The following is a 114,824-nucleotide window of genomic DNA, read 5'->3' as shown; positions in this document are numbered from 1 at the left end:
CCCCGGAAGAAGGCATCGGCATCCCCGTCGACCTCAAGGGCTTCGCCGAAGGTTTCGACGCCCTGCCGTGAGCGCAGGCTAGTCGCGACGTCTCGATTCCCTCTTCTCCCCAGCGGGGAGAAGGTGCCCGTAGGGCGGATGAGGGGGCCGGCGAAGCCGGTCTTTTCAACAAAGTCCATGCGAGCTTCGACCGCGCGGGCACCGTCTCGACTGTGCTCAGGATCTTGGGACACGGTGTTATCTTTGGCGTACCGAGAATAGGGTTTACGTGTAAGATGTGCCGTACGGCCCCCTCATCCGCCTGCCGGCACCTTCTCCCCGAGGGGAGAAGAGATTGCGCCGCGCCCTCTCCGTTCCCCACCTACTCATCGCATGGTACATTCCGTCTCGCCACATCATCCTGCCCAACAAAGAATAATTCGACGGCAGGGCTTCACTCCCTATTATGTGGAGCCCTATCTAGGGAGTAAGTGTACTCCTGAACGCATGCCCATTGGAGCCATACCATGACCACCGATCTCCTGACGCTTTTCGATGCCGATGAAGCGACGATGCGCAAACACGTCGCCGAGGCCCTGTCCGGCGCCGATGACGGCGAACTGTTCATCGAGCATGCGCAGGCGGAAGCGCTGACCTTCGACAATGGCCGGCTCAAGGGCGGCAGCTTCAACACCGAACAGGGTTTCGGCCTGCGCGCCGTTGCCGGCGAAGCGGTCGGCTATGCCCATGCCGGCGATCTCTCGGTGGCGGCGCTGAAGCGGGCGGCCGATGCCGTCGGCGCGGTGACACGCGGCTATTCCGGTTCCTATGCGGCAGCCCCCCAGGGCACCAACAAGAAATTCTACAGCGACGAGAACCCGATCGGCCAGCCGAGCTTCGAGGAGAAGGTCAAGGTCCTGCAGGACATCGACGCCTATCTCAGGGGCAAGAACGACAAGGTGCGGCAGGTGACGGCCTCGGTCGCCGCAAGCTGGCAGGTCGTCGACATCCTGCGTGCCGACGGGCATCGTGTGCGCGACATCAGGCCGATGACGCGCATCAACATTTCGGTGATGGTCGGCGAAGGCGATCGGCAGGAGAGCGGCTCCTATGGCCACGGCGGGCGCATCGGCTTCGGCGACTTCATCGCCGAGGGCAGCTGGCAATACGGCGCCGACGAGGCGCTGCGCCAGGCGCTCGTCAATCTCGAGGCGATCGATGCACCGGCGGGCACGATGGACGTGGTGCTCGGTTCGGGCTGGCCGGGCGTGATGCTGCACGAGGCGGTCGGTCACGGGCTGGAAGGTGATTTCAACCGCAAGAAAACCTCGGCATTCGCCGGCCTTCTCGGCCAGATGGTCGCCGCTCCCGGTGTCACCGTCGTCGACGACGGCACGATCGACAATCGCCGCGGCTCGATCACCATCGATGACGAGGGTACGCCGTCTGCCTACAACGTGCTGATCGAAAACGGCAAGCTCGTCGGTTATATGCAGGATCGGCAGAATGCCCGGCTGATGGGCATGGCGCCGACCGGCAACGGCCGCCGCCAGGGTTATGCCCATGTGCCGATGCCGCGCATGACCAACACTTATATGCTCGGCGGCGACAAGACGCCCGAGGAGATCATCGCCTCGGTGAAGAAGGGCATCTACGCCGTCTCCTTCGGCGGCGGCCAGGTGGATATCACCTCCGGCAAGTTCGTCTTCGGCTGCACCGAGGCCTATCTGATCGAGAACGGCAAGGTCGGCGCGCCGATCAAGGGCGCGATGCTGATCGGCAACGGTCCGGATGCGATGAAGCGGGTGTCGATGATCGGCAACGACATGAAGCTCGATACCGGCATCGGCAACTGCGGCAAGGCCGGCCAATGGGTTCCCGTCGGCGTCGGCCAGCCGCATCTGCGCATGGATCAGGTGACGGTCGGCGGCACCCAGACCTGAGGCAAAGGATCGGCTGATGGCGGACATCGAAATCAGGACCTTCACAGCCGATGACGCCGATGCCGTGCTTTCGGTGATCCTGCCGATCCAGCGCGAGGAATTCGGCATCGACATCACCGCGGATGCGCAGCCGGATCTCCGGGTCATCCCGGATTTCTATCAGTCCGGCAAGGGGCAGTTCTGGGTTGCCGTCAAGGATGGCGCCATCGTCGGCACGGTCGGGCTCAAGGATATCGGCAACAACCAGGCGGCGCTGCGCAAGATGTTCGTCACAGCTGCGGTTCGCGGCCACGAGCATGGCGTCGCTGCGCGGCTCCTCGATCGCCTCTTTGCCCACGCCAGGGATGCCGGCATCACCGATATCTTCCTCGGCACGACCGACAAATTCGTCGCCGCGCATCGCTTCTACGAGAAGAACGGCTTTACCGAGATTGCCAAGAGCGCCCTGCCCCGCTCCTTCCCGCTGATGGCGGTGGACAGCAAATTCTACCGCCATAAGGTCGGCTGACTTAACCTTTGGGAAGATCGTGATGCGGCTGAACACGAACAGCCTCGCCTAAAGCGACTATGCCATCGTCCGAAAACCGCCGCACGTTTTGGCCGCCCTGCATCAGTTCTTCGACGTTTGCGCCGGCCGAAACAGCCACTTCCGTTCGATCGCGGCGGCAAGGTCGATATCGTTGCGTCGGGCGAAGAGCAGGAGGTGGCCGAGAACGTCGGCGGTCTCGTCGGCAAGGTCTTGCTGCATATCTTCCGGTGAACGCCCCTTTGCACGGCCGCGCCCGGTCAGCCGGTTCCAGGCCTGTGTCAGCTCGCCCATTTCCTCCTGCAGTTTCAGAAGGAACCAATCGGCATCACGCTCAATGCCGTTGGCGGCGACATGGGTGGAGGAAGAAATTTCGAACTGATCGGCGAGACGGCGCAGCATGAACGTTCTCCTTTTGTTTATGGAGGAGACGCTGATTCCCAACAATTGTCCAGAACGGGATTGCCCGGAGTGCCGGGCGGGGATCAGCCGCGATCCGGCAGCAGCATGCAGTCATAGGAGCGCTGCTTCAGCGCATCGCAGGCCGAGACGGCGGCATCCTTGCTGGCGAAACCGACGAAGCGGGCGCGATAGATCTTGTTGGCCCCCTGCCCGACCGCCTCGGTATAGGGCGAAGCGGAAACGAGTGGCGCCCCGGCTTCCGACTTCGCCTGGGCCAGAAGCGCGCGCGCCGCATCGGCGCTGGGAGCGGCCGAGATCTGGATCTGCCAGTCTCCATTGGTCCTCTCTGCTGATGTCTTCGGTGTCTTGCCGGCGTTCAGGATCTCATCCATCGCGACGGGACGATCCAGCGGCACGACGGCGTCGTCGGCATAAGCCAGGCTCTTGGCTGCGAGATCGTCGGCCGGGCGCGGTGCGTTGAGCGGCACCGGAACATCAGACGCGTCGGCGGCGGACGCGACTTCGACAGTTTCCTTGGCGCCGACGCTTGCCACCAGCTTTGCGCCGCCGGAAGACGAGGCACGGCCGAGATAACGGTCGAGCAAACCAGCCATCTTGTCGTCGCGGCTGCGGGCGGTGCGGCCGCCGAGCACGACGCCGACCACGCGGCGGTTGCCATCCCTGACGGCGCTGACGAGGTTGAAGCCGGAGGCGTTGGTATAACCGGTCTTGATGCCGTCCATGCCCTGGTAGCGGTACATGAGATTGTTGTGGCCGCGCACGGTCCGGCCGCGGAAATTGAAGCTTGCCGTCGAAAACAGCCGGTATTCGTTCGGATAATTCTTCATCAAGGCGACGGCGAGTGTCGACATGTCACGCGCCGTGGTGACCTGGCGGCCGTCCGGCAGGCCGGAGGCGTTGACGAAGACGGTGCGGCTCATGCCGAGCTGGCGGGCCCTGGCCGTCATCATCCGGGCAAAACCGCTTTCCGAGCCGGCGAGCTTCTCGCCCATGGCGGAGGCGGCATCATTGGCGGATTTGACGATCATGCCATAGACCGCCTCGCGCACGGTGATCGTGCCGCCCGCCTTGACGCCAAGCTTGGTCGGCGGCCGTGCGGCGGCGTATTTCGAAATCCTGATCGGGGTGTCCCAGGTGATCTTGCCGCGCTTCAATGCCTCGAAGGTGAGATAGAGCGTCATCATCTTCGTCAGCGAGGCTGGATGGTTCAGCGTATCGGCGTTTTCGGCGGCGAGAACCTTGCCGGTCCGGGCATCGAGGATCAGCGAAGCATTTCCGGCAAGGGCCGCAAGAGGCGCCGAAACGGCAAGCGTCACGGTCAAAACAGCCGCCAAAAGCTTTCTCATGCACTTTCCCCTCATACCCTGGCCCCTCATACGCTGGCCCCTCATACGCTGGCCCCTGATGCGCAGCCCTCGATGCAGGCTTTCGGTCAGACCGGCGTTTGTGCCGTAACGTGACAGAAGCCGTAAGTTTGGCGCGACTTTGAGGCAACGCCTATCATTTTTCTAGTCTTTTCATCACCTTGGTTAACAGGAAATCAAAGACCTGTTCCGAACAGGGATTCAGCAAGGCTTAAGTCGCACTTGCTAGTTTCCGGCAAAGGCAAGGAACGGGCGCCGCATGACGGGACAATTCAAGCGACTGGCAAAACGCGCAGCGATCGGCGCCGGGCTCGAGCTTTCCTGGCTGCTTGGCTCGGCCGGGCTGATGCGTGAAGCGCGCGGGCGCGGCGTCGTCTTCACGCTGCATCATGTCCGCCCGCACGTGCCAGAGGCCTTCGAACCGAATGCGCATCTCGAAATCACCCCGCGTTTTCTCGACGCGGCGCTGCGGCGGCTGAAGCGACAGGGTTATCGTTTCGTGCCGCTCGATCAGGTGCCGGCGCTGCTGGCAGAGCCCGAGGGCGCACAGCCGTTTGCGGCCTTCACGCTCGACGACGGATACAGCAACAATCTGGAACATGCGCTACCGGTGTTCGAGCGGCATCAGGCGCCGTTCACGGTATTCGCAGCCAAGGGTTTTGCCGAGGGCTCTCACAGCATCTGGTGGGAGACGCTGGCGATCCTCTTGCGCCAGGCGCCAGAAATCCGCTTCGATTTCGGCCGCGGCATGGAGCGCCTGGTGCTCGACAGCCCGCAGCAGCAATGGCATGCCTTCGACCGCTTTGCCGCCTATATCCACCGCTCCGACGAGGCGCGCGCCGTCGCCGCCATCGATCTGCTGGCGCGGGAAAACGGCATCGAGCCGACGGATATCGTCCGCGAACTGGTGATGGGGCCTGGTGAATTGCAATGGCTCGCCAGCCATCCGCTCGCAGCGCTTGGCGCCCATACGATCAGCCATCGCGCGCTCGCCCGCCTGCCGGAAGCCGAAGCGCGAATCGAGATGCAGGCTTCGGCGGATTACCTCGAGGCGGTGACCGGCATCCGTCCCGAGACGATCGCCTATCCCTACGGCACGCCGGAGGCTGCGACCGCCCGCGAGGCGCGCATCGCACGCAATCTCGGCTTTACCCTCGCGGTCACCACGCAACCCGGGCTGCCGGCAGCGCGGCTCACCGGCTATCTCCCGCGCATTTCGCTCAATGGATTCTACCAGAAGCGACGCTATGTCTCGGCGCTTGCTTCCGGCATACCGCTGAAGCTGATGGGCCGGTAAAGCCCCTTACGGGTACATCCGCACCTTGTCCCATTCGCCTTCCGGTGATGGCCGGCGGAATTCGACCCGGTCGTGCAGGCGGAATTTCTGATCTTTCCAGAATTCGATCGAGGTCGGCCGGATGCGGAAGCCCGACCAATGGGCGGGGCGCGGAATCTCGCCGATGGCATAACGCGCGGTATATTCAGCCACGGCCTTTTCCAGCGCGAAACGGCTTTCGAGCGGACGGGATTGTTTAGAGGCCCAAGCGCCGATGCGGCTGCCGCGCGCCCGCGTCTTGAAATAGTCGTCCGCTTCGGCATCGGTGACGATCTCGACGGGGCCGCGCAGCCGCACTTGGCGGCGCAGGCTTTTCCAGTGAAAGCACATGGCAGCCTTTTTCTGGCCAAGAATTTCGCGGCCTTTCTGGCTCTCGAAATTGGTGTAGAAGACGAAACCGTCGTCGTCGAATCCCTTCAGGAGAACCATGCGGACATTCGGAAGACCATCCTCATCGACCGTCGCCAGCGCCACCGCATTGGGGTCGTTGGGCTCGGAGGCCTCCGCTTCTTTCAGCCATTCGGCAAAGAGCTTGAAGGGCTCGCCACTTTCGGTAAAGTCACCGCTTGTTAACTCGTTTGCCGACATATTGGTTCAAATGCCCCGGATTATTCAAAACTCGCCCAGCTTTTGATAACTGGACAGGATGCAGGGTGGAAGTCATAACAAAGTCATCTCGCCATTCAAGGGGCCTGCGGCGACGCAGCCGCGCGTTCTTCGTCATCGGCACCGCGATGTTGTCGCTTTCTGGCTGCGTCGGCGGCGGTATGGATTTCTTGAGTGACGCCAAGGTCGACCGGTCGGTGGCAACCGGCACCGTGCCGCAAACGCCGCCGAGCACCGACACGCTCTCCGACGAGATGACCGTGCGCAATGCCGTGACGTCGGCCGACGTGCAAAGGCTCGAGGGCCAGCCGCTTCCCTGGGCAAATGCATCGACGGGCAGCGCCGGTGTCATCGATACGATCGTCGAAAACAATGAGTCCGGCCAGGTCTGCCGGCAGTTCCGCACGACCCGCCATTCCTATGTCGGCATCGCCAAATTCTACGGCAAGACCTGCCTCGTCGGCGGCGGTAACTGGCAGCTTCTGAGCTTCCAGCCCGAGAGCTGATCCGGCGGGAGAACTGAGCCTCCTAGGTCGTGTGGTCGAATGCTGCTTCTCCAAACTCAAGCAGTTCAGAAGGGTCGCAACGCGCTTCGAGAAAACGGCGAGAAACGACCTCGCCGTCGTCACCATCGCAGCGACCGTCCTATGGATCAGATAACAGCCCAGGCCACCTAGAGCGCCGCGCGTCTTCTCAGACGCGCCAAGGACGCTCTATCACTTTGAATCCGCGCATAATCCTTTCCGAAAATCGATTCCGATTTCCGGGGTTATGCGCTAGAGAGAAATAGCTTGGCCCACACCCAGGCGCTTGGCCTCGCGGTAAGCGAGGTCGGCTGTCACCATATCTTCCATGGCGACGCCCATGGCCTTGTAGATCGTGATCTGCTGATCTGACGTCCGACCTGGTCGCTGCCCCAGCAACATCGCGCCAAGATCGGTGCCTGCCTCGGGATCAATATTTGCAAGTTCGCAGCAGCCCACCGGTGTTGGCGCGAACGAATCCCGCGTCTCAACAAAGAGGGTGCCGCGAGCCATCAAATCGATCGGAAGTTCGCCGCCGGGGGGCGCGACACCAACCGAGGACACGTGCGTTCCTGGTTGAACCCATTCTGCCGATATTGCGGGGACATAGGAGTGCGTCGCGAGGCACACAACATCTGAAGACCGTATCGCCGCCTCGAGGTCCTCGACGGCAGTGATGCCTGAATGACGTGAAGCCAGCGCCTGGGCATCAGCAAAATCTTTAGAGAACACTCGAATTTCCTGGAAATCGCGAACGAGCGGCAACAGGTGAAGGTGCTGGCTGGCTTGAACGCCCGCGCCCACGACGGTCGCGACCTTGGCATTGCACCTGGCGAGTTCTCGCACTGAGAGGACGGCCGAACCGGACGTGCGTACGGCCGTGATGTAGGTGCCATCCATAATGCAAACAGGCATTCCTGTTTCTGGATCGAAGAGATGTATTGTTGCGAGGTGACTGGGCATGCCCCGGGCGATATTGCCTTCGAACACGTTGACCAGTTTTACGGTCAAATGCATTCCCTTCATCCAGGCCGGCATCGCCAACGAATAGCCTGCATTCGGAATATCGAGTTGTGGCCGCGCTGGATTGACGACACGACCGTCGGAGAGCGCTTTGAACCCGTCCGCTAGCGCGTCGAGCAGCTTGCGCAGGTCGATGCATGTTTTGACCTCCGCTTCGCTCAGCGAGAGAATCTTGATCTCACCTTTGGTGTGAGTGCTTAAGGCAGGTTGGGTTCTGTGTATGATGTTGCTTGCCTTCGTCTGGTTGGGGTTTAGTTCTTTTCCAACCGTATTGCGGCAAACGGCGCGACGAAATATAGTAATTTCGACTTCTTTGCGTGATTATCGCGCATTCCAACCCAGGAAAGTGTGAATCAGAAATGAGTGACTTGGACCGTGTCGATCGGATGCTGCTCGGGCTATTGCAAGAAGATGGTCGCCGGACTGTTCTTGACCTCGCCGAACGCGTTGGATTGTCACCCACGGGCGCATCCCAGCGCATCAAGCGGCTTTTCAGTGAAGGCTTTATCCGCGCTGTGCGGGCTGTGCTCGAGCCTTCAAAGATCGGACGTGGCACGCTCGTCTTTATCGAGGTAAGGCTCGATCACACCGCGCCGCACGTCTTCGACCGCTTTGCAGAGGCTGTTGCGAAGGCACCCGAAATCATCGAATGTCATATGGTGATTGGTGGCTTCGACTACCTGGTCAAAGCACGAATAGCTGATATGGCGACGTTTCAGGAATTCCTGCAGCGGGTCATTCTGCCACTTCCTGGCGTCAGGGAAACCCACAGTTACGCATCAATCGGTGATGTGAAGCCTGACGCATTGTTGCCGCTTTGACACCGCCGATTTTCCGGACCGGTTGTCCACGCCACCTAAGGCTAAATTCAAACCATTACCGCGTCCCTTTGCGCGTTCGAAAAGACGCATAGCGCCGTCGCCAACAGGTTAACGCCCGACCGCTTTCTGCCGAGTGCTTAGCAAAGAGCTAACCATTCGCCGCGAAACACCCCACATGTCTCCACAGAAATAACAAGTGATTAGCAACTCCGCCGCAGGATCAGCGTTGAGAGTGGCTGTTCCTGCCTTTGTAGCGGGTGGCGCCACACACGTTTTATTGGACGGGGATGCCGGGCAAGGACGAGGCTTGCCGCATCGCAACACCGGCGGTTTTAACATGCGCGATCCTTACAAAATTCTGGGCGTCAAGCGCGACGCGGCAGTAGACGAGATCAAGGCGGCTTGGCGCAACATGGCCAAATCAGCCCATCCCGACCACAATCAGGACGATCCGACGGCGACGGCCCGGTTCGCCGAGATCGGCCGCGCCTATGAAACGCTGAAGGACCCGCGCAAACGCAGCCTGTTCGACAATGCCCTGCGGATGGCCGAAGCCAAGAAGCACGAACAGACGATCATGCAACAGCGCCAGGCCGCCCGCGAGGCGGCAGTGCGCGCCAAGGCGGCGCAGGCCAATGCCGAGCGCGTGATGGAAGAGTTGGCGCGCGCCGCCCAGAAGGCTGCCGCCGACGGCTCCAGGCAACAGGCAGGTTCCGCTGAGGCCGCCGACGAGATGGTGGATCGCATTTTCGGCGCCCAGGCCCGCGCGGCTGCCGGCGGCCAGGCGCAGGGTCGCGCCCAGCAGACGCAATATCAGCAGGCCCAAAATCAGCAGACACAAAACGCCCAGGGCGACGCCGGCAAGCGCATGGATGGCGATGCCGCCGAGGCCGACACCAAGGGCGACGAGGAAGCGGGCGAAACTGCAGCCAATGCCGCCGCCAACCTGTCGCTGCCGCTCAGCATCCTGACAAACCTGGTGCGCCGTTTCACCGGCGCCAAGGATACCGGCCTCGATAAAGCACCGGATGAGGTGACGACGGCGACGGTCACGATCGACGACGTGTTGAAGAGCGGCTGGATCACTGCGACATTGCCGGAGGGCCGCGAAATCGGCTTCGCATTGCCGGCAGGCACGACCGACGGTTACGAGCTGCGGCTCAAGGGACAGGGCTTCAAACTGCCGGGCATGCAGCGCGGCGACGCCGTCGTCAACATTCGCATCGCGCCCGATCCGCGCTTCACGGTCGACGGTTTCGATCTGCACGCGGTGCTGCCCCTCAGCATCGAAAATGCCGTGCTCGGCACCGAGGCGCGCATCGAAGGGCCGAGCGGCCCGCTGAACGTGACGATCCCCGCATGGTCGGGCTCGGACAAGACGATCCGGGTTCCCGGCCAGGGATTGCCCCGCGAAGAGGGCGGCAGAGGCGATCTCGTTGTCGAATTGCGCATTATCTTGTGGGAAAAACCCGACGACAAAATCACCGATCTCATGCGGAGCATGCGCGAAGGCCTGTTCCTATGAAATTTTTATGACATTCGCACCCTTTATTACGATCCCTAACAGTTGATGATCCCGGCCAAGCTTGAACCGATTAACGGCCTATGCCATAGGCAGGATCGATCAGAATCCTAGGGAGCGAAATATGGCTCAAGCATCCGGCCTCATGGCAGGCAAACGCGGCGTCATCATGGGTGTCGCCAACAATCGTTCGATTGCGTGGGGTATTGCCAAGGCCATTCATGCGCAGGGTGGAGAAGTCGCGTTCACCTATCAGGGCGATGCGCTGAAGAAGCGTGTCGAGCCGCTCGCCGCCGAAATCGGCGCGACGCTCGTCGGCCACTGTGACGTCGCCGATGAAGCCACCATCGATGAGGTTTTCGAGAACGTCGAAAAGCTGTGGGGCAAGATCGATTTCCTCGTGCATGCGATCGGCTTTTCCGACAAGGACGAGCTGACTGGCCGCTACGTCGACACCTCGGCCGACAATTTCGCCAAGACGATGCAGATCTCCGTCTATTCCTTCACTTCGGTCGCACGCCGCGCCGAGAAGCTGATGACGGATGGCGGCGCCATGCTGACGCTGACCTATTACGGCGCCGAAAAGGTGATGCCGAACTATAACGTCATGGGCGTCGCCAAGGCCGCGCTCGAAGCCAGCGTCAAGTATCTCGCCGTCGACCTCGGCCCGCAGAACATCCGCGTCAACGCCGTCTCGGCCGGACCGATCAAGACGCTTGCCGCCTCCGGCATCGGCGATTTCCGCTATATTCTGAAATGGAACGAATATAACGCGCCGTTGCGCCGCACCGTCACCATCGAGGAAGTCGGCGATGTCGGCCTCTATCTCCTGTCGGACCTGTCGCGCTCCGTCACCGGCGAAGTGCACCATGCCGACAGCGGCTATCATGTCATCGGCATGAAGGCGGTCGACGCGCCCGACATTTCCGTCATCAAGGACTAGAGCATTTCGAGCGGAGCTGAGACCGTGCTTATCTACGTGATCAGACACGGCCAGACCGCCTGGAATGCCGAGCGCCGCCTGCAGGGTCAGAAGGATATCCCGATGAACGCCACGGGCCTGGAACAGGCCCGACAGAACGGCATCGCGCTTGCCGGGATTCTCGGCGACACGATCGACCAGTTCGATTTCGTCGCAAGCCCGCTCCAGCGCACGCGCGCGACGATGGAAATCATGCGCACCGCCATGGGCCTGCCGCCGCTGGCCTATCGCACCGATCCGAGGCTGGTGGAAATTTCCTTCGGCGACTGGGAGGGCTCGACGCTCAAGGAGCTGAAGGCGACGCAGCGCGAGCGAGTGGCGGAACGCAACACCTCGAAATGGGATTTCATCCCGCCCGGCGATGACGCGGAAAGCTATGAAATCCTCTCCTGGCGCACCGGCTCATGGCTGAACTCCGTCGATCGGCCGACGGTCTGCGTGACGCATGGCGGCGTCATCCGCACGCTGTTCCAGACGATCGCCGACCTGCCGAAAAGCACGGCTGCCGAAGGCGCGATCCCGCAGGACCGGATCATCCGGATCGAAACTACTGAGCGGACGATCGCCTGGCTGTAGGCATTGCAGGGCGTTCAGTAAGGTCGGATTGGGATAGGAGCGGGTTGTCGGCCAGGAGATTGCCGAGACCTGCCCCTCATCCGGCTGCCGCCACCTTTGCCTGGGTCGAGCCACGGGTCTCGACCCGTCCTTCAGACCCCCCGCTCGCGGGGCGAAGGGACCATGCCGCGACCTCTCCGTCCCCACTCGCTCTCGTAGGGCACGTCCCCTCGCCCCGCGAGCGGGGAGAGGGTTAGGGTGAGGGGCAGCCATCGGCGCCGTACCTCACCCGATCATTCTCCAGAGATCCGGTTATTTAACGATATCGAGATCGTTGATGACGCGCTTGCCGTCGACCTCGGTATAGAAGACGATCACCTTCACGCCGGCTTCGAGGCCGTCGAAATTGAATTCCTCGGGCGCCTGATAGGTTTTGCCGTCATCGAGCGTCAGCACGAGGTTGGCCGTGTCGACCTTCTTGATGGTCGCCTCGACATCGGCGCTCTCGGCAAAACCGCTCATCGGTGACAGGAAGCTTGCTGTTGCCAAAAGCGTGGCGACGACGAAACGCATGGCGACAATCCTTTTAAGACGCTGCACGAGAAACTGACTGGCCACAGATAAGCTCCTGAATATGGCGAAAATTGCCCGTAAGAATGGCTTTTCCCGCCCAATTGATGAATAGGATTTTAAATATAATCAAGATGGTGCGTTAATCCGTGGTTTTTCCCTTCCCGCGATCTCTCGGCATCGCCGGTGGGCAATCGTAAATTAACCCGCGCGCCCTACAGTTGCTCGTCAACATGGGGGTTTCATTTTGTTATCCAGGCTCAGCGACAGCAAGCAGTTGCGGCGCGTGTTGAAGAATAGCCGCGTCTCGTTTCTGGTTTCGTCGCTTGTCGCCCTGGTCGTCATCATGGTCGGCTTCGGGCTCGACCAGGCCAATACTGCGTCTCATGTGCGCGAACTTCATATCCGCACCGAAAACGAGACGAACCTCATTCGCGCCCGGGTCATGGCCGAGATCAATATGGACCTCAGCGTCGTGCGCGACCTGACGAACCTGATCTCCGTCAGCGCGGCAAACGGAGAGGAGATGGAGCGCCAGATCAACTGGCTGCTAATCCAGAACCCGTCTTTCATTCATATCGCCGTCGCGCCTGATTTCATCATCCGCGACATCCACCCATCGCAGTCCGGCAATGAGCGGATCGGCCACGATGTGCGCGAGGTTCTGTTCTTCCGCCAGGCGATGACCAGCGCGGCCAGCAACCAGTCGGCGCGCTTCTACGGCCCGATGAGCATTGACGGCCGCGACGCCTTTGCCATCTTCTTCCCGGTTTACGTCAAGGAGAACGGCCAGCGGCGGATCTGGGGGGCGGTCGAGGTCGCCATCGACCAGACGATGTTCTACCAGGCGACCGGGCTGATGCCGGCACGCGACCGCGAGAATCAGGAACGCTATCCGCATCTCGACCATCTTTCGATCGCCATCCGGGATATCGCCTCGCCGGCCGCCGCCAAAGCTGGTCTCCCGGCGCCGTTCTTCGGGTCGGCCGATATCGACGGCAAGGATCCGATGCGCCAGAAGATCGGCTTTGCCGGCGGCAAGTGGGAGCTTTCCGCCGTCCCGAACAGCGGCTGGGACGCGATACCCGAAAACCGCACCAAGCTGCGTCTGATCATCCTCGCCGCCGGCTTCATCATCATCGTGCCGATCTTCTTCGCGACCCTCCTGCTCGGCGAGCGCAATCGCAACATTACCGCGCTGGAGACGCGCGAGGCAAAACTGCTGGAACTGTCGCAGCGGCTCAATCTGGCGCTGGAATCCTCGAATATCGGCATCTGGGAGCTGCAGGATGATTCGAGCAGCCTGCTCTGGGATACGCGCGCCGCGGCCCTGCACGGCAAGCCGGCTGAGGAAGGAAGCTGGGCGCTCGACAAATGGCTGGCGGCGGTCCTGCCCGAGGACCGCGACGTCGCCGAAGTGCATTTCTTCAGCTGCAGCATTGCCGGTGCTGCCTGCACGGCGCAATACCGCATCATGCTTGTCGACGGCGGTATCCGCCACCTGCGCTCGGTCGGCGCCTTCTATACGGATGCCGGCGGCGTCAGCAAGACGATCGGCATCGTCTGGGACGTGACTGCCGATGCGGAGATCACCGACACGCTGCGCAAGGCCAAGGATATGAGCGAGGTTAAGAATGCCGAGCTGGAGCTGGCGCTTGAAGAGCTCTCGAGCCGGGAGGGGCAGCTCGCCGAGCTTTCCAGCCGGCTCGACCTGGCGCTCAATTCCTATCAGTGCGGCATATGGGAAGCCCGGCCCGGCCGGGGCGGCTCGATCTGGAACGAGCGGATGCACGAGCTCTATGGGCTTGCGCCGCGCAACGGCTTCATGACCGAGGAGATCTGGCTTGGCTGCATCCACCCCGAGGATCGAGCCTTAGCGCTCGAAAGCGCACGCCACTTCAAGAAGAACGGCGATACACACACCCTCGTCTGCCGCGTGCTGGTCGACGACGGCTCGGTGCGTTATGTGCGCTCGGTCGGCAAGGTCCACCAGACGGGGACTAGCGAGATGAAGATCATGGGCATCGCCTTCGATGCCACCGAAGACGTGTTGATGACGATCCGGCTGAAGGCGGCCAAGGACGAGGCGGTCGCCAAAAATATCGAGCTTGAGCTTGTCAAGAACAGGATCGAGCACAATTCGCTGCACGATCCGCTGACCGCACTCGCCAACCGCCGCAAGCTTGATATCGCACTGGAAAGCCTGACCCATGACGGTCGCCAGCAGCGGCAGAAATTCTCGATCCTGCACATCGACCTCGACCGCTTCAAGGACATCAACGATACGCTCGGCCATGCGGCCGGCGATGCGATGCTGGTGCACGCCTCGAAGGTGCTCGCCAAGAATGTCCGCGGCAGCGACATCGTCGCGCGCATCGGCGGCGACGAGTTCGTCATTCTGGCCCTCGACGTCGGCGACAAGGAGATGGCGCAGCTGTCGACGCGGATCATCGAGGAGATGCGCCAGCCGATCGATTTCCAGGGCTTTTCCTGCCGCTGCGGCGTGTCGATCGGCATTGCGCTCGCCAACGGCATCCATGTCGATGCGCGCAAGGTGCTGATCAATGCCGATATCGCGCTCTACCGCGCCAAGAGCATGGGCCGCAACCGCTTCGAATTCTTCAATCACAATCTCCAGGCCGATATCATCAACACCAAGCGCACCGCCGACGAGATCCTTGCCGGCATCGACAATGGCGAATTCACCGCATGGTATCAGCCGCAATTCTCTGCCCGGACGATGGAACTGACGGGCGTCGAGGCGCTGGTGCGCTGGAATCACCCGTCCAAGGGGCTGCTGACACCCGACAAGTTCCTGCGCATTGCCGACGAGATCAATGTCGTGCAGATGCTCGACCGGATCGTTCTCGAAACGGCGCTGCGCGACAAGGTGCGCTGGACAGCGCGCGACATTGTGGTGCCCAAGGTCTCGGTCAATGTTTCGGCGCGGCGGCTGCATGATGGCAGCCTCTTGGAATCACTCGCCGACCTGCATATTCGTCCAGGCGAAATCTCCTTCGAGCTGGTGGAATCGATCTTCCTCGACGAGAGCGAGGACGTCGTCTCGCAGAATCTCGAGCGCATCAAGGCGCTCGGCATCGATATCGAGATCGACGATTTCGGCACCGGCCATACCTCTATCGTCAGCCTGTTGAAGCTGAAGCCGAAGCGCCTGAAGATCGATCGCCAGCTGGTGCAGCCGATCGTCAATGCCTCGCAGGAGCGGGCGCTGGTCAGCTCGATCATCGAGATCGCCCGCTCGCTGGGCGTCGAGACGGTGGCCGAAGGGGTGGAGACGGCGGCACATGCCGCACTGCTGCGCGATCTCGGCTGCGATATCCTGCAAGGCTATGCCTTCTCGCGGCCGCTCTCCTTCGACGATTTCACCGAGGAAGCGACCGGAACGGGGTGGCGGCTGGCATCATGATCGCCGCCTGCTGATCGGCCTCGTCCGGACCCCTCCCCGCCTGCGCAGAGGGAGTGACGGCACAATGCGCCGTCGATCACCGGCAAAGACGGAAACAGCATTTCCTGGGCTGGCGGTTTGGCGCAAAGAAAGGCTTTTGCCTCGGCGGATTTTTGGCCTATGAGTGTCGCGCCTTTTCAAGCAATGGCGCGGCCGGCAGCGATCGGCTTTGGCGCGCCACCGTGGGAACACATGTCGCACAATACATTCGGTCACCTTTTCCGCGTAACCACCTGGGGCGAAAGCCATGGTCCGGCGCTCGGCTGCGTCGTTGACGGCTGCCCTCCGGGGCTGCGCTTCAAGCTCGAGGACCTGCAAGTCTGGCTCGACAAGCGCAAGCCCGGACAATCCCGCTTCGTGACGCAGCGGCGCGAGGACGATCTGGTGAAGGTACTATCAGGCGTCATGCTGGACGCCGACGGCGAGACGATGACGACCACCGGTACGCCGATCTCCATGCTGATCGAAAACACCGACCAGCGCTCCAAGGATTACGGCGAGATCGCCCGGCAATATCGCCCCGGCCATGCCGACTATACCTATGACCTCAAATACGGCATTCGCGACTATCGCGGCGGCGGCCGCTCCTCGGCGCGCGAGACCGCCGCGCGGGTTGCTGCCGGCGGCATCGCCCGCCTCGTCGTGCCAGGCGTCACCGTGCGCGGCGCGCTGGTGCAGATCGGCAAACACAAGATCGACCGCCGCAACTGGGATTGGGATCAGGTCGATCAGAACCCGTTCTTCTCGCCCGATGCCGCAATCGTGCCGGTCTGGGAGGAATATCTCGACGGCATCCGCAAGAACGGCTCCTCGATCGGCGCGGTCATCGAAGTGATCGCCGAAGGGGTGCCGGCCGGCCTCGGCGCGCCGATCTATGCCAAGCTCGACCAGGATATCGCCTCGCTGCTGATGTCGATCAACGCCGTCAAGGGCGTCGAAATCGGCAATGGTTTTGCCGCCGCCGAAACCTCAGGCGAAGACAATGCCGACGAGATGCGCATGGGCAATGACGGCACGCCGATCTTCCTTTCCAACAATGCCGGCGGTATTCTCGGCGGCATCTCCACCGGGCAGCCGGTGGTGGCGCGTTTTGCCGTCAAGCCGACCTCCTCGATCCTGACCGAACGCCAGTCGATCGATGCGGAGGGCAAGAATGTCGATATCCGCACCAAGGGCCGGCACGACCCCTGCGTCGGCATCCGCGCCGTGCCGATCGGCGAGGCGATGGTCGCCTGCGCCGTCGCCGACCATTATCTTCGCGACCGCGGCCAGACCGGCCGTCTGAAATAGGAGCGCTCGCCCATGTCTTATGACCAGAAGCGCGTCGTCGACGCCATCCGGGCCTTCGAGGCCGGCGAGATCGTCGTCGTGATGGACGACAATGACCGCGAGAACGAGGGCGACCTGATCGTCGCCGCCGTGCATTGCACACCGGAGAAGATGGCCTTCATCGTGCGCCACACCTCCGGCATTGTCTGCGCGCCGATGCCGAAGGAAGAAGCCAAACGCCTCAACCTCAACGCCATGGTGGCGGAAAACGATTCGGCCCATACGACGGCCTTCACCGTCTCGGTCGATTTCAAGCACGGCACGACGACTGGCATCTCCGCCGACGACCGGACGCTGACCGTGCGCAACCTCGCCAATCCGAATGTCGGCGCCTCCGATTTCGTCCGTCCCGGCCACATCTTCCCGCTGGTTTCCCGCGAAGGCGGCGTGCTGATGCGCTCCGGCCATACGGAAGCCGCCGTCGATCTCTGCAAGCTCGCCGGCCTGCCGCTGATCGGCGTTATCTCAGAACTGGTCAACGACGACGGCACCGTCACGCGCGGCCCTGAGGTGGTCGACTTTGCCGGACAACACGGGCTGAAGCTCGTCTCCGTCGCCGATCTCATCGCCTATCGCCAGCGCAAGGAGACGCTGATCGAACTCGGCACCAGCTTTGACATCGAGACGCCGTTCGGCAAGGCCAAGGCCCATACCTATTCCCTGCCCTGGGACCCGATGCAGCATCTCGCCGTCGTCTTCGGCGACATCCGCGACGGCGTCGACATTCCGGTGCGCCTGCATCCGGAGAATGTCGCCGATGATCTCTTCGGCAAGAACAGCCCGGTCGATTTCTACATGCAGAAGATTGCCGAGCAAGGCCGCGGCGTCATCGTCTATCTGCGCGAAGGCTCGGTTGGCGTCGGCCACCACGACAACGGCCGCAAGGCCCGCAACCAGGGCCGCGAAGCCCATGCCGAAGCCCAGACGCGCGACAGCGAATGGCTGGAAATCGGCCTCGGCGCACAGATCCTCAGGGATCTCGGCGTCAGCTCGATCAAGCTGCTCACCAGCCGCGAGCGCCACTATGTCGGCCTCGAAGGTTTCGGCATCAAGATCAGCACGACGGAGATCTGCTGAACGGGCGTGGGCTTGGACCCTCGCCATCCCTCATTCCTGTGCTTGTCACAGGAATCCAGCCACGGCGCGTCCGCGCCGTGAATGACTCACTTGCTTCTACGAAGAGAGTTTCCCGCACCCAAGGACTTGGGTGCGCTGGATCCCTGTGACAAGCACAGGGATGAGGGAGTGAGGGTAGTTCGACTATCCTCTCCACCCCTCCAGAAACACGACCTTCTCCACACCCGCAAACCGCGCGACCCGCTCCAACTCCGCTTCCAGCCTCTCCAGCCGGCCGGCCGACGGCTTGACGCCGGGTTCCAGCCACAGCCGCTTGACATCGAGTGTTGATTTCTTCCGATCCGCCTTCATGTCGATGCGGCCGATCAGCCTGTCGCCTTCGAGCAGCGGAAAGACGTAATAGCCGTATTCGCGCTTCGGCTCGGGCACGAAGATCTCGATGCGGTAGAAGAAGCCGAACAGGCGTTCGGTGCGGTTGCGGTCGCGGATCATCGGGTCGAAGGGGCTGAGCACACGGATGCGCGGCGGCGCGCCGGGATAATCGTCGAGCGTCGACAGGAAATCGGCAAAGGCCCAGGATGGGCGCGCCTTGCCGCCGAGCGCCGGTTCGATCAGCACTTCGATCAGTTCGTCGCGACGGGCCGCCACCCAGGCTTTAGCCTCATCGGGCGAAACCAGGTTCCAGAAGGCTGATATCTCGCCATGGGTGGCAAAGCCGAGGCGAGTGAGCGCGCTGCGGCAGGCCCAGTCGACGAATTCTTCGCGGCTCACCTCGGGCTCGCGGAATTCGGCCGGGATGACGCGCTCCGCCAGATCATAGATCTTCTGGAAATTCGAGCGGCCGGCAATGGCGAACTTGCCGGTGTGCCAGAAATATTCGAGTGCCGTCTTGTTCGGATGCCAGTTCCACCAGCCGCCGGAAACGTGGCCGTCGGCCTTGATATCGCGCGACAGGATCGCGCCGTCGCGCCGCACGCGCTCATAGGTCTCCTCGAAAGCCGCCTCGAAGCCCTCGCCGCGCCATTTGCGCCAGCGTTCGATGATCACCTTTTCCTGATGAAGGAACTTGTGCTTCCAATAGACGAAGAAGGCGCTCGGCAGAATGGAAGCGTCGTGCGTCCAGTGCTCGAACAGCGCACCGTCCTTTTCGAGCAGCGCGGTCAGATGTTCGCGCCGGTAGGTCTGGTTGCGGGAAAACAGGATCTGATGATGGGCCCGCTCCACCGTCTGGATGCTGTCCACCTGGACGAAACCCAGTTCATGGATGAGCTGCAGCAGGCCGGCCTTGGTCAAGGCGCGGTTCGGCGGGGCGCTGAGGCCCTGCTTGGCAAGGAAGACCCGGCGGGCGTCGGAATTGGAAAGCAGATTCGTCATGGCCACATCATAATCCGGAAAATCTTCCTAGCCACCCGATATCGACCCAATATCGACAGCGAGATTTGCGCTTTCATCATCCGCGATTCCCCGTGTAGAAGCACTGCTGTCAGGTTGGCGCCAATGGCTGCCCCTCACCCTAGCCCTCTCCCCGCCTGCGGGGAGAGGGGACGTGCCAAACGCAGCGTCGAGGTTGAGGGAGCCGGTGCGGCATATCCCTTCTCCCCGCGAGCGGGGGTCCGAAGGACGGGTCGAGACACGTGGCTCGACCCAGGCAGAGGTGCCGGCAGGCGGATGGGGGGCCGGCATCGGCAATCTCCTCCGGTGAAAAATGCGAGGGATTGGTTTGGATATTCGTTTCGAAGAGGCCGGGGTCAGTTTCGGGGCGCGGGTGGCGCTGCAGCCGCTGACGCTCGGCATCAGCGGAAAACGCATCGGCGTCATCGGGCTGAACGGTTCGGGCAAGACGACGTTCGCGCGGCTGATCAACGGATTGACCAAGCCATCGGTCGGCCGCGTCACCGTCAACGGCCGCGATACGAACGACGAAAAGACTGCGGTGGCCGATGTCGGTTTCATCTTCCAGTCGCCGCAGAACCAGATCATCCTGCCGATCGTCAAAGACGACATCGCTTTCGGGCTGAAGCGGCGCGGCTTCACCAAGGCGGAGATCGAGGCGAAGGTCGAGGGCGTGCTGGGCCGCTTCGGCGCTGAGGCGCTGGCCGATCGGCGCGCGCACGAGCTTTCCGGCGGCGAGCTGCAGGTGGCGGCCCTCTGCTCGGTGCTGGCGACGGGGCCGGGCATTCTCATCCTCGACGAACCGACCAACCAGCTCGACCTCAAGAACCGGGCCTTGGTCGAAGGGATTATCGCCGGATTGCCGGAAAGTGCCATCATCATCACGCATGATCTGGAACTGATCGCCGATTTCGAGCGGGTGCTGCTGTTTCATGAAGGGCGGCTTGCCGCCGATGCGCCGGCTGCCGAAGCGATCGCCCGTTACAAGGAGATCGCCGCCTGATGCAATCGCTCTATGTCGAAGGCAACAGCGTGATGCACCGGCTTTCGCCGCGGGTAAAGCTGTTGTCGCTGACGATCTTCGGCGTGGTGCTGTTCATCAGCGGGAACCTCATCCTGCTTTCGATCGCCGTGCTGCTGACGGCGGTTCTCTACCGCATGATCGGCCTGCCGTTTGCCGATGGGCTCAGGCGGCTGCGGCCGGTCTTCCTGACGATCGCGGTCGTGGCACTCTTCAACCTCATCTTCAATCCCTGGCAGGAGGCGCTCGTGCCCCTGCTGCGGCTGACGGCGCTGATGCTGCTTGCCGCCACCGTGACGGCGACGACGTCGATCACCGAGTTCATCGACGAGGTGACGGCGCTTGCCCGCCCGCTCGAACGCACCGGCTGGGTGCAGGCCGACGATATTGGCCTGGCGCTGGGGCTGGTGCTGCGTTTTGTGCCTGAGATCGTCGGGCGTTATCAGGCGATCCGCGAGGCGCATAAGGCACGCGGACTGAAGGTGCGGCCGACGACGCTGCTTGCGCCGCTGATCATCCTGACGCTCAAGGATGCGGATAATATCGCCGCGGCGATTGACGCGCGCGGCATTCGGCGGCATGTGAGTTAACGATTGATAAACACGGAATTCATGATGAGCACTCGCGACCTCGTTCTTACCGCCCTCTTTGCCGCGATCATCGTGGCGCTCGGCCTGCTGCCGCCGATCTCGCTCGGCTTCATTCCGGTGCCGATCACCGCCCAATCGCTCGGCGTGATGATGGCCGGCGTCGTGCTCGGCGCCCGGCGCGGCGCGATTGCCGTGCTGATCGTGCTGGTTCTGGTCGCGATCGGCCTGCCGGTGCTTTCCGGCGGCCGCGGCGGCCTTGCCATCTTCGCGTCACCAACGGCCGGCTTCCTGATCGGCTGGATCTTTGCCGCCTTCGTCACCGGCTATTTCAGCGAACGGCTGGTCAACCATCAGCAATCCGCCCTGGTGCAGACGGTGAGCTTCTTCCTCACCGCTATGGCCGGCGGCATCGTCGTACTCTACGCCTTCGGCATTACCTATCTCGCCACCGTCGCCGGCCTCGGCTTCACGAAAGCCTTCGTCGGCTCGATGGCCTTCATTCCCGGCGATGTGATCAAGGCTTTCGTCGCAGCCCTGCTTGGCCGCGCCGTCATGGTCGGCTATCCCCTGCTGCCGTCGCGCGCCTGACGCATAGGCCGGTCTTGTCTGGTGAACACCCCAACGGCCCCTTCGGGGGCCGTTGCGCTTAAAGACATAGAATCTATGCGAAAGCCTCACCAGGCGTTCAACCCGGTCCGCATGAACGGGAACTTCCAAACCTTCTTTTCATTTTTCCGCAATGAACATCCCTGAAGGAGAACCCATGCGAAGCGGCCGGCAGGAGGAGATGGCTGCCTGGTTCCGCTCGCTGGATCCTGTCCAGCCAAGGGACATGGTCGGCCTTTGGAGCGGCGTCGGTATTCCGTCGGATCATCCACTGGACGGCGTGCTTGAGAATCTCAACTGGTTTGGCAAGCGCTTCCATTCCGACATGCGGGCGGACGCCCTGCTCTTCACCTGGAGACCGGGCCGCCTCGTGCCGCTCGAGCCAAGTTTCTTACCCATTGGTCTGGCGATCAAGATGGCGCCCTTTGGCCGGACGTTCGTCGCGCGCGGCTGGTTCTCATACCTGCAGAAGCTGCTTCGAGCGAGAGGCACGACCGCTTCGTTGCGGCTTCAGGCCCTCGACGGCATCGAAACGGCTGTGATGATCTACGACAAACAGCCGATCGTGGACTACTTCCGCAGGATGGACGATGACGAGATTGCCGGCATGATGTGCGTGCGCGGCGACCCTCGGCGGTTCTTCTTCAAGCTCCGGAAAGTGATGGACTGAGGTATGCCGCAAAGGGCTGGCCGCCACCTCTGGAGCATCGCGGCACACGACATCGAACCCATTGCCCAATTCTTTCCTCAATCCAAGACAGGCGGAACATGCTATGAAAGCAGGGAAGAGGGCGAGATGACCGTCATCGATCGAAATCATGTTCAAGTCCGGGGCGATGGCCAGCGTGCGATGATCTTTTCGCATGGATTCGGGTGCGACCAAAATATGTGGCGTTTCGTGGCCCCGGCTTTTGAGGCCGACTTCAAAACAGTGCTGTTCGATCACGTTGGCGCGGGACGATCCGATCTTACGGCTTATGATGCCGGGAAATATTCGTCATTGTCCGGTTATGCGGATGACCTCGTGGAAATTTGCCGCGAACTTGGCCTGACGCAAACGGTCTTCGTCGGGCACTCCGTCAGCGCGATGATCGGCGTCATTGCGTCGCTGCAGGCACCGGAACTGTTTGAAAGCCTGATCCTTGTCGGGCCGTCGCCGCGCTATATCAACGACGATGACTATATCGGCGGTTTTACCGCGCCGGATATAGACGAGCTGCTGACATCGCTGGACGACAATCACATGGGGTGGTCTGCCGCCATGGCGCCCGTCATCATGGGCAATCCGGATCGGCCGGAACTCGGCGAAGAACTGACAAATAGTTTCTGCCGCACCGATCCTGAGATCGCCAAGGCGTTTGCACGGGTGACATTCACCTCGGACAATCGCAGCGACCTTCCTGAAGTCACCGCCAGAACGCTGATCCTTCAATGCCGCGATGATATCATCGCCTGCGAAGAGGTCGGCGAATTCGTCCATCGGCAGATCCCAAATAGTCAATTGGTCGTGCTGAACGCCAGTGGCCACTGCCCTAACCTCAGCGCTCCCGACGAGGTCATATCTGCAATCCGGCGGTTCGTTCGATGACCGGTGGCGACACGCAGATCGTCATGCCGGCGGAAGACCTTGAGGACCTGTACGAAAACGCGCCATGCGGCTATCTTTCGCTGCAGCCGGACGGACACATCGTCAAGGTGAACCGAACGCTATCGACCTGGATCGGCATACCTGCCGAGCAACTCCTCGGCAAACGACTTCGCGACCTGCTCAACACGTCGGGCCGTATATTTTACGAGACCCATTTTGCGCCTCTGCTGCGCATGCAGGGGTTTTTCAATGAGGTTGCCCTCGATCTTGTGACGGCGGACGGCAGAACCTTGCCCGTGCTCGCCAATGCAATGGAAAGACGCGCAGAAGACGGTGCCTTGCTTTTCACCCGTGTGACGATGTTCCAGGCTGCCGAGCGTCGCCGTTATGAACGGGAGCTGCTCGAGGCGCGCGCAGCCGCCGATGCAGCCGGTGCCATCGTCAAATCCCAGCTCGACCTTGAACAGCAAACCGCCGAATTGCGGGAGCAGTTCATCGCTGTCCTTGGCCATGATCTGCGCAACCCGCTTGCCTCGATTGCCGCCGCGGCGCGCATGCTGCGAAAGGAGGAACAGACCGATCGCTCGATTAACGTTCTCGATTTGATGCAGGGCAGCGTCGTTCGCATGTCCGGCCTGATCGACAACGTCCTCGACTTCGCGCGCGGACGATTGGGTGGCGGCATCACGCTCGAGAGGCGAGCGGAGCATCTCGAACCGATCCTGCGAGAGGTCATCGGAGAACTCCGCTCCTGTCATCTCGACCGCGGGATTGAGGTGAGTATCGAATTCGCCGGACCGATAAATTGCGACAGCGGCCGGATTGGCCAGCTGGTGTCCAATCTGCTCGGAAATGCCCTTACCCATGGGAAGTCGGACGAACCGGTGCGGCTCTCGGCGGCAACTGTCGACGGAAGACTGGAACTTTGGATCGCCAACAGCGGCCCTCCGATTTCCTGCGATGCGATGACAAGGCTTTTTCAGCCTTATTTCAGAGGCGAAATCGGCACAAGTCAAAGAGGATTGGGGCTCGGTCTGCACATCGCTTCGGAAATCGCCCGCGCCCATGGCGGGACGATCACGGTCAGTTCCGATGACACGGAGACGCGCTTCACCTTTGTGATGCCGTTGCATTGATCCGGGCTGCACAGCCGGCCAGCGTATAGGCGGCTATTCCTTGCTGTCGGTGCGCACCTGGCGCAGAAGCCGGTCGCCATCTCGCCCCGCCTGGAATCCGGGCAACAAAAAACCGCCTTGAGGCGGTCGGGCATTCTATCGATTTCAGTGTGATTTAGTCTCCTCCTCCGCCATCTCCGCCACCGCCATCACAGCCGCCGTCGCCTGAGGCATCGAACCAGCCTCCACCTCCATCGCCTGAGCCTCCCGAATTGCCCCACCTGCGCTTGGTGTTTGCAGTGGTCTGGGTGGTGGCGCCTCTTTCTGCCCTTGCGATCAGCGCAAAGATCAGTGCGAAGCCTCCAACGAGCACGGTAATCACAAGAAATGTCTCCAATCAGTATCCTTTCGTTGTTTCAGGAAATCTCGTTTCCTGACTAAAATAGTAGATTATTTTCCCGCTCCCGGAAATAGCCTGAATATGAAACTTTCATGACAGTCTGGATCACGTCAAAACTCTGCGCTGCCTAAGGTGCAGCGCAGAGGATCTCGGACTGCCCCTTCACGCCGCCGCTCTTTGCGGAAAGAGGACGGCTTGCGGGGCGGCTTTGACGCCCGTCACGATCAAGGGGTCCTGATAGAGGCGAGGAGACGGTATTCCCAGCCTGGAATGCAGCGTTGCAGCCGAACTCGGCAGGAACGGCAAGAGGCAGCGGGCGATGATCGCAAGGCCATAGACTTGCTCGGCCAGGGAGGCGCCGAGACGCGCGGCGGTCGCCTTCCGATCTTCCGCCGTGAGATCGGCAAGCAGGGCTTTCGCATCCGCCCATGGCGCGCGTTTTGTAAACCGCTTGTTCGCCGCGCCGACAAACTCGAAAATATCAGCCAGCCCAACATGGAGTTCGTAGGCATCGAAGGCCTGGGCCACTTTCGCCGGAAGGCGGGCGGCGGCCTCGACGAACGCGCTGTCCGGCACCGGCGGAACGATCCCGTTGAACGAGGTGGAGAGAAGGGCAAGCACCCGGTTGGCGAGATTTCCGAGCTGTCCTGCCAACTCTCCCGACCATGCGGCTTCGAGACGTTCGGCCGAGAAGTCGCCATCATCTCCCGAGCGTATATGCCGCAGCAGGTAATATCGCAGCGCGTCCGGCGTTTCGTAGGATTGGATGATGCCTTCCGGATCGATGCCGTTGCCGGCCGACTTACCGATCTTCCTGCCGTCCACCGTGACGTAGCCGTGCACGAGGATCGACGATGGCGGCGGCAGGCCCGCGGACAAAAGGATGGCCGGCCAGTAGATGGCGTGGAACTTGGAGATGCCCTTGCCGACGACATGGATGCGTTGGCCGCCGTTCCAATAGCGCGGCAAGAGGGTTACATCGGACCCGTGGCCGAGACCGGTGAGATAGTTCGCCAGGGCATCGAACCAGACATAGACGACCTCATCTCCATCGGGGACGGGAACACCCCAGCCTCGCGCCCGCTCCGCACTGCGCGAGACGCTGATGTCGGTCAGGCCACGCCGCAGCAGGGCAAGGATTTCGTTGCGCCGATGGGCGGGAACGATCCGAAGCTCGCCGGTCTCAATGAGCTCAAGCAGCCGGCCGCCGTATCGGGAGAGACGGAAGAACCAGTTCTCCTCGCGGATGGTCTCAAGGGCAATGCCATGTTCCGGGCAGCGCCCGTCATCGAGTTCCGACGGCTCGTAGAATTGCTCGCAACCGACGCAATAGAGACCCTCATATGCCTTGCGATAGAGGTCGCCATTGCCGGCGCATGCCCTCCACAAGGCATGGACGCAGGCGATGTGCCTTGGATCGCGGGAGGTGCGAACGAATTCCTCGTTGGAGATATCGAGCAGACGGCCGAGGCGCTCGAACCTGTCTGCATTCGCATCGACGAAGTCCTTCACGGGCAATCCCGCGGCTTCCGCCGACCGGACATTCTTCAGGCTGTTGTCGTCGGTTCCGCACTGGAACCTGACGTCGTGGCCGAGAAGCCGGAAATGGCGGGCATAGGCGTCGGCCTGGACAAGCTCCAGGGCGAAGCCCACATGCGGCGCGGCATTCACATAGGGGATCGAGGTGGTGATGTAGATCTTGTTCATCGGCGTTTCCTTTCGAAGGCTGTTATTGCCCGCGAGACGGATCGACCCATGAAAAGACCGCCTCGAGGGCGGTCGCTGGTGCATTCTGGACGCACGAAACCCGCCACGCTATGAGCGCGGCATCATCATCACGAAAGTGCTGATCACGGTGTTGTCCATGCAAATTTCCTAGCATTGCGGAGTGTTTTGAACAAGCGCTCCTGTGACCAGAAATGGTGCTTCAGCTCTGGCCAAGCATCAGCGATACGCGCGGGCCTCTATCAGGAAAAATTCTCCAGCACGGCCAGGAATGTGTGCCGGTCGCCCTGCCCTTCGGTCAGGCGCACACGGCCTTCGATGTCGGCGAGGTGGTGGTCCATCAGCTGTTGCGCCTTGGCGAGGTCTTTCGCCTTCAAGGCGGCTACGATCATGCGATGGTGGTCCGCGCCGCAGTCGTCCTTGCGGTCCTCTTCGTACAAGGACATGACGAGGGAAAGCCGAGCGACGATCTTGGCGAGCACTTCCGTCAGCACCGGGTTGCCGGCCATTTCGGCGAGCACGATGTGGAACTTGCCGGACAGAACTGTCTTCGACTTTTCGTCGCCGTGGTGGTGGATGTGCTCTTCTTCGTCCGTCAGCTTTTGCAGCGCATCCAACTGCTCCGGCGTGACCCGGGCGATGACGAGTTCCAGAAGCAGCCTCTCTATCTTCCGGCGCGCCTCGAAAAGGCTCTTTGCCTGCTCGACGCTCGGCTCGGCGACGAAGGTGCCGCGATTTCTCTTGCGTTCCAGCAGGTGGTCGCTCTCAAGTACACCGAGTGCCCCGCGCACGACGGTTCGGCTGACACCGAAATGCTCGGCGATCGCCTCCTCCAGGATTTTGGTACCGGGCTTGAGCGCACCCTCGCCGATGGCGGCGGCAAGCGTGGCGCGGATACGTTCCGAAACATCGTCATGGGTATCGGCGCTCTCCGCCGACCCATTGGTCGCTGCCATCGCTTTGGGACTCTGACGGCGCATCTTTCTCATTGCAGTCTCCAAATTGCCTCTGGCGGCCCGGCGTGGATTCGATCGCTCACCAGATATCCGTGCCCGATAATTATTTCCATAAGAATATTCTTGCGTAGATCATCTCGGCACATGTATTTCGATCGACGGTACCGGCGAAAACGCCGACACCGCCTTGGGACTCAGGCCGCTTTCTGCCTCTTTTCCGGCACCGACAGGGCAATGCCCTTTTCGGCGCAAACCGCCTCGACATGACGCGCCGATTGTTGGATGAAGCCGATCGCCTCGGCAAAGCCGTAGGACTGATTTTCGTAGGTCGGGTAGCCGTATTGGCTGCTTTCATAGGCTACCCAGTCCGGAAATTCACCTGAGGCGACCCGTTTCTCATAGGCATCGACCATCGCCATATAGGCCGCAAGCTCATCCGCCGTCAGGTCGGGGTGGCCGGCGCGCCAGATAGGATCGTCGATCTCGATGCATTGGCGCGGATTGGCTTTGCGGGGCTTGTCGGCGACAGACTGGGCGACTTCCAGCGACAGGTTCAGCGTCGGGTGGGCGTCCGCAAGAATGGGAAGGATCGCGGCGAAATCGACGATGCCGCCGCCAACGGGTCTGGTCTGGAAATCGAGACCACCAGGAGCGCGCCCGACATAGGCATCCTTGATATGGGTTTGGCGGATATGGGGAGCCAGCCGCTTGGCGGCGAAGACCGGATGCTCGCCCCGCTGCAGTCCGTTTGCCGTGTCGAAGACGACGCCGACGCAATCGGCGCCGACCTTCTCGATCAATCGCAGGATCTCGAAGGAGGTGATCTCGTCATGGGTTTCGATGTTCATGTGCGCGCCATTGGCGCGGGCGACGGGAGCCAGCTTGCGGAGGACCTTTTCGATCCCGAGCAACTGCTCTTCCCAGGTCACATCGGTGCGGAAGCGGTCATTGGCCAGCCGGCCGCGATATTCGCTCTTGAAATTGCCGGGAGCAACCCAAAGCTCATGGCAGCCGATTGCGGCACTTGCCTCGATCATGCGCGTGAAACCGGCGATGATATCGCCGCCGCCGGCTGCCCGCAGGGCCGGTTCCTCGGCGCTGCAATAGGGATTGATCTTGCCGATGCCGCTTTCGAGATAGAGGCCAAGGTCGTCGGCCTTCGCCCTGATCTCGCGCAGCAGGCCGCTGTCGAGATCTGGGCTCATGTCCAGCGCCGTACTGAAGAAAATGCCTGCGAGCCCAAGTTCCTTGACGTGATCAAGGCTTGCCAGAGGCCCCCGCTTCTTTGCCTCAGGCAGCTTTATGCTGTCGATTCCCAATTTCATGTCATGCTCCTCTGCTGTTTCCTGATGGGGCGCGCTGCACTGGCGACCCCTTCGTTGTTGATCTCAATTCACCTCGATCGATCCGCGATCACCCTCGTCCGGGAGCGCGAGGCTTCTCTGCTGTCCGGCCTTTCGGAACGAGACTCTTTTCGAGATAGTGCTGGCCTATGGATGCGACGCTCGTGATGGTGAGGTACCAGATCGAGGCGACGAACAGCAGTTCGATGACGAGGAAGTTCCGGGCGTAGATTGCCTGGGCCTGCGTCAGCAGATCCTGCATGCCGATGACCGAGACGATGGCGCTGGCCTTCAGCATGCCGATGGCCTGGTTCCCCGTCGGCGGAACGATGATACGCGTGGCCTGGGGCATGATGACGGTGAAAAAAGTCTGTGTCTTTTTCAGCCCGAGCGCCGTGGCCGCCTCGCGTTGGCCGCGATCGACCGCGACCAGGCCGCCGCGGATGATCTCCGACATGTTCGCGGCTTCGTGCAGTCCGAGTGCGAGGAAGCCGGCCAGGGCCGGCGTCACCAGATCGTTGATCGAAATGGTGAAGCTTCCCATCCCGACCTGCGGGATGAAGAGGGCGATGTTGAACCAGAAGAAGATCTGGACGATCAGCGGCACGCCGCGAAACCACCAGACGAAGCCGGCGGCGATCACCTTGAGAACCGGGTTCTGGCTCGTCGCCATCAGCGCCAGCAGGCATCCGAGCACAATGCCGAACACCATGGCGCCTGCCGTCAGTTCAAGCGTCAGCAGCACGCCGCGCAGGATCGAAGGATCCACCAGATAGCGGGGGATCTCGGACCACTGGATGCTCTGGCTCTGCCCGACGACGAGCGCGAAGAAGGCCAGCGCTGAAATCGCGATGGCACCGGTTGCGATCTGGCCCCAACGCATCGGTCTTCCGACCGATGGCGCAAGGGAGAGCGATATGGGTGACGCTTGAAACAGGGCCATCGGCGTCAATCCGCAGGCATGCTGGCAGCATCGTTGACCTTGACGGTCTTCACGGCCAGCGGTCCGAGGCTCCACTTCTTCATGATGGTCTCGTAGGCGCCGGAGTCCACCATCTGCTGCAAGGCGGCAACGACGCTGTCGCGCAGCTGCGGATTGTCCTTGGCCGTCAGCATGCCGAGATAACCGGCGGCAAGGCGGATATCCGGCAGCGCCTGCAGGCCCTTGCCGTTTCCGGTCTGGTGTTCGGTGGTGTAGACGCTGGTGGCGTAACCGTTGACCGTGGCGTCAGCCCTACCTGTGCGCACGGCCTGCAGCACATCCGGCATTTTCGGGATCGACATAATGTTGACCGGGGTCGCGCATTTGGCCGATGCCGCCTCGACCATCTTCGCCTGGAAGGTGCCGACGGGAACGGCGACCTTCTTGCCGCACAGATCCTCCATGCCCTTGATGGCGAGAGGATTGTCCTTGATCGTCATGATCGTCGTCGCGTCATACATATAGTCGATGACGTCGACCTGCTTTTCCAGCTCCGGATCGTCGTTGATGCCCGAGATCGAGAGGTCGAAGCGCTTCGCCAATATGGAGGGCACGATTGCCGCACCCGCGCCGACATCGGTCATCTCAACATCGACACCCAGGATGACGCCGAGTGCGGCAGCGATATCGGCATCGATGCCAATCAGCTTGCCATCCTCGCCGTGAAAGCTGATCGGCGGCGTCAGGTCGGTCGCGACCTTCAATACGCCCGACGACTTGATGGAGGCCGGCAGCCCGTCGGCCAGTTTCTGCGTGAGGACGACGCCGGGGAGCCTGGCGACATCGGCATCGGCCGTCATCTTCTCAGCGGCACCTCCGGCGGCATAGGCAGAGGCCGCGATCAAAGAGCCCATCGCTCCGGCAACCCCGGCCTTCAAGATTTTCTGGATGCGCATCATGTGATCCCCTTTCATTTTTGTACCGGTGAATTCTCGGGATCATCCATGCAATCGCCGTGCCACCTGCAGTGGCGCATCAATAATTACCTGATATCAATAGGATTTTTGCTGATGTCGACATTTCGGATATAGTTTCGCAATATAATTCGCATGCAGTTTCGAACATATGCTGCACAATTTTTACGCTCCCCGGCGCTGCCGCATCACTTTTGACCGCCTCATTCGCCCACAAGACCCAAAAACACCTCTTCAGATGCCAAATCCCGCGCTTTTCGGCGCTTGATCGCCCGTTCAGGGGCCGTGGCTGTTTCTATCTGATGCCCATTTAATATACGACGCTGGCGAAAATTTATACAGAAACTAAATGCGAATTTCTAATCGCATACGCATTATTATAAACTTTCGAAACTTTATAAGTCAAAAATATTGCTTAATTTTCATTGACTTGGCATTAACGACAATGACGAACGGCGAAACTGGCATGCCGCTTGCAATTCGTTTCTCATGAACAAGCTCGACGCAAAATTTCTCGCCGGACCGCATCTCCGTCTTGTGCCGGAGACAGCGCAGCAATCCGTGACCTCGACCCAGAACCAGGGAGGCCCTATGCTAGGCATACCGAATATGGCGGAACGCAAGCGGCTCAGCGTTCAGGGCCTCACCCACAGTTACGGTGGCCAGAACGCCATCAGCGACGTGGCCTTCGATATCGAGGCCGGCGAGATCGTTGCCCTGCTCGGGCCGAGCGGCTGCGGCAAGTCGACCGTACTGCGCGCCATCGCCGGGCTGATCCAGCCGAAGAACGGCAGGATTGAGCTGGGAGATCAGGACCTCGCAAATGTCTCGGCCCGCTCGCGCGGCGTCGGCATGGTCTTTCAGAACTATGCCCTGTTTCCGCATCTGACGGTCGCAGAAAACATCGCCTATCCGCTGGCCTGCCAGAAGCTTCCTCGCGCCGAGCGCAAGGCGCGCGTCGAGGAGATGCTGTCTCTCGTCAGGCTCAAGGATTATGGCAACCGCCTGCCGCGCGAACTCTCCGGCGGCCAGCAGCAGCGCGTCGCCGTTGCGCGTGCCATTGCCGGGCGCCCGTCCCTTCTGCTTCTCGACGAACCCTTCGGCGCGCTCGACCGGGCCTTGCGTTTCGATCTGCAGGTGGAGCTGCTGCACCTGCAGAAGACGCTCGGCATCACGACGCTGATCGTCACGCACGACCAGGAGGAGGCCCAGAGCCTCGCAAACCGCCTGGTGCTGATGAACAAGGGCAATGTCGAGCAGATCGACACGCCGATGACCGTCTATGACCGCCCGAAGACACTCTTCGTCAACACCTTCATCGGCCAGGCAAACCTGCTCAATGGAACGGTGCTGCGGCTCGATGCCGAGAGCACGCTGATCGGCCTTGCGAATGACCGGACCCTGCTCCTGCCGCGCCGGCTGAATTTTACCCTCGGCTCGAAGGTCACGATCACCTTCCGGCCGGAAGAGGTTCGCCTGTCGACGCAGCCGAGCGAGAGCACCCTGCCCGTACGCATGACGGTTTCCGTGCCGCTCGGCCCTTCCCTCGTCCATGACCTTGCCCTCGAAGACGGTACAGGCCTGCGCGCTTCCGAGGTCAGAGGCCCCTCCACATTCATTCCCGAACCGGGAACGCCGCTATTTGCCGAGATCGACACCGCAAGGTGTCACGCCTTTCCGGCCGAACCGGAAATCATGAGTGAAGAAACAGATCAACAGAGGTGAACGAGATGAAGGACTTTCAGATTACCCGTCGTGGGTTCGGTTTCCTGGCGGCCGGTGTCGCCGCATCGGCCATGCTTCCGCTTTCCGCCCGCGCTGCCGGCGGCGGAGCCGTTGCCGCCACTTTCCCGGGCAGTTGGGAGGATGCCTACCGCACAGTGCTGACGCCGATGGTCAAGGATGCAGGCTACGACCTGACGATTGCCCCGGCGATGGCGCAGGACCAGCTTGCCAAGATCATGGCAAGCCCCGGCAACCCGCCCTATGACACGCTGCTGATGTCGCCCGGCCAGATGGCCGTCGCCATCGAGAAGGATCTCATCCAGAAGATCGATCCGAGCAAGCTCAAGAACTGGGGCATGCTCGATCCGTCCTTCCAGGGCGAATACGGCCCGACCGTGACCATCGAAGTCAACGGCATTGCCTACAATCCCGATCTCGTTCCGAAGCCGAAGGGATATCGCGATCTCTTCGAAAACCCGGCCTATAGCGGCAAGGTTTCCTGGACCGGCTTTGCCTCGAACACCGCCGTCATGGCCTATACCGAGATCGCCAAGATCTTCGGCTCCGGCCCGAACGACATGGACGCCGTCTTCAAGCTGTTCAAGGATCATCCGGAGCATCTGAAGGGCGTGGTCGACAGCACCAACCATCAGATGACGCTGTTCCAGCAGGGCGAAATCGCCGTCTTCATGTGCTCGACCGGCAATGTCGCCCATCTGAAGAGCCTCGGCCTCAATGCCGAGTTCGTCCATCCGGAAACCGGCTCGCCGGCAGCCCCCGTCAACATCCACCTGACCAAGGGCTCGGCCAATCTCGACGCGGCCTATGCCTATATGGATGCCGCGATCTCCAAGGCCGCCCAGGACCAGCTCAAGGAGCCGCCGACCGAGATGTTCCCGACCAACAAGGACGTGGCGCTGACACCCGGCATCGAAGCCTATGTCACCCGCGACCAGATCAAGACCATGGTCTATCCGGACTGGGTCGCGATCAACAAGAACCGCGACGACTGGATTCGCCAGTTCGACGCGCTCGTTGCCGGTTGAGGTGATGTGATGAAGGCGAGCGGCTTCCCATACGTCCTACCGATGCTGTTGCTTTCCGTGGCGTTCTTCGCAACGCCGCTCGCCGTCCTCGTCGGTTTCAGCTTCGCCGGCCCCGGCGGAGCAACCCTCGAACATTATGCCCGCTTCTTCGGCGACGCGTTCAATTTCCGCGTCCTCGTCAATACCGCAAGGCTCGGGCTCGAAACCGTCATCGGCACGACCTTGCTCGGCGTGCCGATCGCACTCCTCTACTGGCACGGCGGCAGAAACCTGCGGCAGGTTCTGATCTTCCTGACGCTCATTCCGATGCTGACCAGCAATGTCGTGCGCACCTTCGCCTGGATCGTCATCCTCGGGCGCCAGGGGCCGATCAGCGAAGCGCTGGTCGGGCTCGGTCTCGTGGGCATGCCGACGAGCCTGCTGTTTACCGAACTCGGCCTGGTCATGGCCATGTGCCAGATCGATCTGCCGCTGATCATCCTGCCGCTGATCGCGATCCTGTCGCGTACGCCGGTGCAACTGACGGAAGCGGCTCAGGTTTCCGGCGCCGGTCCCTGGCGCATCCTTGTCACCGTGCTTTTGCCGCTGATGCTGCCGGGCCTGCTGGCGGGCTGGATCCTGGTCTTTGCCAGCACCAGCAGTTCCTTCGTTACCCAGGCCGTCATCGGCGGCGCGCGCAACGTCTATGTTCCGCAGCTGATCTACCGCGAGGTCGGCACGCTGTTCGACTGGCCGCTGGCCTCGGCCATCGCCGTCGTCCTCCTGCTGTCCACCGGCTGCCTGCTGGTCGCCCTTACCATGATGTCCCGTCACAGGAGGTTGGTCGGTCATGCGTGATCATCGCGAAAATCCCATTCCCGTCATGCTCTACAAGGCATTCGTCTACGGTTTCGGCGGGCTCTGCGTCATCTATCTCGTGGCGCCGATCGTGATTGCGCTGACGATGTCGTTTACCTCGGGGCAGACACTGAAATATCCGCCGCAGGGCTTTTCGCTCAGGTGGTACGCGGCGCTGCTCGACCCGGTGCGATCGGCGACCGAACATATCGCCGCCTGGAATTCGCTGAAGATCGCCGGCCTTGCCGTCCTCGGATCGCTGATCTTTGCGGTTCCGGCAACCATCGGCATGACGCGCATGAAGCGTAGCACCGCCGGCACCATCGAGCCGCTGCTTCTCGCCCCGCTCGTCCTGCCGAGCCTGGTCTACGGCCTTGCCGCCTTGATCGTCGCCAACTTCATCGGCTTCAAGCCGTCGCTCTGGCTGACCGTATCAGGCCATGTCGTCGTCTTCGGGCCGCTGATGTACCGCGCCGCCTCCGTCGTCGCCCAGGGCCTCAATCCCTCGCTTGCCGAGGCATCGACGACGATGGGCGCGAGCTGGTTCATGACACTGCGCCGCGTCACCCTGCCGCTGCTGATGCCCGGCATTCTGGCCGGCGCATTCCTTGTCTTCATCCAGTCGCTCGACAATGTGTCGGTATCGCTTTTCCTCGCCGACGCCCGAACGACCGTCTTGCCGCTGCGGATGTTCGCTTTGATCGAGGAATCGCTCGATGTGCGCGTCGCGGCAATCTCCGGAATTCTGATCGCCGTGACGCTGGTCGGACTGCTGGTTGCCCGGCGCGTTCTCGCGCCGCCGCGGCAGGCCTGAACGATCCGTTATTTGACCTATGCTTGAATTAGAAGGAACAAACTCATGAACATGCGCGCGACAAACGCAGGCGGCGGGATGGGATCGCTGCTGGCCGATTTCCAACCGGATTTCGACTTCTCCGCGCCCTTGCCGCTTCCTGTCGAAGAGTTCGAGGATCGCCTTCGCAGAATTCGCCGCCAGGCGGTCGAGGCCGGTCATGACGCGCTGATCGTTCACGCCGGCAGCGTCGGCTGGTTCCACGCTTCGAACGCCTATCTTCGCTATATTTGCGACTGGATGCGCGAAGGCGTGCTGATCATTCCGACCGATGCCGACAAGGCGATGGTGCTTCTCTCCTTCTTCACCCAATCCGTCCTGCTGCCGCCGGGCGGCGAGCCTGTGCTCGTCGACGAAATCTGGCAGATCGGCCCGATCGGCCGCGAATATGCCGACCGTCCCGGCGATTCCGTTATCAAGACCGCCGAGAAATGCGCCGAGGTTCTCGCCAGTCTCGGTCTTGCCAAGGCCCAGATCGGCAGGATCGGCGACCGCACCTCGCTGACCTTCTGGTCAGCGCTCGACGAGTTGATGCCAAAGAGCAAGTTCGTCGCCGATAACGCCATCCTCGACCGCATGCAGAAGCTCCGCTCGCCCCGCGAGATCGAGATGTTCCGCGCCGCCGCCCAACTGATCAGCATCGGCACGCAGGCCGCCTATCATGTGGCGAAGTCCGGCGTCACCGACCATGAAATCCTGGCCGCCTTCACCTATGCGCAGATGGCGCTCGGCGGCGAAACGGGCGACGGCTACCAGATCGGCATCAATGAATTCGGCACCCATTGCGGCAAACCCTATGGCCACATCGTCCGGCCCGGCGACCTCATCAACCTCTATATCTCCAACGTCACCTACCGCGGCTATACCGCCCAGACCGCCCGCATGATCGCGATCGGCGACATCACAAGCCATCAGGAGGATGTGCTTGCCGCCTGCACCGAAGGCGTCAAGCGGGCCGAAAAGCTCATCAAGCCCGGCGCCTTGATGCGCGACGTCAACAATGCCGCCTTCGAACCGATGATCGAGCGCGGCATGCTTTCGTCACCGGAAGCGCGCACCATGCCCTATAACTGGTCGCCGATGCCGGATGGCGGAGCACGCCTGATCCCCAATCAGTATGTGAAGGACATCGACTGGGAGGCGCAGGGCCGCAAGCTCATGCACGTCTATCCGGCAACGCACGGACCGCACAATCCGAACCTCGGCCATTCGGTCGGCATGGCCGGCGGCCAGAACAGCTTCAACATCTCCTCGCATAACTACGACAGGATGGAGGAAGGCATGGTCTTCGTGCTGCACACGCAGTGGCTGGAACCGCTGTCGGCCGGCTGCAATATCGGCGACATGTATGTCGTGACCAAGGACGGTTTCGAGAACCTCAGCCGCCATACCCCGCTTGAAACCCACCGCATCGCTGCCGAGGCCTGACATGACCCATCATAAACAACACACGCATTTCGATTTCGCCAAGCTGACCGAGCGCGAGCGTTACAAGATCCTCATCGGCACGGTCATTCCCCGCCCGATCGCGCTGGTGACGACGGTGAGCAAGGAAGGTCTGCCGAATGCCGGCCCGTTCAGCTTCTTCAACGTCCTGACCCACGACCCGGCAATCGTCGCCATCGGCGTCGAGAATCATGCCGACATGCGCTTCAAGGATACCGCCCGCAACATCCGCGAAACCGGCGAGTTCACGGTCCATATCTGCGATGACGCCCTTGTCGACCAGATGGAAGTCTGCGCCATCAAGTTCGGGCCCGAGATCGACGAACTCTCGGAAGCCGGACTGGCAACGGCGCCGGGACAGATGGTCAGAAGCCCGCGCATCCTGGCCGCACCCGCAGCACTCGAATGCCGCCGCCACACCACCCTGCAGGTCGGCCCGGCGCGCGAAATCATCCTCGGCGAAGTGCTCGGTGTCTACGTCAGAAGCGATGCGGTCAACCCGACGAACCTGCATATCGACCAGCAACTGATGGACGCCGTCGGAAGGATGGGCGGCCATACCTACACCAGGACGCGCGACCAGTTCGACATCAAGACGCAGACCAAGGAGGAGTGGAGTTCGCGAAAGAGCGTTTCAGAGCCGGTCAGCGCATAGCCGGGCTCGGGCTCCAGCCCATCGCGTGCCGTTGGGTGATCAGGTCCAATATGTCGAGGGTGAGGTGAATGACCGGCTGGAACTGACCGCCCTGCTTGTCCGTGTCCGGAAGGGATCGTTGCCTGATTGGCGAACGGTTTCGTGATGTGATAGCAAGACACGGGAATTGCACGCTCTCGGCGCGGCATGCCCATGTTGGGTGGAAGGGTCTGCTGCTGTGATCCGCACAAAGGTCGACACACTGTGGTTTAAGCGGTGCTGCGCGTTCCACCTGCAGTTCTTTCCCGATCGCGAGGCACTGTCAAAGCTCTGCAGCTTGCAGGGCAGTATCGAGCGAGACAGCACAGCCCCGCTCTTACGCGTCCCGTCTACAAGTCTGCACATGACCGTCGTCACTTTGGTCAGCGCAGCGACCCAACTCAGTATTCCAAACGACGAGGTCTGGAGGCTGAATGGGGGAAGATGGAAGGAGATCGCGGATAGACTGGTCGAAGAGACCCCGCCATTTGAGCTCCATTTTCATGAGGTGGCTGCTTCGGAAGCCGCTATCTTCGTAAAGGCTGAGGAGCCGCCGGCATTGCGCAGGCTTCGTTCGGCCATTTCAAATGCCATCTGCTTCGAACAGTGGCGTCCAACCCCGCCTCGAATAGCGCACATAACACTGTTCAGATTTTCTGCAGAAGACAGGCTACCCGCAGTCAACGTCGACGCAGGCTTATTGCCCACGGCAGTGAAGGTTGGATCCCTTAAATTGCTGGAAGAGCGCGTTTATCCAAGCGTCGAGATCAATATACTCAGCGAGCCACTCCTCCGGGGCAAAAGCACCTAATGGCAATTCTGGTTGGTCGAGCGGCTCTGCTTTGCCCCTAATTCAAAAACCGATAAAGCCAGTCGCGCGTCTCCTCCGGCAACGGAGCCGGCGATTCGTCTTCGGGGGCGTGGGCCTGCCAGATGATTTCCACCTCGGCGGCGCGCTCCTCGCCCGTCTCGATCGAAATGAGGAAGCCGATGGAGCGCACGCCGATCTTGTCGACGGTGGCGGTGAAGGTTGCCGGCTCGTCGTAGTGCAGCGGGCGGTGGAGAAAGCAGGAAACCTTGCTGGGGCTATAGACGGGTTCGTCATCGACATCGGGCCGTGAGGACCAGAAGCTCGCAAGGACGGACTCGGCATAGGAAATATAGGATGCCAGAAACATCCGGCCGGTCATATCGACATCGCGAAACGGCACGCGTATTTCCGCCACATCAGGACGTTTCGACTGACTCATCAACAGATCTGCCTTACAGAGTTCCCATGGCAACACTACTTCATAATTGCTTATACCGGAACCGGCTTAAGGATAAAATTACGCAATAGTTCAAAGTGTTACAGTGTTCTCCACGTATCGGAAAGATGCGGGGCAGTTGCAATGGACCTGATCGACGGAACGGCGCAAATGAGACAGTTGTGATAGGCAAACGGTTGGACGGCGCGACAAGAGCGCTTGTTGAAATCGTCAGGCGATGCCCCATCTGCTGTGGCACATGACATAAGCGACCGATAGAGTGTCTTCATGAGCACCCGTCTTTATGAACACCCGATCTTCCTGGAACATGTGACGCCCGCCGGCCATCCGGAGCGATCGGACAGGATCCGCGCCATCAACGTTGCGCTGGAACATCCAAATTTCGAGCGGCTGGAGCGCCGGCAGGCGCCGCAGGCGAATGAGGATGCGGTGCTGCTTGCCCATCCCGAAGAACATCTCATCGCCGTCATGCGGGAGATCCCCGAGGAAGAGGGTGAGATCAACCAGATCGAAGCCGACACCTATGCCAGCAGCAAGAGCCTGCAGGCGGCGCTGACCGGCATTGGCGGGGCGATGGCGGCGGTGGACGACGTCTTTACCGGCCGGGCCGACAATGTCTTCGTCGCTGCCCGCCCGCCGGGGCACCATGCCGAGAAGATGACGGCGATGGGCTTCTGCTTCTTCAACAATGCGGCGATCGCCGCCCGCCATGCGCAGAAGACGCATGGCGCCGAGCGCATCGCCATCGTCGATTGGGATGTGCACCACGGCAACGGCACGCAGGATATCTTCTGGGACGATGCCTCGGTGCTGTTCTGCTCGACGCATCAGATGCCGCTCTATCCCGGCACCGGCGCCAAGGATGAGAAGGGCACACACAACACCATCGTCAATGCGCCGCTGTCGCCGAATGTCGGCAGCGACCACTTCCGCGAGGCGTTCAAATCGCGCGTGCTGCCGGCCCTTGACGATTTCCGGCCGGATCTCATCATCATCTCCGCCGGCTTCGACGCGCATCACCGCGATCCCTTAGCGCAGATCAATCTGACCGGCGAGGATTTCGACTGGGCGACCGGGCGGGTGCTCGAACTCGCGGACCGGCACGCGAAGAACCGGGTCGTCAGCCTGCTCGAAGGCGGTTATGATCTCGAGGGACTCGCCGAATCGGCGGGCATGCATATTCTGAGAATGATGAAGGGTTGAGAATGACTGACAGCGCCAAGCCTGAGGTATCAGGCCTTTCCTTCGAAAAGGCGGTCGCCGAACTCGAAAGTATCGTCGCCCGGCTGGAACGCGGCGATGTGGCGCTGGATGAATCGATCGAGATCTATGAGCGCGGCGAAGCGCTGAAGAAACATTGCGAGACCCTGCTTTCGGCCGCCGAAAACCGCATCGAGAAGATCCGGCTCGACCGCGCCGGCAAGCCGCAGGGCGTTGAGCCGCTCGACGGCGCCTGAGACAGCAAACTCCCTTTTGAAGATGCTTGGCTATCGGCTTCGGACCGATCTATGATCCCGAAACGATGAGGGGACAAGGAAATGTCGGACAGGTTGAAGGGCAAGGTCGCCATTATCTCGGGCGGCGCGACTGGCATGGGCGGTGCCGCCTCGAAGCTTTTTGCGGCGGAAGGCGCGCGTGTTGCGATCATCGACCGCAATGGCGATGCAGCCGCAGAGACCGTGAAGCACATCCGTGATGCCGGCGGCGAGGCCGATTGCTGGACGGCCGATGTCTCGGACGAAGCCGCCGTCAGTGCCGCCGTCGCCGGTGTCGAGGAACGCTACGGCGCAGTCACCGTGCTCTTCAATCACGCCGGCACGATCGTCATCAAACCTTTTCTCGAAACGACCGTCGAGGAATGGGACTGGCTGCATGCCGTCAATGTGCGCTCGATGTTCCTGATGACCAAGGCCGTGCTGCCGAAGATGATTGCGAGCGGCGGCGGGTCGATCGTCTGCACCTCGTCGATCTCGGCGGTCGCCGCTACGCCGATGGAAGTGCTTTACGACACGACCAAGGGTGCCGTGCACATGTTTGCCCGGGCTATTGCGGTAGAATTCCGTGACCGCAATATCCGCTGCAACGCCGTCTGCCCCGGCTTCATCCGCACGCCGCATGGCCTGCGGGAGGTGGCCGGCCTGCAGGCGCTCGGCGTCGACGTTTCGGATGCCGCCATTGCCGCGCAGCAGGGGCGGATCGGCGAGCCCGAAGATGTGGCGCGGGCCGCCCTTTATCTCGCCAGCGACGAGTCGAGCTTCGTCAATGGCGCCCATCTCTTCGTCGACAACGGTTTTACCGCGATCTGAACCAATCGCGCTTTCAAGTGTTGGAGCGTCTTAGCGCGTCCGGTTGGACGCGCGGCGCACTTTCCAGTGTTGGAGCGTCCTTTGCGCGTCCGATTGGACGCGCGGCGCTCCAGGCGCTATCTGTGAGCGATGACGCGCGGCACTGTAGCGATTGGAGATCCCCATGTCCTTCTTTCCCGGTAAAGACCCCCTGCCCGGCGATGCCTTCGCCTGCGACGCGATCGAGAGCCTGATCATCCCGCGCACCAGCGATATCGGCGGTTTTCAGGTGCGCCGCGCCCTGCCCAGCCGGCAGCGGCGGCTGGTCGGCCCGTTCATCTTCTTCGACCGCATGGGGCCGGCGATCCTGAAGCCCGACGAGGCGCTCGACGTCAAGCCGCATCCGCATATCGGGCTGTCGACGGTCACCTATCTGTTCGACGGCGAGATCCGCCATCGCGACAGCCTCGGCACCGAAAAGGTCATCCGTCCCGGCGATATCAACCTGATGACGGCCGGCCGCGGCATCGTGCATTCCGAACGCACGCCCGACAATCTGCGCGGCCATCCGCTGCTGATGTCGGGGCTGCAGACCTGGCTGGCGCTGCCCGACGACAAGGAGGAGATCGCTCCCGCCTTCACCCATACGGAAAAGTCCGCCATGCCGTTGATCGAGACGAGCGGTGTGCGCGGGCGGGTGGTCATCGGCTCGTTTGAAGGCATGACATCGCCGGTCGGCGTTTTCTCCGACACGCTCTATGTCGATCTCGACCTGCAGCCGGGCGCCAAATTTCCCTTCGGCGCGGGCCACGAAGAGCGCGCCGTCTATGTGCTCTCGGGCGAAGTCGTCATATCAGGCGACCGTTTTGCCGCCGACCAGCTGCTGGTCTTCCGACCGGGCGATGCGATCACGCTGGAAGCTGGCCGCGATGGCTGCCACCTGATGCTCTTCGGAGGGGCGGCGCTCAATTCGAAACGTTATATCTGGTGGAATTTCGTCTCCTCCTCGAAGGAGCGGATCGAACAGGCCAAGGAGGAATGGCGCAGCGGCCGCTTCGATATCGTTCCCGGTGACGAAGAGGAATTCGTGCCTTTGCCGGAAGGCTGAACCCGCCCGAATCCGGACCCTGATCGAAGAAATAGAGGGTGATATCCGCTGAAAAGCGCTCACGTTTTTCGGCACCATGCTTTAATAGTGGGAGCATGATGTTATCCGAAAACCGCTCACACTTTTCGGCATCATGCTCTAAGGTGAAAACCTTCGGTTCCTGAAATGCACTTGTTTTGCCGCAATCTAATCGAATAAAGCGGAACAAGGAAAAGCAAGAAAGAGCGCCCGCCCGTGACACAACTGCCGAAGACCCCCCTGCTCGACCAGGTCATCTATCCCGCCGACCTGCGCAAGCTCGAGGATCGCGACCTGCCGCAGCTTGCCCGCGAAGTCCGGGACGAAATGATTGATGCGGTGTCGCGCACCGGCGGCCATCTTGGCGCCGGTCTCGGCGTCGTCGAATTGACGATCGCCATCCACAGCGTCTTCGACACGCCTGATGATCGTCTGATCTTCGATGTCGGCCATCAATGTTATCCGCACAAGATTCTCACCGGCCGGCGTGACCGCATCCGGACGCTGCGCCAGGAGGACGGGCTGTCCGGCTTCACCCGCCGGGCGGAGAGCGAATATGATCCCTTCGGCGCGGCACACTCCTCGACCTCGATCTCGGCCGGCCTCGGCATGGCGATTGCCGCCGACCTCGACAAATCAGACCGCCGCGTCATCGCCGTCATCGGCGACGGAGCGATGTCGGCCGGCATGGCATACGAGGCGCTGAACAATGCCGGCGCCCTCGATGCCCGCCTGATCGTCATCCTCAACGACAACGACATGTCGATCGCGCCGCCGACGGGCGCCATGAGCGCCTATCTCGCCCGCCTCGCCTCGGGACGCACCTATATGGGCTTCCGCGATCTCGGCAAGAAGCTGACGGCCTACCTCGGCAAGAACATCGACCGAGCGATCACCCGCGCCGTCGAGCATGCGCGCGGCTATGTCACCGGCGGCACGATGTTCGAGGAGATGGGCTTCTATCATATCGGTCCGATCGACGGGCATTCCTTCGACCACCTGCTGCCGGTGTTGCGCAACGTGCGCGACAATGGGCGCGGACCGGTGCTGATCCATGTCGTCACCCAGAAGGGCAAGGGCTATCCGCCGGCGGAAGCCGCGGCCGACAAATATCACGGCGTCAACAAGTTCGACGTCATCACCGGTGCCCAGGCAAGGGTCAAGCCGAATGCGCCGAGCTATACCAGCGTCTTTGCCGAAGCGCTGGTGCAGGAAGCCGCCCTCGACGACAAGATCGTCGGCATCACCGCCGCCATGCCGAACGGCACCGGCCTCGACAAGCTCGCCGAGGCCTATCCGTCGCGCTGCTTCGATGTCGGTATTGCCGAACAGCATGCCGTCACCTTCGCCGCCGGCCTGGCGGCGGAAGGCTACAAGCCGTTCGCAGCGCTCTATTCCACCTTCCTGCAGCGCGCCTACGACCAGGTCGTGCATGACGTGGCGATCCAGGGACTGCCGGTGCGTTTTCCGATCGACCGTGCCGGCTTCGTCGGCGCCGACGGGCCGACGCATGCCGGCTCCTTCGACACCACCTTCCTCACCACCCTGCCCGGCTTCGTGGTGATGGCGGCGGCCGACGAGGCTGAACTCAAGCACATGGTGCGCACGGCTGTGGCCTATGATGGCGGGCCGATCTCGTTCCGCTATCCGCGCGGCGAAGGCGTCGGCGTCGACATGCCAGCGCGCGGCGAAATCCTGCAGATCGGCAAGGGCCGCATCGTCAAGGAAGGCACCAAGGTGGCGCTGCTCTCCTTCGGCACCCGGCTTGCCGACTGTCTGCTTGCCGCCGAGGATCTCGATGCCGCGGGGCTTTCGACGACGGTCGCCGATGCGCGTTTCGCCAAGCCGCTCGATCACGACCTGATCCGCCAGCTTGCCCGCCACCACGAGATGGTGATCACTGTCGAGGAAGGCGCGATCGGTGGCTTCGGCAGCCACGTGATGCATTTCCTCGCCACCGAAGGCCTGCTCGACAACGGCCTGAAGCTGCGCTCGCTTGTGATGCCCGACATCTGGATGGAGCAGGCCAAGCCCGAAGCGATGAACGCCCACGCCGGCCTCGACCGCGCCGGCATCGTCTCGACGGTGTTCAAGGCGCTGGGACGCGGTGTTGCGGTTGGGGTTGCGGGATAATGTTTTGGTGAGGACGTGCCGTGTGGCCCCCTCATCCGCCTGCCGGCACCTTCTCCCCGAGGGGAGAAGAGATGTGCCGCAACGTCTCGATTCCCTCTTCTCCCCTCGGGGAGAAGGTGCCCGTAGGGCGGATGAGGGGGCTGCCCGGCAGGTCCTCTCAATAAAAAAGGCGGCGCATTACTGCACCGCCCTTTTCATTTAACGTCCCTGTGAAGGGCCCCCCCTCAGAACTCCGTCCAGTCTTCCTTCACGGCCGCGGCGCTCGCCTGTCTTCCGCCGAAAGCCTTGGCGACGGTGCGGGTCAAAGCGTGGGCCGGAGAGGCGACCGGGCGGGCGTTGGTGCCGGCAACGCTTGCGCGCGGCGCCGGCGCCACCTGGCCGAGCTTGAACTGGCGCAGCAAGTCGTCGAGGGCGCTGGCTTCCTGGGCGAGCGCATGGCTGGCGGCGGTCTGCTCCTCGACCATGGCGGCGTTCTGCTGTGTGCCCTGGTCCATGTTGTTGACGGCGGTGTTGATCTCCTGCAGGCCGATCGACTGTTCGCGCGTGGCAGTGACGATGGCGCTGACGTGGTGGTTGATCTCCTGCACCTCGGAGACGATGACCTCCAGCGCCTTGCCGGTCTCGCCGACGAGGCCGACGCCGGCAACGACTTGTTCGCCCGAGGTGGTGATCAGCGCCTTGATCTCCTTGGCGGCCTTAGCCGAGCGCTGAGCGAGCTCGCGCACTTCCTGGGCGACGACGGCAAAGCCCTTGCCGGCATCACCGGCACGGGCGGCTTCGACGCCGGCGTTCAGAGCCAAAAGGTTGGTCTGGAAGGCGATGTCGTCGATGACGCCGATGATGTTGGAGATTTCGCCAGACGACTTCTCGATCTGCTGCATGGCGGAGACGGCCTTGCGGACGACTTCGCCTGATTTTTCAGCACCGAGGCGGGCGCGCTCGACGAGATTGCCGACATCCTCGGCGCGCTTGGCGCTGTCGCGGACGGTCGTCGTCACTTCTTCGAGCGCCGCGGCGGTCTGTTCGACGGCGGCGGCCTGCTGCTCGGTGCGGTGGGCAAGATCGTCGGCGGCCGAGCGGATTTCACCGGCGCCGGCATTGATCGCCGAAGCGTTGCGGCCGACCGATTGCAGTGCTGCCTGCAGCTTTTCGACGGCATGGTTGAAGTCATTGCGCAGGCTGTCATATTGCGAGGCGAACGGCGTCTGGATACGACCGGCCATATCGCCATTGGCAAGCTCGGCAAGGCCGCCCGCCAAGGCGTCGATGGCATAGCGGATCTCGCCTTCCTCGCGCGCCTTCTGCTCGTCGCCGGCCCGGCGCTGGCGTTCGGCGTCGTCGCGCATGCGGTCGGTCTCGCCGGCAAGGCGCAGCTTCTCGATCGCCGCCTGCTTGAAGACCAGGACGGATTGAGCCATGCGGCCGATTTCATCGCCGCGGTCGGTCGCGGGAACCTCGATATCGTTCTGACCGCCGGCAAGGCGATCCATGGCTGCGGTCATGCCGACGACGGGGCGAACGATGGTGCGCGACATCAGCCAGGCGAGAACGGCAGCGGCAAGCGAGGCGAGGATGCCGCCGGCAAGCAGCGTCGTCTTCAGATCGCTGTTGGCATCGGCGCGGATCTCGGCGAGCGCGTTCGACTTTTCACGCGCGGTGGCCTTGATCTTGGCTGAGGCCTGGCGGAACCCGTCGAGCTGGCCCTTGGTGGCGTTGACGCCGATCTTGATAACCTCTTCGATCGGCATGTCGGTTTCCTTGCGCGCCTTGGTCTGCGGCTCGGCAAGTTCATGGAAATAGAGATCGGCGGCCTTCTGCATGCCGTCGATCATCTCGACCAGCTGCGGCTCACCGGCCGCCGTCTGCTTGGCGGCGGCAATCGCCTTCAGCATGCGCTCGCGGTTGGTGAAGACATCGCCATAGGTGCTGTCGCTGCGGAAGAGGATGAAGCCACGCAGGTTGACGGCCTGCTCCAGCATTGCCTGCAGCGCATCGTCGATCTGGTTGACGAGCAGCTCGGACTTTTCTTGCTCAGCAGAAGCGGCCGCGGACGCCGTCGCCTTGGAATAAACGAAAGCGGAAATGGCGACGAAAATGAGAATGAGGGCTGCGAACGTGGCCGCAAGTTTACCGTTCAAGGATATGTTTTTGGCGGACATCGGTGGTTTCTCCTGACGACAGTCGACGCGGCGAGAGGCAGGTCGCGCGAGACGCGCAACCGCAGAGACGTTTGAACCTGAGAACATGATCGGAAACGCTTGCGCCTTCATGGCGCCGGGCAGTCCAGACGAACCGCTGCAATCAAGCCGAACCTATATGGGCAGGCTTTAAATTTGTTTAAATTTGTGCAGCGCAACAGCGGCCGAGCCGGCGGATTATTGTGCCGTTTCCGGAGGATTGAGGATCAGGATGTCGAAATCTTTTGTCGGATCGAAATCCTCTGATGTCATCCGGAAGGTCGTCGGACCGATCTTCCGAACGTTGCTGCCGCAGAAGCTGATGAGGCTTCCGGGCTTGCCCTTGTCGATCGTCAGCTGGAAGCGCTTGATCGGTCCCGCCCAGTTGGCGCCGGTCGACAGCACATAGGAGATCCAGCTTTCGGTATAGTTGGCGCCTCCCGCCTCGGCTTCCCGAGCACGCTGCTGGGCAACCTTGACGAAATCTCCGTCGAGGCAGTATTTGCGCGAATAGTCCTCGAAACGCTCGCCCTTCGGCTCGCCACCGTCGAGAAAGCTGATGGCAACGGTGCCGCCGACGGCCGGCTTGTAGCGATGCTCGACGCTGACTTTCTTCTTCGCCGGGAAGGTGGTGCGCCACCAATAGGTCGAGCGCAGCGTCCACAGCGGCACGAGATCCACCTTGGCGGTGCCGTCGGCGTCGCCCTCGGCCATGGGATAGACGAGGCCGCGGGCGATCCAGTCCTTGCGGACGGTTTCGGAAAGCTTGGCGAGCGCCTCGGTCGTCTTCTGGCTATAGGGCAGAACGGGAATGCCCAGCTTGGCGAACTCGTCGGTCACATCGATGCCGAGCGAGACGACGCGCTGCTGCAGCTTGGCGGTGATCGGCCTGCCATCCTGCACGGTGGAGAAATGCAGGAAATTATCGCTGTCATAATCGGAGATGGCGGAATTGTTGTCGACCTGGCCAGTGATGTCGGGCATCGGAAAGGCGACCAGGCTCTCGACATCCTTGTCGGAGCTATTCTCGAACACATAGTCGACGCGCACTTCCGAAGCGGAGATGAAGAGATCCTCTTCCGCCATGCTGACATCGTCGGATTGGGCAAAGATCAGCCCGCCGGTCTTGACCTCGGCCATAGTGTCGTTCGCGAGCGCGGGCGATGCGATCGCTACCGCGACAATCAGAGTGAAGAGCTTCAGCATGGAACACCCCCGTGTCTGCGGTCCGCCCCGCGATCGCCGCGGCAGGATTATCGCCGAAAGCTTTTGAGGGTCAATGACGGTCTTGGGAACAAAATGCTTGCAACCGGCGGCTTTGCCGGTCATGCACAGCCGATGTCAGATCAAAACACCCAACGCCTCGACCAGCTTCTCGTCTCCCTCGGCCTCTTTGCCAGCCGCTCGCGCGCCCGCGACGCCGTGCAGCGCGGCACCGTCAGGATCGGCGGTCAGATGGTGACGAAAGCCGGCGCGCTGTTCGGCGAGCATGTCGTCATCGAGATCGACGACCCGGCGCAGGATTATGTCTCGCGCGCCGCACTGAAGCTTGCCGCGGCGCTTGACCATTTCCGGCTCGATCCTGCCGGTCATCACTGTCTCGATGTCGGGGCCTCCACCGGCGGCTTCACCGAGGTGCTGCTGCAGCGCGGCGCTGCGCATGTCACCGCGATCGATGTCGGCCATGGGCAGATGCACCCGCGCATATCAGGCGATCCGCGGGTGACCAACAGGGAAGGCCTCAACGCCCGCAACCTGACGGCAGAGGATATCGGCCATCCCGCCACCTTCATCGTTTCCGACGTCTCCTTCATCACGCTGCGGCTGGCGCTTGCGCCGGCTCTCGAGATCGCCGGACCGGGCGCTGTCGCCGTGCTGCTGGTCAAGCCGCAGTTCGAGGCCGGGCGCGAGGCGATCGGCAAGGGCGGGATGCTGAAGGACCCCTCGTCTGCTCCCGCCGTCGCCGCGGAACTGGAGCGCTGGTTCATCGAGGACATGGGCTGGAAAAGTCTCGGCCTCATTCCCTCCCCGATTTCCGGCGGTGACGGCAATCAGGAATTCCTTCTGGCAGGATTGAAACCGTGAGCACCGAAACCGTCACGATCGAGAAGCTCGGCGCCCAGGGCGACGGCATCGCCAGCAGCGCCGGCGGGCCTGTCTATGTGCCCTTTTCCCTGCCCGGCGAAACGGTGGCGATCGCCCGCGTCAAGAGCCAGGGCACGATCATGTCGATCACGACACCCTCGCCCGACCGGCAGGAGCCGCCCTGCCGGCATTTCGGCCCGGATGGCGTCAACGGTACCTGCGGCGGCTGCACGCTGCAGCATATGGCAGATGCGCCCTACGGCGCCTTCAAGCGCCAGCTGGTCATCGATGCGCTGAAATCGAAGGGGCTGACACCCGAGGTCGGCGAGATCGTTCCGGCCCGGCCGGGCGAGCGCCGGCGTGTCGTCTTTGCGGCGCGCAAGACCGAGAAGGACATGCTTGTTGGATTCAACCAGGCCGAAAGCCACCATATCGTCGCCATCGAGGAATGTCCGATCTCGTCGGCAGGGATCATCGCCCGACTGCCGGCGATCAGGGCGATTGCTGCATCGCTCGCGACCAGCGCCGAACCCTTCCGCGTCGCGGTGCTCGAAACGCTTTCCGGCCTGGACATATCAGTCGACGAGGTGAAGAAACTCTCCGACCCGCAGCGGCGCAAGGCAATCGAGACCGCGCTTAGCCTGCGCGGCATCGCCCGTGTTTCGCTGAACGGCGAAATCCTCGTCGAGCCGTCGAAGCCGATGGTCGAATTCGGCGGCGTCCAGGTTTCGCCGCCGCCGGGCGGTTTCACCCAGGCGACCAAGCCGGCGGAAGAGGCGATGGCAGAGCTGGTCACGGCTCATGCCGGCAAGGCGAAGCGGATCGCCGATCTCTTTGCCGGCGCCGGCACGTTTTCGCTGCGGCTGGCGCGGATCGGCCGCGTGCACGCCGTCGAAGCCGAGGCAAAGGCGCTCGCCGCACTCGACCATGCCGCCCGCAACACGCAAGGGCTGAAGCCGGTCACCGTCGAAAAGCGCGATCTCTTTCGCCGTCCCCTGATGACGCAGGAGTTCAAGCCCTATGACGTTGTCGTCTTCGATCCGCCGCGCGCCGGTGCCGAGTTCCAGTGCCAGGAGCTTGCCCGCTCAGGCGTGAAGAAGATCGTGGCCGTCAGCTGCAATCCGCTGACGCTGGCGCGGGATCTCGCGATCCTCGTCGAGGGCGGCTACCGGATCACCGGGGTGACGCCAATCGACCAGTTCCTCTGGACCTCGCATGTCGAGGTGGTGGCGACGCTGGAGAAATAGGCGTGCCTGTCGGAAAGACCAAAAGACGCAACCCCTACTATAACGGTCCAGTGTCCGATCACTTCGACGGCACGCATTTCTTCAATCCCGAAGGTATTGAGCCCCTTGGTTTCCGTGATCTGCTGCGGTGGCAATTCGGCGGCGGACGTGAGCGTTGGCCGCAATCGGTCCCAAGTCCATACGCGGCGGCCAAGCCGGATCCATGCGTAGACGGCGAGGATCTAAGGGTGACCATGGTTGGTCATGCAACAATGCTCGTGCAGGTCGCTGGGCTCAATATCCTCACCGACCCGGTGTGGTCAGAGCGCGCGAGTCCCTTCGCTTTTGCTGGACCCAAGCGCGTCGTCCAACCGGGCATCGCGTTCGATGATCTGCCGCCAATTGATCTCGTGCTGGTATCGCACAATCATTATGATCATCTCGATATCGCAACGCTCAGGCGGTTGGGTGCGAAGCATCGGCCGCGTGTCGTGACGCCACTCGGCAATGACACGATCATACGCCGTGCCGTGCCCGATATACAGACGACATCGATGGACTGGGGCGAGCGCATTTCGCACGCCGGAATAAGCATTGATGCCGAGCCTGCACACCACTGGTCCGCCCGCGGAACCGCCGATCGCCGGATGGCGCTCTGGGCGTCGTTCGTTTTATCGACTCCGGCCGGAAAAATTTATCACGTCGGAGATACGGGCTTTCACCACGGCATCAATTACAAAGCGGCACAGCAGAAGCATGGCGGCTTTCGCCTGGCCATTTTACCCTTCGGCGCATATGAGCCGCGCTGGTTCATGAAAGGGCAGCACCAGAATCCGCAGGAGGCGGTGATCGGGATGAAGTTGGCAAATGCGACCTATGTCGCCGGGCACCACTTCGCCACGTTCCAACTGACAAATGAAGCGGTCGACGCGCCGGCAAAAGCGTTGCAAGACGCCATGAGCGAGCATGATATTCCCCCGGAACGGTTCCGGCCGCTCAGGGCCGGCGAGGTATTCAACGTGCCGGCGGCCTGATCGGTATCCGTTTGCTCCCGGTGTTGGTCGCCCTGCTGACCGAGATCGCCGCGAAGCGGCGCTCAGCGGCGCATGAAGGCTTCGAAGGCCGCCCGGGCCTCGGCGCTTTTCAGCCGCGCGGAGAAATAGCGGGCCTCCTCGTCGATGCGGGCGATGATCTCGCCACGATCGCCACGAATGAGATCGCGGGCGATGCGCAGCGCCTCCGGCGGCTTGGCCGCGAGCTTTGCCGCCAGGCCAAGCGTCAGTGAATCGACCTCGCCTGGCTCGACGACCTTCCAGACCAGACCGGCTTCCCTCGCCTCCTCGGCCGAAAATGCTTCGCCGGCGGCCAGCATGGCGAAGGCGCGCTGATGCCCCATCAGGCGCGGCGCGACGAGGCTGGAACCTGCCTCCGGCACCAGCGCCAGATCGACGAAGGGTGTGCGGAACTGGCTGCGGCTAGAGGCGATGGTCAGGTCGCAATGGAGATGGATCGTCGCGCCGATGCCGATCGCAAGGCCGTCGACGCCGGAGACGACGGGTTTTTCGGCCTTCACCAGCGCATAGAGGAAATCAAGGATCTCCTGCTCCAGGCCGCGGCCGCCCATCGCGGCAGCAAGAAAATCGTTCATGTCGTTGCCGGCCGAGAAGCAGCCTTCGGTGCCGAGGAAAGCGGTGGCGCGAATGCCGGGATCGGCATTGGCCGCATTCAGCGCATCGGCCATGATGCGGTACATGGGGCGGGTGATCGCATTCTTCTTTTCCGGCCGATTGAAGCGGATCAGCTGGACACCAGGATGGGCGGAAGGCTGCTCGACGACGATGTGATCGGTCATAAGGTCTCCTCAGGCAAGCAGGATGCGGGCGGCAGCAAGGCTTGCCGCGCCATTGACGACCCGGTCGCGCAGGGCTGCGGTCTCGGCAAGCAGGTTTTCGGCGGCGAAGCGGCAGAGCGCGATACGGTTTTCGGCCGCGCCATCGGCGCTCTCGGCGAGACCGCCCTTGGCAAGATAACAGCCGGTGAGCACGAGGCCGAAGAGACGCTGGTAAGGCGTGGCGCCGGAGAGCGCCTCGGCCGCCTTTTCATCGGCAAGCGTCTTCAGCAGCCAGCCGGTCGCCTGCTCAAGGTCGGCGATCGCAGCGTCGAGCCTCACAGCGGTCTCGCCGAAACCATTATGATTGGAGCGGCGGACGCCGTCGGCGATCTCTCTGAGCTCGGCGATGAAGCCCTTCACCTGCTCGCCGCCGGAGAGCGGCAGCTTGCGGGTGACGAGGTCGATCGCCTGAATACCGTTGGTGCCCTCATAGATCGGGGCGATGCGGGCATCGCGGAGATAACGCGCCGCACCCGTCTCCTCGATGAAGCCCATGCCGCCATGCACCTGGATGCCGAGCGAGGCGACGTCGACACCGGCATCGGTCGAAAAGGATTTGGCAATTGGCGTCAAAAGGGCGGCGCGCTCCTGCCAGTGGCGGCTGATGTCACCTGCCCGGTGCGACATGTCGATCGCATGGGCGCAGGCATAGGAGATGGCGCGTGCCCCTTGGGTCAGCGCCTTCATGGTGAGGAGCATGCGGGCGACATCGGGATGTTCGACGATCGGGCTCATGCCGGCGCCGCTTGCGCCCGGCGCCCTGCCCTGGGTGCGTTCCCTGGCATAGGCGAGCGCCTTCTGGGTGGCGGCCTCCGCGATCGCCACGCCCTGCATGCCGACGGCAAGTCGGGCATTGTTCATCATCGTGAACATGCAGGCCAGTCCCTTGTTTTCCTCGCCGACCAGCCAGCCCACAGCGCCCTTTTCACCGCCGAATTTTCCGTCGCCGTAGATCATCGTGCAGGTCGGCGAGCCATGGATGCCGAGCTTGTGCTCCAGCGAATGGCAGAAGAGATCATTGCGGGGCCCAAGCGAACCGTCGTCGTTCACCAGGAATTTCGGCACCAGGAAGAGCGAGATGCCGCGGGTGCCGGCCGGCGCATCCGGCAGGCGGGCCAGCACCAGATGAATGATATTGTCGGCCGCGTCATGCTCGCCCCAAGTGATGAAGATCTTCTGGCCGAAAAGGCGGTAGCTGCCGTCATCGCGGCGCTCGGCGCGGGCCTTCAGCACGCCGAGATCCGAGCCGGCATGCGGCTCGGTCAGGTTCATGGTGCCGGTCCATTCGCCGGAGACCATCTTTTCCAGATATTTGTCTTTCAGCGCAGCACTGCCATGGGTGCTGACCGCTTCGATGGCCCCCATCGTCAGCGTCGGAGCGAGCGCGAAGGCCATGGAACCGGAATTCCACATTTCGAGTGCTGCGACATTCAGCATATGCGGCAAGGCCTGGCCGCCGAAGGCCTCCGGCGCCGTCAGGCCGTTCCAGCCGCCGGCGATCCAATGGCGATAGAGATCGCGCCAACCATCCGGCAGCCTGACCTCGCCATCGATCAGACGGGCGCCCTGGCGGTCGCCGATTTCGGCGAGAGGCGCCACTTCCTCTGTGGCAAAACGTCCCGCTTCGGCGAGGATCGCATCGACCAGATCTTCGCCGAGATCGCCGAGCAGCCCGTTTGAAATCGCCTCGCCCATGCCCGCTACGTGCTTCAACGTGAACGCGATTTCCTCGACCGGCGCCTTGTACATGGTTTCTCCTCCGCAGACCGGCCTGCACTTGGGCAAGCCCCTCCGAGGCAAGGGCTAATTGATTTTTACGTAAACGTCAATTTCGATTTCCTCAGCCGCCATGCGATAAATCGCCTGACATGGCGCTTTGCTCTTGCACCTTTGGACAAATGGACGTCATGAACAATCTCTAAGGGAAGACATCGCCTTCGCAAAGGACCGGCGAACAATGGATACATTGCCCGTCAACATACCCGGTTTCGTCTGGGCCTATCGCTTCTCGCCCGAAGAAAAGACCGCGGTGCGACTGAACAATGGTGCGACGGTGGCGGAACTGACCGCCGACAATTGTTTCTACTGGCTGCACCTCAACGTTGTCGACGCCCGTGTGCCGGCCTTGCTCGATACGCTGGACGGGCTGACGGAGGACGCGAAATCGGCGCTGACGACGCGCGACACGCATGCGGCCATCACCGTCGACGAGCAGATGCTCTATGGCACGCTCATTGATTGCCAGCGCGATTTCGCCCAGGATACCAACAATCTCGGCTGGCTGCATTTCGCAATGTCCGACCGCTTCATCATCACCACAAGGCTTCAGCCGCTGCGCAGCGTCGAACGGGCGCGGGCGCTGATCGAGAAAAACCCGGGCAAATTTTCCCGGCCGGTCGATCTCTTCGAACTGCTGGTGATCGAGTTCCAACGCACGCTGATCGCGATCGTCATCGAACTCACCGAAGAGCTGAACCAGATCGAGGATATCGTCTACGACAGTGCGCAGCGCGACGAGCGCCGGCGTCTGGCGCCGGTGCGGCGCACCGTGGTCAGGCTGCATCGGCACCTGCGCACCGTGCTGGCGCTGATGCGCCGGGCGGCGGCGGCCGACGACGACGAGATGCCCTTCGGCTTCGACGATGTGGCGCGGCGGCTGACGAGCCGGCTGGAAACGGTCGACCACGATATCTATGCGCTGCAGGACCGAGCACGCCTGCTGCACGAAGAAATCGATTCGAAACAATCCTCCGAAACCAACCGCCACCTCTATCTGCTGTCGATCATGACGGCCTTCCTGCTGCCGCCGACGCTGGTGACCGGCTTCTTCGGCATGAACACGGCAAACCTGCCCTTCGCCGTCGGCGACTACGGCACCGAATACGCCGTCGCCCTCATCGTCGCCTCCATCGCCTTTGCCTGGTGGCTGCTGAGACGCGTGGATATTCTTTGAGGGGGAAATTTTCGGCATTCTGAGGGCGCGCAGCCCCTCATCCGGCTGCCGCCACCTTCTCCCCGTAAACGGGGCGAAGGGGGCACGCCGCGACCTCTCCGTTCCCACTAACCTCTCGCATGGCACGTCCCCTCTCCCCGTTTTTACGGGGAGAGGGTTAGGGTCATATGCGCTAGGTTAGGCGGGCGCGGAGATCGTCGCATTGTTTTCGGCGTCGTCGCGGCGGCTCGCAGAGGTGGCGACGACTTCGTGTGAAGAGATTACAGACGGCCTGCCACAGAAGTGGTCCGCGGATGGCGGCGCAAATGGTGGCCAGGGCTATCTTCATGAGACGCCAGCGCGATGGGCTAGCCCGTGGGGTAGCCGCATCCAGAGGGGGGAGAGTCCGGGACTTGCCCGGCAATCTGTTCGGCGATGATGGCAACGATCAGTCTGGCGTAGAGCCATGCCCGGGCCAGTTCAGGCTTCTTGGCCGGCAAGCTGTCGAGGCCGGCCAGGCTCTTGAACCGTTTGAACGCCAGCTCGATTTGCCAGCGGAAGCGATAGAGGGTGAGGATGTCGGCCGGTGCAAAGGTGGCGGTCGGCAGCGAGGTCAGCAGCAGAATGTACTTCGCCGCCTCGAGACTGCGCGGATCGGGCTTTTTGCCGCGCTTGCGGGCGTCCTTGAGTAGACGCTCCTGCTCGGCTTGGGCCTGTTGCGGATCCTTGCGCCGGACAATGAGGCGCAGGACCAGTGGCGGCGGCGTCCCCGTCATGCCTTCGTGGACACGAACCTGCACCTCGCCTTCCTGCTCTTGCTGAGCGGCGAGCGCGGCAAACAGATCAAAGGGCTCGCCATTCGTCTGCAACAGGCGCAACGAGTTCCAGCCGGTCCGCACGATGAAGTCCGCACCGGCGTCGATCACCGGCCGCAGGTCGCGCGGCCTTGCATAGTAGCGATCGGCCAGCACAATATCGCCGGGTGCGTAGGTAAGGCGCTGAAGGTTTTCGCCACCATGGATGTCGGTCAACTCAAGCTGATCGACCTGAGCCGTTGCCAGGTCGTAGCCGACATGCAACCGCCATGTCGTGCGGTCAGCGCCCGGATGGCAGATCGACGTTCCATCGAGCACACGCAAGCGATACCCCGCGAAGCGCCCCGCCGGCGCTTTGGCCTGTTCGGCAATCAGCGCGGCCACGATGTCGCCAAGCCAAGGCGCCGCTTTGCACAGCCGCTCGAGCAGCGATGGGTCTGACAAACGGGCGATTCCGCCCACTTCGGCCCATGCACAGGTCTCGCGTAGCGACATGCCAAGGCCGCCATAGGCAAGCGCCAGCCGCAACAGCGTCTCGGCATTCTTGATTTCCCGCACCCGCGTAAAAGCACCACGCAACCGCGCCGTTGCTTCCAAGTCAAAATCCGCCGGAAGCCGCTCGCGCACTTCCGGCCAATGATCCAAAATCTCAGGACGAATCTTCATCCAAAGCTTGAATCACAACCAGATTCCTTATGTCCAGGGCTAAACCTAGCGCATATGAGGGTTAGGGTGAGGGGCAGTGTGGGGGACGTATTGCCCGTCCCAGGCTCAATACGGCGAATAGCACTGCTGGCGTGGGCCGTTATAGGGCTGGAAGGTGTTGTCGTAGGCGCGATAGGACCGGTAGCGGTTTGCGCACCAGGTGACGTGGCTCGAACCCATGCTGGGGGCCGGCGCAACGTAACGCGGCTGCGCGACAATGGCGCCGCCGATGACTGCACCGGCGCCGAAGGCGGCGAGCGGATACCAGTAGCCATTATAATGCCGATAGCCCGGGCGGTAATAGGAATATCCGCGATAGCCGCCGTAATAGCCGGGCCGGTAGTAGGCGCCGGGACGATAGCCAGGCCGGTAATAGGCGCCCGGACGGTAACCGGGGCGATAATAGCGGCGGTACTGGACGTTCTCGACAGCGGAGGATTTTTCCACCTGCGGGGCGGTGGGCATCTGAATTGCCTGCGACGGCGCAAAGCCCGTGAGGACCACCGCAGCAGCCAGAACTGCGGTTGCAATCTTGTTTCTCAGCCCGATCATTGCTTCTCTCCCATTCAACAGCGATCACCGCCTGCCCTGCAACGCCTTCGCGCCTGAATGGTTCCGAAAGCGGCCGAAGCCGGCTGCTTTTTCCCTTTTATATCAACTGAACTGAACCGGACATTAACCGGTGCGGCAGAGCGCTAGAGCATGATGCCGAAAAGTGTGGGCGGTTTTCGGACGACATCATGCTCTGCTTCTTTGATTTAGATCCGGATTCATCCGGATCTAGGCAACGACGGAGAACTTCGCCTGGTCGCCCTGCAGACGGTTCACCATGAAGTTCGAATACCATTCGAGGAACTGCATGACGCCGCCTTCATGCAAGGCGGAATAGGGGCCGGGCTCATAGGCGGGCGAGTGAATGCCGAAGGCGTTTTCCTCGACGATGCGGCGATCCTGATCGTTGGTTTCGGTCCAGACGTGGGTCAGTTCCTCGAGATCGTAATCCACGCCTTCGACGGCGTCCTTGTGGACGAGCCACTTGGTCGTCACCGCCGTCTCGTTGGCGCTGAGCGGCAGCACGCGGAAGGAGATGGCATGGTCGCCGAGCAGGTGGTTCCACGTCGTCGGGTAGTGGAAGAGCAGCATGGTGCCGATATGGCCGATCGAGATATCGTCGGAGAGCGGACGCTTGACGGCGCGCTTGCCCGACATTGTGTAGCTTTCGGCATCCTCGATCAGCGGCATGCGGGCGGTGCGGAACTGACCGTCCGGCGAAATCTGGAACTTGCTCGGCAGGCCGGCGGCCTCGCAGCGCGCCCAATGGCCGGCGATCTCGGGATCGTCGGCGCCGCCATCCGTGCCGGTCACGCTCGGCGCTTCGGGATAGGTGCGGCAAAGTTCGGGGTGATTGGCGGCGCAGTGATAGCACTCGCGGTTGTTTTCCCAGACAAGCTTCCAGTTGCCCTTCTCGATGATCGTGCTTTGGAAGGCGACCTTGCTCTCGCTGATCCTGTGCGGCGCGACATAGGGTTCGATCTTGTCGCGCACCGTCTGGAAATCCGGGGCGGTGTTGGCAAGGCAGATGAAGACAAAGCCTGCGACGGTTTCGCAGTGGACAGGCTTCAGGTTGAAACCTGATTTGTCGAAATCATCGCCCATGTGGCGGGCGAAAGCGAGCTTGCCTTCGAGATCATAGGTCCACTGATGGTAGGGGCAGACGAGACGCACGGAGGAGCCGTGCTCCTTGGTGCAGACGCGCGAGCCGCGATGGCGACAGCTATTGTGGAAGGCGCGGATGACATTGTCGCGGCCGCGGACGATGACGACGGGATAGTTGCCGATCTGAACGGTGAAATAGGCGCCCGGCTTCGGCAGTTCGCAATCATGGCCGATGAACAGCCAGTCGCGATAATAGATCATCTCCATGTCGAGCTGGAAATAATCCTCGTCAATGTAGAACGGCTGTTCGAGGCTGAAGCCCTCACGGCGGCTCTTGAGCTGACGCAAAACGTTGCTGCGAATATCCATCTTCATGTCCTCGTGCACCCGGCTACCGCCTTCTGACAAGAAGGCCGGCGGAAGCGCGCCCGCTTCCTTCTCCTTCGGGAGAATTGTTCATGGCGTCATTTAATCACCGAGCATGGCTGCCGCTTGGTTGTAATGCGACATCGGCTTCGAAATTGACGACAGGATGCGGCAAGGCTTGAAGCAGCCCATCCCGGTCGATCACCTCGCCCGACTCTCCCGGCAATTATCCTCAATTGCGACATGGCGTAAAGACCCGTTGCGCAAAGAGGTCGACTGCCTGATATCGATGTCAGTCGTGTTTGCGACATCTACCGGCATTTGCCTTTCAGCCGGCCGGCCGCCATGCGATTTTTTAACATCGCCTTAAGCATACCGTCCTATCCTACTGTTGATTCAGACCGACCGAAGAACGCGAACCATGGCCAAACTCCGTTATTTCGACGCGAAAGAAGCAGGTAAACTGCAAGAGCCGCAGCTGATTGCCGCGCATTCCGAATTTTTGCGCACCGGCCGCATCCCCCGCGAGCGGCGGCACTGGCTGGCCGAGGAAAAACGCTATTTCAGCCATGATGAGGTCGCCGCAAAGACCGGCCGCAAGCTGCAGGTCGCCGGCGAAAAGACGCATCAGCACATCAACGGCTTTCACCACTCGATCCAGTTTCCGAAGATGATCTTCCACCGGACGCTGGAGGACAGCCCGCATCTTGGCTATTGCCACGTCACCGCCGCGCGGACCAAATTCGCCCACTACGAAGAGGTAAGCTGGGCCTTCTACATCTCGAATTTCTATTCCGACATCGGCGAGAACGATAATTTCTTCGAGCGCATCGACGTCGGTTATTCCCGCATGTATTTCGCCGTCGCCATCAAACCTGGCGAGAACTCCGCGGAAAAGATGACCATCGACCGGTCGGTGCGCGGCAACGGCCTGCTCTTCCGCACCCATGATCCGCAGGCTGCGATCCGCAACATCCTCTTGCTCGGCGCCCGCAACGAACAGCTGCGCGAAATCATCCGCCAGCTCTAAAGCGATTGATCGCGGACGGCGGAAAGCCTAATGACTGCCGGGATTACAGTGCCGCGCGTCTTTTCAGACGCTCAAAGGGCGAGTAGCAAATACCGGGCAGGATATGGCACGCATAATCGATATCACGGCAGACAGGCAGGCAGCGCTGGAGGCGGCCTCAGCCGCTCTTGCCGACGGCTTTGCCATCGCCATTCCGACCGAGACCGTCTACGGCCTGGCGGCCGACGCTACCAATCCCGCAGCCATCACCCGCATCTACGAGACAAAGGGACGGCCGCGCTTCAACCCGCTGATCTGCCACATGGCCGATCTCGCGATGGCCGAAGAGCACGCCGAGTTCGACCCCGTCTCGCGGGCGCTCGCCAGAGCCTTCTGGCCCGGTCCGCTGACCCTCGTGCTGCCGCTGAAGCCTCAGAGTTCGATCCATTCGCTGGCAACTGCCGGGCTCGACACCGTCGGCATCCGCGTGCCGAAGGGATTCGCGGGCGCGTTGATCGGCGCCTTCGGACGGCCGCTCGCAGCCCCCAGCGCCAATACCTCGGGCGGGATCAGTGCGACGAGTGCTGCCCATGTCGAAGCCGATCTCGGGGCGCGGATCCCGTTGATCCTCGATGCGGGACCAAGTGCTGTCGGCGTCGAATCGACGATCGTCAAGGCAGAGGGCGGCCGACTGAGGCTGCTTCGGCCAGGGGGACTTGCGGCGCGCGAGATCGAGCGCGTCGTCGGCCAGCCGCTGCTGCGGCCGAAAACGGCATCGGCGGCGATCGAGGCGCCGGGCATGCTCGCCTCGCATTACGCGCCGGGCGCTTCCGTGCGCCTCAATGCGACGGCGGTGGAACCCGGTGAGGCACTGATTGCCTTCGGCAGCGCTGCGGTTTCCGGCGCGAACGGTGCTCGGATCGTCCTTGATCTCAGCCCGCGCGGCGACCTGGCAGAGGCGGCCGCCAATCTTTTCGACTATATGAAGCGGGCCGATGCCAGCGGCGCCCAGAGCATCGCCTTTTCCCCGATTCCCGAGGAGGGGCTGGGCGAAGCGATCAACGACCGCCTGCAGCGGGCGGCCGCACCCCGCGACTGAAAAGACCTGCTGCGTAATGCAGCAATTCAAAGTGCTACAGCGTCCTTAGCGCGCCTGAAAAGACGCGCGGCGCTGTAGATGACGATGGAGGACCGAGCCCGAATGAACAATTCCAGCATTTCCACCGAACTCCTCAACCGCTTTACGGCCATCATCGGCGACAGGTACGCGCTGCGCAGCGAGGCCGATCTTGCGCCGCATCTGATCGAAAACCGCGGGCTCTATCACGGCTCCTCCCCTCTCCTCTTGAAACCCGGCTCGGTCGCGGAAGTCTCTGGTATCATGAAGCTTGCGACGGAGACCGGAACGGCGATCGTGCCGCAGACCGGCAATACCGGGCTCGTCGGCGGCCAGACGCCGCGTCAGGGCAAGTCCGATGTCATCCTGTCGCTCGAGCGCATGAACAGGATCCGCGATGTCGATCCGGTGGCGAACGTGCTGGTGGCCGATGGCGGCGCCATCCTGGCCGACGTGCAGAAGGCGGCCGAGGCGCATGGGCGGCTGTTTCCGCTGTCGCTCGGCTCGGAGGGTTCCTGCCGCATCGGCGGCAACCTTTCCACCAATGCCGGCGGCACGGCCGTGCTTGCCTATGGCAATATGCGCCAGCTCTGCCTCGGCCTGGAAGTGGTGCTGCCGACCGGGGAGATCTGGGACGGCCTGCGCCGCCTGAAGAAGGACAATACCGGCTATGATCTGCGCGATCTCTTCATCGGCGCCGAAGGCACGCTCGGCATCATCACCGGCGCGGTACTGAAGCTCTTTCCCCAGCCGCTCGGCCATCAGGTGGCATTCGCCGGCCTGAATTCGGTGGCGGATGCCCTTGCCCTGTTCAACCTCGCCTCCAGCCTTTGCGGCGCCTCGCTCACCGGTTTCGAGCTTATGCCGCGTTTCGGCGTCGAGATCACCACGCGCCACATCGACGGCGTGCGCGATCCGCTAGACGCGGCCTATCCCTGGTACGTGTTGATCGACATTTCGACGTCGGATTCGGCCGAGACGGCGGAGCGGATGATGAACGGAGTGCTGGAACAGGGCTTCGAGGCCGGGCTGGTGCTTGATGCTGCTATCGCCGCATCCGTGGCCCAGCAGAAAGCGATCTGGCATATGCGCGAGAGCATGTCGGATGCTCAGAAGCCAGAAGGCGGGTCGATCAAGCACGATGTTTCCGTGCCGGTGTCGAAGATCCCGCATTTCATGGCTGAGGCCGAAGAAGCGGTCATGGCGGCGATGCCGGGCGCCCGCATCTGCGCCTTCGGCCATATGGGCGACGGCAATATTCATTACAATATTTCCCAACCGCTCGGTGCCGACAAGGCCGCCTTCATCGCTCGCTGGCGCGAGATGAACCACATCGTGCATGGGCTGGTGCTGGCGCATGGCGGCTCGATCTCGGCCGAGCACGGCATCGGCCAGCTGAAGCGCGACGAACTGGCGGCGATCCGCCCAACGATTGAAATCGAGCTGATGCGCCGCATCAAGCGCGCCTTCGACCCCGCCAATATCATGAACCCGGGAAAGGTTGTCATCCCAGATCCTTGAGGCTGGCGATCAGGGAGATCGCCGACGTTTGCCCCTCATCCGCCTGCCGGCACCAACCGGCGTCGAGCCACGTGTCTCGATCCGTCCTTCGGACCCCTTAAACGGGGCGAAGGGAATATGATGCAACCTCTCGGTCCCCACCAACCTTTCGCGGGGCACGTCCCCTCGCCCCGTTTACGGGGAGAGGGTTAGGGTCATATGCGCTAGGTTTAGCCCTGGACATAAGGAATCTGGTTGTGATTCAAGCTTTGGATGAAGATTCGTCCTGAGATTTTGGATCATTGGCCGGAAGTGCGCGAGCGGCTTCCGGCGGATTTTGACTTGGAAGCAACGGCGCGGTTGCGTGGTGCTTTTACGCGGGTGCGGGAAATCAAGAATGCCGAGACGCTGTTGCGGCTGGCGCTTGCCTATGGCGGCCTTGGCATGTCGCTACGCGAGACCTGTGCATGGGCCGAAGTGGGCGGAATCGCCCGTTTGTCAGACCCATCGCTGCTCGAGCGGCTGTGCAAAGCGGCGCCTTGGCTTGGCGACATCGTGGCCGCGCTGATTGCCGAACAGGCCAAAGCGCCGGCGGGGCGCTTCGCGGGGTATCGCTTGCGTGTGCTCGATGGAACGTCGATCTGCCATCCGGGCGCTGACAGCACGACATGGCGGTTGCATGTCGGCTACGACCTGGCAACGGCTCAGGTAGATCAGCTTGAGTTGACCGACATCCATGGTGGCGAAAACCTTCAGCGCCTTACCTACGCACCCGGAGATATTGTGCTGGCCGATCGCTACTATGCAAGGCCGCGCGACCTGCGGCCGGTGATCGACGCCGGTGCGGACTTCATCGTGCGGACCGGCTGGAACTCGTTGCGCCTGTTGCAGACGAATGGCGAGCCCTTTGATCTGTTTGCCGCGCTCGCCGCTCAGCAAGAGCAGGAAGGCGAGGTGCAGGTTCGTGTCCACGAAGGCATGACGGGGACGCCGCCGCCACTGGTCCTGCGCCTCATTGTCCGGCGCAAGGATCCGCAACAGGCCCAAGCCGAGCAGGAGCGTCTACTCAAGGACGCCCGCAAGCGCGGCAAAAAGCCCGATCCGCGCAGTCTCGAGGCGGCGAAGTACATTCTGCTGCTGACCTCGCTGCCGACCGCCACCTTTGCACCGGCCGACATCCTCACCCTCTATCGCTTCCGCTGGCAAATCGAGCTGGCGTTCAAACGGTTCAAGAGCCTGGCCGGCCTCGACAGCTTGCCGGCCAAGAAGCCTGAACTGGCCCGGGCATGGCTCTACGCCAGACTGATCGTTGCCATCATCGCCGAACAGATTGCCGGGCAAGTCCCGGACTCTCCCCCCTCTGGATGCGGCTACCCCACGGGCTAGCCCATCGCGCTGGCGTCTCATGAAGATAGCCCTGGCCACCATTTGCGCCGCCATCCGCGGACCACTTCTGTGGCAGGCCGTCTGTAATCTCTTCACACGAAGTCGTCGCCACCTCTGCGAGCCGCCGCGACGACGCCGAAAACAATGCGACGATCTCCGCGCCCGCCTAACCTAGCGCATATGAGGGTTAGGGTGAGGGGCGGCCATCCGCGCCAACCGCTTTGCCGGGAATTGCCTCAGGACTACTGTGTGCCGCCGCCGGTCAGGATCATCAGCGCCGGTGACTGCTGGGTGGCGTTCTGGACGTCGTACATCGCGGTAAACCGGCGCAGCAGCTTGTCGACCTTCTTCGGATCCTGGAGATCCTCGAGCTTGACGAAGCGCTTGATGAGATCGGCCTGTTTGGCGACATCCATGCCCGAGATCTGCGACGGCAGGCTGTAGGCTGTTGTGATGACCTGATAGAGCGCCTTGTCGCCGAGGATCGAATAGATCGAGGTGATGCTCGGGGCCTTGCGGCCGAAATAGAGCGCCAGGCGCACGCCGTCGTTGCTTTCGCCTTCCTGGGTTTCCATCGTCTGCTGGACGTAGAGCCCCTGGGTGTGCTCCTCGGCCGCCTTGTTCTGGATGGTGCCGATCTTGGCACGGGTCAGATTGCCGTCCTTGTCGAAGTTGAAGGCGGCGACGATATCCTTGAAACGTGCATCGGCGGTGGTGTTGAGATAGCTCTTCTTGTCGTCGGGATCGGATGTGAAGATCTTCTTCAGCGTCGCCTTGTCGTAATCCTTCGGATCAAGGTTGTTTGCCTTCAGCACCAGGTCGGTCAGGCGGCTGTCGTCGAGGAAATCGTCGAGCGACTTCACCTTCGCCATGCCCTTGGCGAAATAGTTGACTTCAGCCGTCGCGTCCTTCGCCGCCTTGTCCTTCAGCGGACCGTCCTTCATCAGCATAGTGATATGCGATCTATAGTCGGTGGCGTATTTGGCCAGGGTCGCGTCGGGCAGCGCCTGGAAGGGTGATGCCGCCTTGCCGTCGGGGCCGAAATTGAAGGCCCGGGCAAGATTGGTGATACGTTCATCCTTGAGCGAGGCGACATAGCCATTCGGATCATAGGCATCGCTCGTCAGGATCTTGCGCATCATCGAGCGCGAGACCTCCTGGTCGGTGAGACCGAAGGCCTGTAGCGCCACATGGAAGAGATCCGGCAGATTGTCGTTGCTCTTGCTGAAATCGGCCGACGAATTGCTGCGCAGGAAATCATTGACACTGTTGACGTCGGAGAAATTCAGCAGGCTGCTGCTGTCGGCCATAAGCTTCTGGTAGTTGGATGCGACCTCGTCGATCGCCTCGTCGCGTTCGTCGTCGTAGCGCGCCGCATAATTGTCGTTGGTGGTCTGTGCCTGATCGGCCGTCTGGGCCGAGCTGACGACAGGAAGCGATCCGTCGGCGGCGAAGTTGAAGTCGGCATTGAGATCGGCATGGCCGGCTGCGGCAGCGGCCGTCGCATCGGTCAGGATGCTCTTCAGATCGGCGTCCGAAATATTGAACGGCAGATTGTAAGTGCTCTTCAGGAAATTGGTAATGGCGCTGTCGGCAAGCAGATCATCGACATTGCTGATCGTCGACATCCTGGCGGAATAATCATCCGTGCGCGCCGCGGCGGCAAATTTCGTGCTGCTGATCTGGGTGGCCGTCTGCGCCGCCATGCCGTCCTCAAGCGTGCCGTCCGCCTTGAAATTGAAGGCCGCGGCGACGTCGGCATAGGTGCCGGTGCCGCTTTGATCGGTCAGGATAGCGCGAAGAGCGACGTCGCTGACCGTCGACGGGATGCCGTAGGCGTTGCGCACGAAATTATTCAGCTTCTGGTCCGCCAGCAACTGATCGACGTTTGAGATGCCGGCGATGGTCGACTGGTAGTAGACTGCCGCATTGTCGGCTTTGCTGGTGGTGCTGGCACTTTGCGTCGCCGTTTGCGAGGCGTAAAGGGTCGCGATCGAACCGTCCGATTTGAAATTGAAGAGATCGTGAACGTCGCTGTAGCCCTGGGCGCTGGCAGCCGTGCGGTCGACGAGGAAAGTCCTCAATGTCGCATCGGAGACGCTGTCGGCGATCTGCATGCTGTTTCTGATATAGCTGACCGCAACCGCATCCGACATGATGTCGTCGACATTGGTGACGTTGCCGATCATGCTGTTGAAATGTGCTGCATTCGCCGCCGACCTGTCGGTCGTCGATTTCCGCTGCGCCGCAGTCTGGATCACGGAACCGTTGATCGAACCGTCTGCCTGGAAGTTGAAGTCGGCATTGAGATCGGCATGGCCCTGGGCCGCGGCATAGGCCGAATCGGTCAGGATGTTCTTCAGGTCGGCATTGCTGAAACTCGTGCCGAGACCATAGGCATCCTTGATGTAGCGCGCCAGCACATTGTCGGCGAGCAGGTCATCGACGTTGGTGATGCCGGTCGACTGCGACGTCGTGGTATAGTAGTTGCCGGTCATCGAGGCAGCGTTCTTCAGACTGTTTGCCTGATCGACCGTCTGGACGCGCGCGGTGCTGGAGGCCGACCCGTCAGCCTTGAAATTGAAAGCATTGTAGACATTGGTAAAGCCCATCAGCTGGGCGTAGCCGGGGTCGGTCAGCACCGTGCGCAGCGCTGCCGCGGTGAAGTCGGCGCCCATGCTGTAGGCCGTCGTGATATAAGAGGTCAGGCGCTTGTCGGCGACCAGATCGTCGACATTGGTGATCGTGCCGATCTTCGCCGTGTAATAGGCCTTGTTGTAGTCCGCCGCCGTCTGGCCGACGTAATAGACGTCCGAACCGACCGAATTGTCGATGATGACGGACTGGGAATTCAGGGTGTAGGATTCGATGACCGAGGCCTTCTGCGCGGCGGTCTGCGCCGTGCCGGTGACGGTGCCGTCGGCATTGAAGCTGAACTGGGCGGCAAGCGCCTTGTACTTGTCGCCGCCTTGCGTGTTGACGACGCTCGTGGGGTCGCTGAGATCGCTCGTCAGCACCTGCCGCAGAAAATCCTTCGACGCATAGGTCGGATCGATCTTGAAGGTCTTCAGCACATAGGTGCGCAGCCGGGTGTTGTTGACCAGGTCGTCGACGGTCTGCACGCTATCGATATTGTTGCTGTAATAGGTGCTCTCGGCGCTGGCGGCCTTGTCGGCATCGACGAAGGACTGTTTGTAGAGGCCGATCAGGTCGTCCTCCTGCGCGTCCGTCTGCACATCCTTGGCCGGCGCGTTGAAATTGAAGGCGGCGGCGAACTCGCGATAACGCGTATCGGAAAGCTTGTTGGCGTAGCTGTCGGGGTCTGTGAGGTCGCTTTCAAGCACCTTCTTCATGAAGGCCTTGGCATAGGTCATGTCCTCGAGACCATAGGCCTTCATTGCATAGCTGTAGAGCTTGTAGTCGCCGAGGAAATCGTCGACGTTTTCGACCTTGTTAATATGGTCGGCGTAGTATTGAGCATCCTTCTTGACCGTCGCCTGCGACGCAACCTTGTTGAGGCTGGACGTCATATCCCGCGACAGGATCGTGTAAGCGAGGGAAGCCGAGATCATGAAAAGCGCCCTTTTCACCCAAATTTCTAAAAAAACGACGAACTGCTGGTGAGCACATTTTGCCATGGAAAGCTTACCTGAGGCTTACCTCTGGATGCATCATTTCAGGACACCACACCGTTCACCTTCCGGAAACCCTGCCGGATTCGGTTTTGATAACCATCAGAGGAGGCAAAGTTTTCTTAACCGCAATTTTTAAGCTGTACGGAACGGCGGCTGCCTATTGTCGGCAATAGAGGACGAAAAGTCCCAAGGAGAAGACCGGAAATCGGCTCTCAGGTAAGACAAGGGTAGAATGAAATGAACAATCCCGTTATGAAGCCCGCCTGGGCTGGCACGACGTTACGCCTCGATCCGTCCCGCTTTCCCCAGCAGGTCAGCTACGCCATCCACGATTGTTCGGATGACGTCAATATCACGATAGACGAACGCGGTGCGGTCCTGCGCAAGGTCCTCCCCTCCAGCGGCTTGCCGCTCTCGATTGCGCTGCCGAAGCGCGTTTTCAAGGGTGTCGCCGCCCGCGCCATCGACCATGGCGACGGCGATGTCACCGTCACGCTCGAACTCCATCACACCGATCCGGAGCTCTGCATTCCGCTGCTCGTCGCCCATGATCTCAGCGATATCGCCGCCGACTGGCGCAGCTGGTCCGAAGCCTTCCGCATTCCGATGCTGATGGTCGAGGCCGATGGTGTCGCCCGGCCGCTCGAAGACCATATTGGCGCCTTACGCACCAGCGATCTCAAGCCGCGCCGCCGTCATTCCTACTTCGCCAATCGCCGTCCGCGCTTCCTCGTGCGCCGCACCACCGGCCGGCTGGGCGTCGCCATGAAGATCGAAGGCAAGGAAATCATCGCCCGCAATTGAGCGAAATCGCTACACCGGACGTATTATTGCCGGGCATTCTGCGCACTCATCGGTCGCGGAATGCCCGTTTCTGCGACACTGTCGAAGTCGGCCGCAAAACTGTCGCTTTAATCTCGGTTGGCACCGCAGGATGAATTTTGACAGGATCACTGCGGTGGCCACCAGTGAAAAACCTCTCATTCAAGGACGGAAAGTCCCAATCCGTGCTTGACCGTTTTGAGTGCGATCAGGCTCTTGTATTTTCGCACGAGCGCCTGTTGCTCGCCCATAAGCTGCTCAATGAAGGCATTGTATTCCTCAAGATTGCGGACGGCCACGAGCAGGACATAGTCCATGTCGCCGGTGACATACCAGCATGACTGAACTTCAGGCGCACGGTCCAGCCATCGCTGGAATTGCTCCAGCGTGTGTCGGTGTTCGTTCTGGATTTCGAGCTCAACCAGAACGGACAGGGTGCGATCGACGGCTTTCGGACTGACCACCGCCACGATCTTCTCGATGATCCCATCCTGCTTCAGTTTGCTGATGCGCCGTTCGACGGCCGAGGGTGAGAGATTGACCGCGTCAGCAATGACCTTGCCGGGAATGTCGGCATTCTCCTGCAGCATCGACAGGATAGTTCGATCAATATCGTCCACAGCGTACAACCAAGCCCATAAGCGGAAATTCCGCTATAAATTTATCATGAGCGCGGTTTTTCCGCGCCGAAAATTCCTATCATCTGCCCATGACAAAACAAAGACCTCTTTCAGCCGCCAAAATCGACGATGCGCGCAAGACAATCGATCCGATTTTCCTCAACACCAATCTGTTGCGTTCCGACAGGCTCGCGCTGTCGCTCGTCGCCAAGGACGAAACGGAAAATCCGATCCGCAGCTTCAAGGGGCGCGGCACGGGGTATTTTCTGGCCGACGTCGCCGGCGATAGAACGCCTCTGGTCACGGCATCAGCCGGGAATTTCGGCCAGGGGCTTGCTTACAATGCCGCGCGGCATGGGCGATCTCTGGTCGTGTTCGCCAGTATCAACGCCAATCCGCTGAAGATCGAAGCAATGCGCCGGTTTGGGGCGGAAGTCGTTCTCGCCGGGGAAGATTTTGACGCTGCAAAGGAGGCGGCCAAAATCTACGCCGCCGAACGGAAGCTGCAGTTCGTCGAGGACGGAGCGAGTGCCGCCATTGCCGAAGGGGCAGGAACGATTGCGGCGGAGCTGACGGAAGAGGTCGAAGATATCGACGCCGTTTTCATTCCGCTTGGCAACGGTGCTCTGGCGGCCGGAATAGGATGCTGGTTCAAATCACGATCACCGCGAACAAGGGTCGTCGCCGTCGCCGCAAAGGGCGCACCGTGCATGGCCCTGTCCTACAATGCGGGGGACGTGATCTCAACGCCGGAGGCACGCACGATTGCCGATGGAATTGCCGTGCGGATTCCCGTCCCGTCGGCCATCGGCTGGCTTAAAGAGACGATCGATGACGTCGTTCTCGTGGATGACGATCAGCTTCTCGATGCAATGCGGTTTGCTCATGACACATGGAAGCGTCTCGTCGAACCAGCCGGAGCGGCGGGGCTCGCGGCTATTCTTGCGCAGGCATCTGCCCTGAAAGGCTGCCGTGTAGCGACTATGTTGTGTGGTGCTAACCTCACGGATCAACAGATCGAGGCATGGCTTCCATCTGCGATGAAGCACAACACGAATGCCTGCTAGACCAGTCCTCCTATCTGGGGACAGGCGCCCGCGCCCGGTTCGTCCCAATCAGGGAATGGCAAACAGCAGCGAGATGAAGAGGCCGAAGAAGATGATCAGGCCGACGCGATTGTTCGATTTGAAGAGCGCCAGGCATTGGGCGGCATCGTCGATGTCGAGCCGGACGATCTGCCAGGCGAACATGCCGGCCGCACCGAGCAAGGCCAGGAAAGCGATGAGATTGGCGCCGGCGAGAGCGAAAGCGATAAACATCAGCACCAGCGTCAGTCCATAAAGGCCGATCAGCCATTGCCGAGTCCTATCGCCGAACAGGCGCGCAGTGGAGCGGACGCCGATCAGCTCGTCATCCTCCTTGTCCTGATGCGCGTAGATCGTGTCATAACCGATCGTCCAGGCGACGGAGGCGGCGTAGAGCAGGATGGCGGCGAAGGAGAGACTGCCGAAAATGCCGGCCCAGCCCATCAGCGCGCCCCAGGAGAAGGCAAGTCCGAGGTAGAATTGCGGCCAGTCGGTGAAGCGTTTGGCATAGGGATAAAGTGCCACGATCGCGAGCGAGAGCACGCCGAGGAAGACGTTGAGCCAGTTGAACTGCAGCAGCACGAACAGGCCGACCAGCGCCTGCAAACCGATGAAGATCTTCGCCCGTCGGCGGCTGACGCGGCCGGAGGGGAGCGGACGCGACCGCGTGCGCGCCACTTCCATGTCGATCTCGTGGTCGACAAGATCGTTATAGGTGCAGCCGGCGCCGCGCATGGCGACAGCGCCGATGAAATAGAGGAACAGGTGAGACACCAGCACACTGCCGGAATAGATCCCCTCACCGATCGCCGCATTGGCGGCAAGCGTTGCCGACCAGAAGCACGGCCACATCAAGAGCTGCCAGCCGATCGGGCGATCCCAGCGTGCGAGCTGCGCATAGGGCCAAAGCCATGGCGGCAGGATCCGGTAGACCCAGTTATCGGAAGGTGCGTCGGAGACGCGATCGTTGAAATCGCCGGTATCGTGCATGCCGCTCATCTAGCGGCGGGCCGCCGATCCGGTCAAGAAGCGATCATTGCAATGCCACTTGCATCATTCCTCAGACTGGAAGCGATCCAGGGATGAATTATGTGTAAATTCAAAGCGTTACAGCGCCGCGTACGCGGAAAAGCCCGTGGCGCCGTCAATCACTGCAGGGAAAAATTGAACTTGTAGGTCGCCGAGACCCCGATCAGGACCTGGTTCTTCGAGCCGCGCTCGCGCACGAGACTGCTGTCGGCGGCAGGACCCGCCAGCCGCTTATATTCGAGGAAGGAACTCGCCGAGAGGTTTTCCGTCGCCTTCCAGGTGAGCGCCGTGCCGGCGCCATAGGACTGGATGCCCGATGAGGGCTTGTAAGGATCAAGGCCGCTTGCCGCCGCCTGCTTGGCGTTGACGCCGTAATAGGCGTCGTAGTAGCCGCTGGTGGCGAAGGTCGCGCGCGGACCGCCTGATAGTTGCAGGTCTGGCGCAATATCGGTGAAGGCATCGACCGCGAGATCGGCGACGATGCCGTCATGCGAGCGGATGCCCTGGCGGACTTCGGCGCGGGCGCGAAGGAAATCGGTCGGGTAAACCTCTAGGAAAGCGCCGGCTTCCGCGCCCCATTTGACCTTCTTCAAGCCCTTCAGCTCGCTGCCGTCGCTGTCATCGCGCGACGGCACGAACCTGCCGACGATGCCGGCACGAAAGGCACCCTTGTCGATGAGGGCGAAAGAAGGATTGTCGTTGCGCGAGGCAAAACGCGGGCCGGCGCCCTGGCGGCCAACCGAGATCAACGGGCTGAACTTGAATTCATTGTGCGACGAGCCCTCGAATTTCGGGGCGGAGAAGCCGGCGACGCCGACGCTCAGATACCAGTCGCCGGACCAGAAGTGCTGGCCGCTTTCCTGCGCGGCGGCCGAACCAAAGGAAGAAAGGGCAATAGCCAGAGAGATCGATACGACTGATCGATGAGACACGTCCGCACTCCAGAAAACGCAAAAACAAAGCCGCGGAGAGCGGCGCTCGCTACATTTATCCCGATCTCGTTACCCCAATGTTAACCACGGCGAAACGACGGGCGCTAATGAAAGGCGTGCCGTGCGGCCCCCTTGCATGTTCAAACTGCATTCATTGTTTGATGATGGGTGCGACCCCTGGGGGATGGCCATCCCCCAGGGGTCGGACGGGCGGGACCGTAACCCCCTTGGCTTGAACCGGGGATGAGCCTGGTCCGCCCGTCCTTCGCGTTTGTCCTGAACAGATAGTGGGGAGCAGGTCCCGTATGCAAGGCAAGGTATCGTCCGAACGCACCGCGATGGCGACAGTTTATGTCGGTATCGATGTCTGTAAAGAGTGGCTGGACATTCATTTGCATCCTCTCGGCCGCAGTTTTCGGGTGACCAATGACACGGCCGGTCTGCGCCGCCTCAAGCGGGAGCTCGATGCGCTTGACCAGATGCCGCCCTCGGCGCTGCACATCGTCATGGAAGCGACCGGCAAGTGGCATCGCGCCGTTCAGCGTTCTCTGCATGCCGATGGCTTTTACGTGTCGGTCGTCGATCCGTTGCGCGCCCGGCTGTTTGCCAAAGCTTGCGGCTTTCTCGCCAAGACCGATCGGCTCGATGCGCGGCTTTTGGCCATCATGGGAGAAGCCCTCAAGCCCGCACAGACCCCACCGCAGGACCAAGCGCTGGAAGCCCTGCAGGAACTGGTCAATGCGCGATCTGCGGCCAACGGCGAACGCACCGCCCTGTCCAACCGGATGAAGACGGCCGTGACCGCCTTCCTGCGCAAGGAACTGACGCGCCGGCTTGCCGCGCTCGATACCCATATCGCAAGACTGGATGCCGAGATCGAGCGCAGCATCGGCGCCGAGCCCGAGATGCGCCGCCGCCTCGACATCCTCATCTCCATTCCCGGCATCGGTGCCGTCACCGCCGCAAGCCTGATCGCTGGCCTTTGCGAACTTGGCGCCTGCTCCGGCAAGCAGGCGGCCATGCTGGCTGGCCTTGCGCCGCTCGCCTGCGAAAGTGGCGAGCGGGCCGGACATCGCGCCATCAGGGGCGGACGCCCCGCACCCAGGAACGCCATCTACATGGCTGCCCTGTCCGCCTCCCGTCACAACCCCGACCTCGCGCACTTCGCCGAAAGACTGAAGAAGGCCGGGAAACCCAACAAGGTCGTCCTCGTCGCCGTCATGCGAAAGCTCATCGTGCTCGCAAATACCCTCATCACTAAAAACCGTATCTGGACACCAAATCCACCTTGACACCAAACACAGATGCTCATCCGCCCTACGGGCACCGACCGGGGTCGAGCCGCGGGTCTCGACCCGTCCTTCGGACCCCCGCTGGGGAGAAGAGGGAAAATGCCGCTTCGTCACCGACCCCATTGTTTGGCAGTGCCGTTGAGCAGGCGGGTTCGTTTGGCAGTGACGGCGCGCCTTGCTGCCTCTTCTCCCCTCGGGGAGAAGGTGGCCCGAAGGGTCGGATGAGACACGGCTGGCGGCATCTGCTATGGAACTCCGCAAACCCGCTGCCGCAGCTTCCCTATCTCTGGTTCCACCGGCGGATGACGGGTTCGGTCAGGTCGTGCTCATAGCCGAGCACGCTGATGCTCGCGGTATCGAGCACGAAACGCGCGCCGCCTTCCGGCGGAAGGCCGAGCCAGCGGGCAGCGAGCACCCGCAGGAAATGCGAGCTCGAGAAGATCAGGATGGTGCCGGCCGCTTGGCGAAGCGCATGGATGACGGCGTCTGCGCGGGCGCCGACATCGGCGGCAAACTCGCCGTTCGGGCAGCCGTCGCGAAAGAGCTGCCAGCCGGGGCGGTCGGCAAGGATCGCCTTGGTCGTGATGCCTTCATAAGCGCCATAATCCCATTCGGCGAGATCGTCCTTGATCACCGCGTCCGAGCCGAAGCCGGCGAGCGTGCAGGTCTTGCGGGCCCGCTCGGACGGGCTCGACCAGACGGCGGAGAAGGTAAGGCCCGCCAGCCGGTCGGCGAGTTTGCGCGCGGCCTCCTCGCCGTTCGCCGTCAGGGGAATATCGCTGCGTCCGGTATGGCGCCCGGACAGGCTCCATTCGGTTTCACCGTGGCGGACCAGATAGATCTCGGGAAACGCACTGCTCATCGGCACGTCCTTTCATGAAAATCGGTCCCCCGGCAAAACCGCCAGCGGAAGCGGCACTTCCGCGGAATCAGAACGTCACCTTTTCCAGCGGTGCGCGTGTCGCCTCGAATTCCTTCAGCTTGGCTTCGTTCCGCTCAATATAGTTGCGATTGTCGGGAACGGCGAACTGGTTCTTGGCGATCTGGATCTGGAAGATGAAGAGCTCGTCCCAACGGAAACCCATTTCCGAACCCGCCAGATAGAATTCCCACATGCGGAAGAATTGCTCGTCGTAAAGCGCCACCGCTTCGGCCTTGCGTGCCACGAAACGCTCGCGCCAATGGCGCAGCGTATAGGCATAATGCAGCGGCAGGATCTCGATATCCTTGACCAGCAGCCCGGCCTTCTCGAGCGGCGGCACGACCTCGCCGACGGAAGGGATGTAGCCGCCCGGGAAGATGTACTTCTCGATGAAGGCATTGGTGCCGAAGCTCGGCTTCGGACGGCCGATCGAATGCAGCACCATGACGCCGTTGTCGTCGAGGAGATCCGATACCTTCCGGAAGAAATTGCCGTAATTTCCGATACCGACATGTTCGAACATGCCGACCGAGACGATGCGGTCGAACTTCCTGCCCGTCATGGTGCGGTAGTCTTGCAGTTCGAAACGCACACGGTCGGCAAGGCCGCGCTTTTCAGCGCGCGCACGGGAGACCTTGAGCTGCTCTTCGCTCAGCGTAATGCCGGTGAAATCGGCACCGTCGGTCGCCTCCGTCAGGTACATGCCCATGCCGCCCCAGCCGGAGCCGATCTCGAGGATGCGCTGGTTCGGCTCAAGCAGAAGCTTGGCGGCGATATGGCGCTTCTTGGCGAGCTGCGCCTCATCGAGACTGATGCCGGCCGGTTCGAAATAGGCGCAGGAATATTGCCAGTCCTCGTCGAGGAAAAGATCGAAGAGCTTGGCCGACAGGTCGTAATGATGGGCGACATTGTGCTTGTTGCGATTGACCGGCACGCGGCTCTTCAGCTGCTGCCAGGCAATGCGGCCGAGGAGCAGTGCCGCCATCTTGAAATCGAAGATTTCATTGGTGGTGTTCTGTTTCACCAGCGACAGGAAATCGTAGATGTTGCCCTGTTCGAGAACGAACCGGCCTTGCATGTACATTTCGCCGAGCTTCATGGCCGGGTCGCGCCGGATGGCGTCCTCGGCCTCCTGATCGGCAAGGCGGGCGACAACGGGTTCACCCGTGCCGTCGCCGATAGTGTGGGTTTCGCCATTGGCAAGGGTAAGTTTCAACGAACCCTTGCGGACGATTTGCTGGACGATCGATAAGAATGCCGACGCCATGGACGCCTCGCAAATGTGACAGGATGGTCACATCAACTTAGTGGCTCTCTTTCGCCTTACAAGCGCCGGATTTAGCACTCCGTTCAGAACGCTGCCAAACTGTTGCATTTTTGCCGAAATGCCGGTTAAACCCTTATTTTCGCTTCATGGCTTCGGCAAGTGCCGCGCCGAATGCGCCCTGGCTTTCCGGTTTCTGAGCCGCAGGCCGGCGTTCGCTCTGCGGCCGCGACCCTTGGTTTGGACGAGAATCACCACGCGGCGGCGGCGCTGATGAGCCGTCATCGCGGCGCATGGAAAGACCGATGCGCTTGCGCTTGGCATCGACTTCGACAACCCGCACCTTGACGACATCGCCCGCCTTGACGACCTCGTGGGGATCCTTGACGAAGCGATCGGCAAGCTGGGACACATGCACCAGACCATCCTGGTGCACGCCGATATCGACGAAGGCGCCGAAGGCGGCGACATTGGTCACCGTGCCTTCCAGCACCATGCCAGGCGTCAGGTCGGAAATTTCGTTGACGCCCTCGGCGAAGGTCGCGGTCTTGAAGCTCGGACGCGGGTCGCGACCAGGCTTTTCCAGCTCCGCGATGATGTCCCTGACCGTCGGCAGGCCGAATTTCTCGTCGATAAACTGGCGCGGATCAACCGATTTCAAGACGGCGCTGTCGCCCATCAGCGCGCGCAGATCGCGGCCGCAGGCAGCGACGATCTTCTTGGCGACGCCGTAGGCCTCCGGGTGCACCGAGGAGGAATCGAGCGGCTCCTTGCCGTTGGGGATACGCAGGAAGCCGGCGCATTGCTCGAAGGTGCGGCCGCCGAGTCTCGCGACCTTCAACAGATCCCGCCGGCTCTCGAAACGGCCTTCGCTGTCGCGGTGACGGACAATGGCGTCGGCAATCGACGGACCGAGGCCGGAGACGCGAGACAGCAGCGGCGCAGACGCGGTGTTGAGATCGACACCGACGGCATTCACCGCATCTTCCACCACGGCATCGAGCGAACGCGACAGCTTCTGTTGGTCGACGTCGTGCTGATACTGGCCGACACCGATCGACTTCGGCTCGATCTTGACGAGTTCGGCCAGCGGATCCTGCAGGCGCCGGGCGATGGAGACGGCGCCGCGCAGCGACACGTCGAGATCGGGGAATTCAGCAGCTGCGGTCGCCGAGGCGGAATAGACCGAGGCGCCGGCTTCCGAGACGATGACCTTGGTCGGCTTCGGCGCCGGCAACTCGGCCAGCATGTCGGCCACCAGCTTTTCGGTTTCGCGGCTGCCGGTGCCGTTGCCGATCGAGATCAGCTCGACATTGTGCTTGCGGATCAGCGATGCGAGCTCGATCTGGGCGCCGCGCACATCGTTCCTCGGCTGGAAGGGATAGACGGTCGATGTCGCCACCACCTTGCCGGTGCCGTCGACGACGGCGACCTTGACGCCGGTGCGGATGCCGGGATCGAGACCCATCGTGGCGCGCGAGCCGGCGGGTGCAGCCAGCAGCAGGTCCTTGAGATTGCGGGCGAAGACATGGATCGCCTCCTCTTCGGCCCTTTCGCGCAGTTCCCGCATCAGGTCGAGCGAGAGCGACATGGAAAGCTTGACGCGCCACGTCCAGCTTGCGACCTCCATCAGCCAGCGGTCGCCGGGACGGCTCGTACCGATCTCGTAGGCCGCCACGATCATGCGCTCGACCGGCTTGTTCGGAGAGGCGGTCTCGGCGTCGGCCTCGATCGTCAGCGTCAGCACCTCCTCGTTCCAGCCCCGCAGCATGGCGAGCGCGCGGTGGCCGGGGGCGGTCGCCCAGCGTTCGGAATGATCGAAATAATCGGAAAACTTCTCGCCCGTCGCCTGCTTGCCGTCGACGACCTTGGCCTTCAGCAGCGAGGCCTGGCGCATATGGGCGCGCAGCCTGCCGAGCAGGTCGGCATTTTCGGCAATGCCTTCGGCGATGATATCGCGCGCGCCTTCCAGCGCCGTCTTCACATCGGGCACATCAGCGGTGACGAAGCCTTCGGCCAACACCGCCGGTTCCCTGGCGCGGTCGGCGAGGATCTTCTCGGCGAGCGGACCGAGGCCGCGTTCACGGGCGATTTCGGCCCGCGTGCGGCGCTTCGGCTTGTAGGGCAGGTAGAGATCTTCAAGCTCGGCCTTGGTTTCGGCGCCTGCGACCTTGGCCATCAGTTCGTCGGTCATCTTGCCCTGGCCGGTGATCGATTCGACGATCGCGTCGCGCCGGGCTTCGAGTTCGCGCAGATAGACCAGCCGCTCGGCGAGATTGCGCAGCTGCGTGTCGTCCAGCCCGCCCGTCACTTCCTTGCGGTAGCGGGCGATGAAGGGCACGGTGGCACCCTCGTCGAGCAGCTCGATGGCGGCTTTGGCCTGTTCGGGCCGGGCGCTGATTTCGGCCGAGATGCGGGCTGCGAGAAAACGGAGGTCTGCGGCCATGGGATTTCCTGTTTCGACAGAGGTGGCGGGACCATAGCGGCGAAAAGCGGCAAGGCAATGTTGGAGTTTACGGCCGAGCGCCGATCCACAGGATAAGCATGCCGGAAAGGCGGCGATTTTGCGGTTGTGCAGATGCGCCATTCTTTGCTAGCAGAAGCAACGTTTTGACCCGGCGCCCATGCCATCCCTCCCCTGTCGCGGGAGGCAAGGAAATTCGACATGCCAAACCTTCTTCTCGAACTCCGCTCCGAAGAGATTCCGGCCCGCATGCAGCGCAAGGCTGCCGGCGACCTGAAGAAGCTCGTCACCGATGCGCTTGTCGAAGCGGGTCTTTCCTACGAGGGCGCACGCGAATACTGGACGCCGCGGCGGCTTGCGCTCGACATCCATGGCCTGACGGCCCGCTCGGCCGATGTACGCGAGGAACGCAAGGGACCGCGCACCGACGCCAACGAAAAGGCGATCGAAGGTTTTCTGCGCGGCGCCGGCCTTTCCTCGGTCTCCGAGGCGCAGGTGGTCAGCGATCCGAAGAAGGGCGATTTCTACGTCGCGGTCATCTCCAAGCCCGGCCGTGCTGCGGAAGAGATCGTCAGCGATGTGATGCCGGGCATCATCCGCGATTTTCCCTGGCCGAAATCGATGCGCTGGGGCAAGGCCTCGTCGAAGCCCGGTGCGCTGCGCTGGGTGCGGCCGCTGCAGTCGATCGTCTGCACCTTCGGGCCGGAGCATGAAGAGACCACCGTCATCCCCTTCGAGATCGACGGCATCACCGCTTCAAACATCACCTACGGCCATCGCTTCCACGCGCCCGAGCCGATCACCGTGCGGCGCTTCGACGATTATGCGGCGAACCTGGAAAAGGCGAAGGTCATCCTCGATGCCGAGCGACGCAAGGACATCATCCTGCACGACGCCCGCGACATCGCCTTTGCCAACGGGCTGGAGCTGGTGGAAGACGAAAGCCTGCTGGAGGAAGTCTCCGGCCTCGTCGAATGGCCGCAGGTGCTGATGGGCAGCTTCGAGGAGGATTATCTCTCGATCCCCTCCGAAATTATCCGGCTGACGATCAAGACCAACCAGAAGTGTTTTGTCACCCGCAAACAGGGTGAAGAGACGCTTTCGAACAAGTTCATCCTCGTCTCCAACATCCAGGCGAGCGATGGCGGCAAGGAAATCGTCCATGGCAACGGCAAGGTGGTGCGGGCCAGACTTTCGGACGCGCTGCATTTCTGGAAGCGCGACCAGGGCAATCTGCCGGATCTCGAGACGCTCACCGCTTCGGCGGCAAAGTTCGGCCTCGACATCAACAAGCCGCTCGACCAGCGCATGGCCAAACTCGATGCCCTTGACGTAACGTTCCATGCCAAGCTCGGCACACAGGGTGCACGTGTCGCCCGCATCCGCACGCTGGCCAAGGAATTGGCTGATATCACCGGCGCCGACCCGGCTCTCATCGATCGCGCCGCCGTGCTCGCCAAGGCCGATCTGCGCACCGAGGCCGTCGGCGAATTTCCCGAACTGCAGGGCTTGATGGGCCGCAAATATGCGGCGCTGCAGGGTGAGGATGCCTCCGTTGCCGCGGCGATCGAGGATCACTACAAGCCGCAGGGTCCGTCGGACCGCGTGCCGGAGGACAGAGTGGCGATCACGATCGCCCTTGCCGACAAGCTCGATACGCTGATCGGCTTCTGGGCGATCGATGAAAAGCCGACGGGGTCGAAGGATCCGTTTGCACTGCGGCGGGCCGCCCTCGGTGTCGTCAGGATCCTGCTGGAGCGAAGGATCCGCCTGCCGCTGCTGGCAACAACTAGGGATGGCGACCTGCTCTCCTTCTTCCACGATCGTCTCAAGGTCTATCTGCGCGACCATGGCGCCCGCCACGATCTCATCGACGCCGTGCTGACACCCGATGCCGACGACCTGCTGATGGTGGCGCGCCGCGTCGAAGCGCTGACGGCCTTCATCACCTCGGAAGACGGCAAGAACCTGCTTTCCGGCACGAAGCGCGCGACGCAGCTGCTCGCCGCCGAGGAAAAGAAGGGCACCGTGATCGCCGATGGCGTTTCGCAGACGCTTCTGAAGCTCGATGCCGAGAAGGAGCTCTTCGCCGCAATCTCAAGCGCCTCGAAGGATGCCTCGGACGCGGTTGCCGGGGAAGATTTCCGCTCGGCGATGGAAGCGCTTTCCAAACTGCGCGGCCCGGTCGACCGCTTCTTCGAAGACGTGCTCGTCAACGACGAGGACGCCGCCATCCGCGCCAACCGTCTGGCCCTGTTGCGGCTGATCCGCGAGGCGACGGGAACGGTTGCGGATTTCTCGAAGATTTCGGGGTGATGTTCGGCCGCCATCGGCAGTCTGGCATTGCCGCGGCTCCGGCTGTATTCAAGCAGACATGCAGAGCAAGATTCTCGTCAGCGCCTGTCTCATGGGGCACGCCGTCCGCTATGACGGGCGGGCGAAGCCGTTGCTTCATCCGGTAATCGAGACATGGCGGGCCGAGGGCCGGTTGGTGACGATCTGTCCGGAGATGTCGGCGGGCATGACGGTGCCGCGGCCGCCGGCGGAGATTGCTGAGGCGGCAAGCGGCGAGGATGTGCTGGCCGGCAAGGCGCGGGTTGTCGAGCTGACGGGCGCCGACGTAACGGAAGAGTTCCTGCTGGCGGCGGAAAATGCCGTGGCGCTCGCAAGGCAGGCCGGCTGCCACTATGCGCTGCTCATCGACGGCAGCCCCTCCTGCGGATCCGGCTTCATCTATGACGGCACGTTTTCCGGCCGCAAGCGGGCCGGCGCCGGCGTGACGGCGGCAGCGCTGAAAGCTGATGGCGTCGAGGTGTTTTCCGATCGCGAGATCGAACAGCTGATCGAGCGTATCGGGCAATGAGCCTCAAAAGGCACGGCCGCCGGAGAACCGACGGCCGCTAAAAATTTGGTGATAAAAACGCTTTTGTCCCCGCGCCGTTTTTGTTTTTACGCAATTCCTGACGGAAAACCGCTACACACTTTTCCTGGAATTGCGCTAGGCGGCGCGGCGACCCTGATGCATGGCCGGGGCAGCGCTTTCGCCACTGACACGGAAGCCGCGGATGAGATCGATCAGCTCGTCGGTATCGCTGGCGAGCGTCTCGGCCGATGCCGTGGTCTCCTCGGCCATGGCGGCATTCTGCTGAGTGGCGGCATCGAGCTGGTTCATCGACGAGGAGATCGAGCGCAGCGTCGTATCCTGTTCGGAGGCGCTATGGGCGATCTTGGCGACGATCTCGTTGGCGGCCTTGATCTGGTCGGAGATGCGCTTCAGCGCCTCGCCTGCCTCGCCGACCAGGCGGACGCCATGGTCGACCTGGCTGGAGGAGCGGGCGATCTGATCCTTGATCTCCTTGGCGGCCGCGGCGGAACGCTGGGCGAGTTCGCGCACTTCCTGGGCGACGACCGCAAAACCCTTGCCGGATTCACCGGCACGCGCTGCCTCGACGCCGGCATTCAGCGCCAGCAGATTGGTCTGGAAGGCGATCTCGTCGATGACGCCGATGATCTTGGTGATCTCCGAGGACGACTTCTCGATGCCGCTCATCGCCTCGATCGCCTGGGTGACGATCGCATCGCTGTGGGTGGCTTCGGTGCTGACCGAATGGACGCGCTTGCTGGCTTCGTGCGCGCCATCGGCCGTCTGGCGGACGGCGACGGTGAGCTCATCGAGAGCGGCCGAGGTTTCCTCCAGGCTGGCGGCCTGGCGCTCGGTGCGCTGCGACAGCTCGTTGGAGGCGCGGCGGATCTCTTCCTTGCTGGTGCCGATGTCGGTGCCCTTGGCGCTGACCTTGGCCATGGCGGCTTCGAGATGCGACAGCGCATCGTTGAAGTTATCGCGCAGGGCGGCGTATTTCTGGCCGAGATCGGCGCAGCGGACGGTGAGATCGCCGCGGGCAATCATCGCCAGCGCCTGGCCGATCGTCGTCACCACGCGTGCCTGCAGCGTTGCTTCATCCTGCTGCTGACGCAGATTGTTCTCGCGCTCGCTTTCCAGCGCCAGCTGCTGAGCCGCCTCGCGATCCGACATCGCATGGCGTTCCCTGATCTTTTCCTGCAGCGACTGCGTCGCCTTCGCCATCATCCCAACTTCATTGTTCATCCCGGTATGCGGGATGGCGATGGAGACATCCTCTTCGGCGACCGACTGCAGGGCGGCATGGACGTTGTTGAGAGGTCCCGATATGCCGCGGATGACGAAATATGCCGCTGTCATGGCAAGGAAGAACAGAACGATGCTGCCGGAGAGCGCGGTCAGGATCGTTCTGTTTATCTGAGCATCGAGATCGTCCATGTAGACGCCGGTGACGACGACGACCTTCCAGGGATCGAAGGCCTGTGCATAGGCCGTCTTGCGAAAATCGCCAGCGGGCTGGCCCGGTTTGGCTGTGGAATAATATTCGACGAGACCGCCGCCCTGCTGCCCGAGCTTGACCAGCTCTTCGCGATAGAGCTTGCCTTTGCTGTCCGGCTGGCCCTTGTTGACCTGACCGACTTTCGCGGCATCATAATGGAACATCATCTGGATGTCGTAGCTATAGCCGAAGAAATAGCCATCGGGGTCGTATTTCATCGCATTGACCGTGGCGTAGGCCTGCTTCTGGGCGTCTTCCAGCGTCATTTCGCCGGCAGTCACCTTGGCCTGGTAGATTTTGAGAACAGAGACTGCAGACTGCACCTCCGCCCGCAGCATGTCATAGCGCTCCTTGTAGATCGCATCCACCGAGGAGCGGATCTGCAGGGAGGTGGCAATCGCAAAGGCGATCATCAGGCCGACGACAAGCAATATGAGCTGCTTCGATATCTTCAAATTTTTCATGACGCCTCGCAACGGGAATGGATAGCTGCATTCCGGCGCGGTTTTCTACCGCCTGTGCGAGCGCGCCGAAAAAGAGGACGCGTCTACCGCTGCTAAAATAAACATGCTGCGACCGGGTAAAGTGACAATTGATGCTCACCCTATAAGAAAGCTTTAATTTTATTGTTCGCGATGTGAACTTCCCTGAAAATCAGGGGGTAGAGTTAGGCACACCGACGGATTTTCATCCGCGGGCCTAATATCATTTCTTTTTCGAATTCTCAGCTTGCCCGGTGCATCAAAAACATGAATGCACCCCCGCTGCTCATCGAGGGTGCATTCGGCCCACCAGTGGTGGCCCCCCAAACGATCGAAATCTTGATCAGGCGGGGGCAGGGAATTTGTTGTTTACGCAATTCCAGGCGGAAAGCCGCTACGCGCTTTCCTGGAAGTTGCTCCTAGAAACGCAGCTTGAATTCGGAAGCGTTAAGCGCTGCCGGTTGTTCCGCCATACCTGCCACAACGGGCTTGGCGTCGCCGCCAATGACGGCCGCGGTGGTTGCATTCATGTCGATGCCGTCTACCGGCGCCGCCGCCGGCGCGGCCGCAATCATGGATTCAGGCGTCGCCTTGCTGACGAAAACGACGGGCGAGCCGCCCATCCAGCCTTCGGTGCGATAGATCTTCTTTTCACCGCCGACATCGCGGATTTCACTCGCCTGGAGGACGCCGGGCTTCAGCTCCGGCACCGTATAGTCCTTCTTGGTCAGCTCGGCCTGGAGCGGCGGGCAATGGGCGCAGGTTTCGGTAATGATGCTGCCATCATCGCGCGGCGCAGTCTTGCCGACCACCTCTATCGAGGACGCCATCGCAGAACCTGCCATCAGCAGGATTGCCGCACCGAGGAAAATCTGACGCATCAACGCTACTCCGTCTCATCTTGGGAGCAAATTAGCGCAGCTTTGTTTCCATCCCGTCAGGGGAAAGGGTAAAAATTTCAAGAACGGGCCGGTTTATACTCATTCCGAGCCGGTTTCGCGCTCGATCGCCCGCCAGCCGATGTCACGCCGGCAGAAGCCGTTTTCCCATCTCACCCTGTCGAGCAGCGCGTAGGCGCGGTCCTTGGCCTCGGCGACCGTGCCGCCCGACGCGGTAACATTCAGCACGCGGCCGCCGGTCGCAACCAGTGCACCGTCTTTCAGACCCGTGCCGGCATGAAACACCTTCTCGCCCTCGCCTGCATCAGGCAGGGAGAGGATCGGCGTATTCTTCTCGTAGGCGCCGGGATAGCCCTTCGAAGCCATGACCACCGTCAGCGCCGGATCGTCGTTCCATTCGGCGTTGACCTGATCGAGCGTGCCATTGGCGGTGGCAAGCAGCAGCGGCAGGAGATCGCTCTTCAACCGCATCATCATCACCTGGCATTCGGGATCGCCGAAGCGGACATTGTATTCGATCAGCTCCGGCCCCTTCTGGGTGATCATCAGCCCGGCGAAAAAGACGCCGGAGAAAGGATGACCGCTCTCGGCCATGCCGCGCATCGTCGGTTCGATGATCTCTTTCATCGTGCGCTCGACCATCTCGGCGGTCATGACAGGAGCCGGCGAATAGGCGCCCATGCCGCCGGTATTGACGCCGGTATCGCCCTCGCCCACCCGCTTGTGATCCTGGGCGGTTGCGAGCGGCAGCGCATGTTTGCCATCGCAAAGGCAGAAGAAGCTCGCCTCCTCGCCATCGAGATAGGCCTCGACGACGACTTCGGCGCCGGCAGCGCCAAAGGCGCCCTCGAAGCAGTCGTCGACGGCGGCCAAAGCTTCGTCGAGCGTCATCGCAACCGTCACGCCCTTGCCGGCGGCAAGGCCGTCGGCCTTGACGACGATCGGCACACCCTCGGCGCGGATATAGGCTTTCGCCTTCGGTCCATTGTTGAAGCGCTGGTAGGCGCCTGTCGGAATGTCGTAGCGGGCGCAGATATCCTTGGTGAAGCCTTTGGAACCCTCGAGCTGGGCTGCGGCAGCGGAGGGACCGAAAACCGCCAGGCCATCGGCGCGCAGCCGGTCGGCGAGACCGGCAACCAGCGGCGCCTCCGGTCCGACGACGACGAAATCGATCGCCTTGTCCTTGCAGAAGGCCGCGACTGCTTGGTGATCCTCGATGTCAACGGGCACCAGCATGGCGTGTTCGGCAATGCCGGGATTGCCGGGTGCGGCGTAGAATTCCGTCATCAACGGCGATTGCGCCAGCTTCCAGGCGAGCGCATGCTCGCGTCCGCCCGATCCGATCAACAGAACCTTCATGCGCCACCCTTTCCTGTTTCGTCTGGCGGTTAAGGGCGAAGGACCGAAAGGTCAAGCGGGAAAGCTACCAACCCCCGCCTCCGCCGCCTCCGCCGCCCCCGCCGGACGAGCCGCCGCCGGAAAAACCGGAGGAAGAACTCGATGGCGGCGGCGAGGGAATCGTCGAAGCAATGGTCGAGGCCATGGAAGAGGAAAAGCCGCCGATACGATCGGAGAAGCTGCCACTGTTGAAATTGCCGGCATACCAGGCAGGCGCATAGGCAGCGGCCGCACCGGCGGCAGCTGCCGCAAGCCAGGTTTCGAAAGTGCGCGACCAGGGCTTTTCGACGCCGAGCGCCACCGCATAGGGCAGCAGCGTCTCGAAATGCTGCGGCGACATTTTCGGGGCGCCGGCCGTGTTCATCCGGTCCTTCTCGGCAAGCGTCAGATACTGGCGCAGGCCGTCTATGCCATCCATCATCTTGGCGCCGAGCGGGGTCGGCGCGCCCATGATGAAGAAATAGAGGATGTTCAAAAGCACGATGCCGCCGACGGCAAAGAGCATCGGCGTTTCATGCAGCTCCATCAGCGACGAGGTGAGCGCCATCACCAAGATCGCCAGGATGCTGATGCCGACGAAGGCGCCGATCGCGGCGGAGATGATGGCGATGATCTTGCCGAACAGCGACTTGCCGCGATGCAGCGATCTGACGAGGCCGGCGACGAACACCGCGACGAAGACCGAGATGGCGATTGGAATCAGCATGAGCGCGATCGTGTCGGGCTCCAGCGAACCGAAGACGAACAGTATCACCAGGGCGGCGGCGCTGAGCACGACGCCGCCTGCGGTATAACCGAGGTTGGAATTGTAATATTTGCCGCGGTGTTCCTTCTCGATCGCCGAGCGGAAGGCCTGGCCGACGGACTTCACCCGCTCGCCATTGGCCTTGTCGATCGTCAGCGTCGAGCCGGCGCCGCCGGCAACCTTCAGCAGTTCGATCTCGCCGGCCTGGAATTTCTCCTTGCCGAGCGGCTTGCCGGTGCCTTGGATGACGATCGAATTCTCCAGATCTTCGAGCTTTACGTAACCGCGGACGGCAAGATTGAGCGCGGTGGCGGAAAGCGCCGTCCAGCCCTCGCCAGAGAAACCCTTGTTGTCGATGTAGTTGACCAGCGCCGGCGAGATACCATCAGGGGCGTCCCAGCGCGGCACGACGACGCCGCGGGCAGGATCGCGGCCGACCTTCAGCCAGGAGCGCGTGTAATAGGCGAAAACGAGGATCAGGCCGCCGAAGCCGATGAAATAATTGCGGTTGTCCTTCAACCACCAGGTGCTTTCCATATCCGCGCTCGGCGGATCGATCGAACCCTTCGGCATGCGGATCGCGAAGGTTAGGCCTTCGTGGGCATCGAGCGGCGCGGTGGTGGAAAAGACCAGGCCAGCGCCGGTTTCGCTGACGCGGGCATTCTTTTCCGTCGCGCCTTGGGGGCCGGTGAAGAAGGTCGTCTCCGCCGCGCCGACGTCAGGCGGCAGCTTCACCGTCGCGGTTGCCAAGCGGATCGGGAAGATCCAGCCATTGCCGGTGACGTTCCAATAGAGTTCGTCATGATCGTCGAAATAGCGGATCTGGCGGTTGGTCCTGTAGGTGAAGACATATCGATGACGGCCCGGCGTCACCGTCACATCGGCAGAACCGGCATAGATGCGGATGCCGCCCGATATCGATTCGGTGTGCCAGGCCTCGTTATCGCCATCGCGCTGGACCGACACCACATCGAAATCGACGCTGCGGCGGCGGCCCGCGGCATCGGTGAAATGGAGCGGGAAGTCACGGAAGATGCCGTGGTTGATCTGGTTGTTCTCTGCATTAACAGTGATCGTTTCCGTCACCGTCATTGCACCGCTTTTTTCGAGCGTGATGTCGGAGGCGAAACTGTCGATCACCTCGGCGGCAAAGGCCGCTGGGGCGGCGAGTGTCAACAGCAGTGCAAAGCAAAATCCGAAAAACCGACGCCCCATCCCTGTCTCCCCGCCGGCAGCCTCGGCTGCGTTTCGTCAATCGTTGTCCTGATAGGTCACACCGAGTGCCGCCAGCGTCCGCCAATAGGCGGGGAAGGTCTTGCCGACGCAATCGGGATCGAGAATGGTGATGCCGTCGATCTTCAGCCCGGCGAGCGCGAAACTCATGGCAATGCGATGATCGGCGAAGCTGTCGATCTCCGCCGGCAGACGCTTGCCCGCAAGTGCGGGATCGGATTGCACGATCAGATCATCGCCTTCTTCGCGGGCAAGGCCTGAAACAACGCGGTTGAGGCCGGTCGAGAGCGCCCGGATGCGGTCGCATTCCTTGACGCGCAGATTGGCGATGCCGACGAAACGAACCGGCGTCTCATTGAAGGCGGCAAGCACGGCAAGGGTTGGAACGGCATCCTGCATCTGCGAGCCATCGATCTCTGCCGGCAGATGCGGAAAACGGGCGATCATGTCGTAGGCGCGCGCATCCGGCTGCGAGAAGGCGTCGGAGGGAACACCGAGATCGATCGCGCCGCCGGTCAGCACTTCGGCGGCCCAGAGATAGGTCGCAGCCGAGGCATCCGGTTCGACGATGAAATCGGCGGCGCGGTAGCCGGTCGGCTCGACGCGCCAGGTGACGGGGCTGGTCTTCTCGACCTTGGCGCCGAAAGCCTTCATCGCCGCCGTGGTCAGATCGATATAGCCGAGCGCACCGATATCCTCGCCGACGAGTTCGATGTCGACCGGCCGGTCGCCGCCGGTCGCCATCATCAGCAGCGCCGAAACATACTGGCTGGACAGGCCGCCATCGATGCGGATGCGGTCGGCCTGGAAGCGGCCGGTTCCCTTGACGGTGACCGGCGGGCAACCGGTCTCTGCGGTCACGTCGATGCCGAGCGTGCGCATCGCCTCGACCAGCGGACCGATCGGGCGCTTGCTCATATGTTCGTCGCCATCGACGATCACGGTGCCGTCGACCAGAGCCGCAGCGGCCGTCAGGAAACGTGTCGCCGTGCCGGCATTGCCGAGGAAGAGCGGCGCCTTGGGCGGCAGAAGCCTACCGCTGCCGGTGACGACGAAGGTGGTATCGTCAGGCTCGTCGATCGCGACACCCATGGCGCGTAGCGCATCGGCCATATAGCGCGTATCGTCGCTCTTCAGCGCCCCGGTCAGCCGGCTCGTGCCCTTCGCAAGGCCGGCGAGCAGCAGGGCGCGATTGGTGATCGACTTGGAGCCCGGCGGCATGGCGCGGCCCGAAAGCGGTTTTCCCGGCGGGATGATCGTGAGTTTGGCTGTGCGTGTCATGCTGTTCTTCCGTCCATAAGGCGACCCTAAAGCGCGTCGCGATCTGCCCTTGCTCTTAATCGCTTTCTGGCAAAGGCAAAATGCCGGATCGTCAGAATTTCACGGTGGGGACGGCGCGGTCGGCCTCGTTGGTGATCTCGAAATATTCCCGCTTGGCAAAACCGAACTGGCCGGCAACGAGATTGGACGGGAAGCTTTCGACCTTGACGTTGAGGTCGCGGGCAGCGCCGTTGTAATAACGCCGCGACATTTGCAGCTCGCCTTCCATGGTTTCCAGCGAAGCCTGCAGCTCGGCAAAATTCTGGTTGGCCTTGAGATCGGGATAGGCCTCGGCGAGCGCGATGACCCGGCCGAGCGCCTGGCCGAGCAGACCTTCCGCCTGCGCCCTGCCCGCAACATCGCCTGATGGAACGGCCTGCGCCTTGTTGCGGAGCTCAACCACCTCTTCGAGCGTGGTCTTTTCATGGGCGGCATAACCCTTGACCGTCTCGATCAGGTTCGGGATCAGGTCGGCACGGCGCTTGAGCTGGACGTCGATGCCCGACCAGGCCTCTTCCGCCATCTGCCGCGCGCGAACCAGGCCGTTGTAGACGAAGATGAGATAGAGCGCGACCAGAACGATGACGCCAAGCGCAATAAACATCGCGAATCCCCCGCAGCGAAGTAATGACGGGGCGGAGACTACGCGGGTTTGCCGGCCGCCGTCAAACGCCGATATCCGCGAGGATTCGGGGTGCCCGACCAGCCGTTTATATCGAAGATACGGCTGGCGGACTTTTGTGTTACGCCGCCTCTTTGGAGAGGTTGACGCCGCCGGCGTCCGTCAGCAGGAAGGCTTCGCCGCAGGCTTTGGCAAGGGTGCGCACGCGCAGGATATAGCTCTGGCGCTCGGTGACCGAGATGACGCCGCGGGCATCGAGCAGGTTGAAGACGTGGCTTGCCTTGATGCACTGGTCATAGGCCGGGAAGACGCATTTGTGCAGGCGCTGGTTGGCGTTGTCGCCGGGGGCACCGGCATCGAGCAGCGCCCGGCATTCCTTCTCGGCATCGACGAAGTGGCGATGCAGCATCTCTGTATTGGCGAATTCGAAATTATGGCGCGAATATTCCTGCTCGGCCTGCAGGAAGACGTCGCCATAGCTGATCTTCTCGTCGCCGTCGCGGCCATTGAAGTTCAAGTCATAGACATTGTCGACGCCCTGGACATACATGGCGAGGCGTTCGAGACCATAGGTCAGTTCGCCGGCGACCGGTGAGCATTCGATACCGCAGACCTGCTGGAAATAGGTGAACTGCGAGACTTCCATGCCGTCGCACCAGCATTCCCAGCCGAGGCCCCAGGCGCCGAGCGTCGGGCTTTCCCAGTCGTCCTCGACGAAACGGATGTCATGCAGCAGCGGATCGAGACCGATCGCCGCCAACGAACCGAGATAAAGCTCCTGCAGGTTTGGCGGGTTCGGCTTCAGGATGACCTGGTACTGGTAATAATGCTGCAGTCGGTTCGGGTTCTCGCCGTAGCGACCGTCGGAGGGGCGGCGGGATGGCTGGACGTAAGCTGCCTTCCAGGGCTTGGGGCCGAGGGCGCGCAGCGTGGTGGCCGGATGGAAGGTACCGGCGCCGACTTCCATGTCGTAGGGCTGCAGCACCGCGCAACCCTTGTCCGCCCAGTAATTATGCAGGGTCAGGATCAGCGCCTGGAAGGAGCGCTTCGGGTTCATATGGTCTGGGATAGCTGACATCGAACGGCACCGATTGCGTGGGATTTATCGGCGCGACAGGTGCCATGGAGGGCGGCGGGGGTCAAGACTTTTGCGGCGGCGGAGAGATCTAAAACCCCTCCCCAACCCCTCCCCACAAGGGGGAGGGACTAACCCGGAGTACCCGCCTCGCTCCTCCCTAAACGTCGAAGATCTGGAAAGCGGGTGCGGCAAATTAAGCCCCTCCCCCTTGTGGGGAGGGGTTGGGGAGGGGTCTAGGATGCCGGATGGGCGGCAGATGAGTGGCGACGCCTCTTATTCGCCCTCGCGCTTCAGCCGGTATTCTCCGGTCGCCGGGTCCTTGACCAGCGTGCCGATCGCGCCGGTCTGGCGCTCCTTTTCAGCACGGCGCGACTTTTCGGCGAGCTTGCGGGCGTCAGAGACGAAGCGGCGGTAAAGCCACCAGGCTGAGAAGACCAGGATCAGAATGGTAATTAACTGCGGCATGCCCCTCTCTTGCTCCCTTCAAAGCCCGAAACGGCTCCACAATGCTCTCTCTTCCGCTGCTTCGACAAGCCCTGTTGCGAGACCGGATGCAGCGCCCTCGAGCGAGACCGGCGACACGCCTGGAATCCGGCGACCGAACAGGCCGCGACCGGCGGTAACGAGCTCCAGCTTGGTCTTCTGGCCGTAGCGCCTCTTCAACTCCTGGCGCATGTCGCCGAGGCCATCGATGAGGCCGAGCTCCAGGCCGCGCGTGCCGCTCCAGAACAGGCCGGAAAAGACCGTCGCATCGTCCCTCAGCTTACCGGCGCGACGCTCGCGCACCATGGAGATGAAGACCTGATGGATTTCGAGCTGCAGGCTCTTCAGGTACTCGATATCCTTTTCCTTTTCCGGCTGGAAAGGATCGAGGATCACCTTGTTTTCGCCGGCGGTATAGACGCGGCGTTCGACGCCGATCTTCTTCAGTAATTCGGGAAAGCCGAAACCGCCGGAGACGACGCCGATCGAGCCGACGATGGAGGTGGCGTCGGCAATGATCTCGTCGCCGGCAAGCGCGATCATGTAGCCGCCGGAGGCGGCGACGTCCTCGACGAAGACCAGAACCTTCTTCTGCTTCTCGCGGGCGAGCTCGCGAATGCGGGTGAAGATCAGGCGCGACTGGACGGGCGAGCCGCCCGGCGAATTGATGGAGATGGCGACTGCCGGCGCGTCCTTCATGGCGAAGGCCTTTTCCAGAACCGGAGAGACATTGGCCAGATTGAGGGTCGGCCGGAACTGGCCGCCGCCGCTGATGATCGCCCCCTGCAGCCGGACGACCGGGATGGTGATGCCGTCCTTGCGGAACCGTCTCGGCATCAGTTTTCTCAAGAATCCGGCCATTTTCCATCCTTCGCTTCGGGTCGCAGGATCGCAGTTTGCGATCGGCATCCATGTATGCGCTGGAACGGCAAACGCAATGGCCGCGTTCTTGAAAACATCGGGCCTGAAAACATCAGGTTTGATTTTGTTGTTGCGAATGACTTGCATTATCATTCTAATCCGTCATATTGCGCTGACGATAAAACAGGTGAAAATCGCATGGACGTCCTCAATCCGAATGCAAAGAGCGGCTGGCGGCACGAACGCGGAGAGGGATCGCTTTCCGATGTCTACCGCACCGTCGGAACCGGGCGTCACAGCTCGAAATGGCGAAGGGCGGCAGCTTTCGCCGGGCCGGGCTACATGGTCGCGGTCGGTTACATGGACCCCGGCAACTGGGCGACATCGCTCGCCGGCGGCTCGAAATTCGGATACGCGCTGCTCACCGTCGCGCTGCTTTCCAACCTGATGGCGATCGTGCTGCAAGCGCTCTGTGCGCGTCTGGCGATCGCTTCCGGGCGCGATCTTGCGCAGGCCTGCCGCGACGCTTTTCCGAGATATGTCTCGGTGCCGCTCTGGGCCTTTGCGGAAATCGCCATCATCGCCACCGATATCGCCGAGGTGATCGGCACGGCGATCGGCCTCAACCTGTTGATGGGTATCCCGCTCGAACTCGGCGTGCTGATCACCGCGCTCGATGTCTTCGTGATCCTCTTCCTGCAAAAGCTCGGCTTCCGCTGGGTGGAGGCCTTCATCATCGCGATGCTCGGCGTCATCGCGGTCTGTTTCGGCGTGCAGATCCTGCTTGCCGACCCGCAATGGGGCGCCGTCCTCACCGGCTTCTTCCCGACCACCGAGATCGTCACAAATCCGGAGATGCTCTATCTGGCGCTCGGCATTCTCGGCGCGACCGTCATGCCGCACAATCTCTATCTTCACTCCGGCATCGTGCAGACGCGGGCCTACGGCCATACCGTTCCCGAGAAGAGGGAGGCGCTGACCTTTGCGACGATCGATTCCACGGTGGCGCTGTGTTTCGCGCTGCTGATCAACGCCTCGATCCTGATCCTTGCGGCGGCCGCTTTCAATGCGCACGGCAAGACCGACGTCGTCGAACTCGGCGAGGCCCATTCACTGCTATCGCCGCTGCTCGGCCTCGCCATCGCGCCAACGCTCTTCGGCATCGCGCTTCTCTGCTGCGGCCTCAACTCGACGGTGACGGCAACGCTTGCCGGCCAGATCGTCATGGAAGGCTTCCTCAAGATCCGGCTGAAGCCGTGGGTACGCCGGCTGATCACCCGCGCCATCGCCATCGTGCCTGCGGCGATCGTCACCATCTGGTACGGCGATCAGGGCACTGCACAGCTGCTGATCCTGACACAGGTGGTGCTCAGCCTGCAGCTTTCCTTCGCCGTCTTCCCGCTGGTGATGTTTACCGCCAGCAAGGCCAAGATGGGCGAACTGGTGGCGCCCCGCTGGCTGAGCGGCATCGCCTATCTGATCGCGGTCGTCATCGCCGGGCTAAACGTCAAGCTGCTCTTCGACTTCGTCACCGGCTGAAGCAGTTCCAGGAAAAGTGTGGCGCCAGTCTAGAGCCTGGCGTAGGCCGCCCGGCCATTGTTGAAATCATCGACGAGAGGGGAGAACTTGTGGCTCCCCTCTTCGTGCATGATGAGGGCCGCACGCAGCGACAGCCGCGCCCGCGATCCCTTGATACCAGTCACCAGGATACGGACGGCATTTTCACCCGGACGCGGGTGGATAGCGGTGATCTCGATGCCGCCGAAACGCCGGCCGCAAGCGGCAACGATCTCGGCGATCGACTGTGGCCTGGCGATCAGCGACATTTGCCCGCCTGGGATCATGATGGCGCCGGCCGTGCGGATCCAGCTTTCGAACAGGCCGTCGGTCATCGCATGGGCTTCTGCCTTCAGCGCATCCGGCGTGCGCCGGTCGCCGGCGTCGTTGAAGGGCGGGTTCATGATGACGTGGTGGAAGCTCTCATCGGTGAGCCCCGCATCGTTGCGCGCCTTGGCGGTCAGCGTCACATCGGCCTCCATGACGCTGACGCGGCCCGCGACATGGGCATTGTCGGGCAAGAGGATGCTGCGGCGGGCATAATCGGCCATCTCGGCCGAACGCTCGAAGAGCACCACTTGCGTATTGGCAAGCCGCGAGGCGACGGCAAGACCGGCGGCGCCGGCGCCTGCGCCGAGATCGGCAACCCTGACCGGGCGATCGTCGGCGACCAGAGCCGCAAGCAGCATCGCATCCATGCCGGAGCGATGGCCCCTGCCCTTCGGCTGCATCACATGGAAGGCGCCGCGATGAAAGGCATCGATGGTGTCAGTGGTTTCCCCGGTCATCGGAGCTCACTTCCGCTCGCGCAACTCGCCACCGAGACCCGCATCGATGAGGATGCGGCGCGCCTGATCGGCCATCTCCTCATCCACCAGCAGGCGGCGCGACAGCATGCCGAGCGAGCCTTCCAGCACGCTCATGCCCTGATCGGCGATGAAGCAGTGAATTCCCGCATCCTTCATCAAACTCTCGGCATAGGAGAGAAGAACGGGGTCGTTGGCGCGGATAAGCTCATGCATTTGCCGTCGTTTTCCTTCCAATTTCGCTCAGCGCGACAATTCACCCCTTGCCGCGTCCATCGCCCCTTTCTATTGTCAGGTGCAAAGAATGAACAGGAGTCCGGGTCGTTGGGCGTGGTCATACCGCTTGAAGAAAGCAAAAACAAACTGGCATCCATCAAGCCATTGGTCGATCTCACCAGGGCGGACATGGAGCGAGTGAACCAGCTCATTCTGTCCAAGGCCGGCTCCGACGTGCAGATGATCCCCGAAGTGGCGAACCATCTGATCTCATCGGGCGGCAAGCGGCTGCGGCCGATGCTGACGCTGGCTTCCGCCTCGCTGTTCGACTACAGGGGCGAAAACCACGTCAAACTCGCCACGTCAGTCGAGTTCATGCACACGGCGACGCTGCTGCATGACGACGTCGTCGACGAGAGCGATCTTCGCCGCGGCAAATCGACGGCACGGATGATCTGGGGCAACCAGGCAAGCGTGCTGGTCGGCGACTTCCTGCTCGGCCAGGCGTTCCGCATGATGGTCGATGTCGGCTCGCTCGATGCGCTCGACGTCTTGTCTTCCGCCGCCTGCGTGATCGCGGAAGGCGAAGTGCTGCAGCTTTCCGTCGCCAAGAACATGGAGACGACGGAGGACGATTATCTCTCCGTCATTCGCGCCAAGACGGCGGCCCTCTTTGCCGCTGCCGCCGAAGTCGGGCCGATCGTCGCCGAGGTCGGCCGGTCCGGCCGCAATGCGTTGAAATCCTACGGCATGAATCTTGGGCTCGCCTTCCAGCTCGTCGACGACGCGCTTGATTACGGCGGCAAGGCGGCCGATCTCGGCAAGAATGTCGGCGACGATTTCCGCGAAGGCAAGATCACCCTGCCCGTCATTCTGGCCTATCGCCGCGGCACCGAGGACGAGCGCGCCTTCTGGCGCGATGCGATCGAAGCCGGCAACAGCACCGACGCCAACCTCGAAAAAGCGCTGGGGCTGATCACCAAATATGGCACGCTCAGCGACACGATCGGCCGCGCGATCCATTACGGAACGATCGCACGGGACGCGCTTGCGCCCCTTCCCGATACGGTCTGGAAATCCGCCCTGATGGAAGTGATCGACTTCTGCATCGAGCGCGTCAATTGATCAAACGTCCTTGATCGCAGGCTGATTTTCTTGCAGCGCCGCTTCAAAAAAGCCATCCTGTTGTGAATCAGTGATCGCAACTGGTTTTGCGACCGACACCATTTGTCGGGACGCTGTCGAAGAAAGGTTTCCTAATGCGGCAGAGACTTGCCATCCGTCTTCTTACGAGCGCAGCGCTTGCAGCTGTCCTTTCGCTGGGCGGTGTCGGCGGCGTGAACGCCGAGGATGCGGCCAAGGCAGACGATGCCGGCACGGCCGCTCACTTTGATGCGGACAGCGTGACCACTTTCTCCGGCGCCTTCCTCGCGGCGCGCACCGCCGATGTCGACCATGACTACGAAACGGCGATCGAACTCTACAAGAAGGCGCTGCAGATCGAGCCCGGCAATCCCGAGATTCGCCAGCGGCTGATGATCTCGCTGCTGCTCAATGGCGACATCAAGGAGGGCGTCAAATACGCCAACGACCTGAAGGGCGATCCTTCCGTCGAGCGCATCACCACGATCGTGCGCGGCATGGATGCCGTGCGCCGCGACGACTACAAGACCGCCGAGTCCATCCTGAAATATAAGGGGCCGAACGATCTCGACCGGATGATGAACGACCTGCTGCTGGCCTGGGCCCGTGTCGGCGCCGGCCGCGGCAAGGAAGCGCTTTCCATGGTCGAGAAGATGAAGGGGCCGGACTGGTTCCGCATCTTCCAGAATTATAATGCTGGCGCGATCGCCATCGTCGCCGGCGACGTGAAATCCGCCCGCCAGCATCTGAACGATGCCGTGCTCGACAAGGAAGGCGGCGCGACGGCGCCGGATACCTTCATGCGCGCGGTGATGGCGCTTGCCCGCCTCGAAGCAACACAAGGCAACAAGCAGAAGGCGCTCGACGCCGTTTCCGTCGGCGACAACCTGTTGCCGAACTATGCGCCGCTGAACGCGCTGCGCGACAGCATCGAAAAGAACGAGAAGCAGGAACAGCAGGTCAAGACGGCCGAAGAAGGGGCTGCCGGCGTGCTCTTCTCCGTCGGCGGCGCGCTGAACCGCGACGGCGCCGAGGACATCGTCTCGCTGTACCTGCAGACGGCCAATGCGCTCGATCCGAACAGCGCCGATACGCTGGTGCTGCTCGGCGGCATCGCCGAGAAGCAGAACCAGATGGACCGCGCCATCGCGCTCTACAAGAAGGTGCCGGAGAATTCGCCGATGCGGCGCATCTCCGAGCTGCAGCTCGGCCTTGCCCTTGCCCAGGGCGGCAAGGTGGACGAGGCGCGCAAGCACCTGCAGGCGCTGATCGCCTCCGACCCGAAGGACATCCGCAGTTACCTCGCCTATGGCAGCGTGCTCTCCGACGCCAAGGACTACGCGGCGATGGCCACCAATTACGACAAGGCCGTCGACGCGATCGGCCCCCTTCCCGGCCGCTCCAACTGGAGCGTCTTCTTCCAGCGCGGCATTGCCTATGAGCGGCTGAAGAAGTGGGACCAGGCGGAGCCGAACTTCCGCAAGGCGCTGGAACTCAATCCCGACCAGCCGCAGGTGCTGAATTATCTCGGCTATTCCTGGATCGACATGAACCGGAACCTCGACGAAGGTCTCGGCATGATCAAGAAGGCCGTCGACCTTCGCCCTGACGACGGCTACATCATCGATTCGCTCGGCTGGGCCTATTTCCGCCTCAACCGCTTCGACGATGCCGTCGACGAGCTGGAGCGGGCCGCACAGATCAAGGCCGGCGACGCGACGATCAACGACCATCTCGGCGACGCCTACTGGCGCGTCGGGCGCAAGCTCGAGGCCGTCTACCAGTGGAACCGGGCGCTCAGCTCCGAGCCCGAAGCTGCCGAGATCCCGAAGATCAAGGACAAGGTCGCCAACGGACTGCCCCCCGCCAGCGACGATGCCAAGGCGGCCGACAAGAAGCAGCCGGATCCGGCACCCGTTATCCCGCCGCCGGTCGACAAGAAATCCTGACGGGCCATGCTCGAAACCATGCCTGATGAGGGCTTGGCTGGATTCAGATCAAAGAAATAGAGCATGATGTCGTCCGAAAACCGCTCACACTTTTCGGCATCATGCTCCAGCATCACCGAGGAAGCTCGCGCGAAGATCAACCTGGCCCTGCATGTGACGGGCCAGCGGCCGGATGGCTATCATCTGCTCGATATGCTGGTGACCTTCGCAGATCACGGCGACCGGCTGGAGTTCATGCCGTCGCCGACCGATGAGTTCACCCTGTCGGGCCGTTTTGGCGGAACACTTGCCGGCGACAGCGGCACCAACCTGGTGCTGAAGGCCCGCGACCTCCTGCGCACGGCGATCGGTCCCCTCGCCTTCCCCGTCCGCATCCATTTGGAAAAGAACCTGCCTGTTGCCTCCGGTATCGGCGGCGGCTCGGCGGATGCGGCTGCGACGCTGCGCGGGCTGATGCGGCTCTGGGGCGCGACGTTGCCCGAGGAGGCGCTCGCAGCTGTCGCCCTGAAGCTCGGCGCCGACGTGCCGATGTGCCTGGAGAGCCGGCCGCTGATTGCCCGCGGCATCGGCGAAGAGCTCGAACCCGTGCCGGAGCTGCCGGCCTTCGCCATGGTGCTCGCCAATCCGCTGAGGGGCGTCTCGACGCCCGAGGTTTTCCGCCGGCTGGCGGAGAAAAACAATCCGGCTCTGCGCCTGGCACCGAGCCGGCCTCAGACTGCCGACTGGCTCGCGGCAATTGCTGCTGCTCGCAACGACCTGGAGCCGCCGGCGCGCGAACTCGTGCCCGAGATCACGGCGATCGCGGCAATGCTGCAAGCGAACGGCGCGCTTCTGACCCGCATGTCCGGTTCCGGCGCCACCTGTTTTGGCATATTTGCGAGCATGACCGCCGCCGAAGATGCGGCGGCAGCTCTTCACGACGCGCGCCCTGACTGGTATTTCCAGGCGACGGAAACGGTATCGGGAGGCGCATGATGGCAGGTCTGGACGAAAAACGGCCCTTCATCGCGGTCGGCATTGCGGTTCTGACTGTCTCGGATACCCGCACACCGGAGACGGACAAGTCAGGCGACACGCTGGCGGCGCGGATCACGGAGGCAGGCCACAAGCTGGTCGACCGGGGAATCGTGCCCGATGATCGCACCGCGATTGCCGCGCGGGTGAAGGCCTGGACTGAGAACGAAGACATAGACGTCGTCATCACCACTGGCGGCACCGGCTTTACCGGCCGCGATGTGACGCCCGAGGCGCTGGAGCCTTTGTTCGAAAAGCGGATGGACGGCTTTTCCGCCATCTTCCACCGGATCTCCTACGAGAAGATCGGCACCGCGACGATCCAGTCGCGCGCCACGGCAGGCGTTGCCAACGCCACCTTCATCTTCGTGCTGCCGGGTTCACCCGGCGCCTGCCGGGATGCCTGGGACGGCATTCTGAAAGGACAGCTCGACTATCGCAGCGCGCCGTGCAATTTCGTCGAGATCATGCCGCGTCTGGACGAGCACCTGAAACGCGGCGCGACGAAATAGACTGCGGCAACAACGGCATTCCCTAAAGCGCGTCGCAATCTTTCAGATTCGCTCCTTGCGCTTTAGGTCTTTGTTTTTACGCATGTCGTTATCGCAAAACCGCCGCACACTTTTGCGCGACATGCGTTATGTCGCAAGGCCCGGCAAGATGGGCATCGTGTCCCAGCTATCACCCGACAGCAGGACGCAGCTTATCCCGTGAACATCCGTGACGATGAGTGTCCAGGTGCCGCTTTCGGCGGCATAGACCTCGAGAATGGCGTTCTGGTTGATCAGTCCGACTGCCGTGAGCTTTTCGGCGAAGTTCTTGTCCAGGAAATTGACGATTTCGGGTCGGCCTGCGCAACTGCGCATCATCTGCGATGCTGCCGAATGCGGATGCGCGATCACCAATGTCGGCAATATGACGGCGATGAGGCCGTAGACCATACTGCGTACCATGACGCACCTCCTTTCGCCGGGACCCCGGCAGAAGAGGAGATTTTCGCTGACCTGTTCTGCCGTTCACCGGCATTCCATGGCCATTCCGTTGCGAAGCGAGGCGCTTCGACGGCGCCATGTTTGAATTATAGCGCAAAATCCTATTGGGCGCCATCTTTTGCGCGAACTATGGAGAGGGTCGCGACACCTACCGCGCAGCGCGGGCGACCCAGGAGGGAATGAGTTCACTCGCCAGCCGGCGCGGCTTCTGGCCCTTGACGAATTCGGTGAGCCGCATGCCACTTTTGGCGATGGCGAGTGCCTGCTTCTTCGGCAGGAGAAAGCCGAGTTCCAGCGGCGGCACGGCCCGGCCGACACGCTGAAAGAACGGGCGCCGGTAGCCGCGCGATGCGGTGAAGCGCGCCGGCAGTTTGTTCAGCGCCACATATTCGGCGACCTCGTCGATCCAGCCGGCCTGGGGTCTTGCACCCGGCTCGACGAAAAGCAGCCATTCGCCGCGGGCGGCGCGGACGATGTCCTTGATATCCCATTGCGAATGGAAGCGGCAGCCGGCGGCGTCGGCGACCCGCGAGGTGCCGTCGCGCGAGCCGTGATCGAGCACGACCACATCGCTCACCAGCCCCTCCACCGCGCCTGCCACCAATACCGATAAGGTCTGTGCCAGCTCAGATTCCTGATCCTGACATTCGAGAACAACCGTCAACATTGACTATTTATAATGCGCCGCACAAATTATTGCCAGCGCCGTTTTCCTCATTTTGTTCTTGCATTGTTCTAATTTTGCGGATAGGAATTTAATCAGCAAAACGGGCGGGAGCGATGGCTTTCCGCCGCGGGAGAATCCGATGAGAGAGCAGTCCCTGGCAGGGCAGGCCGCATTCGCGCCTGCCAATACGGCAGATATTGCCGATGCGATGATCGTTTCCTCCGGTCTGAGAGTCGAGGTCGATCGGCGGCGCGGGCGTGGGGCGGGACTGAACCCGACAGGGCGGTTCGAGGCGCTGCAGCGGGAGACCGTCGACGATGGCTGGCAGACGTGGGAAGAACTGCCGCCGTTCAAGACGGAAGTGCAGATCGAGAAACCGCGCACGGCAATCACCCGCAACGAATCGCCGGACATTCCCTTCGATCGTTCGATCAATCCCTATCGCGGCTGCGAGCATGGCTGCATCTATTGCTTCGCCCGGCCGACGCACGCCTATATGGGGCTTTCTGCGGGGCTCGATTTCGAGACGAAGCTGTTTGCCAAGCCCGATGCGGCAAAACTCCTGGAGCGGGAACTCGCCAAGCCCGGCTACAAGGTGCGGGTGATCGCGATCGGCACCAATACAGATCCCTATCAGCCGATCGAGAAGGAATGGCGCATCATGCGCGGCATCCTCGAGGTGTTGAACAAGGCGAACCATCCGGTATCGATCGTCACCAAGTCGGCGATGATCCTGCGTGATCTCGACATTCTGCAGGAGATGGCAAGCAAGAACCTGCTGCGCGTCGGCATCTCGGTGACCACGCTGGATCGCAAGCTTGCCCGGACGATGGAGCCACGTGCCGCCACGCCGCCGCGGCGGCTGGAGACGATCCACACGCTTGCCGAAGCAGGCATCCAGACGGCTGTGCTGGCCGCCCCGCTCATCCCGGCACTGAACGATCATGAGCTGGAGCGTATTCTCGAATCGGCGAAGGCGGCCGGTGCTGCCGAGGCGAGCTATGTCATCCTCAGGCTGCCGCTCGAGGTCAGCCCGTTGTTTCGCGACTGGCTGCTGCAGCATTACCCCGATCGTTACCGGCATGTGATGTCGCTGGTGCGCTCGATGCGCGGCGGCAAGGATTATGATGCCGAATTCGGCAAGCGCATGAAGGGCGCCGGCCCCTATGCCTGGCAGATCGCCCGGCGCTTTGAAATGGCAGCCCGACGTTTCAGCCTGACACGACGCAGCATGCCGCTGCGCGACGATCTGTTCGTACCGCCCGATGGCAGCGGCGTGCAGCTGTCGTTGCTCTAACATTTTGTTTTTACGTAATTCCGGACGGAAAACCGCACCGCACTTTTCCTGGAATTGCTTCTAGCCTTTTACGCAATTCCGGACGGAAAACCGCGCCGCACTTTTCCTGGAATTGCTTCTAGCTTGCGCATCGGCTCTCGAGAAAACCGCCCTGTTTTCGCGCCCGAGCGCAATTCCCGCGGATGGCCCTGACCGCCACCATCCGCCCGAGCGTCCCCGGCCGCCGCCCTGATCCGGGGACTTGCGGGAAATCGGGTTGGCGTGCGAGGTTCAGCCGCATGAAACCTCGCACGCCACCCGATTCTCCCCTGCTTTTCGACACGGTTCCGCTCGTGCCGGATTTCCGACTGGAACTCAAAGCCCGCAAGGCCGGCCACTGGCCGGTCGCGGGTGCCGACGAGGCAGGCCGCGGGCCGCTGGCGGGACCGGTCGTTGCTGCTGCCGTCATCCTTGATCCCCGGCGCATCCCTGAGGGTCTCAACGATTCCAAGCAGCTTTCGGCGCAACGGCGCGAGGAACTGTTCGTGCAGATTCTGGCGACTGCGACCGTCTCCATCGCCTCCTCCAGTTCGACGCGTATCGACGAGACGGATATCCGCAAGGCAAGCCTCGACGCCATGCGCCGCGCCATCTGCAGCCTCGCCATTCCCGCAAGCTACGTGCTGACCGACGGGCTCGACGTGCCGCCCGGCCTCGATTGCCCCGGACAGGCCGTGGTCAAGGGCGATGCTCGCTCGGTCTCGATCGCAGCCGCCTCGATTGTCGCCAAGGTGACGCGTGACCGGATGATGGCGCGAGCACATAGCGTGTTTCCGGATTACGGTTTTGCCGCGCATGTGGGCTATGGCACGGCGCAGCACCGCGCTGGCATCGAGAAGCACGGCCCCTGTTCCCTCCACCGGATGAGCTTCAGGCCGTTGCGCAAGACCGAGAACGGTCCTGAGACGGACGAGTTGCTTTCCGAATAGGTCAACTTCAAGAAGAATGAGAAGGCCAGAACACGCGCTATAAAAGGCGCGTGAGGAACGGAGAGGTTGCTGCATGTCCTCTTCTCCCCTCGGGGAGAAGGTGCCGGCAGGCGGATGAGGGGCCGCGCGGCACATCCGTCCCATTATCCTATTCGCCGCGCCACGTCACAGCTACCTGAACCTAGTCGAGATGACGACAGCGCGGTCGAAGCTCGTATGAGCGTTGCTGGGGAAGGCCAGCTTCGCCGGCCCCCTCATCCGCCCTACGGGCACCTTCTCCCCGCTGGGGAGAAGAGGGAATCGAGACGTTGCGACATGCCCTTCGCCTTTGCTTACGACGGTCCAAAGGACGGCACGAGACACGTGGCTCGACCCAGGCGACGGTGGCAATGCCGGATCAACGGCACCACAGTCCTCCGCACGACGAGTAAAGACCAAGCCTTGCCAGCAAAAGAAAAGGCCGGGACATGCCCGGCCTTCCCTCTCAATCTTTTCGAAACGCTCAGTTCAGCCGCGTCTTGACCTGGCCGACAGCATTGCCGAAGAGCTCGGACTGGACCTTGGAGTCGGCCCGCTTGGCAAGCACGGTTTCTGCGGCCGCGATAGCAAGATCGACGGCGGCGGAACGCACCGCCTTCATCGCCTCGACCTCGGCCTGCTTGATCTTCTGTTCGGACAGCGCCGTGCGATTGGTGACGAATTCTTCCGTCTTCTTCTTCGCTTCGGCGGTCAGCATTTCGGCTTCGCGTTCGGCGGCGGCAACGATGTGGGCCGCTTCGGCTTCCGCTTCCTTGCGCTTGCGCTGGTATTCGACAAGCAGGTGCTGGGCTTCCTCGCGCAGACGCTTGGCTTCGGCCAGATCGTTGCGGATCTGGTCGGCGCGGTCGTCGAGCGACTTCGCCATCATGCCCGGAACCTTCAGGTAAACGACCAGCGCAAGAAAGAGGACGAGGCCGACAAAGGCGAAGAAAGTCGCATCAAGAAATTCCATCGATCAAGCCTCCTTCTTGGCGGCCGCAACGGCGGCGGCGACATCGGCCTTGGCGACGGTGCCGCCGATTAGCTGATCGACCACGGCAGCCGCGGTTTCCTCGGCAATGGTGCCGACGTCGGCGAAGGCCTTCGCTTTGATCTCGCCGATGCGGACCTCGGCAGCCTTGATCTTTTCCGACAGGCTTGCCTCGACGGCGCGGCGATCCTCTTCGGCCTTGGCCTTGGCAGCGTCGCGTGCGGCAGTGCCGATCGCATTGGACTTGGCACGGGCAGCGGCCAGTTCACCTTCATAGGTCCGAACGGCAGCGTCGGCCTCCGCCTTCAGGCGGCCTGCTTCTTCCACATCCTGGGAGAGGCGCGTGTGACGCTGATCGAGGATCGCCCCGATGCGCGGCGCGATGACCTTTTGCATGAGCAAATAGAAGACGCCGAACGTGATCACCAGCCAGAGCAGCTGGGACGCGTAGGTCGTCGAATCGAAAGGCGGGAAGGGGCCGCGGGCGTGTCCGCCTTCGGCAACACCAGTCTCGGTATGGACCTCGCCTGCGGCCGGAGCGGCATGCGCATCCGTACCCGTCGCTGCCGCCGGTGCTTCCTCAGCGTAAGCCGGGGTCACAAAAAACATGCTCACCTCCAGGTGGACTGCAAATGCAAAGGATCACGGCTTGCAATCGCAGGCCGTGATCCATCTATTCGCCGGTATCAGACGGCGAAGAGGAGGAGGAGAGCGACGAGCAGCGAGAAGATGCCCAGAGCTTCCGTAACGGCGAAGCCGAATACCAGACGGCCGAACTGGCTGTCAGCGGCAGACGGATTGCGCAGAGCGCCGGAGAGGTAGCTGCCGAAAATATTGCCGAGGCCGAGAGCCGTACCGGCCATACCAAAGCAAGCCAGGCCTGCACCGATGTACTTTGCTGCTTCCGCTTCCATGTTGAACTCCTTTGAAATGGTTGTTGCGGCGAATGACTGACGCCCTTTGACGTCGTTGTCGTTATCCTTAGTGCCCGCCCGGATGGATCGCGTCATTGAGGTACATGCAAGTCAGCACCGCAAAGACGTAAGCCTGGAGGAAGGCGACGAGGAACTCGAGACCGGTCAGGGCGACCGTCATGATGAGAGGAAGAACGGCTCCACCGACACCGACAGCACCGAGGGCTCCAAGCGAGGCGACGAAGCCTGCGAACACCTTCAGCGTGATGTGACCGGCGAGCATGTTGGCGAAAAGACGAACCGAGAGCGAAATCGGACGGGAGAGGAAGGAGATGATTTCGATCGTGACGACCAGCGGCAACAGAATGCCCGGTACGCCCGAGGGCACAAAGACATTCAGAAACTTGAAGCCGTGCTTGTAGAAACCGTAGACGACAACCGTGCCGATGACGAGGATCGCCAGCGCGGCGGTAACGATGATCTGGCTCGTCACCGTGAAGAAATACGGGAACATGCCGAGCAGGTTCGCCGTCAGCACGAACATGAAGAGCGAAAAGACCAGGGGGAAAAACTGCAGTCCCTGCTTGCCCGCGCCTTCCGTCAGCATTTTGGCGATGAATTCATAGAAAATTTCCGCGATCGACTGTGAACGGCCCGGCACAATGGCGCGGTTCGAGGTCGCGAAATAAAGGAAACCTGCGGCGATGGCAGCCGAAGCGGCCATGAAGAGCGATGCATTGGTAAACGAAAAATCAATTCCGCCGATTTCGATCGGCACAATCTTCTGGATCAGGAACTGATGGGTCGGATCGCTAGACACCGCTTGTTCTCTCTCTTTGGCCCGCAGAACGCGGGGTCATTGCACTAGACCGGAACCGGTCCTTATTTCTTGTCGTCGTCCAGGGGATGGGCCACCACCCCCGCAGAACGCATCACGTTCAGAACGCCGGCACAAAATCCGAGAAGCAGAAGAACAATCAAACCCCAAGGCGCCGTGCCAACAAAACGGTCGAGGACATAGCCAAGGACGGCACCGACGACGATTGCGGAAATGAACTCGCTGGAAAGCTTCATCGCCTGGGCATAACCTTTGCGGCTTACCTCGGCACGGGCTTCCCTGGCCTCGTCCTCTCCCGTCTCGACGCGCTTGGTCGCGAGTTTCGCTTCCAATCGCGCACGGCGCTTCTCAAGACTTTCCTCGCGGTCGTCCGCCATGGATCTCTCCTCGTCTGCCCGTCGCCCGCACTCCCGCTACCCCGGTCATTCGGACCCCGGACGCGAAGGTTGAGACCCTTCCGGCCCGTTCTGAAGTCGCGCGCAACATAGTTTTAGGGATTAGCATAGTCAAGGCGTAGACAGCTTCTGTCCAGCGAGAAAATAATTCCATCAAATCAAAGAGATAAATCGACTCTGGGTCGATCGCGCAAATTCGACGGAAAGAATCCGCTTTTCCGGGCCGGAAATCGGCTTGCCCAAGCGATTTATCTCAGCTCCAGCCGCCGCCATAGGTGCGATAGAAGACATGAAGTCCGATGCGGCCGACCTTTTCCATGGTCTTTGCCCATTTCGGTCTGACATAGACGGCATGATAGTGCGTCGCCGAACCTACCTGCGGCAGCCAGATCTTGCCGGCGGTCACCGCCATCGCCACATCACGGGCGACTCGCCAGTGATATTCCGAGTTCACCCTGTCCTTGATGCTGTCGCATGCAAAGGAAAACTGGCAGCGGTTGCGCCAATCCTCGTTCTGATAGACGACACCGCAGATCGTATGGGGATAGGCCGGATTGCGGACGCGGTTGAGGATGACCTGGGCAACGGCCGCCTGCCCCTTCACCGATTCCCCGCGCGCTTCGAAATAGATACCAGAGGCGAGGCATTGCTGCTCGCCGGCGGAAAAGACGCTCGACGGCAGCACACTTGCGGCCCAGGCGTGGTCGCGCGGGCCGATTTCCGGGACGAAGCGGCCGCTGTCCTGATCGGCCAGGATGGAATCGAACGGCGACTGGCGGGAATAGTCGGGTGCTGCCGGCGCATAGGCGGTGGCCAGCACATCGGCCTTGTTGCTGGTGATGAGGCTTGCAAGCATCGCCGGCACGCCGTTATCGGTCACGACAGGCTGCTTCTTATAGAAAGATGTGGCGATCTCGATTTCCTTGCCCTGTATCTTCGGCTTGACGAAGGCCGAGCGGTCCTTGAGATCGAAGCTCGGGGTGAAGAGCATCTTGGTACGTTCGAGGATCGAGCCGGCGGAAAAATCCTTCGGCGGCTGCATCTGCTCGACGGCGACGACGCGCCCCTTCTTGGTGCGGCGATTGACGCGATCCTCGTCCGGCGTGTCCTCGTGGCCCCTATCCTTGGCAGTGCCCTTGTCGTTGGCGGTGAAGGCGACCTTGCGGCCATCGGGCAGCACCATGCCGGCACCGGCAGAGATCGAACCCGTCACCATCGGCTCGGCGAAGGCGAGTTCGGCCTGGTGGATGGAGCCGGCCGGCGAATTGGTCAGCACCATGCGCCAGCTCTCACCCTCATGATCGAGGCCGGCAAGCATGGCAGCGAGATCGGCATGGGAGGCGACGCTCGGGAAAATCAGCCAGCCGGCGAGACCGAAGATGACGGGCGACACCCAATTCTCGGGAATAAGACGCAGCTTGCTACGGGAAGGGCTCTTTCGACGCAACACGGACTCCGGCATGGAACGCGGGAACATTCCATTGAAAATCTCGCATTAACCTTGATGTCCGGTTAACGGGCTGTGCCGAAATGTGACCGTGAGAACTTTTGGATGTTCTAATGTGGCTGGTAATTTCGTGAAGTGAGGTGTGTCGCAGCTTTGTGAAAGTCCCCTCCCCACCTTGCGAAAGTCCCCTCCCCAACCCCTCCCCACAAGCGGGAGGGACTAATTTGCGGCGCTCGCACGCAACAAACATCAGCCTTTCTGCGGATGAAACGATGAAGTGGGAAGCGCCGGAGCGGCAGATTAAGCCCCTCCCCCTTGTGGGGAGGGGTTCGGGGCGGGGTCTTTGCCCCACTCATCAAATAATAACGTGCGAGCCGAGTTCCACCACGCGGTTGGCCGGCAGGCGGAAGTAGTCCGAGGGGTTGGCGGCGGCGTTGGCGAGCGCGATGTAGAGCCGGTCCTGCCAGTAGGGCATGCCCGACTTGGCGTCCGGCACCAGCTTGCGGCGGCCGAGATAGAAGGAGGTCGACATGATGTCGAATTTCAGTCCCGTCTTGCGCAGCGTCGCCAGGGCCTGCGAGACGTTTTGCGATTCCATGAAGCCGAAGAGCAGTTCGACACGGGAGAAACGCTCGGAAATCTGCTCGACCCTGTAGCGGTCTTGGCTCGGGACGCGCGGTTTGTTGACCGTGCGGATCGTCAGGATGACGTTGCGGTCGTGAAGCACGTGGTTGTGCTTGAGATTGTGCAGCAAGGCGGCGGGGGCGGATTCCGGATCGCTGGTCAGGAAGATCGCGGTGCCTGGAACCTGGGCCGGCGAATGTTCGCTCTTGCGCTCGATCGAGCTGACGAAGGAGGCAAGCGGAATATCGGTGTGGCGGGTCTTTTCCATCAGGATCGCCGTGCCGCGACGCCAGGTCCACATGACGACGGTAAAGGCCGTGGCGATCATGATCGGGATATAGCCGCCGTCGTGGATCTTCAAAAGGTTGGCGCCGAGGAAGATCATTTCGAGCACGACCAGCGGCGCGAGCGCGATCACCGCAACCGGAAGCGACCAGTTCCAGCGGGCGCGGACGAATTCGAAGGCCATGATCGAAGTGACGACCATGGCTCCGGTGACGGAGATGCCGTAGGCGGTCGCCAGCGCGTCCGAAGTCTTGAAACTCAGGACCAGGAAGATGACGCCGATGAACAGCACGGCATTGACCGAAGGCACGAAGATCTGCCCGGTATTGGTTTCCGAGGTAAAGAGGATTTCCATGCGCGGCAGGAAGCCGAGGTTGATGCCCTGGCGCACCATCGAGAAGGCGCCGGTGATGACCGCCTGGCTGGCGATGATCGTCGCGGCGGTCGCCAGGATGACGACCGGCAGCAGCGCCCATTTCGGATACATCAGATAGAAGGGATCGGACATCGTCATCGGATTGCCGAGAACGAGCGCGCCCTGCCCGAGATAGTTCAGCGTCAGCGCCGGGAAAACCAGCAGGAACCAGGCCCACTGGATCGGGCGGCGGCCGAAATGGCCGAGATCGGCATAGAGCGCCTCAGCACCGGTCACCGTCAGGAAGACAGCGCCGAGCACGACGACGCCGTAGAAGCCCTCATGCAGCAGGAAGCTGACGGCATAATAGGGATTGAAGGCAGCAAGAATGCCGTAATCATCCGAGATATGGGAAATGCCGGCGGCGGCCATGACGAGGAACCAGACGGCGGTGATCGGGCCGAAGAACCTCGCGACGGCGCCGGTGCCGCGCGATTGCACGACGAAGAGCAGCGCCAGGATCACCACCGAGATCGGCACGATATAATCCGCGAGGCTGGGTGTGACGAGCTTCAGGCCCTCGACTGCCGAGAGCACCGAAAGCGCCGGCGTGATCATCGCATCGCCGAGGAAGAGGGCCGCACCCATCAGGCCGAGCAGCATCAGGACGGCGGTATGGCCGTTGGCGGTCTTCATCAGCAGGGCAAGAAGCGACAGCGTGCCGCCCTCGCCGTCGTTGTCGGCGCGCAGCAGGAAGAGCACATATTTGATGGTGACGATGATCGTCAGCGCCCAGATCATCAGCGAGATCAGGCTGATGACTTCAAAACGGGTGACGCCGTCATGCGCCACCGGCTTCAGCGCCTCGCGAAAAGCATAGAGCGGGCTGGTACCGATATCGCCGTAGACGACACCGACGGAACCCAGCGCGAGATAGAACAGCTTTCGCGGCGTCATATGGCTTTCGTTCGGATGGCTCTCTTCGGACATGAAGTTGCAACAGGCTCCTCAGAGCCAGCCTTTCCAGCGGAAAAAGAAAAAGGGGATGACGGCTGAAATCACCATCAGGGCCAGCGAATAGGGATAACCCGCGACCCAGGTCAGCTCCGGCATGACCTGAAAGTTCATACCATAGATGGAGGCGACCAATGTCGGCGGCAAGAACACCACCGAGGCAATCGAGAAAATCTTGATGATCGAGTTCTGCTCGATGTTGATCAGCCCGAGCGAAGCATCGAGCAGGAAGGTGATGTTGGCGGCGACGAAAGAAGCATGCTCCGACAGTGACTGGACATCGCGCGAGACGGTGCGGCAGAGCTCCTTCGCCTCGCGGTCCTGCTGGATCGCCGGGATCGTGTGAAAGAACGTCAGCAGGCGGGCAAGCGACCCGAGACTGTCGCGCACCTTGCTGATCATCCGGTGATGGCCGGCAATATCGCGCAACTTCTCCTCGAGGTAGTTCGAAGGCTTGCGCACCTTCCTTGCCCGATCGCCGAAGACATGCGTCGACAAGATGTCGAGGCGCGAGATGGAGATCTCGAGGATCTCGGCGGTGCGGTCGACGATCGTCTCCAAGAGCTTGGCGAGAAGGGCGGCACCACTGCGCCAGTTTTCCGGCAGCCGGTGGAGGGCAGCGATGAACAGCGCAAAGGATTTGGGATGGGCGTAGCGAATGGTGACCAAGCGGTTTCCGGCCAGGATGAAGGCGACGTCGGTCAGTGTCGGTACGTCGGTGTCAGCTTTCCAGAGCAGCGAAGCGGTCATGAAGACGGCGTCTTTTTCGACATAGAGACGGGCGGAAGGCTCGATATCCTTGAGATCGTCGCTGGTCGGGACCTCGATGCCGAGAACCTTCTCGACATAGAGTTCCTCGTCGCGGGTCGGCTCGATCATGTCGATCCATACGACATCCTCGGGAAAGGAGGCGGCATGCGACAGATCGCGGATCTCGACCGACTTGCAATTGGAACAGTAAACGGTAATCACCGGTCGTCTCTCCGGCTGCATCCAACCTCAAAGGCCGGCATGCGCATTGTGCTCAACCGCATCGCAGTTCCCAATCCTTCGATCGACAAGACAACTCCGAACTTGCAGGCGGGCCGGACCCTTCGAAACGAAGACGGCCTCATTGAGCATCTGCAGCAAAACGCCATCATGGCGCCGCGGCATATGAAGCAAAGCCGTGAAATAATCAAGACATCTTCCGTGAAGCGCGGCTTTTCACCACGTTTCCCCCACAATTTGGGGTATCCGCCGCGGTGATTCGGCTCGCTAAAGCACCTCGCATCGAACCGATTCATGCGACGCGCGTCAGCTCTTTGGTTTATGCCTGTCGTTATCCCGGAACCGCTGCACACTTCCGGGCGGCATGCATTTTGTTTTATGCATGCCGTTATCCCGGAACCGCTGCACACTTCCGGGCGGCATGCATTTTGTTTTATGCATGCCGTTATCCCGGAACCGCTGCACACTTCCGGGCGGCATGCATTATTCGAAGACGATCGCCGGTGCCGGGCGCTGGGACTGGCCGACGACCTGCTCCCAGACCTTGGCGGCGATGCCGCGATAGATGCCGGCGACGACGCCGTTCGGCTCGGAGGCGACGAGCGGCGTGCCGGCGTCGGAGGTTTCGCGGATGTTCATCGTCAGCGGGACTTCGCCGAGGAAGGGCACGCCAATGCGCTCGGCCTCCTTGCGGGCGCCGCCATGGCCGAAGATGTCGTAGCGGGTGCCGGTATCAGGGGCGATGAAATAGCTCATGTTCTCGACGATGCCGAGCACAGGCACCTCGACCTTGCGGAACATGTTGAGGCCCTTGCGGGCATCGATCAGAGCGAGATCCTGCGGCGTCGAGACGATGACGGCGCCGGCAAGCGGCACCTGCTGGGCCATAGTCAGCTGCGCGTCGCCGGTGCCGGGCGGCATGTCGACGACGAGGACGTCGAGCTCGCCCCAGGCGACTTCGCGCAGCATCTGCAGCAGCGCCGACTGGACCATCGGCCCGCGCCAGATCATCGCCGTCTCCTCGTCGACAAGGAAGCCCATCGACATGACCTTGAGGCCATAATTCTCCATCGGATTGATGATGCGGCCGTCGATCTGCGTCGGGCGGCCGGATATCTTCAGCAGTCGCGGCATCGAGGGACCGTAGATGTCGGCATCGAGAATGCCGACGCGAAGACCGTTGGCGAGCAGGCCTAGTGCAAGATTGACGGCGGTGGTCGACTTGCCGACCCCACCCTTGCCCGAGGCGACCGCGATGATGGCGCCGATGCCGGGCACACCGATCTTGCCGGCGCGCGGCGGCTGTTGAGGGGCGTGAGCCCCGTGATCGTGGCCGGCATGGCCGTGCGGCGGGTTCGGCGCAGGGCGAGCAGCCGGAGCGACGGCGGCGGCCTTCTTGTCCGCCGTCAGTGTGACGAGGGCACCCTTGACGCCTGGCATTTCCTTGATGACGCGCTCGGCGGCGAGCCGCATCGGCTCCAGCTCTTTGGCGCGATCGGCCGGGACGGTGATGGAGAAATAAACCTTTCCGTCGGAGATGAAGACGTCGGAGACCATGCCGAGCTCGACGATATCGTGCTCGAGATCCGGTCCACGCACGGTCTTCAGCGTTTCGAGAACTTGTTCCTTGGTGACGTCGGCCATTCCACCCTCACTGCTTCTTGCAGATCACAAATAGTGGAGACGGAAGCCTTCGCCAAACAAAATCATCGGGAGGAAAATCCGGCGCGCCAAAAGAGCGCCGGGGAGAATTGGCAATCCGTTGCGGCCATCAAGTCCGCCGGGCTTTCGCCCTGATGGCCGCAACGGTCTCCCCGAGAACCGGCGCAATCCGGGGCGAACTAGCGCAAGCCGAAAAAAAGACCAGCAAAAAGTGAACAAGGAAGATGAAATCGCCAACAGCTGCGAAAGAAGCGGTGCCAAAACGCAACAACCGCCGCCGACACCGAAGAGCCGGGAGAAAAGCGGCATCGGCGTCGGGCAGCGGTGTGTCGGCCGCGCCATTTCCTGGCGCTGGTCTCAAAGTCCCCTCTGGACCTCTCGCAGAAGAGATGCAGAAAGCGTGCCAGATGGAAAATCAGGAAAAAGAGCGCAAAAGCGCTTGCGGCAGCCCCTCAGCGGGAAAGATATGCCTACGCGCTGGGCGGCTTCGAAAGCAGTCGGTTGTTTTTTGCAACTTATTTGATCAGGCCGATGCGTAGCGCCTTGGCGACGGCCTGGGTGCGGTTGACCGTGTCGAGCTTCTTGGTGGCGCGGTTGAGGTAGTGATTGACCGTGTGCTCGGAGAGGGTGAGGATTTCGGCGATTTCAGCACTGGTCTTGCCGGCCGCCGTCCAGTTGAGGCAATCAATCTCGCGGTCGGTCAGCGTGTCCGTCATGCGCGTATCGAGGTTGCGGATCTCGGCCAGCCTGTCGAAGACGTGGATGGCGATGTAGCACAGCTCGCGCATCTCGGCCGGGCTGAAGGGCTCGCGGTCGCCGGCGAAAGAGACGGCGCCGCGCAGGCCGGAGGGCTCATGAGTCGGGAAATAGGCGCAACGCATCATCTTGAAACGTTCGAACAGCGAGGTAACGAGAATGGACTTGCCGTCGTCCCGCGACCAGTTCTGACGCGACATGTCGTAGAAGAAGGGCCGCGCGGATGTTCTGAGGCGTCTGAGGACCGGACTGTTCACCATCAGGCCTTCCTGGTCGTAGAGAGCCAGAAGCTCGGCCGGCCAGCTGGTGATGACGGTGCTGCCCTGAAGATCGAAGGAGGTGATCGGCGGCAGGTTGAGGACCATGAAGGCACGGCTGCGATAGGCTTCCGTCACCCGTTTCATGAAACGGAAAATATCGAACTGGGTCTTCAGGCCCGCTATTTCCTGAACATAATCGTCTTCTTCCGTGGATGTTTGCGACAAGGGTGCCATCACATTTCTTCATCTTCGGCACAGCGGCCGGCAAACCGTTTGCGAAACCTGCCCGCTATGGGTGTTTCGATTGCATCGGGGAAAGACGATCGCTGGTGGAATCGGCTTCAGCGTTGAGCGTTCGGCCGGTGACTGGTTGTAGATTTCGCGGACCGTTCTAGTTGTGGTGATTCGTCGGCAAATCTCAATATCGCGCTCATCATAAGCATGCTCTTCGATCGCGTCCAGCAGCGGGCCGATCGTGATTTTTTCCCTCAGCGGCGCGGACCGAGACGGACGCGCATGCCTTCCATGATCCTCCCAGCCGCCAACTGAACCGGAACGGCCCACTGGTGCAGAAGTTCCATCGACAACCGATAGGACGGGCCGGTAATCGAAATGCCACCCATAAAGGTCCGATCCTCCGACCAGACGGGTGCGGCAACGCAGCGGATGCCGGCCTCATGCTCCTCGCGGTCGAAGGCATAGCCCTGATCGGCAATCTCGCGGATTTCGGCAAGCAGCGTTTCGGCTGAGACATGGGTCGAGGCGGTAAAGCTGGTGAAGCTCAAGCCGGCGACGAGATCGACAAGGCCTTCGGCCGGCAGCAGCGACAAGGCTGCCTTGCCGACGCCGGTGCAATAACAGGGCGAGGCATTGCCGATCTGCGAATACATGCGCACCGGCTGACGGCCTTCGACCTTATCGAGATAGATGATCGACTGTCCGCGGAGAACGCCGAGATGCACCGTCTCGCCGGTCGCCCGCTGCAGATCCGCGAGGTGCGGCTCGGCGATCAAGCGGAATTCGTTGCGCGCCCAGCTGCGCGCGGCGAAATCAAGCAGGCGCAGGCCTGGCGCATAGCGGCCGTCACCATCGAGCTCGATCAGCCCTTCCTCCACCAGGTGGCTCAGCTGGCGATGCAGCGTGCCGCGCGGCTGGCCGGCGAGAGCCAGAATATCGGTGAAACGCAGCGGCGCATCCGCATGGGTGACAAGATCGAGCAGAACCATCAGTTTGCCGAGCGTACCGGTCTCGCGTGCGAGTGCTGCGCCGTCGCCGTTTGAATTCATCGCTTCATCCACCCTTGACAGAAAGGGCACTGTAATTCGATAATTCCATATAGTCAAATTAAGTTCCAAATAATGGAACAATGATAAGGTCGGGAGGCGACGGTGACCATGATGCCAGCAGCACAATTCCCCGAGTTCAAAGACCGAGCCGTGCTGGTGACCGGCGGTGGATCGGGCATCGGTGCTGCGATCGTCGAAGGTTTCGCGCGCCAAGGCGCCAAGGTCTCGTTCATCGATATCGCCGAGGCCGCCGGCCGCGAGCTCGCCGAAAGGCTATCGCGGGAGACCACGCATCCGGTCTCCTTTTACCACGCCGATCTGCGCGACATCGAAGCGATCCGGCGTACGGTCGATAGCGTTATTGCGAGCTCTGGGCCGATCCGCGTGCTGGTCAACAATGCCGCCTGGGACGACCGCCATGAATTCGACGCGGTGACCGAGGCCTATTGGGACAACAACCAGGCGGTCAACCTCAAGCATGTGTTCTTTACCTCGCAGGCAGTCGTGCCGTCGATGCGGACGGCCGGCGGCGGGGCGATCATCAATATGTCGTCGATCGCCTTCAAGCTGAACATGGGCGGCTTTCCCGCCTATGCGGCAGCCAAGGCGGCGGTCGTCGGGCTGACGAAGAGCCTGGCGGGCAGGCTCGGGCCGGAGAGCATCCGGGTCAACTGCATCCTGCCCGGCATGGTGGTCACCGAACGGCAGATGCAGCACTGGCTCACCGAGGAGAGCATTGCGCGCTCGGTCGAGGACCAGTGCCTGAAGGTTGCGCTCAAACCCGATGCGATCGTCGGTCCCTGCCTGTTTCTTGCATCCGACTGCGCGGCGGCGATGACCGCCCAGTCCCTGATTGTCGATGGAGGCGTTCTGTAATGGCAAATCCCGCTTATGTCGCGGTGGACTGGGGCACCAGCAGCTTTCGGCTGTGGCTGATCGGCAGGGACGGCACCGTCCTTGCCGAACGCCGCAGCGGCGAAGGCATGACGAGCGCGGCAAAGACCGGCTTTTCCGCCGTGCTTGCCAGCCATCTCACCGCCATCGAGGCGCCGGAAAACCTGCCGGTGATCGTCTGCGGCATGGCCGGCGCAAGGCAGGGCTGGGTCGAGGCCGGTTATATCGACGTGCCCGCCCCGCTTGCCTCGATCCTCACGGGGGCGGTCTCCGTGCCAGGCGAAAGCCGCGACATCCGCATCCTGCCGGGCCTTGCCCAGCGGGACATCGCGATGCCCGACGTCATGCGCGGTGAGGAAACCCAGCTTCTCGGCGCGCTCGGCCGCGCAAGCTCGGGGGCGCAGGCTGTCTGCATGCCCGGCACGCATTCAAAATGGGTGCATGTGACGGACGCCAAGGTCACCGGCTTTTCGACCTTCATGACCGGCGAGCTTTTCGACGTCATCAGCAAACACACGATCCTTTCGCATGCCGTTGCCGGCGCGGGAGAGCAGCCGGCGGATGCGGCAGCCTTCGAGGCCGCGGTCTCGGCCGCTTTCGCACGCCCGGCCCTGGCCTCCAACCTGCTCTTTGCCGCCCGGTCCGGCCAACTCCTGCACAGCATATCCGCCGCTGCCGCGCAAGCCCGGCTTTCCGGTACGCTGATCGGCCTCGAAATCGCCGGGGCGCTGCAGGATGCGGCAAACGGCACCACCATCACCCTCGTCGCCTCCGGGCGCCTGCAGGCGCTCTACGAACAAGCCTTCGGAACCCTCTCCCTTGCCTTCACCGCCATCGACGCCGACGCCGCCGTGCGCCGCGGGCTTTCGGCTGCCGCCGAAGCCATCTGGCCGAATTGAGAAAGCTGACACGATGAACCGTATCCCCTTCCCCGACATGAAGCGCCCGCTGATCGCCATCCTTCGCGGCATCCGGCCTGACGAGACCGAAAGCGTCGTCGGTGCTCT

106 protein-coding genes and 1 pseudogene (2 of these 107 cut by a window edge) are annotated in these 114,824 nt (G+C 61.9%); 56 read left to right on the top strand and 51 right to left on the bottom strand.

The genetic code is table 11. The features are described 5' to 3' along the window. From J3P73_RS05755 to J3P73_RS05745, 3 genes are all read left to right on the top strand, one after another. A protein-coding gene (locus J3P73_RS05755; protein ID WP_197726896.1) for an invasion associated locus B family protein crosses the window boundary here: on the top strand, positions 1-71 show its end. Its footprint begins 598 nt before the window's first position; only the last 71 of its 669 coding nucleotides appear in the window; its start codon lies beyond the left edge, outside the window; its stop codon occupies positions 69-71. Between the two features lie 435 nt (positions 72-506). Then, entirely contained in the window at positions 507-1,922 is a 1,416-nt protein-coding gene (gene tldD, locus J3P73_RS05750) for a metalloprotease TldD (protein ID WP_024324009.1), read from the top strand. Positions 1,923-1,938: 16 nt separating this feature from the next. Beyond that, positions 1,939-2,430, top strand: coding sequence for a GNAT family N-acetyltransferase (locus J3P73_RS05745; protein ID WP_024324008.1), 492 nt, complete (start codon positions 1,939-1,941; stop codon positions 2,428-2,430). Between the two features lie 102 nt (positions 2,431-2,532). Here the strand turns inward: J3P73_RS05745 and J3P73_RS05740 are convergent, their stop codons facing one another. Then, positions 2,533-2,850, bottom strand: a complete 318-nt coding sequence (locus tag J3P73_RS05740) for a nucleoside triphosphate pyrophosphohydrolase family protein (RefSeq protein WP_130686006.1) — start codon at positions 2,848-2,850, stop codon at positions 2,533-2,535. Positions 2,851-2,933: 83 nt separating this feature from the next. Beyond that, on the bottom strand, positions 2,934-4,217 hold the full coding sequence (locus J3P73_RS05735; protein ID WP_130689435.1) for a D-alanyl-D-alanine carboxypeptidase family protein: 1,284 nt from the start codon (positions 4,215-4,217) through the stop codon (positions 2,934-2,936). A 277-nt stretch (positions 4,218-4,494) separates the two neighbouring features. Between J3P73_RS05735 and J3P73_RS05730 the strand changes: the two genes are divergently transcribed. Beyond that, positions 4,495-5,532, top strand: coding sequence for a polysaccharide deacetylase family protein (locus tag J3P73_RS05730; protein WP_130689434.1), 1,038 nt, complete (start codon positions 4,495-4,497; stop codon positions 5,530-5,532). A gap of 6 nt (positions 5,533-5,538) precedes the next feature. On the opposite strand, the gene pdxH is transcribed toward J3P73_RS05730, so the two are convergent. Continuing rightward, positions 5,539-6,159 carry a pyridoxamine 5'-phosphate oxidase gene (gene pdxH / locus J3P73_RS05725; RefSeq protein WP_012756311.1) on the bottom strand — a complete coding sequence of 207 codons (621 nt, stop codon included), beginning with the start codon at positions 6,157-6,159 and terminating at the stop codon, positions 5,539-5,541. 65 nt (positions 6,160-6,224) lie between these two features. Between pdxH and J3P73_RS05720 the strand changes: the two genes are divergently transcribed. Together J3P73_RS05720 and J3P73_RS05715 are read left to right on the top strand one after the other, a co-directional pair. Then, positions 6,225-6,683: an RT0821/Lpp0805 family surface protein gene (locus J3P73_RS05720; RefSeq protein ID WP_024324004.1), complete on the top strand. Its 459-nt coding sequence runs from the start codon at positions 6,225-6,227 to the stop codon at positions 6,681-6,683. A 31-nt stretch (positions 6,684-6,714) separates the two neighbouring features. Beyond that, positions 6,715-6,837, top strand: a pseudogene (locus J3P73_RS05715) (IS5/IS1182 family transposase); the annotation flags it as partial. 116 nt (positions 6,838-6,953) lie between these two features. Here the strand turns inward: J3P73_RS05715 and J3P73_RS05710 are convergent. Next, positions 6,954-7,844, bottom strand: a complete 891-nt coding sequence (locus J3P73_RS05710; RefSeq protein ID WP_245002732.1) for an ornithine cyclodeaminase family protein — start codon at positions 7,842-7,844, stop codon at positions 6,954-6,956. Between the two features lie 239 nt (positions 7,845-8,083). On the opposite strand from J3P73_RS05710, the gene J3P73_RS05705 reads away from it, so the two are divergent. The 4 genes from J3P73_RS05705 (at position 8,084) to J3P73_RS05690 (ending at position 11,625) form a co-directional block, all read left to right on the top strand. Further along, a complete protein-coding gene (locus tag J3P73_RS05705; protein WP_024324002.1) occupies positions 8,084-8,545 on the top strand; it encodes an Lrp/AsnC family transcriptional regulator in 462 nt (153 codons plus the stop codon). Between the two features lie 307 nt (positions 8,546-8,852). Further along, a complete protein-coding gene (locus J3P73_RS05700) occupies positions 8,853-10,070 on the top strand; it encodes a J domain-containing protein (protein ID WP_178385452.1) in 1,218 nt (405 codons plus the stop codon). Between the two features lie 121 nt (positions 10,071-10,191). Beyond that, positions 10,192-11,010 carry an enoyl-ACP reductase FabI gene (gene fabI, locus J3P73_RS05695; RefSeq protein ID WP_018067977.1) on the top strand — a complete coding sequence of 273 codons (819 nt, stop codon included), beginning with the start codon at positions 10,192-10,194 and terminating at the stop codon, positions 11,008-11,010. A 24-nt stretch (positions 11,011-11,034) separates the two neighbouring features. After that, on the top strand, positions 11,035-11,625 hold the full coding sequence (locus tag J3P73_RS05690; RefSeq protein WP_018067978.1) for a histidine phosphatase family protein: 591 nt from the start codon (positions 11,035-11,037) through the stop codon (positions 11,623-11,625). Between the two features lie 291 nt (positions 11,626-11,916). Here the strand turns inward: J3P73_RS05690 and J3P73_RS05685 are convergent, their stop codons facing one another. Next, positions 11,917-12,177 (bottom strand): DUF1344 domain-containing protein, encoded by a 261-nt coding sequence (locus J3P73_RS05685; protein WP_003569889.1) that lies wholly within the window; start codon positions 12,175-12,177, stop codon positions 11,917-11,919. 244 nt (positions 12,178-12,421) lie between these two features. On the opposite strand from J3P73_RS05685, the gene J3P73_RS05680 reads away from it, so the two are divergent. The 3 genes from J3P73_RS05680 (at position 12,422) to ribB (ending at position 18,046) form a co-directional block, all read left to right on the top strand. After that, positions 12,422-15,601 (top strand): bifunctional diguanylate cyclase/phosphodiesterase, encoded by a 3,180-nt coding sequence (locus J3P73_RS05680; protein WP_207579791.1) that lies wholly within the window; start codon positions 12,422-12,424, stop codon positions 15,599-15,601. Positions 15,602-15,832: 231 nt separating this feature from the next. After that, the gene (aroC, locus tag J3P73_RS05675) at positions 15,833-16,930 is read left to right on the top strand and encodes a chorismate synthase (protein ID WP_024321246.1); all 1,098 of its coding nucleotides are present in this window, start codon (positions 15,833-15,835) and stop codon (positions 16,928-16,930) included. Between the two features lie 12 nt (positions 16,931-16,942). After that, entirely contained in the window at positions 16,943-18,046 is a 1,104-nt protein-coding gene (ribB, locus tag J3P73_RS05670) for a 3,4-dihydroxy-2-butanone-4-phosphate synthase (RefSeq protein ID WP_130681124.1), read from the top strand. Positions 18,047-18,229: 183 nt separating this feature from the next. On the opposite strand, the gene J3P73_RS05665 is transcribed toward ribB, so the two are convergent. Then, on the bottom strand, positions 18,230-19,420 hold the full coding sequence (locus J3P73_RS05665; RefSeq protein ID WP_130681122.1) for a winged helix-turn-helix domain-containing protein: 1,191 nt from the start codon (positions 19,418-19,420) through the stop codon (positions 18,230-18,232). 346 nt (positions 19,421-19,766) lie between these two features. On the opposite strand from J3P73_RS05665, the gene J3P73_RS05660 reads away from it, so the two are divergent. The 6 genes from J3P73_RS05660 to J3P73_RS05635 all read left to right on the top strand — a co-directional run bounded on the left by J3P73_RS05660 (position 19,767) and on the right by J3P73_RS05635 (position 24,379). Then, positions 19,767-20,441, top strand: coding sequence for an energy-coupling factor ABC transporter ATP-binding protein (locus J3P73_RS05660; protein WP_020397311.1), 675 nt, complete (start codon positions 19,767-19,769; stop codon positions 20,439-20,441). Next, positions 20,441-21,049, top strand: a complete 609-nt coding sequence (locus J3P73_RS05655) for an energy-coupling factor transporter transmembrane component T family protein (protein ID WP_018495509.1) — start codon at positions 20,441-20,443, stop codon at positions 21,047-21,049. Before J3P73_RS05660 ends, J3P73_RS05655 begins: the two co-directional genes overlap by 1 nt. Before the next feature lie 24 nt (positions 21,050-21,073). Beyond that, positions 21,074-21,637: a biotin transporter BioY gene (locus J3P73_RS05650; RefSeq protein WP_018068366.1), complete on the top strand. Its 564-nt coding sequence runs from the start codon at positions 21,074-21,076 to the stop codon at positions 21,635-21,637. 151 nt (positions 21,638-21,788) lie between these two features. Next, a complete protein-coding gene (locus J3P73_RS05645; RefSeq protein WP_018068367.1) occupies positions 21,789-22,325 on the top strand; it encodes a GXWXG domain-containing protein in 537 nt (178 codons plus the stop codon). Between the two features lie 126 nt (positions 22,326-22,451). Further along, positions 22,452-23,243 carry an alpha/beta fold hydrolase gene (locus J3P73_RS05640; RefSeq protein ID WP_130681120.1) on the top strand — a complete coding sequence of 264 codons (792 nt, stop codon included), beginning with the start codon at positions 22,452-22,454 and terminating at the stop codon, positions 23,241-23,243. Further along, a complete protein-coding gene (locus tag J3P73_RS05635; protein ID WP_207579790.1) occupies positions 23,240-24,379 on the top strand; it encodes a PAS domain-containing sensor histidine kinase in 1,140 nt (379 codons plus the stop codon). The genes J3P73_RS05640 and J3P73_RS05635 overlap by 4 nt, the downstream gene beginning before the upstream one ends. A gap of 154 nt (positions 24,380-24,533) precedes the next feature. Here the strand turns inward: J3P73_RS05635 and J3P73_RS05630 are convergent, their stop codons facing one another. The 6 genes from J3P73_RS05630 to J3P73_RS05605 all read right to left on the bottom strand — a co-directional run bounded on the left by J3P73_RS05630 (position 24,534) and on the right by J3P73_RS05605 (position 30,663). Beyond that, a complete protein-coding gene (locus J3P73_RS05630) occupies positions 24,534-24,755 on the bottom strand; it encodes a hypothetical protein (protein ID WP_130654773.1) in 222 nt (73 codons plus the stop codon). Between the two features lie 165 nt (positions 24,756-24,920). Further along, entirely contained in the window at positions 24,921-26,465 is a 1,545-nt protein-coding gene (gene metG / locus J3P73_RS05625) for a methionine--tRNA ligase (RefSeq protein WP_207579789.1), read from the bottom strand. 260 nt (positions 26,466-26,725) lie between these two features. Then, entirely contained in the window at positions 26,726-27,472 is a 747-nt protein-coding gene (locus J3P73_RS05620) for a GntR family transcriptional regulator (protein ID WP_018068372.1), read from the bottom strand. Positions 27,473-27,633: 161 nt separating this feature from the next. Then, on the bottom strand, positions 27,634-28,764 hold the full coding sequence (locus J3P73_RS05615) for a sugar phosphate isomerase/epimerase family protein (RefSeq protein WP_075224731.1): 1,131 nt from the start codon (positions 28,762-28,764) through the stop codon (positions 27,634-27,636). A gap of 88 nt (positions 28,765-28,852) precedes the next feature. Beyond that, on the bottom strand, positions 28,853-29,725 hold the full coding sequence (locus tag J3P73_RS05610) for an amino acid ABC transporter permease (protein ID WP_024321255.1): 873 nt from the start codon (positions 29,723-29,725) through the stop codon (positions 28,853-28,855). A 5-nt stretch (positions 29,726-29,730) separates the two neighbouring features. Further along, on the bottom strand, positions 29,731-30,663 hold the full coding sequence (locus tag J3P73_RS05605; RefSeq protein ID WP_024321256.1) for an ABC transporter substrate-binding protein: 933 nt from the start codon (positions 30,661-30,663) through the stop codon (positions 29,731-29,733). 504 nt (positions 30,664-31,167) lie between these two features. Here J3P73_RS05605 and J3P73_RS05600 point away from each other — a divergent pair. The 7 genes from J3P73_RS05600 to J3P73_RS05570 all read left to right on the top strand — a co-directional run bounded on the left by J3P73_RS05600 (position 31,168) and on the right by J3P73_RS05570 (position 38,069). Then, entirely contained in the window at positions 31,168-32,403 is a 1,236-nt protein-coding gene (locus tag J3P73_RS05600; RefSeq protein ID WP_024321257.1) for an ABC transporter ATP-binding protein, read from the top strand. Beyond that, a complete protein-coding gene (locus J3P73_RS05595; protein WP_018485981.1) occupies positions 32,400-33,449 on the top strand; it encodes an extracellular solute-binding protein in 1,050 nt (349 codons plus the stop codon). Before J3P73_RS05600 ends, J3P73_RS05595 begins: the two co-directional genes overlap by 4 nt. Positions 33,450-33,458: 9 nt before the next feature. Next, positions 33,459-34,286, top strand: coding sequence for an ABC transporter permease (locus tag J3P73_RS05590; protein ID WP_029767915.1), 828 nt, complete (start codon positions 33,459-33,461; stop codon positions 34,284-34,286). Beyond that, on the top strand, positions 34,279-35,100 hold the full coding sequence (locus J3P73_RS05585) for an ABC transporter permease (protein WP_024321259.1): 822 nt from the start codon (positions 34,279-34,281) through the stop codon (positions 35,098-35,100). Before J3P73_RS05590 ends, J3P73_RS05585 begins: the two co-directional genes overlap by 8 nt. 45 nt (positions 35,101-35,145) lie before the next feature. Then, entirely contained in the window at positions 35,146-36,567 is a 1,422-nt protein-coding gene (locus J3P73_RS05580; protein WP_024321260.1) for a M24 family metallopeptidase, read from the top strand. Between the two features lies 1 nt (position 36,568). After that, positions 36,569-37,240 carry a flavin reductase family protein gene (locus tag J3P73_RS05575; protein WP_024321261.1) on the top strand — a complete coding sequence of 224 codons (672 nt, stop codon included), beginning with the start codon at positions 36,569-36,571 and terminating at the stop codon, positions 37,238-37,240. A gap of 217 nt (positions 37,241-37,457) precedes the next feature. Further along, on the top strand, positions 37,458-38,069 hold the full coding sequence (locus J3P73_RS05570; RefSeq protein ID WP_024321262.1) for a 2'-5' RNA ligase family protein: 612 nt from the start codon (positions 37,458-37,460) through the stop codon (positions 38,067-38,069). A gap of 37 nt (positions 38,070-38,106) precedes the next feature. Here the strand turns inward: J3P73_RS05570 and J3P73_RS05565 are convergent, their stop codons facing one another. Continuing rightward, positions 38,107-38,508, bottom strand: a complete 402-nt coding sequence (locus tag J3P73_RS05565; RefSeq protein WP_024321263.1) for an acyl-CoA thioesterase — start codon at positions 38,506-38,508, stop codon at positions 38,107-38,109. A gap of 285 nt (positions 38,509-38,793) precedes the next feature. On the opposite strand from J3P73_RS05565, the gene J3P73_RS05560 reads away from it, so the two are divergent. The 5 genes from J3P73_RS05560 (at position 38,794) to dxs (ending at position 44,070) form a co-directional block, all read left to right on the top strand. After that, entirely contained in the window at positions 38,794-39,729 is a 936-nt protein-coding gene (locus tag J3P73_RS05560) for a histone deacetylase family protein (protein ID WP_018449324.1), read from the top strand. Between the two features lie 2 nt (positions 39,730-39,731). Then, the gene (locus J3P73_RS05555) at positions 39,732-39,983 is read left to right on the top strand and encodes an exodeoxyribonuclease VII small subunit (RefSeq protein WP_003545921.1); all 252 of its coding nucleotides are present in this window, start codon (positions 39,732-39,734) and stop codon (positions 39,981-39,983) included. 81 nt (positions 39,984-40,064) lie between these two features. Further along, a complete protein-coding gene (locus tag J3P73_RS05550; protein WP_075224732.1) occupies positions 40,065-40,832 on the top strand; it encodes an SDR family NAD(P)-dependent oxidoreductase in 768 nt (255 codons plus the stop codon). Positions 40,833-40,995: 163 nt separating this feature from the next. Further along, positions 40,996-41,919 (top strand): pirin family protein, encoded by a 924-nt coding sequence (locus J3P73_RS05545; RefSeq protein WP_130681090.1) that lies wholly within the window; start codon positions 40,996-40,998, stop codon positions 41,917-41,919. Between the two features lie 234 nt (positions 41,920-42,153). Beyond that, on the top strand, positions 42,154-44,070 hold the full coding sequence (dxs, locus tag J3P73_RS05540) for a 1-deoxy-D-xylulose-5-phosphate synthase (protein WP_024321266.1): 1,917 nt from the start codon (positions 42,154-42,156) through the stop codon (positions 44,068-44,070). Between the two features lie 224 nt (positions 44,071-44,294). Here the strand turns inward: dxs and J3P73_RS05535 are convergent, their stop codons facing one another. Together J3P73_RS05535 and J3P73_RS05530 are read right to left on the bottom strand one after the other, a co-directional pair. Beyond that, positions 44,295-46,229 carry a methyl-accepting chemotaxis protein gene (locus J3P73_RS05535; RefSeq protein WP_130763247.1) on the bottom strand — a complete coding sequence of 645 codons (1,935 nt, stop codon included), beginning with the start codon at positions 46,227-46,229 and terminating at the stop codon, positions 44,295-44,297. 216 nt (positions 46,230-46,445) lie between these two features. Continuing rightward, complete coding sequence (locus J3P73_RS05530; RefSeq protein WP_130654764.1) at positions 46,446-47,453, bottom strand: DUF4424 domain-containing protein; 1,008 nt, start codon at positions 47,451-47,453, stop codon at positions 46,446-46,448. A gap of 93 nt (positions 47,454-47,546) precedes the next feature. On the opposite strand from J3P73_RS05530, the gene J3P73_RS05525 reads away from it, so the two are divergent. Genes J3P73_RS05525 through J3P73_RS05515 form a run of 3 tightly spaced genes read left to right on the top strand, consistent with a single transcriptional unit; the run spans position 47,547 to position 50,592 of the window. Then, on the top strand, positions 47,547-48,332 hold the full coding sequence (locus J3P73_RS05525) for a TlyA family RNA methyltransferase (RefSeq protein ID WP_207579788.1): 786 nt from the start codon (positions 47,547-47,549) through the stop codon (positions 48,330-48,332). Then, a complete protein-coding gene (locus J3P73_RS05520) occupies positions 48,329-49,579 on the top strand; it encodes a class I SAM-dependent RNA methyltransferase (RefSeq protein ID WP_027689621.1) in 1,251 nt (416 codons plus the stop codon). Before J3P73_RS05525 ends, J3P73_RS05520 begins: the two co-directional genes overlap by 4 nt. Positions 49,580-49,581: 2 nt before the next feature. Beyond that, on the top strand, positions 49,582-50,592 hold the full coding sequence (locus J3P73_RS05515) for an MBL fold metallo-hydrolase (protein WP_130687671.1): 1,011 nt from the start codon (positions 49,582-49,584) through the stop codon (positions 50,590-50,592). A gap of 62 nt (positions 50,593-50,654) precedes the next feature. Here J3P73_RS05515 and J3P73_RS05510 read toward each other — a convergent pair whose 3' ends face one another. Both J3P73_RS05510 and J3P73_RS05505 read right to left on the bottom strand, forming a co-directional pair. Further along, entirely contained in the window at positions 50,655-51,410 is a 756-nt protein-coding gene (locus J3P73_RS05510) for a crotonase/enoyl-CoA hydratase family protein (RefSeq protein ID WP_130654761.1), read from the bottom strand. Positions 51,411-51,419: 9 nt separating this feature from the next. Further along, positions 51,420-53,198: an acyl-CoA dehydrogenase family protein gene (locus tag J3P73_RS05505; protein ID WP_130654760.1), complete on the bottom strand. Its 1,779-nt coding sequence runs from the start codon at positions 53,196-53,198 to the stop codon at positions 51,420-51,422. Between the two features lie 208 nt (positions 53,199-53,406). Here J3P73_RS05505 and J3P73_RS05500 point away from each other — a divergent pair, with 208 nt between their 5' ends. Then, positions 53,407-54,402 (top strand): transporter, encoded by a 996-nt coding sequence (locus tag J3P73_RS05500; protein WP_024321274.1) that lies wholly within the window; start codon positions 53,407-53,409, stop codon positions 54,400-54,402. Positions 54,403-54,749: 347 nt separating this feature from the next. On the opposite strand, the gene J3P73_RS05495 is transcribed toward J3P73_RS05500, so the two are convergent. From J3P73_RS05495 to J3P73_RS05485, 3 genes are all read right to left on the bottom strand, one after another. Continuing rightward, positions 54,750-55,862, bottom strand: coding sequence for an IS4 family transposase (locus tag J3P73_RS05495; RefSeq protein WP_027689711.1), 1,113 nt, complete (start codon positions 55,860-55,862; stop codon positions 54,750-54,752). A gap of 105 nt (positions 55,863-55,967) precedes the next feature. Then, entirely contained in the window at positions 55,968-56,453 is a 486-nt protein-coding gene (locus J3P73_RS05490) for a BA14K family protein (RefSeq protein ID WP_024321275.1), read from the bottom strand. A gap of 228 nt (positions 56,454-56,681) precedes the next feature. Then, positions 56,682-57,926, bottom strand: coding sequence for an aromatic ring-hydroxylating oxygenase subunit alpha (locus J3P73_RS05485; RefSeq protein ID WP_026170620.1), 1,245 nt, complete (start codon positions 57,924-57,926; stop codon positions 56,682-56,684). A 418-nt stretch (positions 57,927-58,344) separates the two neighbouring features. Between J3P73_RS05485 and J3P73_RS05480 the strand changes: the two genes are divergently transcribed. The 4 genes from J3P73_RS05480 to J3P73_RS05465 all read left to right on the top strand — a co-directional run bounded on the left by J3P73_RS05480 (position 58,345) and on the right by J3P73_RS05465 (position 62,935). Beyond that, a complete protein-coding gene (locus J3P73_RS05480) occupies positions 58,345-58,953 on the top strand; it encodes a DUF6656 family protein (protein ID WP_018068400.1) in 609 nt (202 codons plus the stop codon). A 103-nt stretch (positions 58,954-59,056) separates the two neighbouring features. Further along, the gene (locus tag J3P73_RS05475) at positions 59,057-60,031 is read left to right on the top strand and encodes an L-threonylcarbamoyladenylate synthase (RefSeq protein WP_207579787.1); all 975 of its coding nucleotides are present in this window, start codon (positions 59,057-59,059) and stop codon (positions 60,029-60,031) included. A gap of 102 nt (positions 60,032-60,133) precedes the next feature. Beyond that, on the top strand, positions 60,134-61,570 hold the full coding sequence (locus J3P73_RS05470) for an FAD-binding oxidoreductase (protein WP_130666632.1): 1,437 nt from the start codon (positions 60,134-60,136) through the stop codon (positions 61,568-61,570). 252 nt (positions 61,571-61,822) lie between these two features. Then, positions 61,823-62,935 (top strand): IS4 family transposase, encoded by a 1,113-nt coding sequence (locus tag J3P73_RS05465; protein ID WP_207579786.1) that lies wholly within the window; start codon positions 61,823-61,825, stop codon positions 62,933-62,935. Positions 62,936-63,177: 242 nt separating this feature from the next. Here the strand turns inward: J3P73_RS05465 and J3P73_RS05460 are convergent, their stop codons facing one another. Further along, on the bottom strand, positions 63,178-66,507 hold the full coding sequence (locus J3P73_RS05460; RefSeq protein ID WP_130691402.1) for a DUF1217 domain-containing protein: 3,330 nt from the start codon (positions 66,505-66,507) through the stop codon (positions 63,178-63,180). Positions 66,508-66,807: 300 nt separating this feature from the next. On the opposite strand from J3P73_RS05460, the gene J3P73_RS05455 reads away from it, so the two are divergent. Then, positions 66,808-67,374 carry a DUF6101 family protein gene (locus tag J3P73_RS05455; protein ID WP_018486292.1) on the top strand — a complete coding sequence of 189 codons (567 nt, stop codon included), beginning with the start codon at positions 66,808-66,810 and terminating at the stop codon, positions 67,372-67,374. A 176-nt stretch (positions 67,375-67,550) separates the two neighbouring features. On the opposite strand, the gene J3P73_RS05450 is transcribed toward J3P73_RS05455, so the two are convergent. Continuing rightward, positions 67,551-67,982 (bottom strand): Lrp/AsnC family transcriptional regulator, encoded by a 432-nt coding sequence (locus J3P73_RS05450; protein WP_342357673.1) that lies wholly within the window; start codon positions 67,980-67,982, stop codon positions 67,551-67,553. Positions 67,983-68,101: 119 nt separating this feature from the next. Between J3P73_RS05450 and J3P73_RS05445 the strand changes: the two genes are divergently transcribed. Further along, entirely contained in the window at positions 68,102-69,079 is a 978-nt protein-coding gene (locus tag J3P73_RS05445) for a threonine ammonia-lyase (RefSeq protein ID WP_130666629.1), read from the top strand. A 48-nt stretch (positions 69,080-69,127) separates the two neighbouring features. Here the strand turns inward: J3P73_RS05445 and ubiA are convergent, their stop codons facing one another. Together ubiA and J3P73_RS05435 are read right to left on the bottom strand one after the other, a co-directional pair. Then, positions 69,128-70,087 (bottom strand): 4-hydroxybenzoate octaprenyltransferase, encoded by a 960-nt coding sequence (ubiA, locus tag J3P73_RS05440; RefSeq protein WP_130666930.1) that lies wholly within the window; start codon positions 70,085-70,087, stop codon positions 69,128-69,130. Positions 70,088-70,245: 158 nt separating this feature from the next. Continuing rightward, positions 70,246-71,058: a MipA/OmpV family protein gene (locus J3P73_RS05435; protein WP_018067927.1), complete on the bottom strand. Its 813-nt coding sequence runs from the start codon at positions 71,056-71,058 to the stop codon at positions 70,246-70,248. A 305-nt stretch (positions 71,059-71,363) separates the two neighbouring features. On the opposite strand from J3P73_RS05435, the gene J3P73_RS05430 reads away from it, so the two are divergent. Beyond that, positions 71,364-72,350, top strand: a complete 987-nt coding sequence (locus tag J3P73_RS05430) for an IS110 family RNA-guided transposase (RefSeq protein WP_075226227.1) — start codon at positions 71,364-71,366, stop codon at positions 72,348-72,350. 280 nt (positions 72,351-72,630) lie between these two features. Here the strand turns inward: J3P73_RS05430 and J3P73_RS05425 are convergent, their stop codons facing one another. From J3P73_RS05425 to J3P73_RS05415, 3 genes are all read right to left on the bottom strand, one after another. After that, on the bottom strand, positions 72,631-73,212 hold the full coding sequence (locus J3P73_RS05425) for a histidine phosphatase family protein (RefSeq protein ID WP_018070095.1): 582 nt from the start codon (positions 73,210-73,212) through the stop codon (positions 72,631-72,633). A gap of 67 nt (positions 73,213-73,279) precedes the next feature. Beyond that, entirely contained in the window at positions 73,280-74,539 is a 1,260-nt protein-coding gene (locus tag J3P73_RS05420) for a cyclopropane fatty acid synthase (protein ID WP_130691398.1), read from the bottom strand. Positions 74,540-74,672: 133 nt separating this feature from the next. After that, positions 74,673-76,982, bottom strand: coding sequence for a Tex family protein (locus J3P73_RS05415; protein WP_130716888.1), 2,310 nt, complete (start codon positions 76,980-76,982; stop codon positions 74,673-74,675). A 219-nt stretch (positions 76,983-77,201) separates the two neighbouring features. On the opposite strand from J3P73_RS05415, the gene glyS reads away from it, so the two are divergent. Continuing rightward, the gene (gene glyS / locus J3P73_RS05410; protein ID WP_130716886.1) at positions 77,202-79,316 is read left to right on the top strand and encodes a glycine--tRNA ligase subunit beta; all 2,115 of its coding nucleotides are present in this window, start codon (positions 77,202-77,204) and stop codon (positions 79,314-79,316) included. 58 nt (positions 79,317-79,374) lie between these two features. Beyond that, complete coding sequence (locus J3P73_RS05405; RefSeq protein WP_130654748.1) at positions 79,375-79,863, top strand: 2-thiouracil desulfurase family protein; 489 nt, start codon at positions 79,375-79,377, stop codon at positions 79,861-79,863. Between the two features lie 135 nt (positions 79,864-79,998). On the opposite strand, the gene J3P73_RS05400 is transcribed toward J3P73_RS05405, so the two are convergent. The 9 genes from J3P73_RS05400 to J3P73_RS05360 all read right to left on the bottom strand — a co-directional run bounded on the left by J3P73_RS05400 (position 79,999) and on the right by J3P73_RS05360 (position 90,479). Continuing rightward, positions 79,999-81,822, bottom strand: a complete 1,824-nt coding sequence (locus tag J3P73_RS05400) for a methyl-accepting chemotaxis protein (protein WP_018070100.1) — start codon at positions 81,820-81,822, stop codon at positions 79,999-80,001. Between the two features lie 437 nt (positions 81,823-82,259). Further along, positions 82,260-82,721, bottom strand: coding sequence for a plant virulence effector HPE1-like domain-containing protein (locus J3P73_RS05395; protein WP_075224746.1), 462 nt, complete (start codon positions 82,719-82,721; stop codon positions 82,260-82,262). 99 nt (positions 82,722-82,820) lie between these two features. Continuing rightward, positions 82,821-84,098 (bottom strand): phosphoribosylamine--glycine ligase, encoded by a 1,278-nt coding sequence (purD, locus tag J3P73_RS05390; protein ID WP_130716884.1) that lies wholly within the window; start codon positions 84,096-84,098, stop codon positions 82,821-82,823. Between the two features lie 64 nt (positions 84,099-84,162). Then, positions 84,163-86,097 (bottom strand): DUF2207 domain-containing protein, encoded by a 1,935-nt coding sequence (locus tag J3P73_RS05385; protein ID WP_207579785.1) that lies wholly within the window; start codon positions 86,095-86,097, stop codon positions 84,163-84,165. A gap of 36 nt (positions 86,098-86,133) precedes the next feature. Then, on the bottom strand, positions 86,134-87,396 hold the full coding sequence (locus J3P73_RS05380; RefSeq protein ID WP_024321289.1) for a 3-phosphoshikimate 1-carboxyvinyltransferase: 1,263 nt from the start codon (positions 87,394-87,396) through the stop codon (positions 86,134-86,136). Between the two features lie 91 nt (positions 87,397-87,487). Then, positions 87,488-88,039, bottom strand: a complete 552-nt coding sequence (locus J3P73_RS05375; RefSeq protein ID WP_024321290.1) for a LemA family protein — start codon at positions 88,037-88,039, stop codon at positions 87,488-87,490. A 139-nt stretch (positions 88,040-88,178) separates the two neighbouring features. Then, entirely contained in the window at positions 88,179-89,135 is a 957-nt protein-coding gene (locus tag J3P73_RS05370; protein WP_011650682.1) for a glycine--tRNA ligase subunit alpha, read from the bottom strand. 273 nt (positions 89,136-89,408) lie between these two features. Next, a complete protein-coding gene (locus J3P73_RS05365; RefSeq protein WP_003556931.1) occupies positions 89,409-89,600 on the bottom strand; it encodes a membrane protein in 192 nt (63 codons plus the stop codon). Positions 89,601-89,618: 18 nt separating this feature from the next. Beyond that, the gene (locus J3P73_RS05360) at positions 89,619-90,479 is read right to left on the bottom strand and encodes a S49 family peptidase (protein ID WP_130654742.1); all 861 of its coding nucleotides are present in this window, start codon (positions 90,477-90,479) and stop codon (positions 89,619-89,621) included. A gap of 198 nt (positions 90,480-90,677) precedes the next feature. Here J3P73_RS05360 and J3P73_RS05355 point away from each other — a divergent pair, with 198 nt between their 5' ends. Next, positions 90,678-92,018, top strand: coding sequence for an Nramp family divalent metal transporter (locus J3P73_RS05355; protein ID WP_130672035.1), 1,341 nt, complete (start codon positions 90,678-90,680; stop codon positions 92,016-92,018). Positions 92,019-92,047: 29 nt separating this feature from the next. Here J3P73_RS05355 and J3P73_RS05350 read toward each other — a convergent pair whose 3' ends face one another. Both J3P73_RS05350 and J3P73_RS05345 read right to left on the bottom strand, forming a co-directional pair. Then, complete coding sequence (locus tag J3P73_RS05350) at positions 92,048-92,824, bottom strand: tRNA1(Val) (adenine(37)-N6)-methyltransferase (RefSeq protein ID WP_130690858.1); 777 nt, start codon at positions 92,822-92,824, stop codon at positions 92,048-92,050. Between the two features lie 6 nt (positions 92,825-92,830). Beyond that, a complete protein-coding gene (locus J3P73_RS05345; RefSeq protein WP_024321294.1) occupies positions 92,831-93,058 on the bottom strand; it encodes a putative signal transducing protein in 228 nt (75 codons plus the stop codon). A 108-nt stretch (positions 93,059-93,166) separates the two neighbouring features. Between J3P73_RS05345 and J3P73_RS05340 the strand changes: the two genes are divergently transcribed. From J3P73_RS05340 to moaB, 4 genes are all read left to right on the top strand, one after another. Then, positions 93,167-94,183, top strand: coding sequence for a polyprenyl synthetase family protein (locus J3P73_RS05340; protein WP_018070111.1), 1,017 nt, complete (start codon positions 93,167-93,169; stop codon positions 94,181-94,183). A 134-nt stretch (positions 94,184-94,317) separates the two neighbouring features. Next, positions 94,318-96,150, top strand: a complete 1,833-nt coding sequence (locus J3P73_RS05335) for a tetratricopeptide repeat protein (RefSeq protein WP_130654740.1) — start codon at positions 94,318-94,320, stop codon at positions 96,148-96,150. Positions 96,151-96,213: 63 nt separating this feature from the next. Continuing rightward, positions 96,214-97,125, top strand: coding sequence for a 4-(cytidine 5'-diphospho)-2-C-methyl-D-erythritol kinase (locus J3P73_RS05330; protein ID WP_075224756.1), 912 nt, complete (start codon positions 96,214-96,216; stop codon positions 97,123-97,125). Next, on the top strand, positions 97,125-97,676 hold the full coding sequence (moaB, locus tag J3P73_RS05325; RefSeq protein WP_130654739.1) for a molybdenum cofactor biosynthesis protein B: 552 nt from the start codon (positions 97,125-97,127) through the stop codon (positions 97,674-97,676). Before J3P73_RS05330 ends, moaB begins: the two co-directional genes overlap by 1 nt. Positions 97,677-97,802: 126 nt before the next feature. Here moaB and J3P73_RS05320 read toward each other — a convergent pair whose 3' ends face one another. Both J3P73_RS05320 and J3P73_RS05315 read right to left on the bottom strand, forming a co-directional pair. Continuing rightward, positions 97,803-98,117 carry a hypothetical protein gene (locus J3P73_RS05320; RefSeq protein ID WP_018070116.1) on the bottom strand — a complete coding sequence of 105 codons (315 nt, stop codon included), beginning with the start codon at positions 98,115-98,117 and terminating at the stop codon, positions 97,803-97,805. 187 nt (positions 98,118-98,304) lie between these two features. After that, complete coding sequence (locus J3P73_RS05315; protein ID WP_130654738.1) at positions 98,305-98,823, bottom strand: glycosyltransferase family 2 protein; 519 nt, start codon at positions 98,821-98,823, stop codon at positions 98,305-98,307. A gap of 139 nt (positions 98,824-98,962) precedes the next feature. Between J3P73_RS05315 and J3P73_RS05310 the strand changes: the two genes are divergently transcribed. Together J3P73_RS05310 and J3P73_RS05305 are read left to right on the top strand one after the other, a co-directional pair. After that, positions 98,963-100,120 carry a PA0069 family radical SAM protein gene (locus tag J3P73_RS05310; RefSeq protein WP_130691387.1) on the top strand — a complete coding sequence of 386 codons (1,158 nt, stop codon included), beginning with the start codon at positions 98,963-98,965 and terminating at the stop codon, positions 100,118-100,120. Between the two features lie 278 nt (positions 100,121-100,398). Next, positions 100,399-101,088, top strand: a complete 690-nt coding sequence (locus tag J3P73_RS05305; protein WP_018485943.1) for a ribonuclease HII — start codon at positions 100,399-100,401, stop codon at positions 101,086-101,088. 502 nt (positions 101,089-101,590) lie between these two features. Here J3P73_RS05305 and J3P73_RS05300 read toward each other — a convergent pair. The 8 genes from J3P73_RS05300 to J3P73_RS05265 form a co-directional block, all read right to left on the bottom strand. Continuing rightward, positions 101,591-102,079 carry a F0F1 ATP synthase subunit B gene (locus tag J3P73_RS05300; RefSeq protein WP_130697707.1) on the bottom strand — a complete coding sequence of 163 codons (489 nt, stop codon included), beginning with the start codon at positions 102,077-102,079 and terminating at the stop codon, positions 101,591-101,593. 3 nt (positions 102,080-102,082) lie between these two features. Further along, the gene (locus J3P73_RS05295) at positions 102,083-102,706 is read right to left on the bottom strand and encodes a F0F1 ATP synthase subunit B (protein WP_130691385.1); all 624 of its coding nucleotides are present in this window, start codon (positions 102,704-102,706) and stop codon (positions 102,083-102,085) included. 77 nt (positions 102,707-102,783) lie between these two features. After that, complete coding sequence (locus tag J3P73_RS05290; protein ID WP_003545854.1) at positions 102,784-103,011, bottom strand: F0F1 ATP synthase subunit C; 228 nt, start codon at positions 103,009-103,011, stop codon at positions 102,784-102,786. Between the two features lie 67 nt (positions 103,012-103,078). After that, a complete protein-coding gene (locus tag J3P73_RS05285; protein WP_018070122.1) occupies positions 103,079-103,831 on the bottom strand; it encodes a F0F1 ATP synthase subunit A in 753 nt (250 codons plus the stop codon). 62 nt (positions 103,832-103,893) lie between these two features. Next, entirely contained in the window at positions 103,894-104,226 is a 333-nt protein-coding gene (locus tag J3P73_RS05280; protein ID WP_130691383.1) for an AtpZ/AtpI family protein, read from the bottom strand. Between the two features lie 271 nt (positions 104,227-104,497). Continuing rightward, complete coding sequence (locus tag J3P73_RS05275) at positions 104,498-105,691, bottom strand: cell wall hydrolase (RefSeq protein ID WP_130691381.1); 1,194 nt, start codon at positions 105,689-105,691, stop codon at positions 104,498-104,500. 355 nt (positions 105,692-106,046) lie between these two features. Next, positions 106,047-107,945 (bottom strand): potassium transporter Kup, encoded by a 1,899-nt coding sequence (locus tag J3P73_RS05270; protein ID WP_130691379.1) that lies wholly within the window; start codon positions 107,943-107,945, stop codon positions 106,047-106,049. Between the two features lie 18 nt (positions 107,946-107,963). Continuing rightward, entirely contained in the window at positions 107,964-108,941 is a 978-nt protein-coding gene (locus J3P73_RS05265; RefSeq protein ID WP_130691377.1) for a magnesium transporter CorA family protein, read from the bottom strand. Positions 108,942-108,980: 39 nt separating this feature from the next. Between J3P73_RS05265 and J3P73_RS05260 the strand changes: the two genes are divergently transcribed. Next, the gene (locus tag J3P73_RS05260) at positions 108,981-109,217 is read left to right on the top strand and encodes a hypothetical protein (protein ID WP_018495067.1); all 237 of its coding nucleotides are present in this window, start codon (positions 108,981-108,983) and stop codon (positions 109,215-109,217) included. Between the two features lie 225 nt (positions 109,218-109,442). Here J3P73_RS05260 and J3P73_RS05255 read toward each other — a convergent pair whose 3' ends face one another. Continuing rightward, complete coding sequence (locus tag J3P73_RS05255; RefSeq protein ID WP_130691373.1) at positions 109,443-110,603, bottom strand: Mrp/NBP35 family ATP-binding protein; 1,161 nt, start codon at positions 110,601-110,603, stop codon at positions 109,443-109,445. A gap of 229 nt (positions 110,604-110,832) precedes the next feature. On the opposite strand from J3P73_RS05255, the gene J3P73_RS05250 reads away from it, so the two are divergent. Then, a complete protein-coding gene (locus tag J3P73_RS05250) occupies positions 110,833-111,144 on the top strand; it encodes a hypothetical protein (protein WP_130666611.1) in 312 nt (103 codons plus the stop codon). On the opposite strand, the gene J3P73_RS05245 is transcribed toward J3P73_RS05250, so the two are convergent. Then, a complete protein-coding gene (locus J3P73_RS05245; RefSeq protein WP_130691371.1) occupies positions 111,137-111,871 on the bottom strand; it encodes a helix-turn-helix transcriptional regulator in 735 nt (244 codons plus the stop codon). The two genes, J3P73_RS05250 and J3P73_RS05245, sit on opposite strands and share 8 nt — an antisense overlap. Before the next feature lie 254 nt (positions 111,872-112,125). After that, positions 112,126-112,923, bottom strand: coding sequence for an IclR family transcriptional regulator (locus tag J3P73_RS05240; protein ID WP_207579784.1), 798 nt, complete (start codon positions 112,921-112,923; stop codon positions 112,126-112,128). Between the two features lie 108 nt (positions 112,924-113,031). Here J3P73_RS05240 and J3P73_RS05235 point away from each other — a divergent pair, with 108 nt between their 5' ends. The 3 genes in view from J3P73_RS05235 to J3P73_RS05225 are tightly spaced (at most 13 nt apart) and all read left to right on the top strand, a layout consistent with a single transcriptional unit that may run on beyond the window. Beyond that, positions 113,032-113,799, top strand: coding sequence for an SDR family NAD(P)-dependent oxidoreductase (locus J3P73_RS05235; RefSeq protein ID WP_197726854.1), 768 nt, complete (start codon positions 113,032-113,034; stop codon positions 113,797-113,799). After that, positions 113,799-114,716: a 2-dehydro-3-deoxygalactonokinase gene (locus tag J3P73_RS05230; RefSeq protein ID WP_130691367.1), complete on the top strand. Its 918-nt coding sequence runs from the start codon at positions 113,799-113,801 to the stop codon at positions 114,714-114,716. The genes J3P73_RS05235 and J3P73_RS05230 overlap by 1 nt, the downstream gene beginning before the upstream one ends. Positions 114,717-114,729: 13 nt before the next feature. Then, positions 114,730-114,824: the 5' end (the start) of a 2-dehydro-3-deoxy-6-phosphogalactonate aldolase gene (locus J3P73_RS05225; RefSeq protein WP_207579783.1), read on the top strand. Its footprint extends 547 nt past the window's final position; 95 of the gene's 642 nt are visible here — the first part of the coding sequence; it begins with the start codon at positions 114,730-114,732; its stop codon lies beyond the right edge, outside the window.

It is taken from the genome of Rhizobium ruizarguesonis (genome assembly GCF_017357285.1).
Lineage (GTDB): Bacteria > Pseudomonadota > Alphaproteobacteria > Rhizobiales > Rhizobiaceae > Rhizobium > Rhizobium ruizarguesonis.
The sequence above is the reverse complement of the archived record's forward strand: the minus strand, read 5'-3'. Positions and strand labels throughout refer to the sequence as shown.

Excerpts from the sequence above, each read along its gene's own strand:
- J3P73_RS05310 (WP_130691387.1), top strand. The coding sequence starts at position 98,963 with ATGAGAGAGCAGTCCCTGGCAGGGCAGGCCGCATTCGCGCCTGCCAAT.
- J3P73_RS05475 (WP_207579787.1), top strand. The coding sequence starts at position 59,057 with ATGGCACGCATAATCGATATCACGGCAGACAGGCAGGCAGCGCTGGAG.
- J3P73_RS05300 (WP_130697707.1), bottom strand. The coding sequence starts at position 102,079 with ATGGAATTTCTTGATGCGACTTTCTTCGCCTTTGTCGGCCTCGTCCTC.
- J3P73_RS05635 (WP_207579790.1), top strand. The coding sequence starts at position 23,240 with ATGACCGGTGGCGACACGCAGATCGTCATGCCGGCGGAAGACCTTGAG.
- J3P73_RS05560 (WP_018449324.1), top strand. The coding sequence starts at position 38,794 with ATGAGCACCCGTCTTTATGAACACCCGATCTTCCTGGAACATGTGACG.
- J3P73_RS05350 (WP_130690858.1), bottom strand. The coding sequence starts at position 92,824 with ATGACCGGGGAAACCACTGACACCATCGATGCCTTTCATCGCGGCGCC.
- J3P73_RS05255 (WP_130691373.1), bottom strand. The coding sequence starts at position 110,603 with ATGGCCGACGTCACCAAGGAACAAGTTCTCGAAACGCTGAAGACCGTG.
- J3P73_RS05580 (WP_024321260.1), top strand. The coding sequence starts at position 35,146 with ATGAACATGCGCGCGACAAACGCAGGCGGCGGGATGGGATCGCTGCTG.
- J3P73_RS05295 (WP_130691385.1), bottom strand. The coding sequence starts at position 102,706 with ATGTTTTTTGTGACCCCGGCTTACGCTGAGGAAGCACCGGCGGCAGCG.
- J3P73_RS05565 (WP_024321263.1), bottom strand. The coding sequence starts at position 38,508 with ATGAGTCAGTCGAAACGTCCTGATGTGGCGGAAATACGCGTGCCGTTT.
- J3P73_RS05735 (WP_130689435.1), bottom strand. The coding sequence starts at position 4,217 with ATGAGAAAGCTTTTGGCGGCTGTTTTGACCGTGACGCTTGCCGTTTCG.
- J3P73_RS05450 (WP_342357673.1), bottom strand. The coding sequence starts at position 67,982 with ATGCTGCAGGAGAATGCCGACATTCCCGGCAAGGTCATTGCTGACGCG.
- J3P73_RS05495 (WP_027689711.1), bottom strand. The coding sequence starts at position 55,862 with ATGAAGATTCGTCCTGAGATTTTGGATCATTGGCCGGAAGTGCGCGAG.
- J3P73_RS05575 (WP_024321261.1), top strand. The coding sequence starts at position 36,569 with ATGACCCATCATAAACAACACACGCATTTCGATTTCGCCAAGCTGACC.
- J3P73_RS05535 (WP_130763247.1), bottom strand. The coding sequence starts at position 46,229 with ATGTCCGCCAAAAACATATCCTTGAACGGTAAACTTGCGGCCACGTTC.
- pdxH (WP_012756311.1), bottom strand. The coding sequence starts at position 6,159 with ATGTCGGCAAACGAGTTAACAAGCGGTGACTTTACCGAAAGTGGCGAG.
- J3P73_RS05375 (WP_024321290.1), bottom strand. The coding sequence starts at position 88,039 with ATGTTTATTGCGCTTGGCGTCATCGTTCTGGTCGCGCTCTATCTCATC.
- J3P73_RS05380 (WP_024321289.1), bottom strand. The coding sequence starts at position 87,396 with ATGACACGCACAGCCAAACTCACGATCATCCCGCCGGGAAAACCGCTT.
- J3P73_RS05505 (WP_130654760.1), bottom strand. The coding sequence starts at position 53,198 with ATGTACAAGGCGCCGGTCGAGGAAATCGCGTTCACGTTGAAGCACGTA.
- J3P73_RS05705 (WP_024324002.1), top strand. The coding sequence starts at position 8,084 with ATGAGTGACTTGGACCGTGTCGATCGGATGCTGCTCGGGCTATTGCAA.
- J3P73_RS05655 (WP_018495509.1), top strand. The coding sequence starts at position 20,441 with ATGCAATCGCTCTATGTCGAAGGCAACAGCGTGATGCACCGGCTTTCG.
- J3P73_RS05745 (WP_024324008.1), top strand. The coding sequence starts at position 1,939 with ATGGCGGACATCGAAATCAGGACCTTCACAGCCGATGACGCCGATGCC.
- J3P73_RS05665 (WP_130681122.1), bottom strand. The coding sequence starts at position 19,420 with ATGACGAATCTGCTTTCCAATTCCGACGCCCGCCGGGTCTTCCTTGCC.
- J3P73_RS05645 (WP_018068367.1), top strand. The coding sequence starts at position 21,789 with ATGAACATCCCTGAAGGAGAACCCATGCGAAGCGGCCGGCAGGAGGAG.
- J3P73_RS05640 (WP_130681120.1), top strand. The coding sequence starts at position 22,452 with ATGACCGTCATCGATCGAAATCATGTTCAAGTCCGGGGCGATGGCCAG.
- J3P73_RS05530 (WP_130654764.1), bottom strand. The coding sequence starts at position 47,453 with ATGCTGAAGCTCTTCACTCTGATTGTCGCGGTAGCGATCGCATCGCCC.
- J3P73_RS05320 (WP_018070116.1), bottom strand. The coding sequence starts at position 98,117 with ATGGTACGCAGTATGGTCTACGGCCTCATCGCCGTCATATTGCCGACA.
- J3P73_RS05615 (WP_075224731.1), bottom strand. The coding sequence starts at position 28,764 with ATGAAATTGGGAATCGACAGCATAAAGCTGCCTGAGGCAAAGAAGCGG.
- J3P73_RS05650 (WP_018068366.1), top strand. The coding sequence starts at position 21,074 with ATGAGCACTCGCGACCTCGTTCTTACCGCCCTCTTTGCCGCGATCATC.
- J3P73_RS05430 (WP_075226227.1), top strand. The coding sequence starts at position 71,364 with ATGCAAGGCAAGGTATCGTCCGAACGCACCGCGATGGCGACAGTTTAT.
- J3P73_RS05405 (WP_130654748.1), top strand. The coding sequence starts at position 79,375 with ATGCAGAGCAAGATTCTCGTCAGCGCCTGTCTCATGGGGCACGCCGTC.
- J3P73_RS05610 (WP_024321255.1), bottom strand. The coding sequence starts at position 29,725 with ATGGCCCTGTTTCAAGCGTCACCCATATCGCTCTCCCTTGCGCCATCG.
- J3P73_RS05500 (WP_024321274.1), top strand. The coding sequence starts at position 53,407 with ATGGATACATTGCCCGTCAACATACCCGGTTTCGTCTGGGCCTATCGC.
- glyS (WP_130716886.1), top strand. The coding sequence starts at position 77,202 with ATGCCAAACCTTCTTCTCGAACTCCGCTCCGAAGAGATTCCGGCCCGC.
- J3P73_RS05335 (WP_130654740.1), top strand. The coding sequence starts at position 94,318 with ATGCGGCAGAGACTTGCCATCCGTCTTCTTACGAGCGCAGCGCTTGCA.
- J3P73_RS05480 (WP_018068400.1), top strand. The coding sequence starts at position 58,345 with ATGGCCAAACTCCGTTATTTCGACGCGAAAGAAGCAGGTAAACTGCAA.
- J3P73_RS05315 (WP_130654738.1), bottom strand. The coding sequence starts at position 98,823 with ATGTTGACGGTTGTTCTCGAATGTCAGGATCAGGAATCTGAGCTGGCA.
- J3P73_RS05245 (WP_130691371.1), bottom strand. The coding sequence starts at position 111,871 with ATGGCACCCTTGTCGCAAACATCCACGGAAGAAGACGATTATGTTCAG.
- J3P73_RS05470 (WP_130666632.1), top strand. The coding sequence starts at position 60,134 with ATGAACAATTCCAGCATTTCCACCGAACTCCTCAACCGCTTTACGGCC.
- J3P73_RS05230 (WP_130691367.1), top strand. The coding sequence starts at position 113,799 with ATGGCAAATCCCGCTTATGTCGCGGTGGACTGGGGCACCAGCAGCTTT.
- J3P73_RS05260 (WP_018495067.1), top strand. The coding sequence starts at position 108,981 with ATGCGCATTGTGCTCAACCGCATCGCAGTTCCCAATCCTTCGATCGAC.
- J3P73_RS05525 (WP_207579788.1), top strand. The coding sequence starts at position 47,547 with ATGCTTGCAACCGGCGGCTTTGCCGGTCATGCACAGCCGATGTCAGAT.
- J3P73_RS05600 (WP_024321257.1), top strand. The coding sequence starts at position 31,168 with ATGAACAAGCTCGACGCAAAATTTCTCGCCGGACCGCATCTCCGTCTT.
- J3P73_RS05395 (WP_075224746.1), bottom strand. The coding sequence starts at position 82,721 with ATGCGTCAGATTTTCCTCGGTGCGGCAATCCTGCTGATGGCAGGTTCT.
- J3P73_RS05415 (WP_130716888.1), bottom strand. The coding sequence starts at position 76,982 with ATGGCCGCAGACCTCCGTTTTCTCGCAGCCCGCATCTCGGCCGAAATC.
- J3P73_RS05355 (WP_130672035.1), top strand. The coding sequence starts at position 90,678 with ATGGACGTCCTCAATCCGAATGCAAAGAGCGGCTGGCGGCACGAACGC.
- J3P73_RS05585 (WP_024321259.1), top strand. The coding sequence starts at position 34,279 with ATGCGTGATCATCGCGAAAATCCCATTCCCGTCATGCTCTACAAGGCA.
- J3P73_RS05360 (WP_130654742.1), bottom strand. The coding sequence starts at position 90,479 with ATGGCCGGATTCTTGAGAAAACTGATGCCGAGACGGTTCCGCAAGGAC.
- J3P73_RS05385 (WP_207579785.1), bottom strand. The coding sequence starts at position 86,097 with ATGGGGCGTCGGTTTTTCGGATTTTGCTTTGCACTGCTGTTGACACTC.
- J3P73_RS05330 (WP_075224756.1), top strand. The coding sequence starts at position 96,214 with ATGATGTCGTCCGAAAACCGCTCACACTTTTCGGCATCATGCTCCAGC.
- J3P73_RS05555 (WP_003545921.1), top strand. The coding sequence starts at position 39,732 with ATGACTGACAGCGCCAAGCCTGAGGTATCAGGCCTTTCCTTCGAAAAG.
- J3P73_RS05550 (WP_075224732.1), top strand. The coding sequence starts at position 40,065 with ATGTCGGACAGGTTGAAGGGCAAGGTCGCCATTATCTCGGGCGGCGCG.
- J3P73_RS05235 (WP_197726854.1), top strand. The coding sequence starts at position 113,032 with ATGATGCCAGCAGCACAATTCCCCGAGTTCAAAGACCGAGCCGTGCTG.
- J3P73_RS05370 (WP_011650682.1), bottom strand. The coding sequence starts at position 89,135 with ATGTCAGCTATCCCAGACCATATGAACCCGAAGCGCTCCTTCCAGGCG.
- J3P73_RS05620 (WP_018068372.1), bottom strand. The coding sequence starts at position 27,472 with ATGAGAAAGATGCGCCGTCAGAGTCCCAAAGCGATGGCAGCGACCAAT.
- J3P73_RS05270 (WP_130691379.1), bottom strand. The coding sequence starts at position 107,945 with ATGTCCGAAGAGAGCCATCCGAACGAAAGCCATATGACGCCGCGAAAG.
- J3P73_RS05305 (WP_018485943.1), top strand. The coding sequence starts at position 100,399 with ATGAAACCTCGCACGCCACCCGATTCTCCCCTGCTTTTCGACACGGTT.
- J3P73_RS05605 (WP_024321256.1), bottom strand. The coding sequence starts at position 30,663 with ATGATGCGCATCCAGAAAATCTTGAAGGCCGGGGTTGCCGGAGCGATG.
- J3P73_RS05490 (WP_024321275.1), bottom strand. The coding sequence starts at position 56,453 with ATGATCGGGCTGAGAAACAAGATTGCAACCGCAGTTCTGGCTGCTGCG.
- J3P73_RS05345 (WP_024321294.1), bottom strand. The coding sequence starts at position 93,058 with ATGCATGAGCTTATCCGCGCCAACGACCCCGTTCTTCTCTCCTATGCC.
- moaB (WP_130654739.1), top strand. The coding sequence starts at position 97,125 with ATGGCAGGTCTGGACGAAAAACGGCCCTTCATCGCGGTCGGCATTGCG.
- purD (WP_130716884.1), bottom strand. The coding sequence starts at position 84,098 with ATGAAGGTTCTGTTGATCGGATCGGGCGGACGCGAGCATGCGCTCGCC.
- J3P73_RS05590 (WP_029767915.1), top strand. The coding sequence starts at position 33,459 with ATGAAGGCGAGCGGCTTCCCATACGTCCTACCGATGCTGTTGCTTTCC.
- J3P73_RS05420 (WP_130691398.1), bottom strand. The coding sequence starts at position 74,539 with ATGGCGTCGGCATTCTTATCGATCGTCCAGCAAATCGTCCGCAAGGGT.
- ribB (WP_130681124.1), top strand. The coding sequence starts at position 16,943 with ATGTCTTATGACCAGAAGCGCGTCGTCGACGCCATCCGGGCCTTCGAG.
- metG (WP_207579789.1), bottom strand. The coding sequence starts at position 26,465 with ATGAACAAGATCTACATCACCACCTCGATCCCCTATGTGAATGCCGCG.
- aroC (WP_024321246.1), top strand. The coding sequence starts at position 15,833 with ATGTCGCACAATACATTCGGTCACCTTTTCCGCGTAACCACCTGGGGC.
- tldD (WP_024324009.1), top strand. The coding sequence starts at position 507 with ATGACCACCGATCTCCTGACGCTTTTCGATGCCGATGAAGCGACGATG.
- J3P73_RS05280 (WP_130691383.1), bottom strand. The coding sequence starts at position 104,226 with ATGGCGGACGACCGCGAGGAAAGTCTTGAGAAGCGCCGTGCGCGATTG.
- J3P73_RS05365 (WP_003556931.1), bottom strand. The coding sequence starts at position 89,600 with ATGCCGCAGTTAATTACCATTCTGATCCTGGTCTTCTCAGCCTGGTGG.
- ubiA (WP_130666930.1), bottom strand. The coding sequence starts at position 70,087 with ATGCACGATACCGGCGATTTCAACGATCGCGTCTCCGACGCACCTTCC.
- J3P73_RS05425 (WP_018070095.1), bottom strand. The coding sequence starts at position 73,212 with ATGAGCAGTGCGTTTCCCGAGATCTATCTGGTCCGCCACGGTGAAACC.
- J3P73_RS05240 (WP_207579784.1), bottom strand. The coding sequence starts at position 112,923 with ATGAATTCAAACGGCGACGGCGCAGCACTCGCACGCGAGACCGGTACG.
- fabI (WP_018067977.1), top strand. The coding sequence starts at position 10,192 with ATGGCTCAAGCATCCGGCCTCATGGCAGGCAAACGCGGCGTCATCATG.
- J3P73_RS05460 (WP_130691402.1), bottom strand. The coding sequence starts at position 66,507 with ATGATCTCGGCTTCCCTCGCTTACACGATCCTGTCGCGGGATATGACG.
- J3P73_RS05510 (WP_130654761.1), bottom strand. The coding sequence starts at position 51,410 with ATGACCGATCACATCGTCGTCGAGCAGCCTTCCGCCCATCCTGGTGTC.
- J3P73_RS05545 (WP_130681090.1), top strand. The coding sequence starts at position 40,996 with ATGTCCTTCTTTCCCGGTAAAGACCCCCTGCCCGGCGATGCCTTCGCC.
- J3P73_RS05465 (WP_207579786.1), top strand. The coding sequence starts at position 61,823 with ATGAAGATTCGTCCTGAGATTTTGGATCATTGGCCGGAAGTGCGCGAG.
- J3P73_RS05685 (WP_003569889.1), bottom strand. The coding sequence starts at position 12,177 with ATGCGTTTCGTCGTCGCCACGCTTTTGGCAACAGCAAGCTTCCTGTCA.
- J3P73_RS05290 (WP_003545854.1), bottom strand. The coding sequence starts at position 103,011 with ATGGAAGCGGAAGCAGCAAAGTACATCGGTGCAGGCCTGGCTTGCTTT.
- J3P73_RS05485 (WP_026170620.1), bottom strand. The coding sequence starts at position 57,926 with ATGGATATTCGCAGCAACGTTTTGCGTCAGCTCAAGAGCCGCCGTGAG.
- J3P73_RS05445 (WP_130666629.1), top strand. The coding sequence starts at position 68,102 with ATGACAAAACAAAGACCTCTTTCAGCCGCCAAAATCGACGATGCGCGC.
- J3P73_RS05400 (WP_018070100.1), bottom strand. The coding sequence starts at position 81,822 with ATGAAAAATTTGAAGATATCGAAGCAGCTCATATTGCTTGTCGTCGGC.
- J3P73_RS05740 (WP_130686006.1), bottom strand. The coding sequence starts at position 2,850 with ATGCTGCGCCGTCTCGCCGATCAGTTCGAAATTTCTTCCTCCACCCAT.
- J3P73_RS05455 (WP_018486292.1), top strand. The coding sequence starts at position 66,808 with ATGAACAATCCCGTTATGAAGCCCGCCTGGGCTGGCACGACGTTACGC.
- J3P73_RS05730 (WP_130689434.1), top strand. The coding sequence starts at position 4,495 with ATGACGGGACAATTCAAGCGACTGGCAAAACGCGCAGCGATCGGCGCC.